This window comes from Streptomyces sp. NPDC104307, assembly GCF_055584045.1.
This window is the reverse complement of the sequence record NZ_JBVJMU010000009.1, coordinates 93737-207874: the sequence shown is the minus strand read 5'-3', so window position 1 is coordinate 207874 and position 114138 is coordinate 93737. Positions and strand designations below refer to the sequence as shown.

At 70.7% G+C, this 114138-nt stretch carries 96 protein-coding genes and 1 pseudogene (2 of these 97 only partly in view); 46 read left to right on the top strand and 51 right to left on the bottom strand.

The features are described from left to right. Nucleotides 1-6 carry the final stretch of an ATP-binding protein gene (locus tag ACZ601_RS23465; RefSeq protein WP_469541032.1) on the top strand. 534 nt of this gene lie to the left of the window's left edge, so 6 of the gene's 540 nt are visible here — the last part of the coding sequence; its start codon lies off the left edge, out of view; it ends in the stop codon at nucleotides 4-6. Nucleotides 7-82: 76 nt separating this feature from the next. Here ACZ601_RS23465 and ACZ601_RS23460 read toward each other — a convergent pair whose 3' ends face one another. From ACZ601_RS23460 to ACZ601_RS23450, 3 genes are all read right to left on the bottom strand, one after another. After that, nucleotides 83-898 (bottom strand): SAM-dependent methyltransferase, encoded by an 816-nt coding sequence (locus tag ACZ601_RS23460; protein ID WP_469541029.1) that lies wholly within the window; start codon nucleotides 896-898, stop codon nucleotides 83-85. An 82-nt stretch (nucleotides 899-980) separates the two neighbouring features. Next, the gene (locus ACZ601_RS23455) at nucleotides 981-1232 is read right to left on the bottom strand and encodes a DUF397 domain-containing protein (RefSeq protein WP_440575647.1); all 252 of its coding nucleotides are present in this window, start codon (nucleotides 1230-1232) and stop codon (nucleotides 981-983) included. Continuing rightward, on the bottom strand, nucleotides 1229-2095 hold the full coding sequence (locus ACZ601_RS23450) for a helix-turn-helix domain-containing protein (protein WP_469541027.1): 867 nt from the start codon (nucleotides 2093-2095) through the stop codon (nucleotides 1229-1231). Before ACZ601_RS23450 ends, ACZ601_RS23455 begins: the two co-directional genes overlap by 4 nt. A gap of 345 nt (nucleotides 2096-2440) precedes the next feature. On the opposite strand from ACZ601_RS23450, the gene ACZ601_RS23445 reads away from it, so the two are divergent. Beyond that, nucleotides 2441-2899, top strand: coding sequence for an ATP-binding protein (locus tag ACZ601_RS23445; RefSeq protein ID WP_469541024.1), 459 nt, complete (start codon nucleotides 2441-2443; stop codon nucleotides 2897-2899). Nucleotides 2900-2990: 91 nt separating this feature from the next. Next, the gene (locus ACZ601_RS23440; RefSeq protein WP_469541021.1) at nucleotides 2991-3374 is read left to right on the top strand and encodes a hypothetical protein; all 384 of its coding nucleotides are present in this window, start codon (nucleotides 2991-2993) and stop codon (nucleotides 3372-3374) included. Between the two features lie 9 nt (nucleotides 3375-3383). Here ACZ601_RS23440 and ACZ601_RS23435 read toward each other — a convergent pair whose 3' ends face one another. Then, entirely contained in the window at nucleotides 3384-3767 is a 384-nt protein-coding gene (locus ACZ601_RS23435) for a VOC family protein (RefSeq protein ID WP_469541019.1), read from the bottom strand. A gap of 376 nt (nucleotides 3768-4143) precedes the next feature. Here ACZ601_RS23435 and ACZ601_RS23430 point away from each other — a divergent pair, with 376 nt between their 5' ends. Then, the gene (locus ACZ601_RS23430) at nucleotides 4144-5070 is read left to right on the top strand and encodes a nitroreductase/quinone reductase family protein (RefSeq protein WP_469541017.1); all 927 of its coding nucleotides are present in this window, start codon (nucleotides 4144-4146) and stop codon (nucleotides 5068-5070) included. 151 nt (nucleotides 5071-5221) lie between these two features. Here ACZ601_RS23430 and ACZ601_RS23425 read toward each other — a convergent pair whose 3' ends face one another. Beyond that, nucleotides 5222-6127, bottom strand: coding sequence for a helix-turn-helix domain-containing protein (locus ACZ601_RS23425; protein WP_469541014.1), 906 nt, complete (start codon nucleotides 6125-6127; stop codon nucleotides 5222-5224). A gap of 247 nt (nucleotides 6128-6374) precedes the next feature. Between ACZ601_RS23425 and ACZ601_RS23420 the strand changes: the two genes are divergently transcribed. Together ACZ601_RS23420 and ACZ601_RS23415 are read left to right on the top strand one after the other, a co-directional pair. Further along, nucleotides 6375-7343, top strand: a complete 969-nt coding sequence (locus ACZ601_RS23420; RefSeq protein ID WP_469541012.1) for an SMP-30/gluconolactonase/LRE family protein — start codon at nucleotides 6375-6377, stop codon at nucleotides 7341-7343. A 156-nt stretch (nucleotides 7344-7499) separates the two neighbouring features. After that, on the top strand, nucleotides 7500-8477 hold the full coding sequence (locus tag ACZ601_RS23415) for a YihY/virulence factor BrkB family protein (RefSeq protein WP_469541010.1): 978 nt from the start codon (nucleotides 7500-7502) through the stop codon (nucleotides 8475-8477). A 22-nt stretch (nucleotides 8478-8499) separates the two neighbouring features. On the opposite strand, the gene ACZ601_RS23410 is transcribed toward ACZ601_RS23415, so the two are convergent. Next, on the bottom strand, nucleotides 8500-9003 hold the full coding sequence (locus tag ACZ601_RS23410; RefSeq protein WP_469541008.1) for a DinB family protein: 504 nt from the start codon (nucleotides 9001-9003) through the stop codon (nucleotides 8500-8502). A gap of 82 nt (nucleotides 9004-9085) precedes the next feature. Beyond that, nucleotides 9086-9730, bottom strand: a complete 645-nt coding sequence (locus ACZ601_RS23405; protein WP_469541006.1) for a GNAT family N-acetyltransferase — start codon at nucleotides 9728-9730, stop codon at nucleotides 9086-9088. 296 nt (nucleotides 9731-10026) lie between these two features. Between ACZ601_RS23405 and ACZ601_RS23400 the strand changes: the two genes are divergently transcribed. Both ACZ601_RS23400 and ACZ601_RS23395 read left to right on the top strand, forming a co-directional pair. Next, nucleotides 10027-10620, top strand: coding sequence for a hypothetical protein (locus tag ACZ601_RS23400; protein ID WP_469541004.1), 594 nt, complete (start codon nucleotides 10027-10029; stop codon nucleotides 10618-10620). A gap of 58 nt (nucleotides 10621-10678) precedes the next feature. Beyond that, the gene (locus ACZ601_RS23395) at nucleotides 10679-11887 is read left to right on the top strand and encodes a hypothetical protein (protein ID WP_469541002.1); all 1209 of its coding nucleotides are present in this window, start codon (nucleotides 10679-10681) and stop codon (nucleotides 11885-11887) included. A 79-nt stretch (nucleotides 11888-11966) separates the two neighbouring features. On the opposite strand, the gene ACZ601_RS23390 is transcribed toward ACZ601_RS23395, so the two are convergent. Beyond that, nucleotides 11967-12347 (bottom strand): DUF192 domain-containing protein, encoded by a 381-nt coding sequence (locus tag ACZ601_RS23390; protein WP_469540999.1) that lies wholly within the window; start codon nucleotides 12345-12347, stop codon nucleotides 11967-11969. Between the two features lie 64 nt (nucleotides 12348-12411). On the opposite strand from ACZ601_RS23390, the gene ACZ601_RS23385 reads away from it, so the two are divergent. The 3 genes from ACZ601_RS23385 (at nucleotide 12412) to ACZ601_RS23375 (ending at nucleotide 14819) form a co-directional block, all read left to right on the top strand. Continuing rightward, entirely contained in the window at nucleotides 12412-13275 is an 864-nt protein-coding gene (locus ACZ601_RS23385) for a prepilin peptidase (RefSeq protein ID WP_469540997.1), read from the top strand. 189 nt (nucleotides 13276-13464) lie between these two features. Beyond that, nucleotides 13465-14298, top strand: coding sequence for a class I SAM-dependent methyltransferase (locus ACZ601_RS23380; RefSeq protein ID WP_469540994.1), 834 nt, complete (start codon nucleotides 13465-13467; stop codon nucleotides 14296-14298). A gap of 62 nt (nucleotides 14299-14360) precedes the next feature. Then, the gene (locus ACZ601_RS23375; RefSeq protein ID WP_440575843.1) at nucleotides 14361-14819 is read left to right on the top strand and encodes a hypothetical protein; all 459 of its coding nucleotides are present in this window, start codon (nucleotides 14361-14363) and stop codon (nucleotides 14817-14819) included. Between the two features lie 335 nt (nucleotides 14820-15154). On the opposite strand, the gene mgrA is transcribed toward ACZ601_RS23375, so the two are convergent. Continuing rightward, nucleotides 15155-16195, bottom strand: a complete 1041-nt coding sequence (gene mgrA, locus ACZ601_RS23370; RefSeq protein WP_469540992.1) for an L-glyceraldehyde 3-phosphate reductase — start codon at nucleotides 16193-16195, stop codon at nucleotides 15155-15157. A gap of 190 nt (nucleotides 16196-16385) precedes the next feature. On the opposite strand from mgrA, the gene ACZ601_RS23365 reads away from it, so the two are divergent. The 4 genes from ACZ601_RS23365 (at nucleotide 16386) to ACZ601_RS23350 (ending at nucleotide 21476) form a co-directional block, all read left to right on the top strand. Further along, on the top strand, nucleotides 16386-17147 hold the full coding sequence (locus ACZ601_RS23365; protein ID WP_024492153.1) for an isoprenyl transferase: 762 nt from the start codon (nucleotides 16386-16388) through the stop codon (nucleotides 17145-17147). A 345-nt stretch (nucleotides 17148-17492) separates the two neighbouring features. Then, nucleotides 17493-18815, top strand: a complete 1323-nt coding sequence (locus ACZ601_RS23360; protein ID WP_073736709.1) for a PhoH family protein — start codon at nucleotides 17493-17495, stop codon at nucleotides 18813-18815. A gap of 389 nt (nucleotides 18816-19204) precedes the next feature. Then, nucleotides 19205-19915, top strand: a complete 711-nt coding sequence (locus tag ACZ601_RS23355) for an aggregation-promoting factor C-terminal-like domain-containing protein (protein WP_440575845.1) — start codon at nucleotides 19205-19207, stop codon at nucleotides 19913-19915. 151 nt (nucleotides 19916-20066) lie between these two features. Next, a complete protein-coding gene (locus ACZ601_RS23350) occupies nucleotides 20067-21476 on the top strand; it encodes an AI-2E family transporter (RefSeq protein ID WP_469540989.1) in 1410 nt (469 codons plus the stop codon). A gap of 74 nt (nucleotides 21477-21550) precedes the next feature. Here the strand turns inward: ACZ601_RS23350 and ACZ601_RS23345 are convergent, their stop codons facing one another. The 3 genes from ACZ601_RS23345 to ACZ601_RS23335 all read right to left on the bottom strand — a co-directional run bounded on the left by ACZ601_RS23345 (nucleotide 21551) and on the right by ACZ601_RS23335 (nucleotide 24345). Beyond that, nucleotides 21551-22084 (bottom strand): alkyl hydroperoxide reductase, encoded by a 534-nt coding sequence (locus ACZ601_RS23345; RefSeq protein ID WP_073744727.1) that lies wholly within the window; start codon nucleotides 22082-22084, stop codon nucleotides 21551-21553. 10 nt (nucleotides 22085-22094) lie between these two features. Continuing rightward, nucleotides 22095-22646 carry a peroxiredoxin gene (locus ACZ601_RS23340; protein WP_073736706.1) on the bottom strand — a complete coding sequence of 184 codons (552 nt, stop codon included), beginning with the start codon at nucleotides 22644-22646 and terminating at the stop codon, nucleotides 22095-22097. Between the two features lie 178 nt (nucleotides 22647-22824). Continuing rightward, the gene (locus ACZ601_RS23335) at nucleotides 22825-24345 is read right to left on the bottom strand and encodes a recombinase family protein (protein ID WP_469540986.1); all 1521 of its coding nucleotides are present in this window, start codon (nucleotides 24343-24345) and stop codon (nucleotides 22825-22827) included. 309 nt (nucleotides 24346-24654) lie between these two features. On the opposite strand from ACZ601_RS23335, the gene ACZ601_RS23330 reads away from it, so the two are divergent. After that, nucleotides 24655-25620, top strand: coding sequence for a hydrogen peroxide-inducible genes activator (locus ACZ601_RS23330; protein WP_469540983.1), 966 nt, complete (start codon nucleotides 24655-24657; stop codon nucleotides 25618-25620). A 30-nt stretch (nucleotides 25621-25650) separates the two neighbouring features. Here ACZ601_RS23330 and ACZ601_RS23325 read toward each other — a convergent pair whose 3' ends face one another. The 5 genes from ACZ601_RS23325 to ACZ601_RS23305 all read right to left on the bottom strand — a co-directional run bounded on the left by ACZ601_RS23325 (nucleotide 25651) and on the right by ACZ601_RS23305 (nucleotide 30576). Further along, nucleotides 25651-28047, bottom strand: a complete 2397-nt coding sequence (locus ACZ601_RS23325) for an ABC transporter permease (protein WP_469540981.1) — start codon at nucleotides 28045-28047, stop codon at nucleotides 25651-25653. Then, nucleotides 28044-28730 carry an ABC transporter ATP-binding protein gene (locus ACZ601_RS23320; protein WP_311303496.1) on the bottom strand — a complete coding sequence of 229 codons (687 nt, stop codon included), beginning with the start codon at nucleotides 28728-28730 and terminating at the stop codon, nucleotides 28044-28046. Before ACZ601_RS23320 ends, ACZ601_RS23325 begins: the two co-directional genes overlap by 4 nt. Further along, entirely contained in the window at nucleotides 28727-29251 is a 525-nt protein-coding gene (locus ACZ601_RS23315) for a PadR family transcriptional regulator (protein ID WP_390086823.1), read from the bottom strand. The genes ACZ601_RS23320 and ACZ601_RS23315 overlap by 4 nt, the downstream gene beginning before the upstream one ends. A gap of 114 nt (nucleotides 29252-29365) precedes the next feature. Further along, nucleotides 29366-29608, bottom strand: a complete 243-nt coding sequence (locus ACZ601_RS23310) for a type II toxin-antitoxin system antitoxin (protein WP_440579173.1) — start codon at nucleotides 29606-29608, stop codon at nucleotides 29366-29368. Next, nucleotides 29605-30576, bottom strand: a complete 972-nt coding sequence (locus tag ACZ601_RS23305) for an SPFH domain-containing protein (RefSeq protein WP_469540977.1) — start codon at nucleotides 30574-30576, stop codon at nucleotides 29605-29607. Before ACZ601_RS23305 ends, ACZ601_RS23310 begins: the two co-directional genes overlap by 4 nt. Before the next feature lie 222 nt (nucleotides 30577-30798). Between ACZ601_RS23305 and ACZ601_RS23300 the strand changes: the two genes are divergently transcribed. Next, on the top strand, nucleotides 30799-33123 hold the full coding sequence (locus ACZ601_RS23300; RefSeq protein WP_469540975.1) for a transglycosylase domain-containing protein: 2325 nt from the start codon (nucleotides 30799-30801) through the stop codon (nucleotides 33121-33123). A gap of 120 nt (nucleotides 33124-33243) precedes the next feature. Here ACZ601_RS23300 and ACZ601_RS23295 read toward each other — a convergent pair whose 3' ends face one another. From ACZ601_RS23295 to ACZ601_RS23285, 3 genes are all read right to left on the bottom strand, one after another. Then, nucleotides 33244-35160 carry a SpoIIE family protein phosphatase gene (locus tag ACZ601_RS23295; RefSeq protein WP_469540972.1) on the bottom strand — a complete coding sequence of 639 codons (1917 nt, stop codon included), beginning with the start codon at nucleotides 35158-35160 and terminating at the stop codon, nucleotides 33244-33246. 385 nt (nucleotides 35161-35545) lie between these two features. Next, nucleotides 35546-36265: a cytidylyl-2-hydroxypropylphosphonate hydrolase gene (gene fomD / locus ACZ601_RS23290; RefSeq protein WP_440576582.1), complete on the bottom strand. Its 720-nt coding sequence runs from the start codon at nucleotides 36263-36265 to the stop codon at nucleotides 35546-35548. A 44-nt stretch (nucleotides 36266-36309) separates the two neighbouring features. After that, nucleotides 36310-37725: a class II fumarate hydratase gene (locus ACZ601_RS23285; protein WP_469540967.1), complete on the bottom strand. Its 1416-nt coding sequence runs from the start codon at nucleotides 37723-37725 to the stop codon at nucleotides 36310-36312. A gap of 104 nt (nucleotides 37726-37829) precedes the next feature. Here ACZ601_RS23285 and ACZ601_RS23280 point away from each other — a divergent pair, with 104 nt between their 5' ends. Beyond that, nucleotides 37830-39356, top strand: a complete 1527-nt coding sequence (locus tag ACZ601_RS23280) for a ricin-type beta-trefoil lectin domain protein (protein ID WP_469540964.1) — start codon at nucleotides 37830-37832, stop codon at nucleotides 39354-39356. A 63-nt stretch (nucleotides 39357-39419) separates the two neighbouring features. Here ACZ601_RS23280 and ACZ601_RS23275 read toward each other — a convergent pair whose 3' ends face one another. Together ACZ601_RS23275 and ACZ601_RS23270 are read right to left on the bottom strand one after the other, a co-directional pair. Beyond that, on the bottom strand, nucleotides 39420-40721 hold the full coding sequence (locus ACZ601_RS23275) for a M18 family aminopeptidase (protein WP_469540961.1): 1302 nt from the start codon (nucleotides 40719-40721) through the stop codon (nucleotides 39420-39422). Between the two features lie 348 nt (nucleotides 40722-41069). Next, nucleotides 41070-42314, bottom strand: coding sequence for an MFS transporter (locus ACZ601_RS23270; protein WP_469541235.1), 1245 nt, complete (start codon nucleotides 42312-42314; stop codon nucleotides 41070-41072). A 157-nt stretch (nucleotides 42315-42471) separates the two neighbouring features. Between ACZ601_RS23270 and ACZ601_RS23265 the strand changes: the two genes are divergently transcribed. After that, on the top strand, nucleotides 42472-43494 hold the full coding sequence (locus tag ACZ601_RS23265) for a LuxR C-terminal-related transcriptional regulator (protein ID WP_469540958.1): 1023 nt from the start codon (nucleotides 42472-42474) through the stop codon (nucleotides 43492-43494). 33 nt (nucleotides 43495-43527) lie between these two features. Here ACZ601_RS23265 and ACZ601_RS23260 read toward each other — a convergent pair whose 3' ends face one another. Beyond that, nucleotides 43528-45195 (bottom strand): fumarate hydratase, encoded by a 1668-nt coding sequence (locus ACZ601_RS23260; RefSeq protein WP_469540956.1) that lies wholly within the window; start codon nucleotides 45193-45195, stop codon nucleotides 43528-43530. Between the two features lie 177 nt (nucleotides 45196-45372). Here ACZ601_RS23260 and ACZ601_RS23255 point away from each other — a divergent pair, with 177 nt between their 5' ends. Together ACZ601_RS23255 and ACZ601_RS23250 are read left to right on the top strand one after the other, a co-directional pair. Continuing rightward, a complete protein-coding gene (locus ACZ601_RS23255) occupies nucleotides 45373-46041 on the top strand; it encodes a DUF1707 SHOCT-like domain-containing protein (RefSeq protein ID WP_469540954.1) in 669 nt (222 codons plus the stop codon). A gap of 161 nt (nucleotides 46042-46202) precedes the next feature. Further along, entirely contained in the window at nucleotides 46203-46574 is a 372-nt protein-coding gene (locus ACZ601_RS23250; protein WP_469540951.1) for a WhiB family transcriptional regulator, read from the top strand. A 138-nt stretch (nucleotides 46575-46712) separates the two neighbouring features. Here ACZ601_RS23250 and glpX read toward each other — a convergent pair whose 3' ends face one another. Further along, entirely contained in the window at nucleotides 46713-47744 is a 1032-nt protein-coding gene (gene glpX / locus ACZ601_RS23245; protein WP_401920931.1) for a class II fructose-bisphosphatase, read from the bottom strand. Between the two features lie 141 nt (nucleotides 47745-47885). Here glpX and ACZ601_RS23240 point away from each other — a divergent pair, with 141 nt between their 5' ends. Continuing rightward, nucleotides 47886-48404 carry a DUF4245 domain-containing protein gene (locus tag ACZ601_RS23240; RefSeq protein ID WP_469540947.1) on the top strand — a complete coding sequence of 173 codons (519 nt, stop codon included), beginning with the start codon at nucleotides 47886-47888 and terminating at the stop codon, nucleotides 48402-48404. Between the two features lie 117 nt (nucleotides 48405-48521). On the opposite strand, the gene ACZ601_RS23235 is transcribed toward ACZ601_RS23240, so the two are convergent. The 4 genes from ACZ601_RS23235 to ACZ601_RS23220 form a co-directional block, all read right to left on the bottom strand. Further along, nucleotides 48522-49112, bottom strand: a complete 591-nt coding sequence (locus ACZ601_RS23235) for a malonic semialdehyde reductase (protein WP_469540945.1) — start codon at nucleotides 49110-49112, stop codon at nucleotides 48522-48524. Nucleotides 49113-49374: 262 nt separating this feature from the next. Beyond that, nucleotides 49375-49656, bottom strand: a complete 282-nt coding sequence (locus ACZ601_RS23230; RefSeq protein WP_469540942.1) for an exodeoxyribonuclease VII small subunit — start codon at nucleotides 49654-49656, stop codon at nucleotides 49375-49377. Between the two features lie 88 nt (nucleotides 49657-49744). Beyond that, entirely contained in the window at nucleotides 49745-50956 is a 1212-nt protein-coding gene (gene xseA, locus ACZ601_RS23225; protein WP_469540940.1) for an exodeoxyribonuclease VII large subunit, read from the bottom strand. Between the two features lie 142 nt (nucleotides 50957-51098). Beyond that, the gene (locus ACZ601_RS23220) at nucleotides 51099-52484 is read right to left on the bottom strand and encodes an APC family permease (RefSeq protein ID WP_469540937.1); all 1386 of its coding nucleotides are present in this window, start codon (nucleotides 52482-52484) and stop codon (nucleotides 51099-51101) included. Nucleotides 52485-52595: 111 nt separating this feature from the next. On the opposite strand from ACZ601_RS23220, the gene ACZ601_RS23215 reads away from it, so the two are divergent. Together ACZ601_RS23215 and ppgK are read left to right on the top strand one after the other, a co-directional pair. After that, nucleotides 52596-53585 carry a 4-hydroxy-3-methylbut-2-enyl diphosphate reductase gene (locus ACZ601_RS23215; RefSeq protein WP_311303476.1) on the top strand — a complete coding sequence of 330 codons (990 nt, stop codon included), beginning with the start codon at nucleotides 52596-52598 and terminating at the stop codon, nucleotides 53583-53585. Between the two features lie 86 nt (nucleotides 53586-53671). Further along, nucleotides 53672-54406, top strand: a complete 735-nt coding sequence (gene ppgK, locus ACZ601_RS23210; protein ID WP_469540933.1) for a polyphosphate--glucose phosphotransferase — start codon at nucleotides 53672-53674, stop codon at nucleotides 54404-54406. Nucleotides 54407-54679: 273 nt separating this feature from the next. Here the strand turns inward: ppgK and ACZ601_RS23205 are convergent. Continuing rightward, nucleotides 54680-55195: pseudogene (locus ACZ601_RS23205) on the bottom strand (DUF6542 domain-containing protein); the annotation flags it as partial. A gap of 340 nt (nucleotides 55196-55535) precedes the next feature. On the opposite strand from ACZ601_RS23205, the gene ychF reads away from it, so the two are divergent. Both ychF and ACZ601_RS23195 read left to right on the top strand, forming a co-directional pair. Further along, entirely contained in the window at nucleotides 55536-56624 is a 1089-nt protein-coding gene (gene ychF, locus ACZ601_RS23200; RefSeq protein WP_440574820.1) for a redox-regulated ATPase YchF, read from the top strand. A gap of 205 nt (nucleotides 56625-56829) precedes the next feature. Continuing rightward, on the top strand, nucleotides 56830-58248 hold the full coding sequence (locus ACZ601_RS23195; RefSeq protein ID WP_469540929.1) for an ATP-binding protein: 1419 nt from the start codon (nucleotides 56830-56832) through the stop codon (nucleotides 58246-58248). Between the two features lie 172 nt (nucleotides 58249-58420). On the opposite strand, the gene ACZ601_RS23190 is transcribed toward ACZ601_RS23195, so the two are convergent. From ACZ601_RS23190 to ACZ601_RS23165, 6 genes are all read right to left on the bottom strand, one after another. Beyond that, nucleotides 58421-59755, bottom strand: a complete 1335-nt coding sequence (locus ACZ601_RS23190; RefSeq protein WP_469540927.1) for a hypothetical protein — start codon at nucleotides 59753-59755, stop codon at nucleotides 58421-58423. After that, on the bottom strand, nucleotides 59752-61740 hold the full coding sequence (locus ACZ601_RS23185) for a hypothetical protein (protein WP_469540924.1): 1989 nt from the start codon (nucleotides 61738-61740) through the stop codon (nucleotides 59752-59754). The genes ACZ601_RS23190 and ACZ601_RS23185 overlap by 4 nt, the downstream gene beginning before the upstream one ends. Further along, entirely contained in the window at nucleotides 61737-62513 is a 777-nt protein-coding gene (locus tag ACZ601_RS23180; protein WP_469540922.1) for a toll/interleukin-1 receptor domain-containing protein, read from the bottom strand. Before ACZ601_RS23180 ends, ACZ601_RS23185 begins: the two co-directional genes overlap by 4 nt. Nucleotides 62514-62814: 301 nt before the next feature. Then, complete coding sequence (locus ACZ601_RS23175; protein ID WP_469540919.1) at nucleotides 62815-64062, bottom strand: helix-turn-helix domain-containing protein; 1248 nt, start codon at nucleotides 64060-64062, stop codon at nucleotides 62815-62817. A gap of 476 nt (nucleotides 64063-64538) precedes the next feature. Next, on the bottom strand, nucleotides 64539-65375 hold the full coding sequence (locus tag ACZ601_RS23170; RefSeq protein WP_469540917.1) for an NAD(P)-binding domain-containing protein: 837 nt from the start codon (nucleotides 65373-65375) through the stop codon (nucleotides 64539-64541). A 58-nt stretch (nucleotides 65376-65433) separates the two neighbouring features. After that, nucleotides 65434-65844: a hypothetical protein gene (locus ACZ601_RS23165; RefSeq protein ID WP_469540915.1), complete on the bottom strand. Its 411-nt coding sequence runs from the start codon at nucleotides 65842-65844 to the stop codon at nucleotides 65434-65436. 289 nt (nucleotides 65845-66133) lie between these two features. Between ACZ601_RS23165 and ACZ601_RS23160 the strand changes: the two genes are divergently transcribed. Next, the gene (locus ACZ601_RS23160; RefSeq protein ID WP_469540913.1) at nucleotides 66134-66775 is read left to right on the top strand and encodes a TetR/AcrR family transcriptional regulator; all 642 of its coding nucleotides are present in this window, start codon (nucleotides 66134-66136) and stop codon (nucleotides 66773-66775) included. A gap of 136 nt (nucleotides 66776-66911) precedes the next feature. After that, nucleotides 66912-68741: an alkyl/aryl-sulfatase gene (locus ACZ601_RS23155; RefSeq protein WP_469540910.1), complete on the top strand. Its 1830-nt coding sequence runs from the start codon at nucleotides 66912-66914 to the stop codon at nucleotides 68739-68741. A 24-nt stretch (nucleotides 68742-68765) separates the two neighbouring features. Here the strand turns inward: ACZ601_RS23155 and ACZ601_RS23150 are convergent, their stop codons facing one another. From ACZ601_RS23150 to ACZ601_RS23135, 4 genes are all read right to left on the bottom strand, one after another. After that, nucleotides 68766-69263 (bottom strand): hypothetical protein, encoded by a 498-nt coding sequence (locus ACZ601_RS23150; RefSeq protein WP_469540908.1) that lies wholly within the window; start codon nucleotides 69261-69263, stop codon nucleotides 68766-68768. Nucleotide 69264: 1 nt separating this feature from the next. Beyond that, nucleotides 69265-72729 carry a CHAT domain-containing protein gene (locus ACZ601_RS23145; RefSeq protein ID WP_469540905.1) on the bottom strand — a complete coding sequence of 1155 codons (3465 nt, stop codon included), beginning with the start codon at nucleotides 72727-72729 and terminating at the stop codon, nucleotides 69265-69267. Beyond that, nucleotides 72719-73705: a hypothetical protein gene (locus ACZ601_RS23140; protein WP_469540902.1), complete on the bottom strand. Its 987-nt coding sequence runs from the start codon at nucleotides 73703-73705 to the stop codon at nucleotides 72719-72721. Before ACZ601_RS23140 ends, ACZ601_RS23145 begins: the two co-directional genes overlap by 11 nt. 204 nt (nucleotides 73706-73909) lie before the next feature. Continuing rightward, nucleotides 73910-74770, bottom strand: a complete 861-nt coding sequence (locus tag ACZ601_RS23135) for a helix-turn-helix transcriptional regulator (RefSeq protein WP_469540899.1) — start codon at nucleotides 74768-74770, stop codon at nucleotides 73910-73912. Between the two features lie 126 nt (nucleotides 74771-74896). Between ACZ601_RS23135 and ACZ601_RS23130 the strand changes: the two genes are divergently transcribed. Then, nucleotides 74897-75892 (top strand): aldo/keto reductase, encoded by a 996-nt coding sequence (locus tag ACZ601_RS23130; protein ID WP_469540896.1) that lies wholly within the window; start codon nucleotides 74897-74899, stop codon nucleotides 75890-75892. A gap of 258 nt (nucleotides 75893-76150) precedes the next feature. Further along, nucleotides 76151-76942 (top strand): SDR family oxidoreductase, encoded by a 792-nt coding sequence (locus ACZ601_RS23125; protein WP_469540893.1) that lies wholly within the window; start codon nucleotides 76151-76153, stop codon nucleotides 76940-76942. 91 nt (nucleotides 76943-77033) lie between these two features. On the opposite strand, the gene ACZ601_RS23120 is transcribed toward ACZ601_RS23125, so the two are convergent. Continuing rightward, a complete protein-coding gene (locus ACZ601_RS23120) occupies nucleotides 77034-77936 on the bottom strand; it encodes a LysR family transcriptional regulator (protein ID WP_440574805.1) in 903 nt (300 codons plus the stop codon). Between the two features lie 73 nt (nucleotides 77937-78009). On the opposite strand from ACZ601_RS23120, the gene ACZ601_RS23115 reads away from it, so the two are divergent. Further along, complete coding sequence (locus ACZ601_RS23115) at nucleotides 78010-78555, top strand: SRPBCC domain-containing protein (protein WP_469540889.1); 546 nt, start codon at nucleotides 78010-78012, stop codon at nucleotides 78553-78555. On the opposite strand, the gene ACZ601_RS23110 is transcribed toward ACZ601_RS23115, so the two are convergent. Beyond that, a complete protein-coding gene (locus tag ACZ601_RS23110; protein WP_469540886.1) occupies nucleotides 78476-79366 on the bottom strand; it encodes an LLM class F420-dependent oxidoreductase in 891 nt (296 codons plus the stop codon). The two genes, ACZ601_RS23115 and ACZ601_RS23110, sit on opposite strands and share 80 nt — an antisense overlap. Nucleotides 79367-79453: 87 nt before the next feature. Continuing rightward, the gene (locus ACZ601_RS23105; RefSeq protein WP_469540883.1) at nucleotides 79454-82081 is read right to left on the bottom strand and encodes a discoidin domain-containing protein; all 2628 of its coding nucleotides are present in this window, start codon (nucleotides 82079-82081) and stop codon (nucleotides 79454-79456) included. A gap of 274 nt (nucleotides 82082-82355) precedes the next feature. Here ACZ601_RS23105 and ACZ601_RS23100 point away from each other — a divergent pair, with 274 nt between their 5' ends. Beyond that, nucleotides 82356-83000: a hypothetical protein gene (locus tag ACZ601_RS23100; RefSeq protein WP_469540880.1), complete on the top strand. Its 645-nt coding sequence runs from the start codon at nucleotides 82356-82358 to the stop codon at nucleotides 82998-83000. 135 nt (nucleotides 83001-83135) lie between these two features. Here ACZ601_RS23100 and ACZ601_RS23095 read toward each other — a convergent pair whose 3' ends face one another. Next, complete coding sequence (locus ACZ601_RS23095; RefSeq protein WP_469540879.1) at nucleotides 83136-84236, bottom strand: threonine synthase; 1101 nt, start codon at nucleotides 84234-84236, stop codon at nucleotides 83136-83138. A 300-nt stretch (nucleotides 84237-84536) separates the two neighbouring features. Here ACZ601_RS23095 and ACZ601_RS23090 point away from each other — a divergent pair, with 300 nt between their 5' ends. The 6 genes from ACZ601_RS23090 (at nucleotide 84537) to ACZ601_RS23065 (ending at nucleotide 91975) form a co-directional block, all read left to right on the top strand. Next, complete coding sequence (locus tag ACZ601_RS23090) at nucleotides 84537-85289, top strand: GntR family transcriptional regulator (protein ID WP_440574800.1); 753 nt, start codon at nucleotides 84537-84539, stop codon at nucleotides 85287-85289. A 193-nt stretch (nucleotides 85290-85482) separates the two neighbouring features. After that, the gene (locus tag ACZ601_RS23085) at nucleotides 85483-87375 is read left to right on the top strand and encodes a purine-cytosine permease family protein (protein WP_469540876.1); all 1893 of its coding nucleotides are present in this window, start codon (nucleotides 85483-85485) and stop codon (nucleotides 87373-87375) included. Between the two features lie 270 nt (nucleotides 87376-87645). Next, nucleotides 87646-87846 (top strand): SPOR domain-containing protein, encoded by a 201-nt coding sequence (locus tag ACZ601_RS23080; RefSeq protein WP_469540873.1) that lies wholly within the window; start codon nucleotides 87646-87648, stop codon nucleotides 87844-87846. Nucleotides 87847-87991: 145 nt separating this feature from the next. Beyond that, nucleotides 87992-88396 (top strand): (deoxy)nucleoside triphosphate pyrophosphohydrolase, encoded by a 405-nt coding sequence (locus ACZ601_RS23075; RefSeq protein ID WP_469540870.1) that lies wholly within the window; start codon nucleotides 87992-87994, stop codon nucleotides 88394-88396. 191 nt (nucleotides 88397-88587) lie between these two features. Next, nucleotides 88588-89016, top strand: a complete 429-nt coding sequence (locus ACZ601_RS23070; RefSeq protein ID WP_440578840.1) for an ATP-binding protein — start codon at nucleotides 88588-88590, stop codon at nucleotides 89014-89016. Between the two features lie 193 nt (nucleotides 89017-89209). Then, the gene (locus tag ACZ601_RS23065; RefSeq protein ID WP_469541232.1) at nucleotides 89210-91975 is read left to right on the top strand and encodes a SpoIIE family protein phosphatase; all 2766 of its coding nucleotides are present in this window, start codon (nucleotides 89210-89212) and stop codon (nucleotides 91973-91975) included. A gap of 36 nt (nucleotides 91976-92011) precedes the next feature. On the opposite strand, the gene ACZ601_RS23060 is transcribed toward ACZ601_RS23065, so the two are convergent. Both ACZ601_RS23060 and ACZ601_RS23055 read right to left on the bottom strand, forming a co-directional pair. Further along, nucleotides 92012-92725 (bottom strand): PspA/IM30 family protein, encoded by a 714-nt coding sequence (locus ACZ601_RS23060; RefSeq protein ID WP_440578837.1) that lies wholly within the window; start codon nucleotides 92723-92725, stop codon nucleotides 92012-92014. A 117-nt stretch (nucleotides 92726-92842) separates the two neighbouring features. Beyond that, nucleotides 92843-94981 (bottom strand): TPM domain-containing protein, encoded by a 2139-nt coding sequence (locus ACZ601_RS23055; RefSeq protein WP_469541230.1) that lies wholly within the window; start codon nucleotides 94979-94981, stop codon nucleotides 92843-92845. Between the two features lie 212 nt (nucleotides 94982-95193). On the opposite strand from ACZ601_RS23055, the gene ACZ601_RS23050 reads away from it, so the two are divergent. Further along, nucleotides 95194-96237, top strand: a complete 1044-nt coding sequence (locus ACZ601_RS23050) for a glycoside hydrolase family 18 protein (protein WP_469541227.1) — start codon at nucleotides 95194-95196, stop codon at nucleotides 96235-96237. Between the two features lie 17 nt (nucleotides 96238-96254). Here the strand turns inward: ACZ601_RS23050 and ACZ601_RS23045 are convergent, their stop codons facing one another. The 5 genes from ACZ601_RS23045 to ACZ601_RS23025 all read right to left on the bottom strand — a co-directional run bounded on the left by ACZ601_RS23045 (nucleotide 96255) and on the right by ACZ601_RS23025 (nucleotide 102486). After that, nucleotides 96255-97763, bottom strand: coding sequence for a glucoamylase family protein (locus ACZ601_RS23045; protein ID WP_469540866.1), 1509 nt, complete (start codon nucleotides 97761-97763; stop codon nucleotides 96255-96257). Nucleotides 97764-98012: 249 nt separating this feature from the next. After that, nucleotides 98013-99215: a glycoside hydrolase family 1 protein gene (locus ACZ601_RS23040; protein WP_469540864.1), complete on the bottom strand. Its 1203-nt coding sequence runs from the start codon at nucleotides 99213-99215 to the stop codon at nucleotides 98013-98015. 114 nt (nucleotides 99216-99329) lie between these two features. Continuing rightward, a complete protein-coding gene (locus ACZ601_RS23035; RefSeq protein WP_440574919.1) occupies nucleotides 99330-100241 on the bottom strand; it encodes a carbohydrate ABC transporter permease in 912 nt (303 codons plus the stop codon). After that, nucleotides 100238-101230 carry a carbohydrate ABC transporter permease gene (locus ACZ601_RS23030; RefSeq protein WP_469540861.1) on the bottom strand — a complete coding sequence of 331 codons (993 nt, stop codon included), beginning with the start codon at nucleotides 101228-101230 and terminating at the stop codon, nucleotides 100238-100240. The genes ACZ601_RS23035 and ACZ601_RS23030 overlap by 4 nt, the downstream gene beginning before the upstream one ends. Nucleotides 101231-101235: 5 nt before the next feature. Beyond that, complete coding sequence (locus tag ACZ601_RS23025; protein ID WP_469540859.1) at nucleotides 101236-102486, bottom strand: sugar ABC transporter substrate-binding protein; 1251 nt, start codon at nucleotides 102484-102486, stop codon at nucleotides 101236-101238. Between the two features lie 257 nt (nucleotides 102487-102743). Between ACZ601_RS23025 and ACZ601_RS23020 the strand changes: the two genes are divergently transcribed. Continuing rightward, nucleotides 102744-103724 carry an acetylxylan esterase gene (locus ACZ601_RS23020; protein WP_469540856.1) on the top strand — a complete coding sequence of 327 codons (981 nt, stop codon included), beginning with the start codon at nucleotides 102744-102746 and terminating at the stop codon, nucleotides 103722-103724. 114 nt (nucleotides 103725-103838) lie between these two features. On the opposite strand, the gene ACZ601_RS23015 is transcribed toward ACZ601_RS23020, so the two are convergent. Beyond that, nucleotides 103839-104894 (bottom strand): LacI family DNA-binding transcriptional regulator, encoded by a 1056-nt coding sequence (locus tag ACZ601_RS23015; RefSeq protein ID WP_469540853.1) that lies wholly within the window; start codon nucleotides 104892-104894, stop codon nucleotides 103839-103841. 158 nt (nucleotides 104895-105052) lie between these two features. Between ACZ601_RS23015 and ACZ601_RS23010 the strand changes: the two genes are divergently transcribed. From ACZ601_RS23010 to ACZ601_RS22985, 6 genes are all read left to right on the top strand, one after another. Then, complete coding sequence (locus tag ACZ601_RS23010; RefSeq protein WP_440574914.1) at nucleotides 105053-105508, top strand: MarR family winged helix-turn-helix transcriptional regulator; 456 nt, start codon at nucleotides 105053-105055, stop codon at nucleotides 105506-105508. Continuing rightward, nucleotides 105505-106968: an MFS transporter gene (locus ACZ601_RS23005; RefSeq protein ID WP_469540849.1), complete on the top strand. Its 1464-nt coding sequence runs from the start codon at nucleotides 105505-105507 to the stop codon at nucleotides 106966-106968. Before ACZ601_RS23010 ends, ACZ601_RS23005 begins: the two co-directional genes overlap by 4 nt. Nucleotides 106969-107003: 35 nt before the next feature. Next, nucleotides 107004-107555: an isochorismatase family protein gene (locus tag ACZ601_RS23000; protein ID WP_371776326.1), complete on the top strand. Its 552-nt coding sequence runs from the start codon at nucleotides 107004-107006 to the stop codon at nucleotides 107553-107555. 333 nt (nucleotides 107556-107888) lie between these two features. Next, the gene (locus tag ACZ601_RS22995; protein ID WP_469540845.1) at nucleotides 107889-110336 is read left to right on the top strand and encodes an ABC transporter family substrate-binding protein; all 2448 of its coding nucleotides are present in this window, start codon (nucleotides 107889-107891) and stop codon (nucleotides 110334-110336) included. A 507-nt stretch (nucleotides 110337-110843) separates the two neighbouring features. After that, the gene (typA, locus tag ACZ601_RS22990) at nucleotides 110844-112715 is read left to right on the top strand and encodes a translational GTPase TypA (RefSeq protein ID WP_440574911.1); all 1872 of its coding nucleotides are present in this window, start codon (nucleotides 110844-110846) and stop codon (nucleotides 112713-112715) included. A 783-nt stretch (nucleotides 112716-113498) separates the two neighbouring features. After that, nucleotides 113499-114138: the 5' end (the start) of a peptide ABC transporter substrate-binding protein gene (locus ACZ601_RS22985; protein WP_440574910.1), read on the top strand. The gene runs 1001 nt beyond the window's last position; 640 of the gene's 1641 nt are visible here — the first part of the coding sequence; it begins with the start codon at nucleotides 113499-113501; the stop codon falls past the right edge of the window.

The window sequence follows — 114138 nt, the reverse complement described above, 5'->3', positions numbered from 1 at the left end:
CGTTGACCCGTCCCCGGTCCGTCCTGGACACCCCCGTGCCCCAGGACGGACCGGGCGGGCCGGCGGTCCCGCAGTGTCCCGGTCAGCGCTTTATGCCCACGCCCGCGAGCAGGCCGATCTCGGCGTCCTTGGGTTCCGTTCCGTCGGCCGGTCCGGCGGGGCGCCAGCGGTGGCAGCAGCAGAGGCCGGGTCCGATCACGTCGAGGCCGTCGAAGAAGCGGCTGATGTCCTTGTGTGAACGGAACTGCACGGGCGTCCCGGAGTTGGTGTAGACCTCCGCGACCTTGTTCCAGGTGACCGGGTCGAAGTCGGGTGTGCAGTGGTTCATCGCGAGCGCGGAGCCGGCCGGTAGTGCACTGAGCAGCCGGCGGACGATGTCGTACGGGTCGTTCGGCTCGGTGATGAAGTGCATGAGCGCGTTGAGGGAGAGGGCGATGGGCTGCTCGAAGTCCAGGACCTCCGACTCCCGCACGGCGTTCATCAACGCGTCGGGGTCCTTGACGTTGGCCTCGATATAGGTCGTGCGTCCCTGCGCCGTGCTGCGCATGAGGCGTTCCGCGTACTTGAGGACGAGGGGGTCGTTGTCCGCGTAGACGACACGGGCCTCGGGCACCACCGACTGGGCGACCTGGTGCAGGTTGGGCTCGGTCGGGATGCCGGTGCCGATGTCGAGCCACTGGCGGATGCCGTGTTCCTGGGCCAGGACACGGGTGGCGCGGTGCATGAACGCCCGGTTCTCGCGGGCGGTCACGAAGAGGCCGGGGTGGGCCTCCGCGGCGACCAGGGCCGCCTTCTTGTCTATCTCGAAGTGGTCCTTGCCACCGAGGAAGTAGTCGTACATCCGGGCCGAGTGCGGCCTGCTCGTGTCGAGGTCCCGGCCGGCCTGCCTGGTGGTCATGTGCTCCCTTTCGTACGCGTGTCTGTCGGCCCGCAGGCCGGGGGCGGGACCGGTGTCGCCGTCCCTCTTGTCCGCCACCGGTTCACCCGGCGGCCAAGTGATCGGCCAGGCCCTCTTTGACCCCGCGGAGGAACGCGGCGATCTCCTCGGGCGCGTAGATCAGCGCCGGTCCGGCCGGGTCCGTCGACTGCCGGACCGCGACCCGGCCGTCGTCGAGCTTCTTCGTCTCGACGCACTGACCGCCGTTCGGCCCGCTCCAGGGACGCTCCCAACCCTGTTCGCCCAGGTCGCGGGCCGACATTCCGTTGTAGACGCACTTGTCGGTGATCGTCACGAGTACTCCTTGCGCATGCGGTTCAAGAGCGCTCTGCTGTCCTCGGACGACGTCAGCAGCGCCATACGGGAATGCGCCTCAAGGTGGGAGACGACGTCCGCCCGTTGGTCCAGGTAGACGGAGGCGGACAGGATTTCGCTGTAGACGACGTCCGGCAGCTCGGGTTCCGCGAACCGGAAGTAGGTGAACGGGGCGCACGCCCCGACGTGCGCACCCGCTTCGAACGACACGACGTCGAGGCTGACATGGGGCAGCTCGGACACGTCCAGGAGCCGTTCGATCTGCTCCCGCATCACGTCGGCGCTGCCCACCGTCCGGTGCAGTACGGCCTCCTCCATGACCACCCACAACGTGGGGGCGTCCTCCCGCTCAAGCAGGCTCTGGCGGCGCATCCGCAGCTCCACCCGGCGGGTCAGCTCCTCGTCGCTGCCGTTCGGCAGCCCGCCGCGCAGCACCGCACGGGCGTAGTCGTGGGTCTGCAGGAGGCCGGTCACGTACTGGGGTTCATACGTGCGCAGGGTCTGGGCGCCCGTCTCCAGGCTGACGTAGGCGGTGAACCAGCTGGGCACCGCGTCGCGGTAGGAGTGCCACCAGCCGGGCTCGTTGGCCTGCTCGGCCAGATCGACGAACTCGTCTATCTCCTGGCGGTCCGCGCCGAAGGTCTCCAGAAGCTTCTCCACGTAGAGAGGCTTCAGCGCGACCTCGGCCTTCTCCAGCCGGCGGATCGTCAGCGGTGTCACGCGCAGCGCCTTCGCCGCGTCCTCCAGCGAGGCACCGGCCGCGAGACGCATGTCCTGCAGCCGGCGGCCGAGGATCATGCGCAGGACTGTCGGCGCGCTGGTGCCGGAACGGCTTTCGCTCACGCCCAACCTCCTGAGGCTTCATCAACAACACCATTCTGACAGTGGCTTGATGACGACGCCAGGGTGATACCCGCGCTGCTGAAATTATCAGGGAGTCGGTTGCAGCGTGAGTGCTATCACGCGATAGTTGACATGTGAGTGGTCGAGTCGCAGCGCTGGCACAGCATCCGGTCCGGACGGGACACGTGATGCCCATGCCGTCGTCGTCGGCACCCCGCCACGGGGTGCCTGCCTCGGCCCCCTGCCGCGGGGGCCCTGCCGCCGTGCCCGCCTCTCACTCCTCGGGCCGTGGCCCGCACCCCCACACCGCGCCTGCCCCCCGGAAGGCACTGGAAGGCGACACCCGTGACTCTGCCCACCTCCTCCGCCCCCGCCCCGCCCTCGGCCTTAGCCCCGATGGGGCCCTGCCGGGAGTTCTGGTTCGGCCTGCCCGCCCTGCGCACCAGCGCGAGATCCGCCCGCGACACCGTGCGGGACCGGCTCCGCGCCTGGAAGGTGCCGGGCGACACGTGCTGCGACGCGGTGCTGCTGGTCTCCGAGCTGACCACGAACGCCGTGCTGCACACCGACAGCGGCCGTGTCCTGTGCGGACTCACGCTGACCGGCGACGAGCGGCGGCTGCGGATCGAGCTCCACGACGAGGGCCGCATCCCGGTCCGCCCGACCGGGCACCTCGCGGGACCGGACGAGGAGAGCGGACGAGGCCTGCTCCTGGTGCGTCAGCTCGCGGACCGCTGGGGCTCCGCACGCTCGGCCCGCGCCGAAGGCAAGGTCGTCTGGGCGGAGTTGGCGGCCAACCCCTGACTCCGCGGGTGTCGACACAGCACGGCCCCGCTACGCCCCCCTGTGCGCGGCGAGGAATCCCCGTTCCTCGATGCAAGGACAGAAGGCACCCATGACCCCCCACGGTGACACCGCAAACCCCGTAGTCCTGTACGTATGCGCCGACCGGGCCCCCCGCGCCTCCGGTGCGGCCACCCAGCGCGCCCGGACAGAGGGCCACGCGTTCGCCCAGGAGCGCGGGCTGACGATCTCCGAGGTCGTCACCGACACCTACGGCGAGCCCGACCCGGCCCAGCGCAGAGGGTGGCGGCGGGTGAGACAACTGGTGAGAACCGGCCATGTTACCGAGGTGCTCGTCCGCTGGCCCAGCGCCATCGCCCCGGAGTCCGCGCCCGAACTGCGCCGCCGCGAGACCGCCTGGCTCAAGGACCAGGGCGTGCGCGTCCGTTACACCTGGGCGCCCCTGTCGTCGTCGAAGAGCGACGAGGTCCGCTGACGCGAGGGCTCAGGAAGCCGTCGCGGCGCGGTCGGACTCGCTGCGCAGTACGCAGAACTCATTGCCCTCAGGGTCGGCGAGGACGGCCCAGCCCGCACCGTCGGGCTTCCTGCGGTCGGTGACCAGAGTGGCTCCCAGCGCCAGCAGCCGCTCGGTCTCCTCCTCGCGCGACGTCGTCGGGCGCAGGCACAGGTGGATCCGGTTCTTGACCGTCTTCGGTTCCGGCACCTGGTTGAAGTACAGCAGCGGGCCCTCCGGGAGCATCACCTGGATCTCCCGGTCGCCCGGTCCGTCCTGCGGGTGCAGCGGGCAGCCGGTCACCTCACTCCAGAAACGAGCCAGTTCATAGGCGTCCGAGCAGTCGATCGCGACGTTCTGTACTACCGAGACCATCCCCTCAGCCTGCCCGAACGCGGCCCGCTCCGCCAGCGGCGGCGGGCGCGTTGACAGGCGCCCGGCGGATACGTGTAATGGACGCGGTGTCGCGTGACGCCGGTCAAAGAGCAGTGGGCCGGCCGGTGATCGGGCGAGCACCCTTCACTCAGGGGTCCGTTATGAGTTCACACTCCGCGCCCTGCACCTGATCGAACGCCACCGCACCCTCTCCAGCGGCAGAGGCTGTGCGGTCGCCTCGTCCTGGGCACGTCACTTCGTCCTGGGCATGTCACTTCGTCCCTGGGTACGTCACTTCGTCCTGGGCGCGTCACCACACCACACGCCATCACCGCAGCCACTGCGGATCACCGAAGCTCCGGAGATTCACATCCGTATGCCCACGTCTTTCAATGAAACGATCATCGAGGAGTTCCGCGCCAACGGGGGCAAGGTCGGTGGCCCCTTCGAAGGCGGCGACCTCCTCCTCCTGACGACCACCGGCGCCAGGTCGGGAACCGAGCGGACCACCCCGCTCGGCTACGTCCGGCACGGTGAGCTGATCCTGCTCATCGGCTCCAACCTCGGCGCGCCGAGTCATCCCGGCTGGTACCACAACCTCCTCGCCCACCCGGTGGTCCGGGTGGAGATCGGGACCAGCACCTTCCAGGCCCTCGCGGTCCCCGCGGAGGGGGACCGGCGCGACGAACTGTTCGCGCACGCGGTGAGGCGCTCCCCCGGGTACGGCGACTACCAGGCCCGGACGGAGCGGGTGCTGCCCGTCGTCGTGCTGGAGCGCGCCGATCCCGAGGGGTGGCGGCCCGGTGAGGTCCGCACCCTGGCCGACAAGGTCATGGAGGTCCACACCTGGCTGCGCGGCCAGCTGCGGCAGGTGGCGGCGGAGGCGGACGCCCACTTCGCCGGGCGCGCGGACCGTCGCGGACCGGGCGAGCCGCCGGCGCCGAGCCTCGGGCTGCAGATCAGGCAGCGCTGCCTGGCGTTCTGCCAGGCCCTTGAGTTCCACCACACCAGCGAGGACGGGCACCTGTTCCCCGGCATCGCGCGGTACCACCCGGAGCTGGGCGACACCTTCGCCCGGCTCGACGACGAACACCGCGCCGTCGCACGGATCCAGACGGCGCTCGCGGAGCTGCTCGCCGGTATCGCCATCGCGGAACCGGACCGATTCCGGGCCGAGTTGGCGCGGATGTCGGCGGAGCTGAACGCGCACCTCGACTACGAGGAGGAGACCATCGTCCCCCTCCTGGCCGACGTGCCCTGGCCGCCCGCCCCTCCTGCGGAGGCGGCCACCGGTCCGAGCTGATGTGAGTCAGGGCCGCTCGTTCGGATCAGGCCGGTAGGTCAGTCCGGCGGCGCCGGGCTCCGGTGTACCTGCCGCACCAACGGCAGGTACACCTCGGCGACGATCTCGACGAGGACGTCGTCCGGTGCGGCGGGGCCCGCGGCGGGGTCACCTACGCCGCGGCGCCGCCCGAACGAGCCGGCTGGGCGCCGCTGACGGCGGCCCCGGCAGCGGTGGCCTGCACCAGCAGTCTCAGCGCCGCCTCCGAGGCCGAGCCGGCGGCGGTGGTCACCACGACCAGTGACTGGTCGGGCTCCGCCGGGGCCCGCAGGGTCTGCTGGGTGACCGTCAGGGAGCCGATGAGCGGATGCCGCAGCTCGTACTCGGCGGCATCGCACGCGCGCACCCGGTGATCGGCCCACATGCCCGCGAACTCGGCACTGCCCGTGGTCAGTTCCCCGATGAGCGAGGTCAGCTGGACGTCCTGCGGATGCCGCCCCGCGACCAGCCGCAGATTGCCGACCACGGCGCGCGCCTTCGCCGTCCAGTCCGCGTACAGCTCACGGGTGTGGGCGTCCAGGAAGACGAGCCGCGCCATGTTCGGCCGGTTTGCCGGGTGTTCGGGCCCGGCCGGGTCCACATGCCCGGCCAGCAGTGCGTGCCCCGGAGCGTTCCAGGCCAGTACGTCGCTGCGCCTGCCGGTCACCACGACGGGCACCTCGCCCAGGGACCGCACCAGATCGCGCACGGCCGGGGCCACCCGCTCGGCCGGGGGCCGCCGGGCCGGAACCCGGTGCCGGCAGGCGGTGGCCAGGTCCCGCAGGTGCTGCCGTTCGGTCTCCTCCAGGCGCAGGGCGCGGGCGATCGCGTCCAGCACCTCGACGGAGGCGTGACAGGACACCCCCTGCTCAAGGCGCGTGTAGTACGAGGCGCTGACACCGGCCAGCAGGGCCAGCTCCTCACGCCGCAGCCCCGGCACCCGCCGCCGGTCCCCGTAGGTCGGCAGCCCGACATCGCGGGGCTGCAACTGGGCCCGCCGCGCCTGGAGGAAGGTGCCGAGCTGTCCGTGAGCGTCCATGGCCCGAGTATCCAGCGCCCGGCCCGAGGCAGCCTGCCCCTGCCAGGGATAGGCAGAGTAGACAGAGCCCGAGGCAGCCTGCCCCTGCCGGGGATAGGCAGAGCCGGGGCTGGTTGCCCACCGCCGCGCGGACACACAGTGGGGCCAGAAGCGAACCCGGTCGCCGGACCACCACAGGACCGGCCGCCCCGTATCCCACCCAAAGCCCCACCCCACCCCACCCCACCCCACCACTCAAGGAACCCACGTGTCCGCGAAGTTCGCACGCAACGCACTCGCCGCCGCCATCGCGACGGTCACCCTCACGGTCGGCTGGGCCGGCTCCGCCACGGCCGCCACGGCGCCCCTCTCGCACGCCCGGATCACCCAGCACTTCGATCCGGACGACAAGCAGATGCCGGAGAACATCGTCCTGGAGCCCGACGGACGCATCGACCTCTCCCTCTCCGCCGCAGGCCGGATCGCCCAGGTCGGCCGCGACGGCAGGGTGCGGGTGCTGGCGACCCTGCCCGTGCCGGCCGACGAGGGCGTGAACACCCCGGCGCTCGGCTTCCCCCTGGTCACCGGCCTGGTCAGGGACGCGCACGGCACGCTGTACTTCCTGTACGCCACGGGCACCGCAGACCTCACCGGCGTCTGGCGGCTCACCCCCGGCGGCCACCCGGAGCGGATCGCCGCGCTGCCCGCCGACGGACTGCCCAACGGACTCGCGCTGGACTCCGGCCGGCTCTACATCACCGACTCGGTCCGGGGCGTCATCTGGCGCGTACCGACGGGCGGCGGCCGCGCGACGGTCTGGGCGGACGGTGCCGAGCTGGCCCCCACCACCTTCCTCGGCGCCAACGGCCTGAAGGTGCACAACGGCGCCGTCTGGGTGTCCAACCTGGACCGGGGCACCGTCCTCAGCTACCCGGTGCGGCACGACGGCACGGCGGGCCCCGCCCGGGTCAGGGCCGCACAGCTGGCCGGAATCGACGACTTCGCCTTCGTCGGCCGCGGCGACCGGATCCTCGCCGCCCTCAACCAGACCGGCGAGGTCGCCCTGATCGAGCCCGACGGCAGCCACACCATCGTGCTCGGCTCCCGGGACGGGCTGCAGAACCCCACAGCCGTCGCCGTACGCGGCGACACCGCGTACGTGACCTCGGCCGCCTACCTCACCGGACAGGACCCCAACCTGCTCACCGCCCGCATCCGTATCCACGGCCACCACTGACGACATCGTCACGACCGGGGACCGGAGTATCAGCGGCAAACCGGAGCAGAAGAGGATAGGCAGCACAGGGCGTCTCCCGCGTCCCCCCGCCTCCGTGCGGCGGGAGGCGCCCCGGCTGTGCCGCCCGCCCTCCTACGTCCCCCCGGAGACCCATCCGTGTTCAGCAAGACAAGCGACACCGCCACCGGGGCTCCGCCCCGGGCCACCGGGCACCCCGGGCCCGCGCGGCGCTGGTCCGTCGCGCTGCGGCGGACACCCGTCTCCCTGTGGAACGACGACCTCTCGGACTGGGCGGCGGCCCTGACGTACTACGCCATACTCGCGCTGCTCCCGGCGCTCCTGGTGACGGTCTCCGTCATCGGGCTGGCCAACCCCCGGGCCACCGACGCGCTGATCGCGGACATCACCGCCTTCGCCCCCGCGGAGTCCGGCGCCGCGCTGCGCCAGCCGCTCGTGGCGGCCACGCAGCAGCGGACGGCGGTGTGGCTGCTGGTCGCGACCGGGACCCTCAGCGCGGTCTGGTCCGCGTCCAGCTACCTGGCCGTGTTCCGGCGGGCGCTGCACGCGATGCACGGGGTACCGGACACCCGGCCCGCCCTGCGCAAGGCACACATCATCGTGGCGACGGCGATCGGTCTGCTGCTGCTCCTGATGACCAGCGCGTTCGCCCTCGTGCTCTCCGGACCCCTGGCCCGCTGGCTCGGGCACCGGATCGGCCTGGCGCATCTGGGGGACGCGGTGTGGGCGGTACTGAAGTGGCCCGTGCTGCTCTGTCTGGTCGCCTGCCTGATCACGGTCCTCTTCCGGACCGGTCCGGCGTCGGCACGCGGATCGCGCCGGGCCCTGCCAGGAGGCGTGCTCGCGGCGCTCCTGTGGTTGGTCGCCTCGGCGGGATTCGCGCTGTACGCGACGTACATCGGCTCCTACAGCAGGCTGTACGGGTCGCTGGCCGGGCTGGTGGTGTTCCTGATCTGGGTGTGGTTCACCAACCTGGCGCTGCTGACGGGCGCCCAGTTCAATGTGGAGCTGAACCGGGTGGGGCGCGCGGGCGCCCGCCCCCGGACCCACGGCCACGACGGGACCGGGGACGGCGTCGGGGGCGAAACCACGCCCCAGGATCCCGTGGACCCCTAGGACCCTGGAACCCCTCGAACGACTAGGACCCCGTGGTGCCGTCGATGATCTCCCGGATGATGTCGAGGTGGCCGTTGTGCCGGGCGGTCTCCTCGATGAGGTGCAGCAGGATCCAGCGCAGATCGGGGTAGTGACCGTCGGATCGCGGACGCTTGGCCCGGGTGTCCAGGTCATGGGCGGCGACGAGCTCGCGGTAGCGGGCGGACTGCTCCTCGTACTCCGCCAGTACGACGGCGAGCGGCATGTCCAGGGCGATGCGCATCTCGCGGTCGGGATCCTCTTCGGTCCACGGGCCCTCGTCCTTGCCGCCGAGGAAGTCGATCTCGAACCAGGCGTACTCGACCCAGCGGAGGTGGTTGACCAGACCCGCGATCGTCATCAGCGGCGAACCCGGCAGCAGCGCCTTGCACGCGTCCTCCTGCGTGAGGCCCTCGCATTTGGCCAGTGCGGTCGCTCGTGTGTAGTCGAGGAAGGTGGTCAGCTGGGTGCGCTCGTCCCAGGCGGAAGGTGCATCAGTGCGTGTCATCGCGGTACACCCTGACGTCTCACCGGCGGCCTGTCCACCGCTTAAAACCCGGCGGGAGTTCGTCATGAACCGGCCGGTGTTCTCAAGTACCGGCCGGTGTCCGTCGAGTACCGGACGGGCCGGCCTGTGGCGCGGGTCGCGGGTGCAGCGGGCCGAGGTAGGCCACGAGGTCCGAGCCGTCCGGGACAGCGAGCGCCGGTCGCCAGCCGAGCCGGTGGTAGAGGCGCACCGCCGGTTCGGCGCGCGCCGAGGTGAGCAGCCAGCAACGGCCGTCCACCGCAGGGGCGGTGACCGACTCCAGGAGCGCCGCCGCGAGACCGGCGCCGCGGGCGCGCGGGGCGAGCGCGAGTTCGTCCACTTCGAGGGCGCCGACGAGCCACGCGGCCGTCCGCTCCGGCCCCAGCGCGGCGCCGATACGCCCGTAGCCTCGGTCGGTGGGGAACGGGCCTGGCGTCGTCCAGGCCGTCGCGAACCCCACCACCGTGCCGCCTTCGGTCTCGCCGGACGCCCCGGCTTCGCCCCTCGCGGGATCGTCGCGGCTCAGGGCGAGCGCGGCCACGAATCCGGGGCGCCGGGCATCCCCGGCCAGCCGCTCCACATAGCCGTCGGCCATGGCCGGGTCCTCGTGCCACGGGGGCCCGGCGAAGGCCTCCGCGTACACCCGCCGGATTCCTTCCGCGTACGCCGCCACCTCGTCCCTGCCGACCGGCTGGACCCACGTGGTCACGAGACGACTCCGCATCTCAGCATCTCCCCATCTCTGTATCTCCGCATATCTGCACCCCAGTTCTTTCTTGGGGTCCACGCGTGGGCCCCAGGGCCCACGCAACCGGCAGCGCGGCTGACTAGGCTCATGACCGACCAACCGCGAGCCGTCCGGAACCGCCGCCACCACAAGGTGGCCGGCCGGGCGCGCTCCGGTGCGCAGGGATCTTCTTGCTCTACCTGACCTGTAGGGCGGTCACCCCTCAACCGGCTTGTCCGGATGGGCGGGTGGCCACACTTTAAATGGGGTGCGCTGTCATGAGTGACGGATTCTTCTACTCGTATCACGTGGGCTGGAGCCGCCCCGACGCGGAATCGCTGCTCGCGGATCTGGAGGCGGCCGGCGTATGTCCCGCGCATCCGGCCACGCGGCGCATCACGCTCATCAGCCCGGGGGCCGCACCGCCGGGCACCCAGTCATGGGTGACCAGGGAGCAGCTGGTGCTCCTGGCCGGCCTGCAACGGCTGGACCAGGTCGACTTCCTGCTCTGGGTGAGCAGCGGAGCCGAGATCCCGGCCCGGGTCCGGCGGACGGACGACGGGACGGTCGCGCTGCAGTTCGCCCTCGGCGCGCTCAGCCGCGACGAGCGGGAGGCGGTCGTCCGTGCGATACGGGAGGCGATAGGCAGGGCCTCCGTACTGTGCATCGGCTTCGTGGTCGACCGCGAGGGCGCGTCGGCGGCGACGGACTGGAGCGGGTTCATCGTGAAGGGGTCGGTGTACTTCGACTGCTGGCCGGACACCCTGGCCGTGCGGTCCGAGGTCGCCTCCAGACAGCCGCAGCTGTTCGGGGTGGGCTCCTTCGAGCAGTCGCCCTGGGTCGTCTACGGCAGCGAGGTCCCCAGCAGGTGAACGTCAGCCGCCCGGGGCGGCCACGGGCGGGGACCCCGCAACGGCGATAATCGGCCGTATGTCCGCAGAACCCTCCCCGCAGGCCACCCACCCCCGGCCGCGCCCGCAGCCCACGCGGGAGCACCGGCCGCTCCGTGCGCGGGCCGCCGCCGCGCTCGCCTCCGCGGCGCCGGCGCTCGGCTCCTACGCGGCCGTGCGGATCATCGGGCTCGTCGTCTTCTGGGCGGCCGCCTCCGCGGCGGGGAAGGACGCCTTCCACCTGCTCGCCGAGCGCTGGGACTCGATCTGGTACCAGCGGGTCGCCGAGCACGGCTACGGCTACACCGTCACGCTCCCCGACGGCGGCATCCACTCCGACCTGGCCTTCTTCCCGCTGCTGCCCGCACTGGAGCGCTCCATCGCGGAGGTGACGCCGCTCGGTCTCGCGGGCGCCGGACTGCTGGTGGCGTGGCTGGCGGGTCTGCTCGCGGCCTGGGGGATCTTCGCCGTCGGAGCGCGGCTGTACGGGCGCCGGGCCGGGGTGGCGCTGGCCGCGCTGTGGGGGGTGTACCCGACGGCGTTCGTCCAGTCGATGGCGTACACCGAGACCCTGTTCACCGCGCTGGCCGCCTGGTCGCTGTACGCCGTGCTGACCCGGCGGTGGATCGTGGCCGGTGCGCTGTGCGTACTGGCCGGGCTGACCCGTCCCTCCGCCGCGGCGCTCATCGCCGCCCTCGCGGTCACCGCCGCCGTCACGCTCGTACGCGAGTACCGGGCGGGCGACACCGACGGCATCGTCCGCCGCAATGGCCGGATGCTGGCCGGAGTGCTCATCGCGCCGCTGGGCTGGCTCGCGTACGTGGTGTTCGTCGCGGTGCGCGAGGGCAGCCCGTTCGCCTACTTCGACGTCCAGGCCCAGTGGGGCAACAGCATCGACGGCGGCGCCGCCCTCGCCGCGTTCGTCCTCGGCCTTCCGCTGCCGGGGGCGCTCGGGCTGTGCGCGGCGCTGGCCGGGCTCGGCTGGCTGGTGTACCTGTGCGTGCGGCAGCGCCAGCCGCTCCCCGTGCTCGTCTACGGGATCGCCGTCGTCGTCATCTCGCTGATCGGCTCCGGCTACTTCGGCTCCCGGCCCCGGCTGATGATGCCGGCGTTCCCGCTCCTCCTGCCGCCCGCCGTCGCCCTGCTGCGGCTGCGCTCCACGGCCCGTACGGCGACGGTCCTCGCGGTCCTCGCCGCCGCCTCCGCCGCATACGGGGCCTGGACGCTGCTGGGTTCCGGCCCGCCCTGAGCCGGGCCTGCCGGCCACGCGCCCCGGCGTCGTGACGCCTCAGCCGCCGTCGTGCCGGGTCAGCCGTCCGGCGGCCGGCTCACGGCGCCCCGTCGCCCTGCGCGATCCCCACCCGCACGCCCGGCCGCAGTCCCCACCTCGCCATCGCGCCGGCCTCGGCCTCGATCACATGCCGGGCGCGGAGCCGGGGGAGGCCCAGCCGTCCCGGCTTCATCGTGTGGACCGCCACCACGGTCAACTTCCGGTCCAGATAGGCCACATCGATCGTGAACCGCATGCGGAAGGAGTGCACACTCCCGCACGGGGTGATCAGCAGCGCGCCCTCGATGCCGTCCTGCCCGAGCAGCCCACGGCTCCGGTGCCGGTAGGAGGCCGCGATCCGCAGCGGTATCTCCGTCTCCCGTTCCCCCTCCGGGTCCGCGAACGTCAGCGTTCCAGTGCCATTGCGCCATCGGGCCATGTCCATGACGGTAGCGCCAACTGCCCTCCCCCGGGCGGTAACAGAGTGGCCTAGGGTCGGTGAGGTGTACGCCACGCTGATAGTGGTCGCCGCCCTCTGGGGTGCCGCGACCGGACTGCTGGTCCCACGCGCCGCCTACCGGTTCTCCGTCGAACCCGAGGACGCGTGGCGGGACGCCTGCCCGGCCGGCCACGCCCTCACCGGGCCGGGCCGGGGCTGGCTCGGCTCCGCGCGCTGCACCGCCTGCGCGGCGGCGGGGGCAACGGCCGCCGTACATACGGAAACCGGCCCGGACGCCGGTGAGGCCCCGGACACCGGCAAGGCCCCGGACGCCAGTGAAGCCCCGGACGCCCCGCGCGCTGCGTCCTGGCACCGCGGCGGGCCGCGCTACGCGCCCGTCCTCCTCGCACCCCTCGTCTCCGCCCTCGGCTGCGCCGCCGTCGCCGCGACCACCGGGGCCCGCCCCGAGCTCGCCGTATGGCTGCTGCTCGTCCCCGTCGCCGTACTCCTCGCGGCCATCGACCGCCGCGTCCACCGGCTGCCGGACGAGCTGACGCTGCCGGCCGCGGGGGCGGCCGCCGCGCTCCTGGGCGCCGCCGCGCTGCTGCCGGAGCACGGCGGCTCCTGGCTGTCCGCGCTGCTCGGCGGCGTCGGCCTCGGCGCCTTCTACCTCCTGCTCTTCCTCGTCAACCCGAACGGAATGGGCTTCGGTGACGTGAAGCTCGCGCTCTCGCTGGGCGTGGTCCTCGGCTGGTACGGCTGGGCCGTCGTGTTCGCCGGGGGCTTCGCCGGATTCCTGTTCGGCGCGGTGTACGGCCTGGCGCTGATGATCATGCGGCGCGCCGGGCGCAGGACGGGCATCCCGTTCGGACCGTTCATGATCGCCGGGGCGCTGCTGGGCATCCTCTTCGGCGGACTGGCCGCCTGACTCTTCGGCGAACCGGCGAACCGGCGAACCGGCGAACCGGCGAACCGGCGAACCGGCGAACCGGCGAACCGGCGAACCGGCGAACCGGCGAACCGGCGAACCGGCGGACCGGCCGACCGGCCGCCTGAGCTGCTGCCGCCGGCCGATATCCGGTCGCGTGCGGAGGGGGCCGGCTGAGACCATTTCCGTATGCCCGGAACACCCGAAGACCCGCAAGCGGCACAGTCCGCACAGCCGGCGGCCCGGCGCGCCCGGTTCGACGCCCTGGTCACGGAGGCGGACACCGTCTCCGTCGCGGGCTGGGACTTCTCCTGGCTCGACGGCCGGGCCACCGAGCAGCGGCCCTCCTGGGGCTACGCCCGCGCCATGGGGGAGCGGCTGGGCCGGGCGAGCGCCGCGCTCGACATCCAGACCGGCGGCGGTGAGGTCCTCGCCGCCGCGCCGAAGCTGCCGCCGCTGACCGTCGCCACCGAGTCCTGGCCGCCGAACATCGCCCGCGCCACCGCCCTGCTGCACCCGCTCGGCGCGGCCGTGGTGGCGGACGCGGACGAGCCGCCGCTGCCGTTCGGCGACGCGGCGTTCGACCTGGTCGTCAGCCGCCATCCGGTGACCACCTGGTGGGACGAGATCGCCCGGGTCCTGGCGCCCGGCGGCACCTACTTCTCCCAACAGGTGGGCCCAGCGAGCGTATTCGAGCTCGTCGAGTACTTCCTCGGCCCGCAGCCCCCGGAGGTACGGGGCAGCCGCGACCCGGAACAGGCGCGCGCCGCCGCGGAGGCGGCCGGTCTCGAAGTCGTCGACCTGCGGTCCGAGCGGCTGCGCACCGAGTTCCTCGACATCGGCGCGGTCGTCTACTTCCTGCGCAAGGTGATCTGGATGGTGCCGGGCTTCACCGTCGAGCAGTACCGGCCGCAACTCGCCGCGCTGCACCGGCGGATCGAGGAAGACGGGCCGTTCGTCGCCCACACGACCCGCTTTCTGATCGAGGCCCGCAAACCCGGGCGGCCGGTCTCACCCGCGTAGCCCCTTCCCGCGCCCGAGGGATGGCACTCTGGTCGCTGAGCGCACGGGGAAGGAGCCAGACCATGAGGGTCGGCAGCGACGAGGAAGCCACGAGCGGCCCGCGGCAGGGGAACGCCGAATGGCTCAGAGGCGCCCGGATCGTCGGCGTCCTCGGTGTGTTCTACCGCCCGGAGGGCCGGATGGGGGAGCCGGAGGCCGTCGAATTCCTGCTCTCCGACAGCCAGTCGGTGCTGCTGACCTGCGCCTCGGACGGCACCCTGCACGTCGGTGCCGGCACCTGGCCGGACCTTCCCGACTGGTGCGTACCGGCCGCCCAGTGGGAGTTCGCCACGATGGCGAACCTGCCGCAGCCGCCCGACGGCGGCTGGACGGTGCTGAGTACCGAGGAGCGCCGGGACGACCGGGGCGAGGTCCACGAGGCCGTCATCCGCTGCGAGGGCGGCCGCTTCGTGGTCATCGGCGGGGACACCGTGGGCATCAGGTTCACCCGGGGCCACCGGGGCGCGGCGTCCACGACCTGACGGCGACCGGCGGCCGGAATGTGCACGTCCTGTGAACGTCTCGTGGGCACCTCGGGCGTCAAGGCGACGCCGCCGGGCATCCGTGCAGGTCCAGGGGGGACGGAGGCCCGTATTCCGTGCTCACAACGGAGCCCCGCACATCCGGAGAGTAATTATTTGGCGGCGATGCACGCAGCAGCACTTACGAAGGGTTATGGTGGAAACCCCCCCTCGGGCCGGTCCGTAACCCCCCCCACGGACCGGCCCGTTTTTTTGTGCCCCGGTTATGTGCTCCGGTTATGTGCCCCGGTTATGTGCTCCGGTTTATGTGGCCCGGCGCACACGGGCCCCGGCCGTCAGGCCCGTCCGGCCCAGATGTTCGTGCCGGCGGTGTCCACGGCGAAGGTGTCGATCTCCTTCAGCTCCGCCGCCGTCAGAGCCGGACCGGCCAGCGCCGCGACGTTCTCCTCCAGCTGCCGCACACTCGACGCGCCGATCAGAGCCGACGTCATACGGCTGTCGCGCAGCACCCAGTTGAGGGCGAGCTGGGCCAGCGACTGACCGCGGCCCCGCGCGATGTCGTTCAGCCCGTTGAGCCGGCGCACCACCTCGTCGGAGAGCAGGTCCGGATTGAGGGACTTGCCCTGGGTGGCGCGCGAACCCTCCGGGATGCCCTTCAGGTACTTATTGGTCAGCAGCCCCTGGGCGAGCGGCACGAAGGAGATGCAGCCCATACCGGCCGCCTCCAGTGTGTCCAGCAGCCCGTCCTCCTCCGTCCAGCGGTTGATCATCGAGTAGGACGGCTGGTGGATCAGGGCCGGGACGCCCATCTCCCTGAGCAGCCGGGCCGCCTCCGCGGTCTGCTCGGAGTTGTACGAGGACACCCCCACGTACAGCGCCTTGCCCTGCCGCACGGCGGAGGCCAGGGCCCCCATCGTCTCCTCCAGCGGGGTGTCCGGGTCGAAGCGGTGCGAGTAGAAGATGTCGACGTAGTCGAGGCCCATCCGCTTCAGCGAGGCGTCGAGCGAGGACAGCAGGTACTTGCGCGAGCCCCACTCGCCGTAGGGGCCGGGGTGCATGTCGTACCCGGCCTTGGTGGAGATCACCAGCTCGTCGCGGTACGGGGCGAAGTCCTGCCGGAAGAGCTTCCCGAAGTTCAGCTCGGCGGAGCCGGGCGGCGGGCCGTAGTTGTTGGCCAGGTCGAAGTGGGTCACCCCGAGGTCGAACGCGCGGCGCAGGATGGCCCGCTGCGAGTCGAGCGCGCGGTCGTCGCCGAAGTTGTGCCAGAGGCCGAGCGAGACGGCGGGGAGCTTGAGGCCGCTGCGGCCGGTGCACCGGTACTCCATGGAGTCGTAGCGCGTGCCGGCGGCCCGGTAATAGGAAGAGGATTCAGTCACGTTTCCCTCTTTATCACGGACTTGTGACAGGCCGGGTTGGGCCGGTGCGGCGCCTGCGCAGTAATGTGGCGGCTTCGGGACTGCCACGGCACGGCGGGGCGATCGGCCCCCTACCGGTGCGACGATCCCCAGGGGGACAGCCCCGGGCGAGGCGGCGGGCGGGCCCGCACGGAACCGAGAGGTGGACTCAGTGAACTTGCGCGACCTGGTGTACGGGCTCTACGCCCGCCGGGTGGAGGCCCGCCTCGATCACGCCCAGGTGCCCAAGCACATCGGGGTCATCCTCGACGGGAACCGGCGCTGGGCGAAGGCCTCCGGCGGCACGGCCGCCGAGGGCCACCAGGCGGGTGCGGACAAGATCAAGGAGCTCCTCGGCTGGTGCAGCGAGACGGACGTCGAGGTCGTCACGCTCTGGATGCTCTCCACGGACAACTTCGACCGGCCCGAGTCCGAGCTCATCCCGCTCCTCGGCATCATCGAGAACACCGTGCGCGACCTCGTGGCGGACGGCCGCTGGCGGGTCCACCACGTCGGCACGCTCGACCTGCTGCCCGCACACACCCAGACGGTCCTCAAGGAGGCCGAACAGGCCACGATCGGGGTCGACGGAATACTGGTCAACGTCGCCGTCGGCTACGGGGGCCGGCAGGAGATCGCCGACGCGGTGCGCTCGCTGCTCCTCGACCACTCCGCCAAGGGCACGTCCTTCGAGGACCTGGCCGAGATCGTCTCCACCGACCTGATCTCCGAGCACCTCTACACCCGGGGCCAGCCCGACCCGGACCTGGTGATCCGGACCAGCGGGGAACAGCGCCTGTCGGGCTTCATGCTCTGGCAGAGCGCCCATTCGGAGTACTACTTCTGCGAGGTCTTCTGGCCGGCCTTCCGCCGGGTCGACTTCCTGCGCGCCCTGCGTGACTACGCGGCCCGCCACCGCCGCTACGGGGGCTGACGCCGCATTTCCGCCCAGCTCGCCGCCCCCTCCGTACCGGTGACGTCGGCGAGGACGGACGGGCTTGAGCGGCTCGGTCGGCATGGCTTCGCGTGTTCGAGGGCATACCCCTGACAGGTCGACGTCCGGTCAGGAACCAGGCGGATGTCGTCACCAAGTGAGCGGCATGGAGTCCGCTCGCCCGGGAGGCCCTTTGCACACGAAGGACCGTACATACAGTGCGGCTGACGTCGAGGGCCGGCGCTCGGCCCGCGCAAGGTGGCCGAAGCCCGGTCCGTCCTCTCCCTTTGGGATGCTCCGCGACGTCGTCGCACCCCAACCTCGTCCGAGGGGGTACGTCCTTCCGTGGTGACCAGCACAAAGCGCCGCATGCCCGACAGGCGCACCTATGTTCTCGACACCAGCGTCCTGCTGGCCGATCCGAACGCCATGTCCCGCTTCGACGAGCACGAAGTCGTGCTCCCGGTCGTCGTGGTCACGGAACTGGAGGCCAAACGGCACCATCCGGAGCTGGGGTACTTCGCCCGGCAGGCCCTGCGCCTGCTGGACGACTTCCGGGTCCGGTACGGCCGGCTGGATGCCCCGATCCCCCTCGGGGATCTGGGCGGGACGCTGCGCGTCGAACTCAACCATTCCGATCCCGGCGTACTGCCCGCCGGCTACCGGTTGGGGGACAACGACTCACGGATTCTCGCGGTAGCGCGCAATCTGCAGGCCGAGGGGTACGACGTCACGGTCGTCTCCAAGGACCTGCCGCTCCGGATCAAGGCCTCTTCGGTCGGCCTCCTCGCCGAGGAGTACCGCGCCGAACTCGCCATCACCGACGCGGGCTGGACGGGGATGGGCGAGCTGTCCCTCTCCGCCGAGCAGGTGGACCTCCTCTTCTCCGAGGAGACGCTGTACGTCCCCGAGGCCGCCGATCTGCCGGTGCACACCGGACTGGTCCTTCAGTCCGAGCGCGGCAAGGCGCTCGGCCGGGTGACGCCGGAGGGCAACGTCCGGCTCGTCCGGGGCGACCGGGAGGCCTTCGGCATCCACGGCCGCAGCGCCGAACAGCGCATCGCGCTGGATCTGCTGCTGGACCAGGACGTCGGCATCGTCTCGCTCGGCGGCCGGGCCGGCACCGGCAAGTCCGCACTGGCGCTCTGCGCGGGTCTGGAGGCCGTACTGGAGCGCGGGCAGCACAAGAAGGTGATGGTCTTCCGCCCGCTGTACGCGGTCGGCGGGCAGGACCTCGGCTATCTGCCCGGGTCCGAGGCCGAGAAGATGGGTCCCTGGGCACAGGCCGTCTTCGACACGCTCTCGGCGGTCGCCGGGCGCGAGGTCATCGAGGAGGTCCTGGGGCGCGGGATGCTGGAAGTGCTGCCGCTCACCCACATCCGCGGCCGGTCCCTCCACGACGCCTTCGTGATCGTCGACGAGGCCCAGTCGCTCGAACGGAACGTCCTGCTGACCGTGCTGTCCCGGATCGGGGCGAACTCGCGGGTGGTGCTCACGCATGACGTGGCCCAGCGGGACAACCTCCGGGTCGGCCGGTACGACGGAGTGGTCGCCGTGGTCGAGAAGCTGAAGGGCCATCCGCTCTTCGCGCACACCACGCTCACCCGGTCCGAGCGCTCGCCGATCGCCGCGCTGGTGACCGAAATGCTGGAGGAAGGTCAGATCTGACACGGGATACGACAGTTGGTGCCGCCCGGCGAGCGAAGGAGCTTACCGGGCGGCACCGTGTTGCGGTGTCATTTCCGTAATTCACTTGCTCCAAACGGGGTGTGAGCTTTCACACGCAACAGAGAATTGCTTCGTGGCGTCCCGTTCCGGCAGAGTCTTGCTTCCGTCAGGCCCCGCATACGGCACACCCGCACCATCAGAGGTGCAACGCACCACACAACTCAACAACCGCCGTCCGTATGCCGCCCGCGAGTACCACGCGGCGCTCCCTCCGGGGAGTCGCCCACCGGGCCCGTGCCTCCCGTGACCCAAGCAGTAGGGAGGCCAGTGTCAGGGGCACGATTGCGCCCGCGAGGTCACCTAAGCGGGCGATGCTGGAAGGACACCGTGTGAGCCGGATCTCGGTCCGGGGGTTCGCCGTGGCATCTGCCACAGCGGTAACCACCGTAGGCGCCGTCGTGGGAGTTGCAGCGGGCAGTACCCCTGCTGTCGACGACAACAACTTCGAGGCCACCGCAGCCGACACCACGCTGCTCGCCGACATCCCCGCGGGCCAGCAGGCCCAGGTGCAGACCGCTTCCCTGACGCAGCAGGCCGACGCCCAGGCGTCCGCAGCCGACGCGACGGCGAAGAAGTCCGCGGAGGAATCGGCCCGCATCCAGGCCGCCAAGGACGCCAAGACCAAGAAGCAGGCGGCCGAGGACAAGCTGGAGAAGGAGCGCCAGGAGAAGGAGCGCCAGGAGAAGGCGGACCGCGCCAGCCGGTCCGAGGTCCGCAGCGCCAGCACCTTCGCCGTCCAGGGCTCCTACAGCGTGGCCGAGATCCAGGCGATGGCGCGGCAGATCGTGCCCGCCGACCAGTTCCAGTGCTTCAGCAACATCGTGAACCACGAGTCGACCTGGAACTACCGGGCTACCAACCCGTCCTCCGGCGCCTACGGCCTCGTCCAGGCGTACCCCGGTTCGAAGATGGCGTCCGCCGGTGCCGACTGGCAGACCAACCCGGCCACGCAGATCAAGTGGGGCCTCAGCTACATGAACGGCCGCTACGGCAGCCCCTGCGGCGCCTGGTCCTTCTGGCTGCAGCACCAGTCGTACTAGGGAGTTGTCCGGCCGGAGCCCTCGTCGGTTCCCTCGCAACCTCTCGAAGCCCCTCGCCGTCCTACGGTGAGGGGCTTCACGCATGTACGGTCATGCGGGACCGTTCCCGGGGGGAGCGGTGGGGAGAGCGGACGGGGGTAGAGGAACCGTTATGTCAAAACTGCCGGGATGGCTCGGACAGCTGGGGGCTGAACTCACCAAAATCGGTGAGCGCCTGGAGGAACGCCGCGTCGAGGCCGACGACGAGGACGACAAGGCCGCGCGCGCCTCGTCGGTGACGACCGGCGCGGAGCCTGGGGGCGGGGCCGAGACGGGCGCCGCGGACCATGTGCCTCCGCCGCCCGCGTACGCCCCCGCAGTCGCCGCGCGCCCCGACCCGGTCGCGGCGATCCCCTGGGGGATGCGGGTCGCGGCCGAGGCGGGCTGGCGGCTGCTCGTCCTGGCGGGCACCCTGTGGGTGCTCATGCGGGTCATCAGCGCGGTGCAGCTGGTGGTGCTGGCGTTCACCGCCGCTCTGCTCGTCACCGCGATGCTCCAGCCGACGGTCGAGCGGCTGCGGCGCTCCGGGCTGCCGCGCGGGCTGGCCACGGCGGTCACCGCGGTCCTGGGCTTCGTGATCATGGGCCTGGTCGGCTGGTTCGTGGTGTGGCAGGTGATGGACAACCTGGACTCGCTGTCCGACCAGGTTCAGGCCGGTATCGCGGACCTGAAGAACTGGCTGCTGGACAGCCCGTTCCACGTCACCGACAAGCAGATCAACGATGTCGCGAAGAACCTCAGCGACACCGTCGGCACCAACACAGAGGCGATCACCTCGGCCGGACTCCAAGGCGTCACCGTGATGGTGGAGTTCCTCACCGGGATGCTGCTGGCGATGTTCTCCACGCTCTTCCTGCTGTACGACGGCAAGCGCATCTGGCTCTGGGTGCTGAAGCTCGTGCCCGCGCAGGCGCGGCCGGGTGTCGCCGGAGCGGGTCCGCGCGCCTGGCGCACGCTGACCGCCTATGTGCGGGGCACCGTCATCGTGGCGCTGATCGACGCGATCTTCATCGGCCTTGGGCTCTACTTCCTCAATGTGCCGCTGGCCGTGCCGCTGGCCGTCTTCATCTTCCTGTTCGCCTTCATCCCGCTCGTCGGGGCGGTGGTCTCCGGGGCGCTGGCGGTGGTCGTCGCCCTCGTCACCCAGGGCGTGTTCACGGCGCTGATGGTGCTGGTGGTGGTCCTCGCGGTGCAGCAGATCGAGGGCCACATCCTGCAGCCGTTCATCCTGGGCCGCGCGGTGCGCGTGCACCCGCTGGCGGTGGTGCTCTCGGTCGCCGCGGGCGGCATGATCGCCGGCATCGGGGGCGCCGTCGTCGCGGTGCCGCTGGTCGCGGTGACCAATACGGTGGTCGGCTATCTGCGGGCGTACGGGCAGGAGGAGGCCCGGCGCCACTCGCCGCCGCCGCACGGCGCGACCGCCCTGGACACCGCGCCGACCCCGGCTCCCGGATCGCCGCCGGAGGAGACCGACGACGGCGCCGAGGAGGAGCCGGTGGCGGACGCCCGGAAGGAAGTCTGAGCAAGCACAGAAGAAGGGCCCCGGGGACGGTCGGTCGTCCTCGGGGCCCTTCTCGTTCATGGGTACTACGGGTGTTACTCGGCGAGGACGGCCTCGGCTTCGAGGGTCACGCCGACCGCCTGGATCACCGAGGCGATCTTGACGGCTTCCTGAATGGTCTCACGGTCCACGCCGGCCTTGCGCAGCACCTGCTCGTGGGAGTCCAGGCACTGGCCGCAGCCGTTGATCGCGGAGACGGCGAGCGACCACAGCTCGAAGTCGACCTTCTCCACGCCCGGCTTGCCGATCACGTTCATCCGCAGGCCCGCACGGAGGTTCCCGTACTCCGGGTCCGACAGCAGGTGCCGGGTCCGGTAGAAGACGTTGTTCATCGCCATGATGGCGGCGGCCGACTTCGCGGCGGTGTACGCCTCCGCGGAGAGGTTGGCCTTCGCCTCCGGCTCCAGCTCGCGCAGCACCTTCGGCGAGCGCGAGGCGATCGCGCAGGCGAGGACGGTGCCCCAGAGCTGCTGCTGCGGCAGTTCGCTGTTCCCGATGACCGAACCGAGGTTCAGCTTCAGGTCCTTGGCGAAGTCCGGTATGGCGGACTTCAGTTCGTCGAGTGCCATCGGTATCAGCTCACTCGCCCGAGAGGAGCGCGACCGGGTCCAGGGTGGTCTCGCCCTTGGTCCAGTTGCAGGGGCACAGCTCGTCGGTCTGCAGGGCGTCGAGGACCCGCAGGACCTCCTTGGGGTTACGGCCCACGGAACCGGCGGTCACCATCGTGAACTGGATCTCGTTGTTCTGGTCGACGATGAAGACGGCGCGCTGCGCGAAGCCGTCCTCGCCCTCGATGCCGAGGTCACGCATGAGCTCGTGCTTGGAGTCGGCCAGCATCGGGAAGGGCAGGTCGGTCAGGTCCGGGTGGTCCTTGCGCCAGGCGTGGTGCACGAACTCGGAGTCACCGGAGAAGCCGAGGATCTGGGCGTCACGGTCGGCGAACTCCTCGTTCAGCTTGCCGAACGCGGCGATCTCCGTGGGGCAGACGAACGTGAAGTCCTTCGGCCACGCGAAGATCACTTTCCAACCCTCATACGTCTTGTGGGTGATGGTCTCGAACTCCTTGCCCTTCTCAAGGGAAACGCAAGCAGTCAGTTCGAACTGGGGAAACTGGTCACCGACAGTGAGCATGGTTCGGGGTACTCCTGTGTAGCTCGGGGCTGGACCTGAGCACAGTCGCACATGTCCCATTGATCACGGAAATCGGTCGTGTCGAAAGGATTGATAGGAGCAGGGGATCAGTGTTAAGGCCAGGTGGTGTCCTCCAGCTCGGTGATGGCGGATTGTCGCATGGCCGGCTCGCGAGTGTTCACTGCTCGTCTTCGGCCCAGACGACCTCGATCAGCGACGGGTCGAACTTCTTGCCACGACCCGCGGGGTGGACCATCACGGCCCGAACCGACTCACGGAGCCAGGTCTTCTTCTGCGAGATCGTGCACTCCTTCCACCCTTCCAGGAGGGAAGAGCAAGCATTTTGCCTGCGGACTCTGACAGCGGACAGTTTGCGACTCTGCCGGTTCAGCTCGTCGCGCTCGGCCTCAAGCTCCTCGATCATGTCGAGTGCCGTCCCCATGCTGATGCGCTTCGCCCTGCGGCGCACGTTGACCTCTTCGATCTCCTGGCCGATCTCAGCGAGCCGGACATCGTGCTTGGTCTCGTCGACGTCCTCTTCCTTGGCAACCATGCCAAGACTTCGGCGGACCTCCAGGAGGAAGGCCTTCTCGACCAGGTCGTCCATGAGGGGGCCGACTCGGGTGACACCGCCGCACCCGCCGAGGGTGGTGAGGCAGGCGTACCGATAGCCGTAGCGCTCGTAGGAAGTGGTCCCCTTCGCGTACTGGTTGGACATCAACGGGAAGCTGCACTTTCCGCACCGGGCGATCCCTGACAGGAGGTACTTGGCGGAGGTGGTGTGTGCCGCCCGGACTTCCTTCCTGGCCTGCTTCCGCTCCTCGATTGTGGCGACGCAGGCTTGCCACTCCTCGGGAGAGACGACGGCCTCCCAGTCACCTATTACCGGCTTGCCGGCCTCGTAGGCAACGAAGTCAGGCATCCACGGCCTCTTGGCGCCACTGCGCTCCGCCTGGGGCAGATACGTCTTGTAGCCGCAGACGCGCGGGTTTACGAGGCGGGACTCGACAGTGCTGTGCTGGAGGCTTTGTGTCCCGCTCTTCTTCTTGTTGCGCGTGGGCGTGAATCCCAGCTCGATCCACTGCTTGCGGATTTCGCCGACCGTGAGGCCGCCGGGAATCGCGATGATTGCCTGGCGAAGCACCTCGGCTTCCGTGCCATGGAGGGTCTGGCGATCTTCAGCCCATCCGAAAGGCCGCGGGGCCCCGTGCATATGGCCGCGCTCGGCCAAGCCCTTGTTCTTTCGGGCGACTCGGCGCTTGGTGCTGTACACCTCCATGCCGCCCATCGTTGCCTGGATGGTGAGCATCGACCGGCCCTCTTGAGCGGATAAATCTGTGCCACCCACGACAGCCCGGCCCAGGTACCGGGGATTCAGCTGGAAGAGCCGGTTCAAGCGGGCCGCATCGTATTCCTGCCGGACCAGTCGGTCGGAGTGGTAGAAGAGGATGCCTCGGATCGTTCCGTTCTCGAGGTCTACCAGCATCGATTCAAAGCCCTTGCGAACGATGCGGGGGTCACTGGCCGGAGTGTTGTTGTCGTTGTAGCGACGCGTGATGGTGACCCCCAGCACGGGTGCCAGTTCATCCATGTCCCGGAACTGCTGAGCGACCTGTTCGCCGGTCTCACGCCAGTCGGCAGCGTTCGCCCTGAGTGCCTTGTCCTCGGATGCGCGTGCGTATGCGCCCACCGGAAACATGTCAGACCCCTCCCCAGAAGTTGACCTGGGAGGGACGCTAGCACTGGCCAGCTACTAAGAAGCCTTATATCAGGATGTCATACCTGATAGGTGGTTTTTGGTGATCGTCAGCCATGCCGAGACGATCCTTCGCTGACGCGCGCAGGGCCTTGTGGGTCGCTCGTGCTCCGGTCCGCTCTCCAGTCGCCCGCCGGGGAAATGGGGGGGATTTGGTGGCATCTCCGAGAGTGGCCGAGCCCACCTTGGTGCAGAGTTCATTGATCGATTCCGGTGGCTAGACTCGATCCGGATGATCGGAGGTGCCTATCAGTGGCGCAAGTGAACCAGGGCAACCGGCCCAAACAGCCCAGCCTCTCGCAGCTGCGCGCCTTCACCGCCGTGGCGGAGCATCTGCACTTCCGGGACGCGGCGGCAGCAATCGGGATGAGTCAGCCCGCGCTCTCCGGGGCCGTGTCCGCACTGGAGGAGGCACTGGGTGTCCAGCTCATCGAGCGTACGACGCGCAAGGTACTGCTCTCGCCCGCCGGGGAGCGGCTCGCGGTACGGGCCCGCGCCGTGCTGGAGGCCGTCGGTGAGCTGATGGAGGAGGCCGAGGCGGTGCGGGCGCCCTTCACCGGGGTGCTCAGGCTCGGCGTGATCCCGACCGTCGCCCCGTATCTGCTGCCGACCGTGCTGCGGCTGGTCCACGACCGCTACCCGGAGCTCGACCTCCAGGTGCACGAGGAGCAGACCTCCTCGCTGCTGGAGGGGCTCGCGGCGGGGCGGCTCGACCTGCTGCTGCTCGCGGTGCCGCTCGGGGTGCCCGGGGTGAGCGAACTCCCGCTCTTCGAGGAGGACTTCGTCCTGGTCATGGAGCGCAGTCACTGGCTCGGCGGGCGGGCCGACATCCCGCGCGAGGCGCTCAGGGAGCTGCCGCTGCTGCTGCTCGACGAGGGGCACTGCCTGCGTGACCAGGCGCTCGACATCTGCCGGGAGGCGGGCCGTACCGAGGGCGCCCCGGTCACCACGACCGCCGCCGGGCTCTCCACCCTGGTGCAGCTCGTGGCCGGCGGGCTCGGGGTGACGCTGCTGCCGCGCACCGCGGTGACGGTCGAGACCGCCCGCAACGAGGCGCTCACCACCGGGTACTTCGCGGAGCCGGCGCCCGCCCGGCGGGTGGCCCTCGGGATGCGGACGGGGGCGGCCCGGCACGAGGAGTTCGAGGAGTTCGCGGCGGCCCTGCGCGGGGCGATGGCGGCGCTGCCGGTACGCGCGGCGACGGCCTCCCGGACCTGACGCGGGTCCGGGAGGCCGTCGCGGCCGGTCCTACTCGCTGCGCAGTCCGCCGGGGCGCATCATGCGCCACAGCGCCGGCAGCGAGAGCAGGGTGACCAGCAGGATGAGGCCCGCGCCCGCGCCCGCCAGCGGCAGGAACAGCCACCAGCCGGTCACCTCCTTGCCGACCATCCAGCACAGGGTGGCACCGAGGGCGAGACCGCCCGCCACCGCCACCGCGAGCCCGATGACCACCGGGACCGCGGTCTGCCACAGCACCGACCAGCCCAGCGTGGTCCGCCGGGTGCCGAAGGCGACCAGGACCGACAGCAGCCGCTTGCGCTCACGCAACTGCTCCAGCTGGGAGACCAGCATGGACGCGGCGATCAGCAGCAGAGTGGCGGTCGCGCCGACCTGGAGGCCGGTCTGGATGCTCGCGTACTGCCGGTCGCGCTCGACCGAGTTCAGGGTGACCAGACGCATGCCTGGGTCGAGCCGCGCGGCGGTGTTGCGTACGTACTCGGCGGCGTCGGGGACGGATTCGTCGATGCGGATCTGCGAGACGGTCTGGGCTCCCGGCAGCGTGCCGGCGTCGATCGCTCCGGGCGTGACCATGATGCCCGAGCGCTCCTCGCCGATCGGGTCGGGCCGGGACCTGACGGTCCTGGCGTCGGCCGGCAGCGTCCAGCGCAGCGGCTTGCCCTGGCCGTAGGTGTCGAATTCGAGCACCTTGCCCTTGCGGGCGGTCTCGTCGACCCAGCCGGCCTGTTCCTTGTCCCTGGGGTGGACGACGAAGGTGTCGCCGTCCCGGCAGGACGTGATCCGGGCGAGCTCGCGCAGGGTCGCGCAGTCCCCGACGCTGAGCGAGGTGGTGGGCTGGAGGGCGTCGTCCTTGTACGTTCCCGGCTTGGTCGCGTACGCCTCGACGGTGCCGATGACGTCGGTGACGCCCTTGGTGGCGCGGAACTCCTTGATCGTGCGCAGGGCGGCGTCGCCGGTGACGATCTCGGACGAGGCGTAGAACTGGGCGCGGGACGGGTCCTGGCCGGTCATCTTGTTGAAGTCGTCGTTCATCGCGGCGAACAGCATCTGCAGGGCCACCGCACCGGCCACGGCGACGGTGACGCCGCTGACCGCGCGGGAGGCCGCCCCGCTGCTCAGCTGGAGCCGGCGAGTGGCCAGCTGCCAGGGGATAGGGCCGCCGCGCAGCCGCTTGACGCAGGCGTCGACCAGCCAGGGCAGGAGCAGGGCGAGCCCGACCAGGACCAGCACCGCGCCTCCGGCGACCGGGTACGGGTTCACGGGGCTGTACTCATCGATCTTGCCGCCGAATCCGAAGACCGCGAGTCCGGCGACCGGCAGCAGCAGCCGCCACCAGAGGCGGCGCTTACGGCCCCGGCCGTTGCGTACGACGCCGAGCGGCTCGATGACCACGGAGCGCATGGCTCCCAGGGTGACGAGGACCGCGGTGAGCGGCACCGCAAGGGCGATCAGCACGCACAGCCGGGCGTCGGGGGCCAGGTCGGAGGGGAAGGCGCTGGCGTCCCAGACCTCGACGTGGCCGACGAACCGGCGCCCCACCAGGAACACGGCCAGCCCGATGAGAAGGCCGAGCACCGAGCCGAACAACGCCTCACCGGCGGCGATCCGGCGGGTCATCCGGATGTCCGTACCGACCAGGCGCAGGGCGGCGAGCCGGCGGTCGCGGCGGTCGCCGCCGAAGCGCACGGCGGTGGCGATGAAGATGGCCACCGGAGCCAGCAGCACCACGCAGACCATGATGACCAGCACGATGAGCATCGGGGGCAGCGGATCGGAGGGCCCCGGATTGCCGTACCCGTCGATCCGGTGGCCGCCGGAGGCGCTGGTCAGGGTGGAACTGCCGGCGTAGAACCACAGTTCGTTGGGCGAGCGCAGCCCCGCGTCCGCGATCGTGCCGGTCACCTTGTACGGCAGCCGCTCCCTGAGCAGCGCACTGCCCGGGGAGTCGAGGAGCTTCCCGAGCGCGGGGGAGACCACCATCTCGCCCGCACCGGGGAGGGCGGCGACGCCCGGCGGGACGACCGGGTGGGCGCCGTCGGCGCGCATCAGGAAGCCCGTGATGGAGCGGTCGTGGAACTCGGTGCTCGCCTCGATCCGCAGGACCGAGCTGTCCGACTTCTTCGCCGAGGCGTCGGGGGACTCGGAGATCTTGGTCTCGGAGCGGGCCTGGTCCCGGGCGGACCGTTCGTCGAGCATGTGCGGCACGGAGGACGCGGTGAGCAGCAGGGCCACGCCGATTCCCACGCCGACGGCGGTGAGCAGGGTGCGGACCCAGCCCTCGCGGCCGCCCGCGGCGGCGAACCTGATGCCGAGCGCGAGATCACGCAGCCAGGGAGCGGTGCGGGAGAGGGCTTCGGGAGGGGGCACCGGACCGGCCGGGGCCCTCTTCTCGTCGAGCATGGTCATACGGCGTGCTCCATGTCGCGGGCCCGGCCGTCGCGCACGGTGACATCGCGGTCGGAGTAGGCGGCGACGCGGGCCTCGTGGGTCACCAGGACCACGGCGACACCGGCGGACCTGGCCGCCTCTGTGAGCAGCTGCATGACGCGCTCACCGTTGAGGGAGTCCAGGGCGCCGGTCGGCTCGTCCGCGAAGATCACCTTCGGGGAGGCGGCCAGCGCGCGGGCCACGGCGACGCGCTGGCCCTGGCCGCCGGACACCTCGCCGGGGCGCTTGGCGCCGAGGTCGTCGACCTCAAGGCGCTCCATCCACTCCAGGGCGGTGCGCTCCGCGGCCTTGCGCCGGGTGCCGTTCAGCCGGAGCGGCAGGGCCACGTTCTCCACACAGGTCAGCTCGGGGACGAGCTGGCCGAACTGGAACACGAAGCCGAATTCGCTGCGGCGCAGGGCGCTGCGCTCGGCGTCGGACATCGCGGACAGCTCGCGGCCGGCGTAGGTGATGGTCCCGGAGTCGGGGGTGATGATTCCGGCGAGGCAGTGCAGCAGGGTGGACTTGCCGGAGCCGGAGGGGCCCATCACGGCGACGACCTCGCCGGGGTGGACGGAGAAGGAGGCGCCGTCGAGCGCCGGGGTCGAGCCGTAGGTCTTGTGCAGGTCGTGCGCGGTGAGCAGGGAGCCGGCGGGGGTCACGGGGCCACCACCTCCGCGAGCTTGTCGAGCCGTGCGGCGGTCAGTTCCAGCCAGCGCAGATCCGCTTCGAGGTGGAACAGGGCGTGGTCGCAGATCAGCTGGTCGGCGAGGTCGCCCCGGCGCTTGCGGTCGGTGAGGATGCGCATCAGGCGCAGGTGCTCCGAGCGCTGGGCGTCCAGCACGTCGGCGGCGCTGCGGCCGGTGAGCATGGCCAGCACGACCTTGGTGTACAGGGTCGACTGGAGGTACGGCTCCGGCTTCTCCGGCTGCGCCAGCCAGGCGGCGACATCGGTGATGCCGGCGTCGGTGATGGCGTAGCGCTTGCGCTCGGGGCCGCCGCCGGCCTCCACGCCGTCGACCTCCACGAGGCCGTTCTTGAGGAGCCGGGACATGGTCGAGTAGACCTGTCCGTAGTGCAGCGGGCGGTCGTGACCGAACTTCTCGTCGAACGTCCGCTTGAGGTCGTAACCGTGGCGGGGGCCGGACTCAAGGAGCCCGAGCAGGGTGTGGCCGATAGACATGCGGAGCACTGTACATGGTGTGTATACCTGGTGTGTATACCGGTCGCTCCGTCCCCGCCGGGGCCCCTGCCGCGACAGCGAACCGGGGGCCCGGACGTCCGGGCCCCCGGAGGGTCACTGCGGGCCGGGGGCCTTCGGTGGCCGCCCCCGGCGCGGGATCGGCGCCGCCCCGCCCGGCAGTCGCCCCGCCTCCGCGAGGGCCCGCCGCAGCAGGAACTCGATCTGCGCGTTCGCGCTGCGCAGTTCGTCCGACGCCCAGCGCGCCAGCGCGTCGTGTACCGCTGGGTCCAGCCGCAGCAGCATCTGCTTGCGCTGCTGCGGCTGTTGCGGCCCACGCCGCGGCGGTTGCTCGGTCACTGGTAGAGCGTGCCCGTATTGAGGACCGGCTGCGCCGCCCGGTCACCGCACAGCACCACCATCAGGTTGCTCACCATGGCCGCCTTCCGTTCCGAATCGAGCTCGACGATGTCCTGCTCCGCGATCCGGGTGAGCGCCATCTCGACCATGCCGACGGCGCCCTCCACGATCTGCTGCCGGGCCGCGACGACCGCGCCGGCCTGCTGGCGCTGGAGCATCGCGGAGGCGATTTCGGGGGCGTACGCGAGGTGGCTGAAGCGGGACTCGATGATCCGGACGCCCGCCGCCTGCACCCGTGCCGTCAGCTCCACGGCCAGCTTCTCGGTGATCTCCTCCGCGTTGCCCCGCAGCGAGAGGCCGCCCTCGTCATGGGCGTCGTACGGGTACTCGATCGCGATGTGCCGGACCGCCGACTCGGTCTGGGTGGCGACGAACTCCAGGAAGTCGTCGACCTCGAAGAGCGCCTGTGCGGTGTCCTCGACCTTCCAGACGACGATCGCGGCGAGCTCGATCGGGTTGCCGTAGGCGTCGTTGACCTTGAGGACCGCGGTCTCGTGGTTGCGGACCCGGGTGGAGATCTTGCGGCTGGAGGTCAGCGGGTTGATCCAACGCAGGCCGTCGGCGCGGATCGTTCCCACGTACCGGCCGAAGAGCTGGATGACCCGTGCCTCGCCCGGTGCGACCATCTTCACACCGCCCATGCAGAAGAACGAGGCGATCGCGAGCAGCACCCCGAGGACGCAGACCGGGATGCCGACGCCGTTGTTCCCGCCCGTCCCGATGACGCCGCCGACGATGGCGAGGCCGACGCCGACGATCACTCCGATCACCGTCAGCAGCAGGCCGATGCCGCCCGCGATGCTGTGCGCCGTCGTCTCCCGGACCTGCGGTTCCGGCATCTGCGGCGCGTCCGGCGTGAGGTCGGCCGACGGCGTGGCGGGCGTGGCCGGAACCTGTGGATCAGTCATGGAATCCCCCGTTTGCGTGGGCTAGCTCTGCGCTAGCAATGTGATTACACATTAACCGATGTGGCAACCCTGCGCACCTCTCGTGAGTCGGTTCCCTTGAAAGCGGGTGCTGATTGTCACGTCCGGAAAAGGGTGGATCGTTGGCTTTCTGTCCTAGTCAACGGTGTTAGCTGGCTGGTCCGGGCTGATCCGGTCGAGCAGAGAAGCGGGAGCAACACAGCGATGGGTCGAGCGGATGCGCGACGAGCCCAGCGGCGCGGGTCGCGGCGGGCCGTGAAGAGCGGCGGCATACGCAGACTCTTCACCTGGCGGAAACTTCTGGGCGCGGCCTTCGGGCTCATCCTGCTGGGCATGGGCGCGTTCGCCGTGCTCTACATGGTGGTGCAGGTGCCGGAAGGCAACGCACAGGCCAAGCTCCAGTCCAACGTCTACAAGTACTCCGACGGCACACTGCTGGCCCGTACGGGACAGATCAACCGGGAGATCGTCAGCCTCGCGGAGGTCCCCAAGGACGTCCAGCGGACCTTCGTGGCCGCGGAGAACAAGTCCTTCTACGACGATCACGGCGTCGACTTCAAAGGCACCGCCCGAGGCCTGGTCAACACCGTTTCCGGCAAGGGCAAGCAGGGTGGCTCGACCATCACCCAGCAGTACGTCAAGAACTACTACCTCGACGCCGACCAGACGGTCAGCCGGAAGCTCAAAGAGCTGGTCATCTCGCTGAAGGTCGACCAGAAGCGGAGCAAGAGCGAGATCCTCGCCGGCTACATCAACACCAGTTACTACGGCCGCGGCGCCTACGGGATCCAGGCCGCGGCACAGGCGTACTACAACAAGGACGCCAAGGACCTGGACGTGGCGGAGGGCGCCTACCTCGCCGCGCTGCTCCAGGCGCCGAGCCAGTACGACTGGGCCGTCGCCAGCGACCACGGGAAGGCGCTCGTCAAGGAGCGCTGGAACTACGTCCTGGACAACATGGTCGACCAGCACTGGCTGGACGCGGGCAAGCGCCAGGGGATGAAGTTCAAGGTCCCGCAGACCCCGAAGCCGGCGGAGGGTCTCACCGGCCAGAAGGGCTACATCGTCGCCGCGGCGCGTGCGGCGGTGCAGAAGCAGGAGAACATCACCGACGCGCAGTTCGACGCCGGTGGCTGGACGATCACCGTCAACATCGACAAGAAGAAGCAGCAGGAGCTGGAGAAGTCGGTCAAGGCCAAGCTGACGGACAAGCTGGACACCAAGGGGCGCAAGCTCGACCGGGACGTCCAGGCCGGTGCGGTCTCGGTCGACCCGAAGACCGGCGGGGTGCTCGCCATGTACGGCGGGCGCGGGCTGACCGAGCACTACATCTCCAACGCCACCCGGCGCGACTACCAGCCCGCCTCCACCTTCAAGCCGGTCATCCTCGCGGCGGCGCTCGACCAGGAGTCGCAGACCCAGGACGACCAGCAGATCACCGCCGACACCCGCTACGACGGCACCAGCAAGCGCCCGGTCAAGGGCAGTGACGTCGCGTTCGCGCCGGAGAACGAGGACGACCAGAACTACGGCCAGGTCACCGTCCAGACCGCGATGAACAAGTCCATCAACTCCGTCTTCGCGCAGATGGGCGTGGACGTCGGGATGGACCGCGTGATGCAGACCGCGGGCAAGCTCGGCATGGATGTGAAGGGGCTCGACGCGGTGCCGGCCCAGACCCTCGGTTCCATGGGCGCGAGCCCGATGGAGATGGCCGGGGTCTACGCCACCCTCGACAACCACGGCAAGAAGGTCACGCCGCAGATCGTGAAGTCGGCCCAGAAGCAGGGCGAGTCACCGATCGAGCTGCCCGACGCGATCGGTGACCAGGTCATCAAGCGCCAGGCCGCGGACTCCGTGACCTCCGTGCTGACCGGTGTGGTCGACGACGGTACGGCCCACGAGGCGGTGCGCAACGCGGAAGGGCTGTCCGACCAGCAGATCGCGGGCAAGACCGGCACCTCCGATGACAACAAGTCGGCCTGGTTCACCGGCTACACGCCCCGGCTGGTCACCTCTGTGGGCCTCTTCGGCGAGGCCGCCTACCCCCGCGCGAATGACGACGGCAAGAAGGTCGGCAAGGGCGCCCAGGTGCCCCTGAAGGGTGCCGGCGGCGGAGGCAGGGTCAACGGTGGCGGTTTCCCCGCCGACATCTGGGCGAGCTTCACCGCCCAGGCGATGGGCGATCCGGGCGAGTTCGACCTCGACACCGACATGGGCGCCGCGGTCACCCCGCCGAGCCCGTCCACCACCCCGAGCCCGACCACCTCGCCCTCGGACGAGGTCTCGCCTTCGGACACGCCGTCCTCCAGCTCGTCCTCGTCGTCCCATCCGCCGAAGGAGAGCACGTCCCCGTCGTCGACGCCGCCCACCCCGTCGGGCGACCCGACGAGCGACCCGCCCCCCGATCCGTCGACCGATCCGGACCCCAGTGACTCGGCGGAGGTGCCGGTGGACCCCGGAGGCGACCAGCCGAACAGCGACAACAGCCTGACGCAGCAGCGACACGGTGACGCGGTGAAGCGCTGATCCGGTCGCCGCAAACGCCGGAACGGGCCGGGTACGAGGAGGATTCCTCGTACCCGGCCCGTTCCGGCGTTTGCGGCTGTCCAGGAGATGGCCGGAAACGTTCGATACCAGCCGCTCGCCCTACTGCCCCCGGGTCGGCATCTCGAACCAGACGACCTTGCCGGTCGACAGACGCGTCGCACCCCACCGCCGGGCCAGCCGGTTCACCAGGAACAGACCACGGCCGCCCTCGTCCATGTCGCGGGCGCGGCGCTGGCGGGGCAGCTGCGGGGAGTCGTCGCCGACCTCGCAGCGCAGGATGTCGGTCCGCAGCAGCCGCAGCGTCACCGGCCGCTCCGCGTACCGCACGGCGTTGGTCACCACCTCGCTGACCAGCAGCTCCACCGAGTCGGAGAGATCCTCCATGCCCCAGCGGCTGAGCGCGCGGCGGGCCAGCCTGCGGGCCCGGCCCGGGGCCGAGTCCTCCGGCTCCAGGAACCAGTACGCGACGTCGCTCGGCGCGATCCCGTCGAAGCGGGCGGCGAGCAGCGCGATGTCGTCGTCCCGGTCGCCGGGGCCGAGCATGTCCAGCACGTCGTCGCAGAGGGCCTCCAGCGGCGGCGAGTGGTCGGGACCGGTCAGCCGGGCGGTGGTGGCGAGCCGCTCGCGGAGCTGCTCGATGCCCGTCCACACGTCCCGGAGCCGCGACTCGACCAGGCCGTCGGTGTAGAGGAGCAGCGTGGCGCCCGCGGGCGCGTCCAGCTCGACGGCCTCGAAGTCCACTCCGCCGACGCCGATCGGGGCCCCCGGCGGTACCCGCAGCACCTCGGCGCGGCCGCCGAGGTGGAGCAGCACGGGCGGCGGGTGGCCGGCGTTGGCGATGGTGATGCGGTGCGCGACGGGGTCGTACACCGCGTACAGGCAGGTCGCCATGCGGTCGCTGCCGAGCCGCTGGGCCTGCTCGTCGAGGTGGTGCAGCACCTCCTGCGGCGGCAGGTCGAGCCCGGCCAGGGTCTGCGCGGTGGTGCGGAGCTGGCCCATGATCGCGGCGGAGGTCATGGAGTGGCCCATGACGTCGCCGACGACCAGGGCGACCCGGCTGCCGGGCAGCGGGATCGCGTCGTACCAGTCGCCGCCGACCCGGGCCGTCTCGGCGGCCGGCAGATAGCGGGAGGCGAGCCGGACCCCGGTGGGCTGCGGCAGCGAGTCGGGCAGCATGGTGCGCTGGAGCTCGTCCGCGATGTAGGCCTCGCGCCCGTACAGCACGGCCTTGTCGATGCCGAGGGCGGTGTGCGTCGCCAGTTGGGCCGCGACCAGCAGGTCGTTGGCCTCGAACGGCGGGCGCTCGGTTCCGCGCAGGAAGACCGCCGCGCCGATCACCCGGCGCCGGCCGCGCAGCGGGGCCAGGATCGCCCGGTGACCGGACGGCACGGTACGTCCGGCGCCGAGCAGCTCGGGCAGGGCGGCACGGGCCGCGGCGGAGTCACCGAAGACCGGCCGCACCCCGCGCAGCACCTCGGCCAGCGCGCCGCCGGGCCGGACCTCGCACAGCTCTGCGGCGGGCGTCAGATCGGTCTGCGGATCGATGACGGCCGGCCGGAGCCGCTCGCTCTCCGGCAGACCGTCGGGGAGTTCGTCGCTCAGCCGCAGCCGGTCGGAGCGGCGCAGCCGCAGCACGAACGGGTGGACGGGGCGCTCGTCGCCGACCGGCAGCGGGTCGCGGAGGTAGACGAGTATGGCGTCGGAGAACGTCGGCACGCTGGCCCGGCACAGGCCGAGCACGATCTCGTCCAGATCTATCCCGCGGGCGATCCGGCGGGTCGCGGCACCCACGAAGCGCAGCCGGTCGCCCTCGCGGCGGGCCGCCGCCTGCGGGTCCGGGCCGGCCGCCGGGCCTGATCCGGCGGCGGCCGGACCGGGGCCCTTGGCGGGGCCGGGGATCGCGGCGGCGGCAGCGGCGGCCGCGGAGGCGGCATCCCGCTGCCGGGGCCGGGCGCGTTCCTGCGGCCGGGCGGCGAGAGGCTGCCGGCCTTCGTGGGAGGTGGGGTGCTCCGTCACGCTTGGGGTTCCGTCCGTCCGGGCCGGTTGTATGAGGCAATCACCTTGTGGGGCGCTACTGTGCCCCGGCATGAGCGGCAATAACAACGGCTGACACCGCATGCCCCGGAACGCCGGGCCGAAACCGGACGTCCGCGAACGACGGCGGTGACAACGTTTTCTGCGGTGGAGCGGCGGACAGTGTGCACGTCTCCACCCCCTCGTAGTGGCTCATGCGATGCGGGCAACTCGTGCGACTCATACGACTGATGCGGTCATGAAACGTGCAACCAGTGCGATGACTCGATGATTTACGGTCAGCTCGTCTGCGGCGCCCGGGGGGTGGGGTGGACCGTCCGTCCTCGGGACGATCCTACGTTTGCCCCCCTGGGGTGCATCAAGGGTCTCACGACGGCATGGCGGAGGGGGTACGGTCCCAGTCATCCGGAAGCCGGTCCCAGTCGTCCGGAAGCGCGGGCACCCGCCACTGCGGATCGGGCCGCCAGTCCTCCCAGCCGTCCCGGAACGGCGCCCCCCAGTCGCGGATCACGCCGACCGCCGCGCGCCCGGCCTCCCGTACCCGCCGGGCCGTCGCGGGCGTCATCAGGCCGACCCGCTGGGCCTGCGCGAACTCGTCCTCGTCGCGCCAGAGCCAGCTGCGGTCCGGGTAGACCGAGATGTCCAGGAAGTGGTCCTCCGAGTCGATGCCGCCGGCCCAGCGGGTCCGCGGCTCCTCCAGGTTCACGTACCAGCTGCGGAACTCCCAGCCGGGCTCCCAGAACAGCCAGACCGACCACGGCTCGCCGGGCCTGGCCAGCTTCAGCACCCCGTTGCCCAGCCAGGGCGTGCGGGCAGTGGTGCGCGGCGAGGTGTACCGGGTGGCGAGCGGCTCCGCGTGCACGTCGGTGCCGTTCGCCAGCACCGGCTTCACGCACTCGGTGCCGGGCGCCACCCAGACGGCGAGCAGGTCCTCGGTGTCCTGGGCCACGGTGACGGGCCGGCAGATGTGGACCGGGTTCCGTGCCCCACCGGGCGCGGGACCGTGTCGCAGCGGTCCGTTGCCGCGGTAGCGCCACAGGATCTGATCACCCGGCGCCCAGCGCTCGGTCCCTCCGGTACCTGTCATGGAGGGATCTTAGTGAGCGGGCGCCCCCGCCGCAGCGACGCGCGTCACGGGCGGGTCATCCGCAGTACGTCCAGCGCCTCGTCCAGCTGCTCCACGGTGAGGTCCCCGCGCTCGACGTAACCCGAGGCCAGCACCACCTCGCGGATCGTCTTCCGCTCGGCCAGGGACTTCTTGGCGACCTTGGCCGCCTCCTCGTACCCGATGTACTTGTTCAGCGGGGTGACGACGGACGGCGAGGACTCCGCGTACTCCCTGGCCCGCTCCACGTTCGCGGTGATGCCGTCGACCGTGCGGTCCGCGAGCAGCCGGGAGACGTTGGCGAGCAGCCGTACGGACTCCAGCAGGTTCTTCGCGATGACCGGGAGCATCACGTTCAGCTCGAAGTTGCCCGCGGCCCCTGCGGCGGCGACCGTCGCGTCGTTCCCCGTCACCTGGGCGGCGACCATCAGCACCGCCTCGGGAATGACCGGATTGACCTTCCCTGGCATGATCGACGAGCCGGGCTGGAGGTCGGGCAGGCTGATCTCGGCCAGTCCGGTGCGCGGTCCGGAGGCCATCCAGCGAAGGTCGTTGGAGATCTTGGTGAGCGAGACCGCCACGGTACGGAGCTGGCCCGAGGTCTCCACCAGTCCGTCCCGGGCGCCCTGTGCCTCGAAGTGGTCCCGGGCCTCGGTGAGCGGCAGCCCGGTGACGCGGGCGACCTCCGCGATCACCGCGGCCGAGAAGCCGGGCGGGGTGTTGATGCCGGTGCCGACCGCCGTGCCGCCCAGCGGCAGTTCCGCGAGGCGGGGGAGCGAGGCGTACAGCCGCTCGATGCCGTAACGGATCTGTGCGGCGTACCCGCCGAACTCCTGGCCCAGGGTCACCGGCGTCGCGTCCATCAGGTGCGTACGCCCCGACTTCACGACCGTCGCGAACTCGGCGGACTTGCGCTCCAGGGCGGCCGCGAGGTGGTCCAGGGCGGGGATCAGCTCGCCGGTCACCGCGCCCGTCGCGGCGATGTGGATGGAGGACGGGAAGACGTCGTTGGAGGACTGCGAGGCGTTGACGTGGTCGTTGGGGTGGACGTCGCGGCCCAGGCGCTCGGTGGCGAGGGTGGCCAGCACCTCGTTGGTGTTCATGTTCGACGAGGTGCCGGAGCCGGTCTGGAAGACGTCGATCGGGAAGTGCGCGTCCCAGCGCCCCTCCGCGACCTCGGCCGCCGCGTCCTGGATGGCCCGCGCGATCTCCGGGTCGACCACCTTCAGCTCGGCGTTCACCTTGGCGGCGGCGCCCTTGATGCGGGCGAGCGCCTCGATGTGGGCCCGCTCCAGGCGCTGCCCGGAGATCGGGAAGTTCTCCACGGCCCGCTGCGTCTGGGCCCGCCACTTGGCGTCCGCGGGCACCTTCACCTCGCCCATCGAATCGTGCTCGACGCGGTAGCCCTCTGCGCCCGCCGCGCCAGTTCCCTCATTCGTCATCGTTCAACCTCCTGAAAAAGGTGAGCACTTGTCTTGTTCTATGTATTCCCAAGTCGGCTACCGACCAGTAAATACCGGGGGTAACAACAATCTCGGGAGGCGCAATGAGGCGCACAAGGTTCAGACTCCGCTGTACCGTCGCGGCCGTCGCCGCCACGGCCGCGGCACTGGGCGGGATGACCGCGGCCGCCGGTCCGGCGGCCGCGGCGCCGTCCGCCACCACCACTACCGCATCCACCGCGCTGTCGCCCGAACTGGAGGCCATCCGCGCCGCGGAAGCCACCCGGCTGTACGGCGACCCGGCCGAGCGCCCGCTCGCGCAGCGCAAGACCGGGCTGATCTCGCTCGGCGACAGCGAGATCTCGGGCGAGGGCGTCGGCACGTACGAGGCGGGCACCAACGGACCCGACAACTGGTGCCACCGCTCGCCCGACTCCGCCATCCACCGCACCGGCATCCCGGCCGACGTCACGTACAACGTCTCCTGCTCCGGCGCGTACACCGGGAACATCGTCATCGGCGGTTCGAAGCAGTACGCCGACGAGCTGGTGCAGAGCGACAACCTCGCCATCAAGGCGCGCAACACCCGTATCAAGATGGTCGTGCTGGTGGCCGGTGCCAATGACGACCTCCAGTTCGGTCCGGTCATGACGGACTGCGTCGAGCGCTGGGTCCTCATCCAGGGCACCTGCGAGCCCAAGTACGCCGGCGGCTGGCAGGCCCGCGTCGACGGACTCGTCCCCAAGGTCGAGAAGACCGTGGGCGACCTGCGCACCGTCATGTCGGACGCCGGATACGCCAACAGCGACTACAAGCTCGTCGTCATGGGCTACCCGAGCCCGATCGGACCCGACTTCTACGACAACCCCAACTTCCCCGGCAAGCTTCCCGGCGGCTGCGCCGGATACGACTCCGACGCCGCCTGGGGCCGCAACACCGCCGTTCCCGCCTTCGAGCGCGGCATGCGCAAGGCGGCCGCCGACACCGGAGCCGTCTACCTGGACAACTCCCGGCTCTTCCACGGCCACGAGGTGTGCAGCGAGTCGACCTGGGCCCGCGGCCTCTTCATCGACCTGTCGCACTTCCCGCCGGACTCCAACTCCCTCCGGCAGTCCTTCCACCCGAACGCCGCCGGCCACGGCGCCTTCGCCTCCTGCCTGACCCAGATCTACAACTCGGGCCTGCGCGAGGCGAGCTGCGCCGATCCGGCGAGCACCGGCACCCCCGTGCTGCAGCCCGCCGCCTGGGACGACGTCTTCAAGCCGCTCCGCAACGAGGCCACCAGCACCTGTCTGGACGTCCCCGCCTCCGTCACCCGTAACAACACCGGAGTGACCGGCTGGGACTGCCACGGCGGCCGCAACCAGAACTGGTGGTACGACACGGGCACGAAGACCGTCCGTACGGCACTGAGCCACGACCGCTGCCTGGACGTACCGGGCGCGAAGTACACGGCGGGCGCCGCCCTGATCCTCTACAACTGCTCCGGCGCCGCCAACCAGCGGTTCGTCCGGCAGTCGGGCACTCTGAGCCCGGCCGCCTCGACGGGGCTGTGCGCGACCCTGGCGGGCGCGCAGCAGCCGCTGAGGCTCCAGCCCTGCGACGGGAGCGCGAGCCAGCGCTTCGCGTAGACCGAGGTCCGCGGGCGCGGGGAGGGACGGCAGGCGGTACGCGGCCCCTCCCCGCGCCCCGGGTCAGCCGGACGTCACGAACGCGCCCAGGATCGCCGCCAGGTGGCCCGGGTCCTGTGCCCCGCACAGCTCGCGCGCCGAGTGCATCGACAGCCCCGGTACCCCCACGTCCACGGTCGGGACACCCAGCCGGGCCGCGGTGAGCGGGCCGATCGACGTACCGCACGGCATCGCGTTGTTGGAGACGAACGGCTGCCACGGGGCGCCCGCCCGCTCGCAGGCCGCCGCGAACACCGCGATGCCGGTCGAGTCGGTGGCGTAGCGCTGGTTGACGTTGACCTTGACCGTGGGGCCGCTGTTGGGCAGCGGGTGGTGGTCCGGGTCGTGCCGCTCCGCGTAGTTGGGGTGCACGGCGTGCGCCATGTCCGCCGAGAGGCAGAAGGCACCGGCCAGCGCCCGCGACCAGTCCTCCGCGCTGCCGCCGCGAGCGGTGACCGAACGGCTCAGGACGCGCTCCAGCAGCGGGCTCTGCGCACCCGTGTCAGAGCCGCTGCCGACCTCCTCGTGGTCGAAGGCCGCCAGGACCGGGATGTACGCGGGCTCACCGGCCGCCGTCGCCGCGGCTGCCAGCGCCGTGACCCCGGCGTGCACCGAGATCAGGTTGTCCAGCCGGGAGGAGACCACGAACTCCCGCTCCGCGCCCAGGTATCCGGGCGGCTGGATGTCGTGGAGCATCAGGTCCCAGCCCAGCACGTCGTCCGGCTCCGCCTCCGCCGCCGCCGCTACCCGGCGCAGCAGCGCACCCTCCTGCGCGGCGCCGAGCGACCAGACCGGGGCGATGTGGCGCTGCGGGTCCAGAGCCAGGCCGTCGTTGACGGACCGGTCCAGGTGGATGGCCAGCTGGGGCACCCGCAGGAGCGGTTCGTCGATCTGGACGAGCCGGGAGTCGGTCGTGCCGCCGGGGCCGCGCAGGGCGAGCCGGCCTGAGATACCCAGGTCCCGGTCGAGCCAGGTGTTGAGCGGGACTCCGCCGTAGATCTCCACCGCGATCTGCCGCCAGCCGGCCGAGCCGGTGTCGGGGGTGGGCTTGATCCGCAGGTTCGGCGAGTCGGTGTGGGTGCCGATGATCCGGAAGGGGGTGTGGGCGGGGGTGCCCTCGGGCGCGTACCAGGCGATCAGCGCGCCGCCCCGGACGACGAAGCTGCCGCCGGTGGTGCCCGTCCAGTCGTCCGTGCCGCGCAGTTCACGGAAGCCGGCCTTCTCCAGCCGCTGGGCGGCGCTCGCGACAGCGTGGTACGGGGAGGGGCTCGCCCTGATGAAGGAGAGCAGATCGTCGACGTGGCTGCGGTGCTGGACCGGCGTCATGCGGTCTCCGCCTTTCCGGTGTGGGACGTGAGGGTGTTCGGGCGTGCGCGTGTTCGTACGTGCGGGCTGGGCGTGAAGGTGTTCTGCCGGTTCGCGGGGCGGTGTCCGCAGCGGGTGGCCGGGCGGGGCGGTCGGGCGGGGCGGGGTTCTCCCGTTCTCCCGCGACGCGGCCAACTCACCGCATCGGCCGGGCCCCCGCAAGCCCGGCCGGCGGCCCGCTGCGCGAATGCGGTGGTGCGGCGCGGGTGTCCGCAGCCGGTGGCCCGGACGGCGGCCCCGTACGGCCCGCCGCGGAATTGGCTGAATTCAGCCGTACGCGGACCGTCCCGGCACCGGCACCGGCACCGGTCACGGGGGCGTCGGGCCGGGCGAGGAGGTGCGCGGGCCCGCCACCCGGATCAGGAACACCGCGGCGAACACGATCGCGGCGCCGTGGGACCAGCCGACGACCGTCAGTGGGGTGTAGTGGTCGAGCGCCGCCGCGACCAGGATCATCCCGGCACCGAAACCGAGGTTCTCCACCGTGGCGGAGAGCCCGAAGGCGTGTGCGCGCGGCCCGGCCGGCAGGGTCTGCAGATGCGAGGTGTACGAGACCTCCGTGAGGCCGTCGGCGGCCCCCGCGACCAGCGCGATCACGGCCGTGGCCACCATCGGGAACCCCGCGAAGGCCAGGATGAACGCCGTCGACATGAGGCAGGTTCCCCAGCCGAAGCCCAGCGCCCCGACGGACCGGCCGGTGCGGCGCGCGTACCGCTGGATCAGCTGCTGCACCACGATGTTGCCGAGCGCCCACAGGCACCAGAAGGCGCTGACGAACACGGCGGGGCGCGCGTCGTCGAGCTCGCTGGAGTAGACCGGGAGCGCGGCGTTGTGCGAGGACGAGCCCAGCGCGTCCACACCTCGCAGCACCACCATCAGCGTCAGACCGGGCGCGGCGGCCAGGGCGGCGAGCGCGGCGGGCCCGCGCCGGCGGGCGGGCGCACCGGCCGCCACCGACTCCGCACCCGCTGCCGCGTCCCGCTCCCGGTGGCCCCGGTCCCCGCTGCCGTCGCGCCGCCTGCCGCCGCCCGGAATGGGGAGCAGGGCCACCGTCACCGCGCAGACCGCGAAGGTGGCCGTGTCCACGATGAAGGCGGCGGTGTACCCGACGAGCGAGACGACGACGCCCGCAGAGGCGAACCCCGCCACCATGGCCAGTGAACGACCACTGATCGAAAGGGAGTTGGCCCACGAGCGCCGGTCCTCGCCGACCATCTCCGGAATGGAGCTGCGCAGGGACACCATGAACAGGGTCCCGCAGGAGCCGACCACCACGGACACCGCGATCAGCGCGGCCGTCCGGAGCCCGTCCGGCGCGAGCACCAGCAGCAGCATCACCGACGCCTGCGCGATATTCGTCCAGAGCATCACGCTCTTCGCGGTGAATCGGGCGAGCAGACCGCCGGCCGTCAGCCCGGCGGCGAATCCGGACGCCAGTCGCACGGCCATGAACAGCCCCATGGCGAGAGCCCGTCCGGTCGTCTCATAGACGAACAGATTGAGCGCCACCATATTCAGGAAGGTGCCGTACGAGGAGATGGCGTAGCCGGCCACCAGGAATCGATAACGCCGGACCCCGTACCGCGAGTCGGCCGATTCGGCGCTCGGCCGGCTGAGGGTGTTGTCGGGGCCGGGCGTCACCCGTTCATAGTCGCCGAACCGCCGGATTCCCCGCCGTCATCCCTTGTGCACAAAGGTAATCTGCATACTTGTGAAGGACGATCATTCCAGCCCACCGGCATGCGATTGCCGCGAATCGTCGGCGGTCGGCTCCGCGCCGGGCGGGGCCGGGGCCGGCCCGGAACACCCCTGCGAGAGCGCGCTCGCGACGTACCGGCGCGCACTGGTGGCCGGATCTCTTCCGCAGGGTGAGGTGGCCGGCTGCCTGCGGGACCTGCATCTGATGGTGGCCGACCGGGGCTCGCCGGGATTCATGGTCCCCGTACCGCCGGAGACCGCGTCCTACACCGCGCTCGCCCCGCTCCAGGAGGCCCTCCTCGACCGGCGCCGCGCGCTGCGCGCCACCCGTGCCGCGCTCTCCGCCTTCGAGACCCTGTACGCGGATGTGCACCGCAGCGAACAGCCCGCGCTCACCCGGCTGTCCGGGGAGGCCGTCATCAGCAGGGCGCTGGAGGCGGGGGTGGGCGGCTGCCGGGAACAGGTCCGCACCGCGCAACCCGGCGGCAGCCGCCCGGCGCGCGTGCTCCAGGAGGCGCTGACCAGGGACCTGGGCAATCTGAGGCGGGGCGTCCGGCAGCGGACGATCTACCAGCACACCGTCCGCTCGGACCGTACGACCCTCGCGTACATCGAGCAGGTGACCGCTGCGGGGGCGGAGGTCAGGACGCTCGCGGAGGTGGTCGACCGGGTCATCGTGTTCGACCGGGACCTGGCGTTCGTCCCGTTCTCCGACGAACCGCACCACGCCCTGCGCGTCCAGCACCCCTCACTGGTGCGGTTCCTGGCCCGCGCCTTCGACGAGGCCTGGGCCCGCGCGGTGCCGGTCCGTCCGGAGCGGGCGCCGCTGCGCACCCCCGTCGTCACGTCCGACCTGCAGCGCGCCATCCTGCGGGCGGTGGTCAACGGCGAGACGGACGCCTCGATAGCCCGCCGGATCGGGATGAGCCGCCGCAGCGTGGCCGAGCACATGCGGAAGGTCTCCGAGCAGCTCGGCAGCACCAGCCGGGCCCAACTCGGCTACCTGGTCGCGACATCGGGCCTGCTCGACGGCTGAGGGGCCCGCCCCGCCGGGCGGGCCCCAGGTCCGTCAGGCCAGGCCGGGGCCGCGCACCGGAATGCTGGTGAACGTCGGGGCCGGGGCGGGCTCGGTGAAGAAGTCGTTGCCCTTGTCGTCCACGACGACGAACGCCGGGAAGTCCTCGACCTCGATCTTCCAGACCGCCTCCATGCCGAGCTCCTCGTACTCGACGACCTCGACCTTCTTGATGCAGTCCTGAGCGAGCCGGGCCGCCGGGCCGCCGATCGAACCCAGGTAGAAGCCGCCGTGCGCGTCGCAGGCGTCGGTGACCTGCTTGGACCTGTTGCCCTTCGCCAGCATCACCTTGGAGCCGCCGGCCGCCTGGAACTGCGCGACGTAGCTGTCCATCCGGCCCGCGGTCGTCGGACCGAAGGAACCGGAGGCGTACCCCTCGGGCGTCTTCGCCGGGCCCGCGTAGTAGACCGGGTGGTCCTTCAGGTACTGCGGCATCTCCTCGCCCGCGTCGAGGCGTTCCTTGATCTTGGCGTGCGCGATGTCGCGCGCCACGACCAGCGGTCCGGTCAGCGAGAGCCGGGTCTTGACCGGGTACTTGGTCAGCTCGGCGAGGATGTCGTCCATCGGCCGGTTGAGGTCGATCCTGACCACGTCACCCGCCTCGTCCAGGTGCTCGTCTGTGGTGTCGGGGAGGAAGCGCGCCGGGTCCTTCTCCAGCTGCTCCAGGAAGACGCCCTCCGCGGTGATCTTCGCGGTGGCCTGGCGGTCGGCCGAGCAGGAGACGGCGATGGCGACGGGCAGCGAGGCGCCGTGCCGGGGGAGGCGCACCACGCGGACGTCGTGGCAGAAGTACTTGCCGCCGAACTGCGCCCCGATGCCGATCTTCTGCGTCAGCTCGAAGACCTTCTCCTCCAGCTCCTTGTCCCGGAAGCCGTGACCGGTGGGGGAGCCCTCGGCGGGCAGCTCGTCCAGGTAGTGCGCGGAGGCGTACTTCGCGGTCTTCATCGCGAACTCGGCCGACGTACCGCCGACCACGATCGCCAGGTGGTACGGCGGGCAGGCGGCCGTCCCCAGCGAACGGATCTTCTCCTCCAGGAACTTCATCATGGAGGCCTCGTTGAGGACCGCCTTGGTCTCCTGGAAGAGGAACGACTTGTTGGCCGAGCCGCCGCCCTTGGCCATAAAGAGGAACTTGTACGCGCCGCCGTCGGTCGCGTACAGCTCGATCTGGGCCGGGAGGTTGGAGCCGGTGTTCTTCTCGTCCCACATGTTCAGCGGGGCCATCTGCGAGTAGCGCAGGTTGAGCTTGGTGTACGCGTCGAAGATGCCGTGCGACAGCGCCTCCTCGTCACCGCCCTCGGTGAGTACGTTCTGCCCGCGCTTGCCCATGACGATCGCGGTGCCGGTGTCCTGGCACATCGGCAGCACGCCCGCCGCGGCGATGTTCGCGTTCTTCAGCAGGTCGAGCGCGACGAACTTGTCGTTGGACGAGGCCTCCGGGTCGTCCACGATCCGCCGCAGCTGCGCCAGGTGCGCGGGCCGCAGGTAGTGCGAGATGTCGTGCATGGCCTCGGCGGCCAGGGTGCGCAGCGCCGCCGGATCGACCTTGAGGAACGTACGGCCGTCGGCCTCGAAGGTGGAGACACCCTCTGAGGTGACCAGACGATACGGCGTGGTGTCCTCTCCCAGGGGGAGCAGATCGGAGTACGCAAACTCTGGCATTACGGCCATTCCTCACTCGGTGACAGCGGCTGCCCTCCCTTGGACAGCGCACCCACCAGGGTAGGACCCGGCGGAAGCGGTGAGCCTGTGAGGTAAGGCTCACCGGTAACGGCCCCCGCCCCGCCGTCAACGCTCAGCCCCTAGTCGCGATCTATCGCGTTTGGGTACGCTGGGCCGGTGGACCTCGAAAAGCACCCCCAGCAGCCCACCGCACCGGCGGAACCCGACGTCATCCGCGCCTCGGACGCCGACCGCGACCGGATCGCGGACATCCTGCGGGAAGCCATGGCCGAAGGCCGGCTGACGGCCGACGAGCACGGCGAGCGGGTCGACGCGGTCTACCGCGCCAAGACCGTCGGTGAACTGGAGCCGCTGGTACGGGACCTGCCCGCGCCGGGCGGCGCGGCCGCCAGGCCCGCCGCCGCGCCGTACGCGCACGGCCCCGAGGGGACGGCGGGTCCGGCCGAGAACCTGATCGCGGTCTTCAGCAGCTCCACCCGCAGGGGGCGCTGGCGGGTCGGCGGCCGGACGAACGCGTTCTCGTTGTTCGGAAGTGTGGAGATCGATCTGACCGAGGCGCTTTTCGGACAGCGTCTGACCGTGATCAACGCGACCTCCATCTTCGGCAGTGTGGAGATCCGGGTCCCCGAGAACATCTCGCTGCGCGGCAGCGGAACGGGAATCTTCGGGAATTTCGAAGTCGTGACTCTGGAATCCGGCGATCCGGAGGCGCCCGTGGTGGTGGTCAACGGTTATTCGGTGTTCGGCAGCGTTGAGGCAAAGCCCAAGCGCGGCAAGTTCATTACGGATCTCCAGGACCGGCTGCGCAAACACCTCGGTCACTGACGGAGAGGCGGGCGCGGGAGGAACGCATTTCAGCCGAAACCACGATCGAGCGCAATTGCGTGGACCGGACCTGAGTGCCACGCAGTGCATAGGCGCGCGTACAGCGGGTAGGGAGAGCTGCATCGTCTTCTCGCCCGCGAAGCCGTCGTCAGGAGTGGACCGTGCTGCAACTGCCGCATCAGCCCCTGCAGGTCGCCGCCGTGCCTTCCCAGCGGAATCCCGCTCGGGAGGACCAGGCAGGCCCCTGGCATTCGGAGGCGGTGTGCCGCCGGGACGAAGCCGGGCTGTTCTTCGCCCCGTCGAAGGAGCCGACCGCTGCCCGGCTCTCGCGCGAGGAGTCCGCGAAGCGGGTCTGCGCGCGCTGTCCGGTGATGGTCGAGTGCCGGGAACACGCCCTGATCCAGCCCGAGCCGTACGGGGTGTGGGGCGGCCTCACGGCTGCCGAGCGCCGCGTGGCCCTGGCCCGCCGCCGGCGGCGCGAGGCCGAGCTCAAGGCGTCCGGCGCGGCCGGCCACATCGCCGCGGCGGGCTGACGGGCCCACCGCGTCCGTACGAACGTCGTGATCCGTGCGGACGTCGTGCGGGTCCACCGCATCCGTTCGCACGTGAAGGGGCGCCCCCACCGCACATGGGGGGCGCCCCTTCACGTGAACGTGCCGAACGTGCCTACGTCACTTCGCGCGGTCGAAGTCGATCGCGCTGTAGGCCCGCAGCTTCGACAGCCGGTGGGTCGAGTCGATCTTCCGGATGGTGCCCGACTTGGACCGCATCACGATCGACTCGGTGGTCGCCGTCTCCGCGCGGTACCGCACACCGCGCATCAGTTCGCCGTCCGTGATGCCGGTCGCCACGAAGAACACGTTGTCGCCGCTGACCAGGTCGTCCGTGGACAGCACCCGGTCCAGGTCGTGCCCGGCGTCCAGCGCGCGCTGCCGCTCGGCCGCGTCCTTCGGCCAGAGCTTGCCCTGGATGACACCGCCGAGGCACTTTATGGCGCAGGCCGAGATGATGCCCTCGGGCGTGCCGCCGATCCCCATCAGCAGGTCGACGCCGGTGTCGTCGCGGGCGGCCATGATGGAGCCCGCGACATCCCCGTCGGAGATGAACTTGATCCGTGCGCCGGTCTCCCGGATCTCCTTGACGATGCCCTCGTGGCGCGGGCGGTCCAGGATGACGACGGTGACGTCCTCCGGGGTGGAGTTCTTCGCCTTCGCGACCCGGCGGATGTTCACCGAGACGGGGGCGTTGATGTCGACGAAGTCGGCCGCCTCCGGCCCGGTGACCAGCTTGTCCATGTAGAAGACCGCCGACGGGTCGAACATCGCGCCCCGGTCGGCGGCGGCCAGTACGGCGATCGCGTTCGGCATGCCCTTGGCGTTCAGGGTCGTGCCGTCGATCGGGTCGACGGCGATGTCGACCTCGGCGCCGGTGCCGTCACCGACCCGTTCGCCGTTGAACAGCATGGGGGCTTCGTCCTTCTCGCCCTCGCCGATGACGACGATGCCGTTCATCGACACGGTGGAGACGAGGGTCCGCATGGCCTTCACGGCGGCGCCGTCGGCGCCGATCTTGTCCCCGCGGCCGACCCAGCGCCCGGCGGCCATGGCGGCCGCCTCTGTGACCCGGACGAGCTCCAGGGCGAGGTTGCGGTCGGGGGCCTCCGGAGAGACCTCCAGCTGGGACGGCAGATGATGCTCGGACATCGGAGCGCACCTTTCTGTACGACGACGACCGGATGAGGGTGATGTGACTCTATCGTCAGGTCGATAAAATGAGCAGACCGGGTCACTTATGAGCGGGCGCCCCCGGTTCGGCCGAGCGGGGGCTGATGCGACGATGGACCCGTGGCAAGCAAGCGAGGCAAGCAGACAGTGCGGGACATGTTCCTGTCGTTGGCGGTGATCGCCGCCGTGGCGGGGGTCGTCTACATCTTCGTCCCGCACGACGAGAACGCCGATCCGGTCAAGGCGGTCGACTACCGGGTTGAGCTCCTGACCGCGCGGCGCGCGGCTCCCTACCCGGTGGCGGCCCCCAGCGGTCTGGCACAGAAGTGGAAGCCGACCTCCGTCAGGTACGACGGCGAGGCCGGCAACAGCTGGCACCTGGGCTTCCTCGATCCGGACGGCGGGTACGTCGCGGTGGAGCAGTCCACGTCCCCGGCGAAGAAGTACATCACCGACGTCAGCCAGGACGCGAAGAACACCGGCCGCACCCAGCAGGTCGCCGGTGAGACCTGGCAGCGCTGGGAGGGCCCGAAGTACGACGCCCTCGTGCGCGAGAACAAGGGGGCGACCACGGTCGTCACCGGCTCCGCGTCGCCGGAGCGGCTGGCGGAGATGGCGGCGGCGCTCAAGACCTCCTGACGTCCTTCGGGCGGGGGCGGGGCGGGGCGCGCTCATGCGGAAACGGGAAGGTCCCTGGAGCGGGTGCTCCAGGGACCTTCCCGTGTGTCCCGGCCGGACATGTTCGGCCGGTGCGGCTCAGACGCTCTTGATGACCTCGTCGTAGGCCAGGCGCGGCAGGCGCGGGAACCAGGCGTCCTCGCCCGGCCTGCCGATGTTGACGACCATCAGCACGTTGTGGTCGCCGTCCAGGAACTCCTTCTCGATGCCCGCGGCGTCGTAGCCGGTCATCGGGCCGGCGGCCAGGCCGGCGGCGCGGACGCCGATGATGAAGTAGGCGGCCTGCAGCGCGCCGTTCAGCGCGGCGGCGGACTCGCGGACCGGGCGCTCGGAGAAGAACGCGTCCTTGGCCTGCGGGAAGTGCGGCAGCAGCGCCGGGAGCTCCTCGTGGAACTCGTTGTCGGTGGCCAGGATCGCGACCAGCGGGGCGGTCGAGGTCTTGGGCTGGTTGCCCTCGGCCATGTGCTGGACGAGGCGCGCGCGGGCGTCGTCCGAGCGGACCAGGACGACGCGCAGCGGCGACTGGTTGAACGCGGTCGGACCGTACTTGACCAGGTCGTAGATCGCCTGGACCTGCTCCTCGGTCACCGGCTCGTCGGTGAAGGTGTTGGCGGTGCGGGCCTCACGGAAGAGGAGGTCCTGGGCGGCGGGGTCAAGAACGAGGGACATCTTGCGTATTACCTTCCGGACGTACACGGGGATCGAGCGACATCGATCACCGTACGGGAGAGGTAGGTTAACTTTCAACTAAAACGGGAACGGAGTGATTCACTCCACAACCAGTACGGACCGCCTCGCGCCCTGCACCCCGAACTCCGCGCCGCCCCGCACTCCGCGCCCGTGCTCGGCCCCCGCGCCCCGTGTCCGTGCCACGCCCCGCACTCCACGCCCATGCTCAGCTCCCCGCGTCCCGCGCCCCCGCAGGCCCGGCTCAGCCCGCTTCGGCTGCCGTGCCGCCCTCGGTGCCACTGCCGTCCCCGGGGCCGGCGGGCCCCGCCAGCGCCGCGTCCAGCCGGGCGCGCGCGCCCTCCAGCCAGTGCCGGCACACCTTCGCCAGCTCCTCGCCCCGCTCCCACAGGGCCAGGGACTCCTCCAGGCTCGTCCCGCCGGCCTCCAGCCGGCGCACCACCTCGATCAGCTCGTCGCGCGCCTGCTCGTACCCGAGCGTGCCCGTGGCCGCAGCCGCAGCCGCCGTCGTCCCGTCGTCCGTCATGTGATCCACCCTATGCGTCGGCATGTCCGTCCATCCCGGCCCTGGGCCGGCCTCCGGGGCGCTGTCCGCCGGCCCCGGAGGGTGTCGCTCACCCGTCGACCCGCACCACGAACTCGCCCCCGGACACCCGGGCCCGCAGCGCGTCCCCCGCCGCCCCGGCGTCGGCGGGATCGCGCACCACGTGCCCGTCCGCCCGCTGGAGCACCGCGTAGCCGCGCTCCAGGGTCGCCGCGGGCGACAGCGCGACCACCCGGGCCCTGGTGTGGGCGAGCTCCGAGTCCGCGCGGTCCAGCAGATGCCCCAGCACCCGCCGGCCGCGTCCGATCAGCGCGTCGACCTCCGCCGCGCGCTCGTCCACCATCCGCTGCGGACGCTCCATCGAGGGCCGCCCCAGCGCGTGCGCCAGGCCCCGCTCCTCCCGGTCGAGCAGCCCCCGTACCGACCGCAGCGCCCGGTCCCGCAGCTGCTGGACCCGGTCCAGCTCCTCGCTCACGTCGGGCACGATCCGCTTCGCCGCGTCCGTCGGGGTGGAGGCCCGCACGTCCGCGACCAGGTCGAGGAGGGGGGAGTCCGGCTCGTGCCCGATGGCCGAGACCACCGGGGTGCGGCACGCCGCGACCGTACGGATCAGCTGCTCGTCCGAGAACGGCAGCAGGTCCTCCACGCTGCCGCCGCCGCGCGCCACGACGATCACGTCGACCTCCGGGAGCGCGTCCAGCTCCCGTACCGCCTGGACCACCTGATTCACCGCGTGCACCCCCTGCACGGCGGTGTTGCGGACCTCGAAGCGGACCGCGGGCCACCGGCGCCGGGTGTTCTCCAGGACGTCGCGCTCCGCCGCGGAGGCCCGGCCGCAGACGAGCCCGATCAGCTGCGGCAGGAAGGGCAGCGGCTGCTTGCGGTCCAGGGCGAAGAGGCCCTCCCCGGCCAGTGACTTCTTCAGCTGCTCCAGCCGGACCAGCAGCTCGCCGATGCCGACCGGCCGTATCTCCGTGGCGCGCAGCGAGAGCTGCCCGCGGGGCGCGTACCACTCGGGCTTGGCGAGGACGACGACCCGCGCCCCCTCGGTGACCACGTCCGCGATCCGGTCGAAGACCTGCCGGAAGCACGTCACGCTCACCGAGATGTCGTGCGAGGGGTCGCGCAGTGTCAGGAACACCACTCCGGCACCCGGGCGCCGCGACAGCTGGGTGATCTGCCCCTCGACCCAGACGGCACCGAGCCGGTCGATCCAGCCGCCGATGAGCCGTGACACGTCACCGACGGGCAGCGGAGCTTCCGGTGATGTTTGGAGAGCCATACGAGCGAGCGTATCCGGCACCACCGACAGCCGGCCGGTCCCGCAGCACCAGCCCCGCTCTCATCCCGCGACCCGGCGCCCGCGCGGCGACGGCCCCGCTCTCATCGCGCGACCCGGCGCCAGCGCTGCACCAGCCCCGCTCTCATCCCGCCACCCGGCGCCCACGCTGCACCAGGAGCACCGCCAGCCCCACCACGAACCAGCACGCCCCCACCACCTGCGCGCTCGACGTCGCCTCCACGATCACCGCGATGAGCACACCGGCGCCCACCACCGGGATCAGGACGTGCCGCCACCAGCTCGGCGCACCCTCCATCCGGCGCACCACGAACCAGCCGACCACCGAGGCGTGCAGCAGCACGAACGCGGTCAGCGCGCCCACGTCCACGACCGACACCAGATGGTCGAGGCCGTCGTCCCGCCGGGCCGCCCAGACCGCCGCCACCAGCGTCACGACCGCCGCGATAAGGATCGCGATCCGGGGCACTCCGGAGCGCGGATCGACCTTGGACAGCAGCGCGGGCAGCCGGCGCTCCCGGGCCATCGCGAACAGCAGCCGGCCCGCGGCCGCCTGCCCGGCCAGCGCCGCGAACGCCGCCCCGATCGCCTTGCTGACCGCGACCAGATCGTGCAGCCAGGACCCGACCGCGGAGTCCACCGTGTCGTAGAAGGCCGAGCCCTGGGCGACCGGATCGGCGGCCAGCTCGGCCGACGACATCGGCTCCAGCAACGCCGCCAGATACGCCTGCGCCACGAACAGGAACCCCGCCAGCACCAGACAGAACAGCAGCGCCCGCGCCACCTTCGCCGAACCGCCCGTCACCTCCTCCGCGAACGTGGCGATGGCGTCGAAGCCCAGGTACGACAGCACGGCCACGGACACCGCGCCCAGCACCGCAGACGCGGAGAACCCGGCGTCGCCGTTGAGCGGCGTCAGCCAGCCGCGGTGCGCCCCGTCCTGCACGAGCACCACCACGGCGGACACCAGGAACACCAGCAGCACCACGATCTCCATCGCGAGCACCGCGAAGCCGACCCGGGCCGCCGCCCGTACGCCCCAGAGGTTCAGCAGCGTCGTGAGGACCACCGCCAGCGCGGTCCACACCCACCGCGACACCTCCGGCACCAGCGAGTTCATCGCGATACCGGAGAAGAGATAGGCGACGGCGGGGATGAGCAGGTAGTCGAGCATCGCCATCCACCCCGCGATGAACCCCGGCCCCTCCCCGAGCCCCTTGCGCGCGTACGCGAACACCGAACCCGCCAGGGGAGCGACCCGCACCATCTGGGCGTAGCTGAAGGCGGTGAACGCCATCACCACGGTCGCCGCGATGTAGACCAGCGCCACCGCGCCGTGCGACTTCGCGTCGAGCGTGCCGAAGACGCCGACCGGGGCCATCGGGGCGATGAACAGCAGCCCGTAGACCACCAGATCCCGGAAGCCCAGTGTCCGCCGCAGCCCCGCCCGGTCGGTGGTGCTGCCGGAATCCGTGCTCTTGCCGGAATCGCCGATGCCGCTGCCGGCCATGAGTCCTCCGTTTGTCGCGTGGTGATCAGTCGTACGGTGATCACTCCCCGATCGCGTGGTGATCAGTCTCCCGACCCCGTCGGCCCCGCGCCTGTTCGGTACGGCCTTACGATGGGACGCATGACTGCTACGACACCCCGACGCGTCCTGCTCGCCGCTCCCCGTGGCTACTGCGCGGGCGTGGACCGTGCCGTGATCGCCGTGGAGAAGGCTCTGGAGCAGTACGGCTCACCGGTCTACGTGCGCCACGAGATCGTCCACAACAAATACGTCGTGCAGACCCTGGAGAAGAAGGGCGCGATCTTCGTCGAGGAGACCGCGGAGGTCCCCGAGGGCTCGATCGTGATGTTCTCCGCACACGGCGTCGCACCGACCGTGCACGAAGAGGCCGCCGAACGGAAGCTCGCCACGATCGACGCGACCTGCCCCCTGGTCACCAAGGTCCACAAGGAGGCCGTCCGCTTCGCGCAGGACGACTTCGACATCCTCCTCATCGGCCACGAGGGCCACGAGGAGGTCATCGGCACCTCCGGCGAGGCCCCGGAACACATCACGCTGGTCGACGGCCCCGAGGACGTCGCCAACGTCGAGGTGCGCGACCCGTCCCGGGTCGTCTGGCTCTCCCAGACCACGCTCTCGGTCGACGAGACGATGGAGACCGTCGGCGCGCTCAAGGAGAAGTTCCCGCTCCTGATCTCGCCGCCGAGCGACGACATCTGCTACGCCACGCAGAACCGCCAGATCGCGGTGAAGCAGATGGGCGCGGACGCCGACCTGGTGATCGTCGTCGGCTCCAAGAACTCCTCCAACTCGGTCCGGCTGGTCGAGGTCGCCCTCGGCGCGGGCGCGGGCGACTCGCACCTGGTCGATTCCGCCGACGAGATCGACGAGGCCTGGCTGGACGGCGTCTCCACGGTCGGCGTCACCTCCGGTGCGTCGGTCCCCGAAGTGCTCGTCGACGGTGTGCTGGCCTGGCTTTCCGAGCGGGGCTTCGAGGACGTGGAGATCGTGAAGGCGGCCGAGGAGTCGATCATCTTCTCGCTGCCCAAGGAGCTCCGCCGGGACCTGCGCGCGGAGGCGGCGGCCCTGTCGGCGGAGTGAGCCGACGCGAGGTTCCGCTCCGGGTTTCCGCTCCGGGTTTCCGCTCCGAGAAGTGAGCGGGGCCCGGTGCCCGTACCGTGGATCACATGGAGATCTTCGGCGTGGACATCGGCGGATCCGGGATCAAGGGTGCTCCCGTGGACCTTGAGCGCGGAGACCTGGCGCGCGACCGCCACAAAGTACTCACACCGCACCCGGCCACACCCGATGACGTGGCCGGGTGCGTGGCCGAGGTGGTCGGGCACTTCGACTGGTCGGGACCGGTCGGCATCACGTTCCCGGGCGTGGTCACCAGCGGTGTCACCCGCTCTGCGGCCAATGTCGACAAGGGCTGGATCGACCTGGACGCCCGCACGCTGCTCAGCGACAAGCTGGGCCTCCCGGTCACCGTGCTGAACGACGCGGACGCGGCCGGCATCGCGGAGATGACCTTCGGCGCCGGTCGCGGCCGCAAGGGCACGGTCATCGTGCTGACGCTCGGTACGGGCATCGGCAGCGCCCTCTTCATCGACGGCAGGCTCGTGCCCAACACCGAGCTCGGTCATCTGGAGCTGAACGGCCATGACGCCGAGAAGCACGCCTCGACGAAGGCCAAGGAGGACGAGGACCTGAGCTGGCACCACTGGGCGCACCGGGTGCAGAAGTACCTGGTCCACGTGGAGATGCTGTTCTCGCCCGAACTGTTCATCATCGGGGGCGGTGTCAGCCGCAAGGCCGACAAGTTCCTGCCGCTGATCGAGCACGTACGGGCCGAGATGGTGCCGGCGGAGCTCCAGAACAACGCCGGCATCGTGGGCGCGGCCATGGCGGCGGGAAGCTGAGGCTCCCCGCGGCGTTTCTGTCCCGCCCCAGGTCGCGGCGTTTCCGTCCCGCCCCCAGGCCGCGGCGCTCGCGCCCCGCCTCCGGTCGTCCAGGGCCTCCGGTCCGGTCGTCCAGGGCCTCCGGTCGCCGTGCTCGCGGCCCCGTCCGGGTCAGCGCTGCCGACGCCGGGGCGTCTGACCGGCGGCCCGGGGAGACTGCGCCGCGGCCGGGGGAGACGTTGCGGCGGCCCGGGAAGACTGGGTCGCGGCTCGTGGCGCCTGCCCAGCGGCGGCCCGGGGCGTCTGCCCTGCGGCCCTTGGGGGCTGCGGCTGCTGCTGGCCGCCCGCCCGCGCTGTCTGTGCGGCCAGCAGCATCCGCCGCTGCCGGGCCCGCATCAGCCGGACCTTGCGCACGGTCGCGATGAGCCCGGCGACGAGCGTGCCGCCGTACAGCCAGCCGGCGTGGACGGCGAGCGCGGTGACGACGGCCATCATCTGCCCGCCGAAGCCGCCCGAGCCGCCCGCGATCGGGATGATCCCGACGGCGAACGCGATCGGCACGCTGATCGGCGCGGTCACCAGGTCCGCGGGGCGCACCCAGAACGCGGTCAGCGCGCTGACCGGCAGGAACAGCACGCCGAACACGACGGCTGAACCGTCGAACAGCAGCCAGTCCGCACAGGCCAGCACGAACATGGTGGCGGCCGCGAAGAGCCCGGCGCCGATACCCGTCAGCCGGGGATTCGGCAGCCGCCGCAGGGCGAGCACGGCGGGCGGCACCGGGCGTGCCCGGCCCGCGGGTGCGCTCATCACCCGATAGACGGCGGCGCTCTCGCCGACCGCTCCCTTGGCTCCCTTGGTCCCGAGCGGGGACAGCGGGGCCTGCTGAGTCTGGCTGCGCTGCGGGGGACGTGTCCTGTGCTGCTCCACCGGGACAACGTAGGTCGCCGGGCGGCAGTTATCAGGTGCGGGACACGCGCTTTGGGTGACCTTGGGGATGAGTTCGATGCCACACGGCCCAATGGGAACCGGATCGGCACCCGGCGGGACCCGTGGTGACGCGCTCGCCCCCGCCCGTAAACTGGAGAATCGGCCCACCGGGGCCGGACCTCACTGCCCAGCCCGCCCACCCCCTAGGGAAGTCGCCACCGTGTCGCTCACGATCGGAATCGTCGGCCTGCCGAATGTCGGCAAGTCGACCCTGTTCAACGCCCTGACCAAGAACGACGTGCTGGCGGCCAACTACCCGTTCGCCACGATCGAGCCGAACGTCGGCGTCGTCGGCGTGCCCGACCCCCGACTGAACAAGCTCGCGGAGATCTTCAGCTCCCAGAAGCTGCTCCCGGCGACGGTCGACTTCGTCGACATCGCGGGCATCGTGCGCGGCGCGAGCGAGGGGGAGGGACTGGGCAACAAGTTCCTCGCGAACATCCGCGAGTCGGACGCGATCTGCCAGGTCATCCGCGCCTTCAAGGACGAGAACGTCGTCCACGTGGACGGCAAGGTCTCGCCCAAGGACGACATCGAGACGATCAACACCGAGCTGATCCTCGCCGACCTCCAGTCCGTCGAGAAGGCCGTCCCGCGCCTCACGAAGGAGGCCCGCCTCCAGAAGGAGAAGGTCGCCGTCCTGGCCGCGGTCGAGGAGGCCCAGAAGATCCTCGAAGCGGGCGACACCCTCTTCCACGCGGGCATCACGGCCTCCACCGAGAAGGGCCGCCTCCTCCACGAGCTGCACCTGCTCACCACCAAGCCCTTCCTCTACGTCTTCAACGTCGACGAGGACGAGCTGGTCGACGAGGACTTCAAGAACGAGCAGCGCGCCCTGGTGGCCCCCGCCGAGGCGATCTTCCTCAACGCCAAGATCGAGTCCGAGCTGATCGAGCTCGACGACGACGAGGCCCTGGAGCTCCTCCAGTCCATGGGTCAGGAAGAGCCCGGCCTCGCCACCCTCGGCCGCGTCGGCTTCGAAACCCTGGGCCTGCAGACCTACCTCACGGCAGGCCCGAAGGAATCCCGCGCCTGGACGATCAAGAAGGGCGCCACGGCCCCCGAGGCGGCCGGTGTGATCCACACCGACTTCCAGAAGGGCTTCATCAAGGCGGAGATCATCTCCTTCGACGACCTGATCGAAACGGGCTCGGTCGCCGAGGCCCGCGCCAAGGGCAAGGCCCGGATGGAGGGCAAGGACTACGTCATGCAGGACGGGGACGTGGTGGAGTTCCGCTTCAACGTGTAGCCCCGGTGGCTGAGCGCCACTTTGCTGCCTGGCAAACATGCAGATCAAAAGGGGTCCGACCCTCCGGGGCGGGCCCCTTCCGTATCGCTCCAGGCTGATCCGTAGGGGCGGAGGTCGTGACCAAGAGCGACAACAAGCGAGGGTCATGCGCTAACCTTAATGTTGCTAACATGATTGTTAGTGTCATGCGTGGAGGTCGGCAGACGTGGTGGATTTCGTAGGCCGTCGGCAGGAGCTGGCGACGCTGGAGCGAGAGCTTCAGAAGGTGGCGGCAGGGGCTGGCGGGGAGCGGCCCGGTCGGTGCGTGATGATGCGTGGGCGGCGCCGGGTGGGCAAGTCGCGACTGGTCGAACGGTTCGCGGAGCGCTCCGGAGCCCCGTTCTTGTTCTACGCGGCGACCGGTGCGTCCCCGAGGGATGATCTGGCACGGCTGGCCCGGGACGCACAGGCGTCGACGCTGCCGTTGGCGGGTTTGGTGGCCTCCGCGAGGCCGGAGAATTGGGATGCTGCGTTCGATGTGCTGGCTGCGGCGCTGCCCGCCGACCGGGCGAGCGTGCTGGTCATCGACGAAGTGCCGTACCTCATGGATACTGACGGCGCTTTTGAGGGGATGCTGCAACGGGCCTGGGATCGGGTGCTGGAGACCAAGCCGGTACTGCTGGTCCTCATCGGCTCCGATCTGTCGATGATGGAGGCACTGAACAGCTACGGACGCCCCTTCCACCAGCGCGGCCGAGAGATGGTGCTGGGCCCGCTCAACCCCGCCGAGGTGGGGCAGATGCTCGGGCTGGATCCGGCAGAGGCCTTCGACGCCGCGCTGGTCACCGGCGGGCTGCCGCTGATCTGCGCGGAGTGGCCGTGCGGCGCAGGACTGTGGGACTTCCTCGGTGAGGCGCTGAGCGACCCGGTCTCGGGCCTGCTGGTGTCCGCCGAGCGCTCGCTGGCTGCTGAATTTCCCCCGCAGGCCCAGGCGCGTACGGTGCTGGCGGCCATCGGAAGTGGCGAGCGGACCTTTACCAATATCGCCCGCGCAGCCGGCGGAATCGGGGCCACGCCGCTCCAGCGAGCACTGGAAGTGCTCACGGACAAGCGGATCGTCGCGGCGGAGCTGCCCGTATCGCTGCGTCCGTCGAAGGACCGCCGCTACCGGGTAGCAGATCCGTACCTGCGGTTCTGGCTGCATCTGCTGGGCCCGTCCATGGAGGAGATCGAGCGGGGACGGGGCGATCTGACCTTGGCGCGCATCCGGGAGAACTGGACCAGCTGGCGCGGCCGTGCCGTCGAGCCTCTTGCCCGGGAAGCCCTGGCGCGGATACTGCCCGACGACCGGCTGCCCGCCGCCCCCGCAGTGGGCGGCTACTGGACACGGACCAACGACGTTGAAATCGACATCGTCGGGGCGGATCGTGCCCCCATTGCCAAGGAGCTGTTCTTCGTCGGTTCCATCAAGTGGCTGGAGCAGTCGCCCTTCGACCGGCATGATTTGGCCGCTCTGTATCGGCACCGGGCTGCCCTCACCGACGAACCTGTTCCAGTCGTCGCGGTTTCGCGTAGTGGAGTCGGCTGTCCGGGGCTCGACGCCACCTACGGCCCCGGCGATTTGCTGACCGCCTGGCCGCTGTGAGCCGAGGATGTCCGGTGAGGTACTGGAGTCGGTGACGCTTCGGTATCTTGCCGGCGGTGTTGCGCTGCGTTGGCGGTCCTGAGCCTCCTCGTGCCCGGCCCCAGGACAGGAAAGGCTCCCCCGCCGCGGTGTGCGGTGAAGGGGAGCCTCGGAGGACCGGCTCTCTGCCGGATCAGCTCCTGTCCTCGGTGTCCTCGTCCTGTGCGCGAGGTGAGGCGGGCCGGCGCGGGCTGTGCGAGCTGTCCCAGAAGTACGGAGGCGCTACGTCGTCCTCGCCCGTCTCCTGCCGGTCTTGGTTGCGTCCACCTGTGCCGCTCGCTGCGGAATCCGGCGTGAACGAATCCGGGTCGGTATCCGTGGCCGGGTCGGTGAACGGTGCATCATCGGGGGCTCGGAAGCGCGGAGACCAGGGCCCGGTGGAGTCCCCCTCGCTCGGATGCTCAGTCTCCGGCCCGTCGTCGGGCACTGGGAGAAGGGTCCGCCGGATCTCCTCGGCGGCCTCCTCCAGCCCGGCTGCCTCCAGACTTCGCACCACACGGTGCACGAACACCGTGTACTCGTCCATGTCCGGCTTCAGGCCCACCGCCGCCAGTAGCAGGAGCAGCCGATCCGAAACCCCCAGTTCCTCCTCGCGGTCGAACGTCCCTCCTCCCTGGGCGTATCCATCCCACAGCGGGCCTCCGACGGCTGCCTCGGTCCGCGCTTGCACGGGCGGGACGAGCAGGTGCCGGAAGATCTCGGGCACCTCCTCGTTCTTGGCCGCCGCGGAGATCTGGGCGAGCGGACCGATCATGTTGACTGCCTTCTCGATGTCGTCCTCATGACGGGCCAGCCACCACACCACAGCGCTGCCTGTGCTCTTGAGTACGTCGTCACCGAGGTAGCCCCTCTTGTTGCGCTCGTGCTGACGCTCGTACTCCCAGAGCTCTTCGTCCTTGCGGAGGTCGCTCATCTTCCGCAGGCGCTCGCGGTCCGCCGGCGCGAGGGCCAGTGTCACATCGGCTGCCAGTGCTTTCACCCGTCCGCTCAGGTCTGGGAGCGGGGCGCCCAACTCCCCCTCCAGGAGATACCGGGCAAAGCTGGCCCGGCCCGGTTCTTCGTGGCGAACGACCTGCAGGGCCCGACTGACGACCGAGGAAACGGCGAGGGCCGGGGAAGCACCGTCGGACCAGTCGGCGTGGTGGGAGACGGGCCTCCACCACACAGTGGCGGAGAAGAGGAAGTCGTAACCGTCCGTCGCGCTCGGCAGCGCCGCGTCGATCACCCGAGTCTCCTGGTACGGCTGCTCCGCCGGCGCCGTCGGCGGCTCGGTTTCCTCGGGCTCGTACGGAGCGGCCGACGCGCGGTCACCGCTGGGGACCGTCAACATGAACAGCAGGGAGCCCGAGGTCGTGACCATGGACATGAAGCCCCACAGCCACGCCGACCAGTGCAGGAGGCTTCCGAGCGCAGCCGGTGCCAGGCCGCAGAGAGCGACGAACAGCAGGCTGGGAAAGCGGTGTTTCATCGTGCCTCTTCCGTGGTCCGTGGTCCGGCGCCCGCACGCTTCGTACTCTCCGTGCGGACGTACTGCGCGTTGTCGATGTGCTGCCAGAAGAGCGCGGCGACGGCGGCCCGGGACGGGTGGTGCCTGGGCCCCGCCCAGTCGCATGCGATGGCGTAGAGGCGGTGCAGGGCGGCCGCGCGGCCGTGTGCCGCCCCGACCATCACGCCCAGCGCTATCTCCCGCGTACTGTCGCCCGCCGCGGCGTTCAGCCAACTGCTCACCAGCGGCTCCCAGAGCTTCGTCGGCGGCTGGGAGAAAACCGTCTCCCAGCCCAGGAAGAGGTCCGGCCACGGCGGCGGTTCCGGTGCCCGGTCGCTCCTCAACAGCTCAGCGAGAAGTAGGAGATGGAGCTCTGTACCGCGCGGCTCCCGACGCGTCCTGTCCCGCAGGCGGTCGATGAGTAGCCGGTAGGGCCGACGGTCGCGGCCGGCGAGGTCGAGAAGCGCTTCCCGAGCCCCGCGTGCCGCCTCCCCTTTCCGCACGGCGAGGTAGTGGAGCCGCACCATCGCCTGATCCGGGTGCGTCGCGCCGAGGCTCCGGAGGCAGGCAGCGGTCAGGACGCGAACGAGACCGTCCGACAAGGGACCTGACCTCGCGCACTCGTACATCCGTCTGCGGAACCACCCCCCGAACCTCTCGTGGGTGAGGCCGAGTTCGAGGGCCGCCACGGCTCGTGGGTCGCAGGGCGCCCCGGCCGCGTGGTTCGCCCAGTGGGCCACAAGGTCGAAGAGGTGGTCCGGCTGCCCGACGGCCAGGGACCGCTCGCCGAAGCGGACGACGACGTTCACCCGGTCGTCGGTGGTCAGGCCGCGGAGCCCGGTGGCATGGCCGATCCAATTCCTCAGGTCATCGCGCGTCCCGGGGAAGTTCGCCCAGAAGTACGTCCGTACCGCGTCGGCGTAGGCCAGCCGTCCGAAGTGGAGCCGCCCTGCGGGGTCCCGCTCGATCCCGAGGGTCGCCAACCGCTCCCCGAAGTCCGTCCTTGCGAGCTCGGTTGTCGTATCCTCCTCGTGCTTCACCGTCCTCATCAAGCCATGCCAAGCCTCGTAGACGGTGTCGGCATGGGCATCCTCGAACACTGCCGCCGCAAGCAGCAGGGACCGCTCGGGCGCGGTGCGGACCGTGGCCACCTGCCGGCCCACCTCACCGGCACGGTCGGTCACCGCGTGCATCGCCTGATCGAGCCATCCTGCGAAGTCGACGCCGAACCGACCGCTGTCGCGAGCAGACCTCACCAGCCCCGCGAGCCGGGCCAGTTCCCACATGGGAGAGCGTTCGCACAGGTGCTGGAGGTCGCAGCTCCCCAGGTCCATGGAGTGGAAGGCCATCCGGTCCATGCGGAGGTACCGGGTGATGACGGTGATCCCCCGAGGGCGCCCCAGCGTCACCGTGTGGGGTTCGAGCTCCATCGCGTGGACGTGCTCCATGCCCGACGGCAGGACGACCACCATGTGGGCCCCCGCCTCCTGAACCTGCGACCGGCGCAGGACCAGGAGGCGCTGGGCCTCGGCATACGCCCCCTCGTCGGCGATCCCGGAGAGGTCGAGGAGGAAGCGGTCCCCCTCGCCGGGGGCGAGAGTGGCCTCGTCCTTGTCCGTGGCGGGAAGTTCCTCGAACCGGCCCTCTTCCGGATCCTCTTCAGCGCCTGTGTCCTCACCGAGCTCGTGCAGCAGCATGATCGCTGCGGCACGCCGGCCGCTGCCGGGTGCGGCCTCCAGCAGCACCACAGATCCGGGCTTCTCCAGGCAGCCGGCGGCGAGGCGATAGCCCACCGGCCGAACGAACCGGTCAGCCAGGCGCAGCCTGTCCTCCCGGACGATCCGGAGGGACTTGACGCCTCTGCGGATCATCCAGTCCGCGCCGCCGTAAAAGATGTTCTGGGGCCCTACGCCATTGTTCACCGGTCCGTGCGGATCGTTGACGGTGACGTGGTCCTGCTCGGTCATCGTCCGTCGTCCGCGTGCCGACGCCGACGCTCGAAGCGCTGGTGGACCGTACCGCTGTTGTCGCCCGCCGTGAACTGCATTCCGGTGTTGTCGCCCTCGAAGTGAGGTGCGTTGTACTGATGGCCCCGACCGGTATTCACGGGGCCCTGTGGCTCGTTGACGAAGGTGCCTGACAGATCTCCGTTGAGGTTTCCGATGCCGCCGCGCACGCGTTGCTCGGTGTCGCGCGTCCGCATCCTGGTCTGTCCGCTGTCACGGGCCGACTTCGCCTCCGACCGCACCGCGCGGGCATCCCGGTCCACCGCACCCAATTCGGGCAGGAGCCGGGCGAGGGTGTCGCCCAGAGCCGACAGGTCCGATTCGGCGTTGCGGTGGTCGAACCGTCTGTACTGGCAGTCCGCCAGCTCCAGTAGATCGTCCGGAAGGACGGCGCGGTCGATCCTTGTGGCCTTTCCGACGAGCACGGGGATCACTAGGGCGCCGAGGCCGAGCGCGGTCCGGATCTCGCGACGGGTCCAGTCCTGCTCGGCTTCGAGCGCAGGGCGGCCGTCGGCCCCCCGCACCTCCGCCCAGCGCGGGCCGATCACGACGAGGAGAGCCTCGCACTCCTCCACAGCCCTGACCAGTTCCACAGGGAAGCGGCGTCCGGGTTCGATCGAGTTGCTGGCGAAGAAGATCCGGTCGGCGCCGAACCGGCGGATGAGTTCCCGAGCGATCATGGTCGCTGCGGACTCCTCGTCGCCTGTGCGGTAGTTGACGAAGACGTCGGGCATGAAAGTTCCCTTCGTGAAGGAGGACGTGGTGAACGGACGGGTGGCTGTGGCCCAGGGCTCCGGTCCGCCCCGGGTCATGAGGTTCCGACTGCGTGGACGGCATGGCGCATCCACCGGAGGATGTGTGGATGAAGGGGCGCCGCCTGGTGCGTCACTGGTCGCGGGCAGCCCGAAGAAGACGGGGGTGCGATGCGACGTGTCGAGCGGCGATCAGAGGATTCCGCCGGAGCTGGTGAGATCCGGCGGAGCTGGTGGACCGGCGAGCCGGGCTGCGTGAGTCTCTGCCGGTTGTGGAGGGGCGTCAGTCGTGCGCAGGCGCGAGCACGCGTGCCAGCGCGGGCTGCAGATCACGTACGACGCGGCTGCTCCGGAACCGGGAGAGTTCCCGTGCGAGACGCCGGACGTCGCTGTTCACCGTCGCCGAGGGCACTGCCGGCATCACTTCCAGGAGGTCCCCGGCGATCGCGCACGCGTGCTCGACCTCCCCGGAGGCGGCATGGGCCAAGGACCGGCGGAAGCCGTACCGGGCGCGGGTCCGCAGCGCGTGCGGCGGGAGGCGGCGGCACTCCCGGTCGAGTACCTCGGCGGCAGCCTTCGGACGGCCGAGGTCATGCAGGCACCAGCCGGTCGACATCGCCGCCGGGTCGCCCACATGGGAGGTGCCGATCACGGGCTCGGTGCCGTTGCGGGCGTCGTCGCCGGAAAGCAGTTCCCGCGCCCTGTCGAGGCTCCGGAGGCAGTCGGCTTCGTTGCCGACGAGCGCGTGCCCCTGGGCCTCCCGCTGGGCTGCGAGTCCCCGGATGCGCGGCGGGAGTTCGCTGCTCTGGGCGCGGCGGGCCAGAGCGATGGTGCCGACGGCGTCCCCGCCGTACATGGTGACCAGGGCGCGCCGCACCAGTGCGTAGGAACCGAGGTACGGGTCACCCCCGGCGCGCGCCAGTTCCGCTGCCTCGCCCGTCCAGCCGAGTGCCGCGTCGCTGTCTCCGGCCTCCTGGGCCATCCAGCCGACGAACTCCGCGAACCGCGAAGCGAGCAGGAGTGCGGGGGCCCGAGAAGCGGACCGGGTATTGGCTGCCAGCCCGGCGATCATGCGGGTCTGCGTCTCCAGGAGGGGCAGCAGGGCCCTGGGAGCGGTGGACTGGCCGAGCTTCCGCAGCTGGTCGAACTGCACACGAAAGGAGGGGAGGAGGGGACCTTCGGTGGAGGACAGCGTGCGATTGCCGAGTTTGAGGCCGAGGTCGATCAGTGGGCCCGTGCCCGCTGCGAGGACCGCCCGGCGCCCGACGAGCCAGCGGCTCGGACCCGCGAGGGCGTCGGCGGTGCCTGAGTCCGTCTCGGGTCGGGTGACCAGGCGCTGCAGATCGCCGTCCGCGCCGAGGAAGGCGTCACACCGCTGGGCCAGTTCGGGGGACGCGGTACGCTCCCCACGCTCGACCTTGCTTATGTGCCCCTTGTCGTAGTTGAGCGCCACGGAGAACTCAGTCAGAGTCAGCCCCGCCTCTACTCGTAAACGGCGAAGTTCCGGGCCAAAAAGTAAAGTTGTGCTCATTGTCAACCTCCCCTTGAACAGTGACCGCGAGAGCCGTTCGCCCTCACGGGAGCCGTCATCCGACGATCACCGGTCGATACGAGACCCGACGTCGAACACCTTCTGTGACCGCGTTGCTTCGGTCCGCATCCGAAAGTGAGTCTGGCACGCCGCGCGCCTGGAGAATCGGGGTTCGGGGGTGTTGCCTGTTGCCTCTTTCGTTCTCCGTTGTCGCCCGTCCGCCTCTTGGGGCGACCAGGACCTACCGAGATCGGTAAACAGCGATTGAGGAAGGGAGGAATACCGGCGGGGTCGAGGCGATCACGAAGTCTCAGCGCTCGACGGTCCAGGTGGGGGCGACGATGATTGCGTTGGCCGGGCTCGAAGCTGCCGGGGCTGCCTGAGCGGAGCTGCTGCGGCAGGTCACCGCTGGGGAGATCGACATCGCGCTCGACGGGGTGCCCCGGGTGTGGCTCAGCGGGGAGTGGGCGGCCGGGTCACGGCGTGGTCCGGGGGTGAGCGTGCTCCGGCGGGTGCCGCAGGTCGCTGAGGAGGTCGTCCAGCGCGCTGCTGAGGGTGGTGGTATTGGTCCCGTCGAACCAAGTGGTCCGGATGCGTTCGTTGTTGCCCCTGGGGGTCTCGTGGTCGGCCGAGAGCTGTTGCAGCGAGCGGGTCTCGGCACCCAAGGCGCGGCCCACGGCTTGGAAGAGGTCTCGCACGTAGTGCTCCGCGTCGTGAGCGGGGATCCCGTGACCGGTGGCCCATGACGTGAGCGTGGCGAGATAGGCGTAGTGGGTGGCGAGGGTTCCCGTCAGTGCGGAGAAGACGTTGAAGGCCGCCTCGTCCGCGACCGGCAGTGCTCCGCCGAGCTGCTCGAAGAAGGTGTCGACGGCCGGGTGCGAGGGGTACGTCACAGTGACGGAACTGCGTTCGCGTACGGAAGGCAGTGGGATGGCGCGCACCAGCGTGGCCTCGGTGGCAGGGGCGGCGCGGGTGGCAGGGGTGGTGTCGGTGGTGAGCATGCTGCGCAGGTCGTCGTTCGTGACCCCGGCCATCACGTTGACCACCACTTTGGACCCGTCCACCCGCAGGCCGTCCAACGCCTCGTGCCGGTCCTGACGGCGTACGGCGACGATCACCAGCTCGGACCGGTCCGCGACCTGTTGGTTGTCGGTGCAGACGTGGACGCTTTCGTACCGCTCGGAGAGTTCGGCGGAGTTGCGGGCGCCCCGCGTTGAGAGGAACACCTCGGGCGTCGGGCCGGCCGGGTCGCGCAGTCCCTCCACGAGGGCCCGGCCGATCTCTCCCACTCCGATGATGCCGATGCGTTTCACGGGTCGTCCTTCCTGGCGTGTCTCAGCGGGGTCTGTGTTGAACGCGGTGTGCCGCGCCTCATGCCGGTCGCTGTTTCCTCCACAGCAGGGCGACTGCCAGGGCGCCCGCCAGGCTGGGTGCCATTCCGGCCCAGCCCAGGGCCGGTGGCAGGCCGGTCGCGCCGGAGGTGTCGGTGGTGAGCAGGCCGGTCAGCCCGGCGCCTGCTCCTAGGGCGAACAGCGCCGTCGCGGCGGGACGGGCCCACCGCCTGCCCGCTCCGACGGACCAGGCTGCGCCGATCCAGGCCAGGACGCCCAGCGCTCCGATGACGGACAGCAGGACTAGGTAGGTGCTGACGGCCGAGTCCACTCGGGCCTGGGAGTACGTGGGGTAGCCGTCCCGGATGTGGTCGGCCAGCAGGTGGGTGGTGGCGCGGTCCGCGTACGGGGCGGCGGTCGCGATGACGGTGAGGACGAGCCCCGTGTACATCGCGCCGATCGCCCCTCTCCGGTGGCCGGCGGAGGACGCGGCCGCGTCCTCCGCCGATATAGGCGACCGGTCCGGCTGAGGTGGACGTGCCCCGGCGGCGGTCTCGCTCATGTCTGGTCCCCGTTCTCCGTGTTCCGCGGCGTGTTCTTCATCGAGTCATTCGCCAAGGCATTCGCCAAGTCAGTGGAAAACCTACGTTGTAGGTTCCAGTGGCACGTTAAGTTCTACGATGTAGATTTAGCAAGAGGGCAAGAGGGCAAGAGGGCAAGAGGATGAGGGAGGGGTGGGTGTGGCCAGACGTGCGCGTGGTACCTCGGCGGGACTCGACAGGGAACGGATCGCGGCCGCGGCCGTGGCGCTCGTGGATCGCGACGGCCTTGAGCGTTTCGGGGTGCGGCGGCTGGCCGAGGAGCTCGGGGTCGATCCGATGTCGATCTACCACCACGTCAAGGGCAAGGCCGCGCTCCTCGATGTGATCTCCGAGGCCGTACTCGCCGAGGTGAGGGCCGCTCCTGACGGCGCGTCGCACGGCTGGGCGGAGGTCGTCCGGCGGACCGCCCACTCCTACCGGGACGTGGCGTACCGGCATCCGCAGGTGTTGCCGCTGCTCGTCACCCGTGCTCAGACCTCGACGGTGGCCATCTCCGCCCTGGAGCGCGTCGTCTCCGCGATGCGGGCGGCCGGTCTGCCCGACCGGGTGGCCGCGGACGCCCCGATGGTGCTGTTCGGTTTCCTCAACGGCCACTTGCTGGCGCGTACCGGGGGTGGCCCCGAAGGGCCTGCTCCCGTGCCCGAGTTCGACTCCGGTACGTACCCCGGCATGGCCGCCCTGGCGCCCCGGTGGGCCGACTTCGGCTCTGTCGCGGAGTTCGACCGGATGCTCGACATCGTGCTCGACGGGATCAGGAGTCGGGCGGCTCACCCGGACTGATGGGCAGGCTCGTGCCGGCGGGTGCCGGCCGGTTCCCCCGGTAGGTGTGCGGAATCCCGGGATTCCCGGAGGGAGGCGCTTCGGGTGCGTGATGCATGTATGTGTAAATGGGTGGTTTTTAGGCTATTCGTTGTCTATGAGTGATCTCGATTACGCCGACAGGTCCGACTTCGAGGACGCCGACCGGGGCTTCGTCGCCGCCCTCTCACCCGCGGTCGTCCGGACGGACGACGGCCGGGTGATCTGGGACGGGGAGGCGTACGCGTTCCTCGACGGTGACTGCCCCGCCAGTGCTCACCCGAGCCTCTGGCGGCAGAGCCAGCTGTGCAACAAGCAGGGCCTGTTCGAGGTGACCGAGGGGATCTACCAGGTCCGCAACCTGGACCTGTCGAACATGACGCTGGTCGAGGGCGACACCGGAGTCGTCGTCATCGACCCGCTGATCTCCGCCGAGACCGCGGCCGCCGCGCTCGCGCTGTACCGCGAGCACCGAGGTGACCGCCCGGTCACCGGGCTGATCTACACCCACTCCCACGGCGACCACTTCGGCGGGTCCCGCGGGGTGCTGCCGCACGGCCACGCTCCCGTGCCGGTGATCGCCCCGGCCGGGTTCCTGGAACACGCGGTCGCGGAGAACGTGTACGCCGGCGGCGCGATGACCCGGCGCGCGGTCTACATGTACGGCGCCGAGCTGGACAAGGGCCCGGCCGGCCACATCAGTGCCGGGCTGGGCATGACGACGTCCAAGGGGACGATCACCCTCGTGCCGCCGACCGTGGACATCACCCGCACCGGTCAGGAGGAGACCGTCGACGGCGTGCGGATCGTGTTCCAGATGACGCCGGACACCGAGGCGCCCTCGGAGATGAACTTCTACTTCCCCGACCGGCGCGCCCTGTGCATGGCGGAGAACGCGACCCACAACATGCACAACATCCTGACCCTGCGCGGCGCGGTGGTCCGTGACACCCGCATCTGGGCCCACTACCTGGGCGAGACGATCACACTGTTCGGTGACCGGGCCGAGGTCGCGTTCGCCTCCCACCACTGGCCCACCTGGGGCCGGGACCGCATCATCGAGCACTTGGCCGGCCAGCGGGACATGTGGGCGTACCTGCACGACCAGACCCTGCGCATGACCAACCAGGGGCTGACCGGCACGGAGATCGCCGAGCGGATGGAACTTCCCCCGGTGATCGCGAAGCGGTGGGCGAACCGCGGCTACTACGGTTCGGTCAGCCATAACGTCAAGGCCATCTACCAGCGCTACATGGGCTGGTTCGACGGCAACCCCGCCCACCTGTGGGAGCACCCGCCCGTCGAGCAGGCCAAGCGGTTCGCCGCCGACTACGGCGGCGTGCCCGCGCTGATCGCCAAGGGCGACGAGTACGCCGCCTCCGGGGACCTTCGGTTCGCCGCGACGCTGCTGGGGCACGCGGTCTTCGCGGCCCCGCAGGACGCGATCGCCAAGCAGGCGCTGGCCGCGGTGTACGAGAAGCTCGGCTTCGGCGCGGAGAACGGCCCCTGGCGCAACTTCTACCTGATGGGCGCCCAGGAACTGCGCGGCGCGATCGCGCACACCGCGCTGGAGACCACCAACCCCGAGATGGCGATGGCCCTCACCGTCGACATGCTCATCGACTCACTGGCCATCCGCGTCGACGGTCCGCGGGCGTGGGACGAGAAGCTCACCATGACCTGGAACGTCACCGACGAGGGCCGCACCTGGCACCTTCTGCTCTCCAACGGTGCCCTCACCCACCGCAGCACCGAGACCGCCCCGGAGGCGGACGGGACGGACCCGGCCGCCGACCTGGTCCTGACCCTCACCAAGCCCCAGCTGCTCGCAGTCCTGGCCGGTGAGGGCCTGGACGACGTGCAGGTCCAGGGCGATCCGCAGGTGCTCGCGACCCTCGTGGGCCTGCTCGACACCCCGGAGCCCGACTTCGCCATCGTCACGCCCTGACCACCGGCGCCCGGCCCCGGAGGTCTACGGCTCGCGGTTCATCAGGCTGAGGACGGCGCGGACGAGGGCGGTGAGGGCGCCGTCGGTGAGGGGCTTCTTCTCGATGCGGAACTCCACCGTGTTGCGGCCGTTGTCGCGCTTGAAGCGGAAGTTGACGTGCAGGCGCAGGAACGCGATGACACCGGTGAGGACCGTCAGGTCGGCGACTACGTCCTCGCCGCCCATCTGGTCGTCCTCCGGCGGGTCGGCCAGGATCCCCTCGACCAGCGTCCGCGCGCCCTCCTCGCCCGCGAGCGCGGCGAGCACGCGGCGGGCGGCTGCCGCGGGATCGTCCGCCCGGGACGGCGGAGCCCCGGCACCGGCCTGCGCGAAGAGCTCCTGGAGGATCCACATCGCCTCCTGCGCACTCGTCACACCGGTCGGGAAGGTGCGGCCCAGCTCGTACGCCGCCTCCTCCAGCGCGAGCAGCGCGCTCCGGTCGGGCAGGGCGGCGGCCCTCTCGGCGTGGACGTCTACGGCCATGTCAGCTCCAGTCCCCGAGCGGGACGAACGCCGCCCAGTGGTAGGGGTGGGACAGGTAGGCGTGGTCGGCGTCCGCGAGCATGCGCCGCTGGGCGTCCCACAGGGCGCGCCACATCGGGCGTCCGCGCATCACCGCACCGGTCACCTCGTCGAGCAGCGCGGCGGAGCTGGTGCCGTCGACCTGCCAGATGGGGGCCAGGACCGTACGGGTGCCGCCGCGCAGCAGGGCGCGGGGGAGGCCCGTGAAGTCCTCGCCGGGGTGGTCCGGCTCGTGCCAGCCGACCGAGCAGGCGCGCAGCACCACGTGGGACGGGGTGCGCGAGTCGGCCAGGTCGCGGGCCCGCAGGAAGGTCCGCCTGGCCCGCTGCGAGGCGGGATCGGCGTGCCGGCTGGGGCGCTCCGTGCCGTCGGAGAGCAGCAGGGCGGAGTTCTCCGGGTCGCTGTGGTCCTGGTGGCCGTGGCAGGCGATGTAGGCGAGGTCGGCCTGCTCGATGCCGGCGAGGACCTCCTGCGGGGTGGCCTCCGGTCCGGTGAGCGAGGACAGCCGCCAGCCGTGCCCGGCCGGGAGCGATTCGGCCTCGAACCCGCTGCCGCCGCCCCGCAGGTCCTCCTCCGCGGCGACCCGCACGCACAGCGCGGTCCCCGAGCCGGGCCGTTGCGCGGCGCGCAGAGCGGCCAGGCCCGAGATGCTCGGGGTGTAGACCAGGGCCGCCTGCTCCAGGCAGTACCGCCCGTCCGACAGCCGCAGCGCCCCGAGCGGCAGCACGGACAGCGGCCCGTGCGGCGCCACACACAGCAGCCCGCGGTCAGCCAGCAGCTCCTGGAACGGCAGCAGCAGCTCCGCCAGCCCCTCCAGCGGCAGCGGTACCGGCCGCCGCGGCTTGATCGGCGGGACGGCGGGGAAGACGGAGCGGTCGCCGTCGACCGTGAGACGGATCTTCTCCGCGGCGCTGTGCAGCTGGGCGCGCCCCGCAGGGATGCGGTGCCACCGCAGTGCCCTCTCGCCGGACGTCAGCACGAAGCAGAAGGACTCGGACTCGCCGGTGAAGTACGAGGCCAGCACCATGCCCTCCGGCGGAGCCGCCTCGTCCAGCAGCCTCAACGCCTGCCCGAAACCGGCCGGTTGCGCCCGGCGCAGCCGTACGTACTCCGGCGCGAACGGCTCCAGCGCCTCGTACAGCGGCGCGAGCGCCCGCGCGCACTCGCGCCAGGTCCAGGCCCGGTCCGGGCGCTCCCCGCCCGCCAGCTGCCTTTGCGCTTGCAGTAGTTGCTGCTCCGCGTCCCACAGCCGCTGCGGCACCCCCGACGGCTTGGCCAGGGGCATCCGCACCAGGTCATCGGCCATGCCACGGGCCTTCGCCTCCTCGTGCAGGTCGAAGGCGAGGAGCGCGGGCGGCCGGCTGTCGGGCAGCGGCAGGTCGTCGCCGTACTCGAACAGCAGGGACAGCAGCGCCTCGTAGAGCGGGAGCACCAGACCGGCGGCCTGGTCCGCGTCCTGCAGCAGCGGATGCGCCTCCCGCGCGCGCAGCCGCAGACCGCGGTGGTGCCACAGCACCTCGAAGGCCCGCCGGTGCCCACCAGGCACCCGCGTCAGCAGCCGGGCCAGGCCCAGCGGCAGCGCCGGGTCCGGGATCCGGTCCCGCGCATCGTGGAAGGCGAGGACCTCCTCCAGCAGCTCCACCGCGACCTGCGGACCGCGTACCTCCGCGACCGCCTCGCACACCGGCACCGCCAGGTCCTGCAATGTACGGGGAACGTTCCGCTCCTGTGCCCGGCGCAGCCCCGCCGCGAGCCGGTCCGCCATCCGGGCCCGTCGCGCCGGATCGCGCTCGACGCCGCACAGCCGTTGCAGGGCCAGCAGGCGCGTGTCCGGCAGGTCGTGCGCCCCCTCGGGGAAGAGACGCAGCATGCGCTCGCGCAGCTTGGAGAGGGCGAAAGCGATCGGATCGGAAGGGCCGCCGAGGGGCAGCAGCTGCGAGAACAGCATGCGTTCGCGAATCCGCTCCGGAAGGCGCTCCGGCTGCTGGGCGTCCCGGGTGGCGTCTGTGGCGTCTGTGTCCACGGATTCCACGGATTCCACGGTGTCGCTGGAGTCCACGGTGTCTCCGGTGTCTCCGGTGCCTCCGGAGACGTACAGGGCGTAGCGGTAACACTCGGCCGCGCCGGCTTCGTGGCCCTCTGACAGGTCCAGGTCGCCCATCGTGACGAGCAGCTCGCCGAAGCACGGGTAGGTCGAGCCCGCCGAGTCGAAGAGGCCCTGCACCAGCTGTGTCTCCAGCGAGAGCAGGTCGCGGGGGAGGCGCGGATCGGTGCCGGAGAACAGCAGTCCGGCCAGTGTGCAGCGCAGGGACACCAGGTTCAGATATCCCGCGCCCTGCTGTTCGGCCCGCTCCAGCTCGTTGCTGAGGAGCTCGAACGCCTCCCACTGGCGGTGCGTGCGCCGCAGGCAGGAGACCAGGCCGTACAGGGTCGAGGCGCGCGGTGCCGCCCGCGTCGACATCTCTGGCAGCTCCAGCAGGGCGCGGTAGGCATCGGCGGCCGCTCCCAGTGCGCCGAGCGCCTCCGCCACCTGGGCCCGGCAGCTGAGGAGATCCCAGCGCGAGGGCATGAAGGCCCCGTCCGAGTCGTTCTCCGGACGCGCCGCCAGCGCCTCCGCGCGCTCCAGCGGGGGCACGGCCTCCCGGTAGCGGTGCAGCGAGATGAGGGTGTTCGCGAGCTGGAAGCGCACCGCCGCCTCCTCCACGGCGGAGACCGTCCCCTCCCCGTCGACGGCACCGGCCGCCTGCGTCAGCACCTCGGCCCGGTGCGGCAGATCGCCCATCGTGAGGTACACGGACGCCAGTTGCAGGTAGGTGTTCACCAGCGAATGCGCGTCGCCCACCGCATGCTGCAGCGAGAGCGCGCGGGCCGCGTGGTAGAGCGCCCTGCGGTGCCGCCCCTTGTGCAGCAGGTGGTTCGCCCAGTCGGCACGGGCCGTCACCTGGCTCGGACCGTCCTCGGTGAGCAGACCCAGCGCGGCGATCGCGTGGGCGTTGCGGGTCCGGTCCGAGCCCCACTCCGCCAGCAGCCGCACCGCCGCCCGCACCGGCTCGACCGGAAACATGGCGCGGTGCCCCGCCAGCACCCGGTAGGCGCCCAGCACTCCCTCGGCCGCGCAGGCGCGGCGCAGCAGCCGGGGGAATCCCTCGCCGCTGCCCCCGGAGTCGCCCCGCTTCTTCCTGGCGGCGGGCTTCCGCGCCCCCATGGCCTCGCAGCGCTCGGCGAGGAACAGCGCCAGCTCGGCCATCGGCCCCTGGGAGCCGACCGTCTCCGCGTGCTGCCGCAGGAACGCCGCCGCCTCGTCGTGCCCGCCGGGCGGCATCGCGGCGAACTGGTCGAGTACCTCGTCGTACGTGGGCGCCGACAGGGCCCGCAGCGCGATCTGCAGCGGCCGTGTCTTCAGGCCGTCGTCATTCTCATCCGCCATGGTGCCCCCCGTCCCGTCCCTGGCCGCCGTGCCGGGCCAAGGCCTCCCGATACGGTTCAGGATGCTCGGAGGCGCGGGCGCGCAACCGCAGCTGCTCCAACGGCTCACGCAGGCTCTGCTGCCCGCGTTCCACCTCCGTGTCCAGCAGCAGGGCCTCGAATCTGGCCTCCTGCTCGTGCATGTTCCGCTCCAGGAGCGTCGGTTGATGCAGGCGTGCCAGCACCGTCGACTGGGGCGCGGTCCGCCGCAGCCGTGCCAGCACCTCGTCCCGCTCCCGCGCGGGACCGGCCGCGATGCGGATACGAGCCAGTTGCTCCAACGTCGTGCCCACCACCGGCAGCGCGTCCTGCTCCAGCAGCGCCGCCGCTCGGTCGAAGGAGCGGAGCGCATCCTGCGCCTGCCCTTGGGAGATCAGCGCCGCGGTGTGCAGCAACAGCCGGTCGGTGCCCAGCCGTTCCTCACCGAGCCGGCCGCGAATCTCCTCGTCCGCCGCCGTGCGCAGCCCGAGGAAGCGCAGTTCTTCGGTGCGTTGCCGGTGCAGTTCGCGCAACGCGACCAGCCGGTTGTTGGCTTCCGTGGAGCGTCGCGAATCCGCCGGGTAGGGCGAGGCGTTGGGGCCGACCGCGCTGAACCCGGGCACCACGTGGGCCAGCAGCCACATCGCCATCTCCGGCCGCTCGGCGGCCGCGTACGCGCAGGCCGCGTCCACCCATGCGCCACGCCGCCGGGGATCCGCGCCGAGTGCCGAGAGCAGGGACGAGGTCGCCGCGAAGACGTGCCCGGCACGGAGCATCGCGGTCCCCAGCAGGTGCTGGTGCACCGGACCGCGCCTCGCGGCCTTGAAGAACGGCTCCAGTGCGCGTATCCGCTCCCGCAACGAAGCCTGGGGCTCCGGCAGCCGCCGGACCCACTTCCGAGGCAGTTCCTCCGCGTCGAAGGGAGCTTCCCAGCCCAGCACCGTCGCCGCATCGCGCACGTCCGCCACCCCCGTCAGTACCGGCCGCCATCCTCCCGTGCCCGGTGAGGGCGGGCAAGTAGCCATGAAATGGCGGTGTGTTGACGGTCACGCACTCGATCGCACAGCTGTGCGCAGCTCCGGATGCGGGTACGGGCACGGGCCTCCGCGTGGACGGGTACGGGTACGGGCCTCCGCGTGGACGGGTACGGGTACGGGCGCGGGTCACCGTGTGGACGGGTCGGTGTGCTCCGTGGGGAAGGACTGGGTACCCAGCACCCGCAGCAGGTCCAGCCGCTCGCGGCTCTCGGGGTCCGCCGGGGTGAGGACCAGCAGCTGCTGGCGCTGATCGGGCGTGAGCAGGGTCTCGCAGTCCATGAGCATCGGTCCCACCCGCGGGTGCAGGAACGTCTTGCGGTCGGCGCGCCGGACCGACACCTCGTGCTCGGCCCACAGCCGGCCGAAGTCGTCACTCGCGGCCCGCAGCCGCTCGATCAGACCGGTGACCGTCGGGTCGCCGGAACGGCGGCCGGCCACCGCGCGCAGGTCCGCCACGAGCTGGCGGGCGCGGTGCTCCTGCTCCTCGGCCGGGGCGCCGGCCCGCGCGGCCGGATCGGTGAACCAGCGGTAGACGGCGTAGCGGCGGTCGCCGGAGAAATCGACGTGGTCGCCCGTGAGCAGGGCGGCGGTCCGGTTCTGCGCGAGGATCTCGCCCAGGTCGGACAGGACCGCGGCGGGGGTGTCGCCGAGCAGATCGATCATGCGCATCAGGCCGGCGCGGGCCAGCCGGGCGACTCCGTCGGCGGGCGGCGGCTGGTGACCGGCCAGGTGGAACAGGTGGTCACGCTCGTCCTCCGACAGCCGCAGCGCTCTGGCCAGGGCGCCCAGGAGCTGGACCGAGGGCTGACTGCTGCGGCCCTGTTCCAGGCGTACGACGTAATCCGTGGACATGCCCGCGAGCATCGCCACCTCCTCCCGGCGCAGACCGCTGGTGCGGCGGCGGGGGCCGGCGGTGACGCCCGCTTCCTCCGGGCGGATCGACTCGCGGCGGCGGCGGAGGAAGTCGGCGAGCTGTTCACGTTGCATACCTCCATGGTCGCGCCCGGACGGCGGGGCATCCAGGGAGCGGCGCTCCCTGGATGAACGCTCCTCTCCCGCACCTGCCCGATCCCGCCCACAGTGGAAGGAGTACCGACGACGAAGGAGACCGCGATGCAGACGCGAACCCTGGGCCACAACGGCCCGACCGTTTCCGCCCTCGGCCTGGGAGCCATGGGCATGTCCGATGCGTACGGCGCGACCGACCGCGCGGAGAGCATCGCCACGGTGCACGCCGCACTGGACGCCGGTGTGACGCTGATCGACACGGGCGACTTCTACGGCATGGGCCACAACGAACTGCTGCTCGCCGAGGCCCTGCGCGGCCGGGACCGGGACAGCTACCGGCTGAGCGTCAAGTTCGGCATGCTGCGCGGACCGGGCCCGGTGTTCGGCGGGACGGACGGCCGCCCCGAGGCGGTCAAGAACTTCCTGGCCTACTCGCTCACCCGGCTGGGCGTCGACCACATCGACATCTACCGGCCGGCCCGGCTGGACCCGGACGTGCCGATCGAGGAGACGGTGGGCGCGATCAAGGAGCTGATCGACGCCGGATACGTACGCCACCTGGGCCTCTCGGAGGTCGGTGCGGCGACGATCCGCCGGGCGCACGCCGTGCAGCCGGTCGCTGACCTGCAGATCGAGTACTCGCTGATCTCCCGCGCGGTGGAGGCCGAGATCCTGCCCACGCTTCGGGAACTGGGCATCGGGATGACCGCGTACGGCGTGCTGAGCCGGGGCCTGATCTCCGGACACTGGTCCGCCGGCCGCGCCGCCGGACCCGGCGACGCGCGCGGCCACAGTCCGCGGTTCTCCGCGGACAACGTGGAGCACAACCTCGCCCTCGTGGAGGCGCTGCGCCGGGTGGCCAGGGCGAAGGGGTGCACCGTCGCCCAGCTGGCCATCGCGTGGGTGGCCGCACAGGGCGAGGACATCGTGCCCCTGGTGGGCGCGCGCACCCGTGAGCGGCTGGCCGAGGCGCTGCCCGCCCTGGAGGTGCGCCTCACCGAGGACGACCTCGCCGAGATCGAGAAGGCGGTGCCGCTCGGCTCGGCACGCGGAGACCGGTATCCGTCCGCCTTCATGTCCGGCCTCGGCGCGGGCAACTGAACGGGCGGCGAGCCGGGGCGCGCGGGGTGGCGGGCGCGGCATAGGAAATCCCTATACCGCCCGCTGTCTTTTCGTCTTTGTTCCGCATTCCATTCCGGTCGTACGGTGAACCAGCGCGACGAGGTGTACACCCCTTTTCGTTGAACTGACTCACACACGATCGAGAGGGCCGGTGGCATGACCACAGTCGAGAACGGAACCGGGAACGAATTCGAGAATGGGCCGGGGAATGGACCGGGGAATGAGTCGGGGAATAGGTTGGAGAATGGATCGGAAAGTGAATTCGGGACGCGGGAACTGGCGGGGAAGCGTGCGCTGGTCACGGGAGGCTCTCGCGGCATCGGAGCGGCCGTCGTACGCCGGCTCCTGGACGCGGGCGCGGAGGTCCTGACGACCGCCAGGTCCGTGACGGGAACGGTGCCGGACGGGGCCGCCTTCGTGGCGGCAGATGTGCGGACCCGGGCGGGGGCGGAGGCGCTCGCCGCGACCGCGCGGGAGATGCTCGGCGGGGTGGACATCCTGGTTCACAACGCGGGCGGGGCGCGACCCCACGAAGGGGCCCTGGCCATCTCCGACGAGGAGTGGCAGGACGCGCTGGACCTGAACTACCTGGCGTCGGTGCGGCTGGACGCGCTGCTGGTGCCGGGGATGCGGGAGCGGCGGTCGGGGCGGATCGTGCACGTATCCTCGGCGGCGGTCCTCGCCCCGGTGGGTCCGTTCCTGCACTACACGGCGGCGAAGGCGGCGCTGGAGAACTACAGCAAGGGCCTGGCCGTGGAGCTGGCACCGTTCGGGATCCGGGTCAACGCCGTATCTCCCGGCAGGACCACCACGCCCGGCGGCGAGGCGACCCGCGAGCAGTGGGCGGAGGTGTCCGCGCGCATGGGCGGGGCACCCGGCCCGACCAACGCCGCCGACACCACACCGCTGGGGCGCGACGGTCTGCCCGAGGACATCGCGGATGCGGTGCTGTTCCTGCTGTCCGACCGGGCGAAGTGGCTGACGGCGAGCAATCTCATCGTGGACGGCGGCGAATTCCCCAGAGGCTGAGACCGGAAAATAATTCCGGTTCCGGAATTCTGGCCCCGGAATTACGGTTTCGGAATTCCGGTTCTGATCGACGAGGATTACTCGGCGGGGATCAGGCGGATCTGGAGAAGGGGGCGGAAACAGGATCGGACCAGGTCTCCTGCCGCAGAAGGTCGAGCAGGGCCGTCTCGGCAGGCCCCGCGCCCTGCCTGACGACTGCGATGACGGGCTGGGACACGGCCGGGAACACCGGGCGGACGAGGTGCTCGTGACCTTGGGGCACCGCGGAGGCCGGGACGAGCGTCGGACCCAGCCCCTGCGCGGCCCAGCGCACGGCCGTCGCCGTCTGCGACACACGGGCGGCCGTGACCGGGGTCGGGCCGGTCTCCCGCAGCACGTTCTGCAGCACGGCGTCGAGGGCGCTGTCGCGGTCGAACCTCACCCACGGCTCGCCCTCCAGTTCGCGCAGGTCGACCCGGTCCGCGGCGAGCTGAGGGTGCCCGGCGCCCAGCACTACGACGAACTCCTCGTCCCCGAGGCGGTGGGCGTCGGCCGGGCTCCGCTCGCACGCCGCCATCAGGGCGAGGTCCAGCACACCCCGACGGCACAACTGCTCCAGCTCCGCGGAGCTCGGCTCCTCGAAGACGGTGATCTCCAGACGGGGGAAGCGCCGGCGCAGCGTGCCCAGGGCGCCGGGCAGCTGCCGTGTGCCGAAGCCCAGTTGTGCCGCGACCGTCAGTTCGCCGGCCAGCTCCTCGGCCCCGGCCCGCGCCGTCGCCCTCGCCCGCCGCGACGCGCTCACGGCGACCTCGGCCTCCCGCAGGAACGCGCGGCCGACCACGGTGGGGACCAGCCCGGTCGGCGTACGGGCGAACAGCTGCACGCCGAGGTCCCGCTCCAGGCTACGGATCTGCTGGGACACCGACGGCTGGGCGACGTGCAGCAGCTCAGCCGCCGCCGTCACCGAGCCCTCCTCCGCGACGGCCAGGGCGTACTCGAACTGGCGAAGGCTCATCGGCTGCCGTTCCTCCCCGCGGTGGGACCGGGAAGCCCGCACTGCCGTCGTGTCGTCGTCGCTGTCATCGTAAGTGAGCGCCTTACGGGGCCGGAGTCCCTGCCTCCCGAGGCGGGTCTGGCACGCGATCACCGACCGCGAGGAGCTCAGGGCCTGGTTTCCGTGCGAGGTCGTCACGGACGCCTGTAAGCCCGGCGCCAGGGTCAGCTTCCCGTTCCCCGGGACCGACATGACCCTCAGATCTGCCTCGGCCACCTCGCCGGTGAATCCATCGCCACCGACGCCTGGAAGGGCCACTTCGACCGCTACACCGCCGCGCTCGAACCGGCCCTCGGTCCCCAGCAAGGCCCTCCGGCCGGGAGCTGAGAGCACGGCAACGTGTTCCATCACCCGCTGTCCGTCCAGTTGTCCAGCTGTCCGCCCGACTGTCCGACTGTCCGGCTGTCCGGCTGTCCGGCTGTCCGGCTGTCCGGCTGTCCGGCTGTCCGGCTGTCCGGCCGCACGGACGCCGACGACCGGACAGCTTCCCCCTGACCCGGCTACAGCTCGTCGCCGAAGGCCTCGGCCAGCTCACGCCACTGGGCCCTCGGCAGTCCCGCGCCGCCCTCGTCGGCGGTGACCACCTGGAGGGCGACGTGGTCGGCGCCCGCGTCGAAGTACTGCTGCGCCCGCGCCTTCACCTGCTCCGCGTCCCCCAGAGCGAAGAGGGCGCCGAGGAGGCGGGCGCTGCCGCCGTCCGCGAAGTCGCTCTCCGCGAACCCCAGGCGCAGCAGGTTGTCGGTGTAGTTGGGCAGCTGGAGGTACATCGCCAGCATGGTCCGGGCGGTGGTGCGGGCCCGGTCGGCGTTGGTGTCGAGCACGACGGACAGCTCCGGGGCGAGCAACGCGTCCGGGCCGAGCGCCTCGCGCGCCTCCGCCGTGTGCTCGGCGGTGACGAGGTAGGGGTGCGCGCCCAGCGCCCTGTCGGCCGCGAGCTTCAGCATCTTCGGGCCGAGCGCCGCCAGGACCCGGTGTCCGGGGTCCACGGGCGGGGCGGCGGCGTCCAGCGCGTCGAGGTAGGCGACCATCGCGCTGTACGGCTTCGCGTACTGCGGCACCATCGGGCCGTGGCTGACGCCCAGGCCGAGGACGAACCGCCCGCGCGCCTTCTCCTCGACCGCCGCGATCCGGGCCGCCACGTCCTGCGCCGGGTGGTCCCAGATGCTCAGGATGCCGGTGGCGACGGTGGCCTTGCTGGTGGCGTCGACGACCGAGGCCGCGTCCTCCGGTGACGGGCTGCCGCCGATCCAGAGCGTCCCGTACCCCAGCTCATCGAGCTCCGCGACGGCCTCCGCGATCGCTCGCCTCCCCGCGTCGTCCACCCGCGACCCGTGCAGGGCGCCGCTCCAGATGCCGATCCGTCCGAATGCCTCACGTGTCTCAGAAGTCATGCTGTGGCCAACAGGTACCGGCGCCCCCTATTCCCGGCCGGGCCGGGATTCATCCATGTGCACGCGATACCGGTGTGATTAGCTTCGCTACGGCTGGGTGACCCTCAGTTCCCGTACGCCGGTGGGCTCGTCCGTATCTGCGGAACGGACCGTCATCCGCACCTCGCGGGCGACGGCCCCCGACCGGTACGGCTCCCAGTGCCGCCCGTCCGCCGAGGTCTCCAGCCGGTACGAGGCGGGGCGCACGTCCGTCCACTCCGGCGCGAACGCCGCCACCGCGCCGGTCCGCCCCAGGTCCACGGTCAGCGTGCCCGTCGCTCCGTCCGGGGACCAGGCCGTGGCCGCGCTGCCGTCCACCGCCGCCGCCGCGTACAGGCCGGGGGCCTCGGAGGTGGCCGTCGCCGGGCGGCAGCGGGACGCGTCGGTGGTCGGGGTGAGATCGGGGCGGCGGGTCGGCAGGGTGAGCGCGGTGGACAGGAGGCGCGCTCCTGCGGGCGTGTGGAGGGTGAACGGGGCGCCCGAGGTCAGCCGGACCTCCGTCGTCCTGGGGCCGATCGCGACGTCGTACGTGCGCCCCTGATAGCGCAGCCCCGTCAGCGTGACCCCCTCGCGCAGTTGAGGCGGCAGCATCGGGTCCAGCCGGACCCCGTCCTCGCGCAGCCGCAGCCCGGTCAGCCCGTGCGTGAACACCTGGAGGAAGCCGCCCTTGCCGGTGAGGAAGTCCTCGGCCGGAAATCCCGACAGGGGGTCCTGCGCGCCCGCCTTCGCGCCCCGCGCCTCACTGAAGAGGGCGTACGGACCGCGCGTGAACGGCCGCACAGCGCGCTGGAGATAGGTGTACGTCGCACAGCCCGGCTCCCCGATCGCCGCCGCGTCGATCGCATGGACCGAATCCGTCATCGCCGGGCCGTCCGGATCGGTGCGGGCCGCGTAGTAGTCGAGCGTGGCGGCCGCCGCACCCGGCTCCATCGGCCACTCCAGCGGGTAGACGAGCAGCACGGTGTCGGCCTGTTTGATCGTCGAGCCGTCGTAGCCCGCGTACTGGAGGAAGAGCTTGCGCTCCGGGTCGTACGGAATGCGCAGTCCGTCCGCGACCTTGTTCCACTCGGCCGGGGCGGGGTGGCCGAGGAGCCCGGCCGCGCGGGTGGCGTTGCGCAGGGCTGTGGCGGCGACGGCGTTGGTGAAGACCCCGTCCGTGACGCCGTTGCTGTACTCGTCCGGGCCCGCCACCTCCTTCACGGAGTAACTGCCGTCGTCGTTCGCGGTGGCGCGCGAGACCCAGAAGTCCGCGATGCCCCGCAGCAGTTGCCAGCCGTGGCCGGCCAGCCAGTCGCGGTCGCCGGTGGCCAGGTAGTACTGCCAGACGGCCAGCGAGACATCGCCCTGGAGATGGTTCTGCGTGACGCAGTGCGGCGGGTTCCAGCTCTGGCACTCGGACCAGAGGTCGCCCTTGCTCGCGCTCGTCCAGGGGTAGAACAGCCCCTTGAACCCCAGCTTCTCGGCGTTGGTACGGGCCTGGCCGCGGGTGCGGTAGCGGTACTCGACCACCGAACGGGCCAGTTCGGGACGGGTGGCGAGCAGCCCGGGGTACATCCACGTCTCGGCGTCCCAGAACACCATGCCCGCGTAGTTGTCGCTGGTCAGCCCGGCCGGGGCGATGCTGTCGCGGGAACCGGTGCGGGTGGCGGCGAGGAGCCCGTACTGCGCGGAGCGGAGCCACTTCTGGAGGTCGGGGCTGCCCGGTACGGACACGTCCGCGGACCAGTCCCGGCGCCAGACGGCGGCGCTCTCCGCGAGGACCGCGGACCAGCCGAGCCGCGCCCCGCGCCGGGAGGCCTCACGGGCGGTGGTGCGCGGGGCGCGCGAGGTGAGCGCGGTGTCGATCCCGACGTACTTCTCGAAGGTGTACGTGCGCCCGGCGCTCACCCGGGACGGAGCCGCGTCCGGGTCACTCCGGCGCATCGTCTGCACGATCGCGCCGGCTGTCCCGGTGCCCCGGGTGCGGAACGTTCCGTCGTCGTCGAGCGCGATCCGGCGTGCGCCCCGCGGGTCGAGCCGGCCGGTGACCGTCGCCGTGCCACTCCAGTGCGGGGTCATGCGCAGCCGGACGGCACCGGTGTGCACGGAGGCGCGGTCGGCCAGCACCTCGTACGTCAGGTCGGTCGCGCGGCCGTCGGAGGCCGTCCAGCGCAGCGACGTACGTACCAGTCCGCAGCGCAGGAACAACGTCTGGCGGTACCGGGAGATCCGGCCCGCCGGAGTGGCGGAGCCGTACGTCTCGTCGCCCACGCGCACGTCGAGGCCGGTCCAGCTCGGCAGCGCGGCGGCCACTTCGCGTCCGGCGGCCAGGTCCTCGTCCCGGCCGAAGAGCCCGGAGACGAAGGCCCCGTCGTAGCGCGGGGTGTACAGCGGCCAGCCGGTCTTCTCGCCCGGCTCCGCGTATCCGGCGCCCGAGGCGGGCACCCGGTGGCCCAGGTATCCGTTGCCCACATAGGGGTCGTAGCCGTTGGCCGCGCCGAACGTGGTGGACGTCGGCGCCCAGGCGGGGTCGGTGTCGCGGCCGCAGACGGGATGCGCACCCGAACGGGGAACGGCAGCGGGGCCGACGGCTTGGGGGCGCGCGGTCTGGTGCGAGGCGTAGGCGACGGGCGGCAGGGGCGCGATCAGGGCGCAGGCGACCAGCGACGTGAGGAGGGAGATTCGCGAGGGGCTCACGGTACGAACGTAGGGAAACGGGCACCGCCCATCGACGCACGGCGCGCGGGTGAACGGCTGATACGGGCCGATGCGGCAATGGGCGCGGGTGCCCGCTGCCGAGCCCCCTCCTGTCCTGTAGGCGCCTGTCCTGTAGGTAGCTATGCACCTGTTCTGCAGGCAGCGGAAAACCGTTGGACACCCGGCTCCCGGTGTTCCACGATCCGCACCTGTGACGACGAAACAGCTTCTGGCCCGCGCCGCTGCCCGCAACAACGCTGAATGGTGTGCCGCGATGAGCCGGTCACACGGTTTGGCGAGCACGTTCGGGGCGCAGGCCTGGACCGCCCCGGCTCGTACGCCGCTCTACTACCCCGACGCGGTCACGCTGGTGCCGGGCACCGAGTTGTCAGCGGTGGCGACCGGGATCGACACCACGATGCCCGGGGCCTCGGTCAAGGACAGCTTCGCCGACCTCGACCTGGTGGACGCGGGGTTCCAGGTGCTGTTCGAGGGCCAGTGGATCTACCGTCCGGCACGTGCTCCCGCCACCGCGTCGGACCTCGGCTGGGAGGTGGCCGGAACCCGGGACAAGCTGCGCGCCTGGGCGCACGCTTGGGACGACGGGGATGGCAACGCGGATCTCTTCCGGCCCGAACTGCTCGATGACCCCGCCACGTTCGTGCTCGCCGGAAGGTCCCCCGACGGCGAAGTGGTCGCCGGAGCGGTGGCGAGCCGGAGCGACCAGGTCGTCGGGGTCTCGAACGTCTTCGCGCTGAAGGGCGGACCCGACGCGGCCTGGCCGGGGGTTCTGGACGCGGTGCACTCGCTGTTTCCGGCAGCGCCGGTGGTCGGCTACGAACACGGCGACGACCTGGCGGCCGCCCTCCGGCACGGCTTCGAGCCGGTCGGTCCGCTGCGGATCTGGCTGCACGGCTAGGGCCCCTCGGCCTGTCGGTCTGTCGGCCTGTCCGTCTGTCGGTCCCTCAGTCCCACGGTCTGTCGGTCTGCCGGTTCCTCGGTCTGTAGGGCGCGGGCGCCTGGCTCATCCCTCTCGGTTGAGTTCAGGTCTGGATCAGGCCGCGAGGCCCGTCTTGAGACCCGCGCCGCACAGCGGTACGACGACGCTGCGGTCCTTCCAGCCCCCGACCGCGGCCCAGCACGCGACGCCCGTCGTCTCCACGTAGAAGCCACGGGCGGCCAGATCCAGCTGGGCGTCGCGGATCTGGTCCTCGGTCACGGTCAGGAAGGTGCCGCCGGACTCGCGCACCGACGCGAGGATCGCGCGGGCGCGCGGCGGACGCGGGATGGCGATGCCTTCGGCGAGGGTGGGGGAGAGGGCCCCGGCCGGACTGTCGAGGAGATCGTCCGCCCCGGCGCGGAAGGCTTCGGCCAGTGGGGAGACGGCCTCGGCCTGTACGGCGATCAGGGCCGGGCGGGTCTCGATCAGGCCTTGGTCGAGGAGCTCCGTGATGGCCAGGGCCGCGCCCAGGAGGAGGGTGCCGTTGCCGACCGGTACGGCGATCGCGTCGGGGAGCCTGCCGCCGAGGTCCTCCCACAGTTCGTAGACGTAGGTCTTCGTGCCGTGCAGGAAGTACGGGTTGAACACGTGGGAGGCGTAGAAGATGCCGGGTGCGTCAGCGGCGGTTCGGGCGGCCAGGGCGGTGGCCTCGCGGTCCCCGGGGACGATTTCCAGCCGGGCTCCGTGGGCCCGGATCTGCTCGGTCTTCTTCGGGGACGTGCCCTCGGGGACGTACACCGTGCACGGCAGCCCGGCGCGGGCGCAGTAGGCCGCGACGGCGGTGCCCGCGTTGCCGCTGCTGTCCGCCACGACGCGCACGGGCGAGAGGCTCCGGGCCAGTTCGGAGAGCATCACCGCGCCGCGGTCCTTGAAGGAGAGCGTCGGCATGAGGAAGTCGAGTTTGGCCGAGACCGTACCGGTGAGCGGCACGAGCGGGGTGCGGCCCTCACCGAGAGTGGTGGTGGGCGCGGCGAGCGGCAGCACCTCCTCGTAGCGCCAGAGGGAGTTGACGCGTCCGGGCAGCGCACCGGCACGTAGGGGGCCCGCGATCTCGAAGTCGAGGTCCCAGGGGCCGCGGCAGACAGGGCAGCACCACGTCAGCGAGGAGACGTCGGCACGGGTTCCGTCCTGCGGGCAGAGGTAAGAGGTGGCCATGGCGGTCAGCATCTCAGGGGGCGTTCGCGGGGGAGTCAGCGACTCAGGGGACGTTCGCGGGTGAGTCGGCATCTCAGGGTGCGGGCGGGTGAGGACGATGCGTCGCCGGGCGGCTGCCGGGTGAGGACGATGCGTCGCCGGGCGGCTGCCGGGCGATGACGGTGCGTCGCCGGGCGGCTGCCGGGTATGCACACGTCGATCACGAATCATCACTTCGAGTGAATCTCTGGCCTGCGCTTGCGGTGCCGAACCGGCGGTTGCGACGCTGTTGCAGTCTGTCAACCTCTTGGGGAGTGGCCTGTGACTTTCGGTGAGCAGCCCGCCTATCTGCGCGTTGCGAGCGATCTGAGAGAGAAGATCGTCAACGGTTCGCTGCCGCCGCATACGCGCCTGCCGTCCCAGGCGCGTATCCGCGAGGAGTACGGGGTCTCGGACACCGTCGCGCTGGAAGCGCGCAAAGTGCTGATGGCCGAGGGGCTGGTCGAGGGCCGCTCCGGCTCCGGTACGTATGTGCGCGAGCGCCCGGTCCCGCGACGGATCGCCCGTTCCGGCTTCCGGTCAGAGGCCGGTGCCAGCCCGTTCCGGCAGGAGCAGACGGCCGAGGGGGCGCGGGGGACCTGGGAGTCACGGAGCGAACAGGAGGGGGCGAGTCCGGAGATCGCCGAACGGCTCGGGATCGAGCCCGGCGACCGGGTGATGCGTACGCGCTACGTCTTCCGGGAGTCGGGCGAGCCGATGATGCTCTCGACCTCCTGGGAGACCCTCGCTGTCACGGGGCGCACGCCGGTGATGCTGCCGGAAGAGGGCCCGCTGGGCGGCTGCGGGGTGGTCGAGCGTATGGCCGCCATCGATGTCGTCGTGGACAACGTGGCCGAGCAGGTCGGCGCGCGCCCGGGGCTGGCGGAGGAGCTCCTGGCGCTTGGCGGCGTGCCGGGACATGTCGTGATGGTGATCGAGCGCACGTACTACGCATCGGGGCGACCGGTCGAGACCGCCGATGTGGTGGTGCCGGCCGATCGCTATCGGATCGCCTACCACCTGCCGGTCCGGTGACCGGTCACCGGAAGGGCCGTACCTGCTGGGTGACCGATAGCCGGTGGAACCCGTCCGGCGCCCGTGACGACGAATTAACGTCCGCGCAGGTCCCGTAACAGCCGGGCAATCGTCTCCCGTGCTGGCTTGTCATGTCCTGCTCCTAACTTCCCGTTCGAACCCGCACACCGGACTGACGAACGGGAAGTCACCGATGACGGACACAGCCGTACCCCAGACGGCCGGGGCTCTTGAGGCGGCCGCCGCCCCAGCAGCCCCGGCCGCCACGCCAGGAGCCCCGGCCGCCACGCCAGGAGCCCCGGCCGCCGCCCCGGGAGCTCCGGATGGCGCCCCGGCGGGCCCGGATGTCGCTCTGGGGGCCTCGGGAGACGGAGCCGGACCGCCGCCGCCCAGGCGCAGTTACGCCAAGCTCGCCGCCGACGAGAGTCGTGAGGACTACTCCCTCCGCTACGCGCCGCACTCGTTCCGGCGCTGGTCGCCCGGAGTGGTCGCGGGCACCGCGCTCGGCGGTATCGCCTATCTGGCCGACTTCGCCATCGGTGCCTCGATCGTCTTCACCTACGGCTTCACCAGCGGGTTCGCCTCGATCATGGCGGCGGCGACGATCATCTTCCTCACCGGCATTCCCATCGCCCGAGCCTGCGCGAAGTACGGCCTGGACATGGACCTGGTCACCCGAGGCGCCGGGTTCGGCTACTTCGGTTCGACGCTGACCTCGCTGATCTACGCGTCCTTCACCTTCATCTTCTTCGCCCTCGAAGGCTCGATCATGGCGCAGGCCATGCATCAGGCCATCGGCCTGCCGGTCCAGGCGGGCTATCTGATCACCACTCTGATCGTCATCCCGATCGTCTTCCGGGGGATGGGAGCCCTCGCCAAGGTCCAGGCCTGGACCCAGCCGATCTGGATCATCGGCATGGTGCTGCCGTTCGTCGTCCTCGCCTTCGAGGCGCCGGACGCCTGGGGTGCGTTCGGCTCCTTCGGCGGTACGGAAGGCGCGGGTTCGGGATTCTCCTGGATCGGGTTCGGGCTCGGCACGGGCGTCGCGCTCTCGCTCATCGCCCAGATCGGTGAGCAGGCCGACTACCTGCGCTTCATGCCGGCCAAGACGGAGGCCAACAAGCGGCGCTGGAACATCGCGGTCCTCGCCGCCGGTCCCGGCTGGGTGATCATCGGCGCGGCCAAGCAGCTCGGCGGTGCGCTGCTCGCCTTCGTCGCACTCGAAGCGGTCGGCAAGACGCACGCGCTGGAGCCGATCGCACCGCAGATCGAGGCGCTGAAGCCCTGGCTCGGCTCGTTCGCCCTGCCGGCCGCCGCGCTCTTCGTGATCGTGTCGCAGATCAAGATCAATGTGACCAACGCCTACAGCGGCTCACTGTCCTGGTCGAACTTCTTCTCCCGGATCACCCACCGTCACCCCGGCCGGGTCTGGTACATCTTCCTCAATCTCGTCATCGCGCTGACGCTGATGGAGATGAACATGTTCGCCGCCCTCAACAAACTGCTGGGCTTCTACTCGAACGTCGGAATCGCGTGGATCGCGGCGGTCGCCGCCGACCTGGTCATCAACAAGCGGATCGGCCTGAGCCCTCCGTACATCGAGTTCAAACGGGCCTACCTCTACGCGGTGAACCCGGCGGGATTCGGCGCGATGCTGATCGCCTCGACCGTCTCGATCCTCGCCTTCTTCGGGCTGTTCGGTACGTACGCGGAGGCCTTCTCCACCTTCATCGCGGCCGGCCTCTCGCTGACCCTCTGTCCACTGATCGCCTGGGCGACCGGGGGCAAGTACTACCTGGCCCGGCCCAATCCGGTGAACGGTCCGGGAGTCGAGGTCGCGGACATCACCGCCACCCACACCTGCTCGGTCTGCGAAACGGCCTACGAGCTCCCGGACATCGCGGACTGTCCCGTGCGGTCCGGCCCGATCTGCTCGCTGTGCTGCTCGTTGGACGCGGAATGCGGGGACGTCTGCCGCAAGGAACCGGCCAACGGCCCGGTCCTCATGCCGATGCCCGTCATGCCTGTGCCCGCACTGCGCGACGGCGCGGGGGAGAGCGCGGCGGCGAACGCGAGCCGGGTGTAGGCCGCCCCGGCCGCCCTCCGGGCCCGTCCGACCCGCTCCGGGCAGCCGGGGGCGGGTCGGAGCGGGTTGGAGCGGGCTGGGCCGAACCGGGCAGGGGGCGCAGTCAGTTGGCTGCGCCCCCTGGTGCTTGGTCCACACCTGGCCGGATCGGTATCTCTTTGTGCAATTCCGTATTCGTTGTGTGAAGGTCAGGCGTACGCTCGGGCATATGCGTACTGCGGTTTCCTGGGGATCCTTAGAAACATGCACGCCGTTCAGGGGAGGGGCGCAATGCTCGGGAGGGACACGATGAGCGACAGCGGTGCCGTGCTCCCTTGGCTGGTGATACGGCAGGACGACAACGGCAACCGCTACCGCGTGGGCAGGTACGCCACGCAGGACGAGGCGCAGCGAACCGCCGACAAGCTCGATGTCCGCGGCCACAAGCAGCTCTACTGGGTGGAGCGGGCCGGGCAGGCCACACGGCCGTAGCGCACGCCGTTCCGGTCGTCCGGCGGAACCGTCGGCGCTGGCGGGCTGATGTGAGTGTCTGAGTGCTGGACGGCCGCGCGGTTGGGGTGCCGGACCGCGCGGCCGAGGTGCTGGACCCTGGCGGCCGGGTATTACGCTCCGGGACATGAGTGATCGCATGGTGGTGGCCGGAGCCGTGTTCGACCGGGGGCGGCTGCTCGCCGCGCGGCGTAGTGCCCCGCCCGAGCTGGCCGGCCGATGGGAACTGCCCGGCGGCAAGGTGGAGCCGGGGGAGAGCGGTGAGCAGGCACTCGTGCGCGAACTCCGCGAGGAGCTCGGCATCGAGACGGAACCGCTGGAGCGCGTCCCCGGCCAGTGGCCGCTCAAGCCCGGCTACGTACTCCGGGTGTGGACGGCCCGTCTGGTGTCCGGTGTGCCCGCGCCTCTGCAGGATCACGACGAGCTGCGCTGGCTCGGCCCTGGTGAGGGCGACTCGGTCGACTGGCTGGAGCAGGACCGGCCCGCGGTGGCCGAAGCGCTACGACGACTGGCCGACGGCGCACGCCATTGAGCGGAGCGCGGGCCCTGCGGCGCGCACCGCAGTGCCCGTGCGCCCTTTCTTTCCACGTACACCCGTTCGTGCGCATGGCCTTACACCCGTACGCCCCATGTGCCGTCGCCGACCGGTATTCCGCGCCGAATATCGGGTATGTCCTTTTTAACCCCCGTAAGTAGGACGTTCTCCGTTGCTGGTCTTGGGAAGTGATCGGCGTGATCGATACCAAAGGCGACTGCGCCGAGTGGAGCTTTCCGGCTGTTCCCGGCGCCGTGCGCACGGCGCGGCACGCCGTTCACGAGGCGCTGCGCGGCTGGGGGCTGGACACGGCGGTCGGGGATGTTGCTGTCCTCCTGGTCAGCGAGCTGGTGACCAACTCCATGCGCTACGCGTCGGGGCCCATCGTTGTGCGACTGGTGCGGCCTCACTCCAACGGTGACGGCCCCGCGGCGCATGCCGGTCTGTTGGTGGAAGTCTCCGATCCGCTTCCGGATCCGCCCACCGAACGTACGGCGGGACCGGACGACGAGGGCGGCAGAGGACTGCAGCTCGTGGCCTGTTCCGCCAGGCGATGGGGGATCAGATGCGGAAAGAGTGGCAAGACGGTGTGGTTCGAGCTGGCCCTGCCTGGTTAGGAGTGGGGTGGGACGAACGGCGATCACCAGAGGTTGTACAGAACCTGGCTGAAAGGGACTGAGACCGTGCTGTGATCGTGAACGCCGTGTCGGTGAGGGCCGTAGTGCTGAATACTGCGGGCAGGACCGGTCCGGTGTGTGAGCTGGAGGGGACGGTCGCGTGAGCGAAATACCTGGGACAGCGGGCGATGTTGTGTGGCAGAGCAGTCCGCCTGGCTCGATCTACGACTACATCAGGGTCGCCTCCTTCTCGATCGGCCCCGACGGCCTGATCGAGCAGTGGAGCCGCCGGGCCGCCGGTCTCTTCGGCGTTCCCGCGCACGAGGCGCTGGGCAAGGACCCGGTCGAGGCCTTCATGCCCGGTGAGCTGCGCCGTGACGGCCATCGCCGGATCGGCGAAGTGCTCGACGGCAAGGAGTGGACGGGACTCGTCCCCTTCCGTATGCCCGGCGAAGGCGCACTCCACGGTCTCGCCGAGATCTATGTGATGCCGAGTGAGACGGCGACGGGTGAGCGGGCCGCGGTCTGCATCGTCGTGGACGTCCGCGCGCTGCGCGGCATCGAGACCGACCTCGCGGCCTCGCAGGCGATTTTCGGCCAATCTCCTTTCGGCTTCGTACTGTTCGGTACCGACTTCACGGTGCTGCGGGCCAACCAGCGCTTCGCCACCGTCTTCGGCGGCCGGGCCGACGACCACCGCGGCCGCACCGTCCACGACTATCTCGCCGGCACGGAGGCCGACCGGCTGGCCGCCACCCTCAGCCGCGTGCTGTCGACCGGTGAAGCCGTCACCGACCTCCAACTCGTCGGCACCGCCCCGGGTGAACCGGAGCGTCGGCACTGGTCGATGAACCTCTACCGGGTGCACAGCGGATCGGGCCGCCCCATCGGCATCGCCGGAATCGCCACCGACGTCACCCGGCGCCATATCGCCGCCCGTGAGGCCGCCAGCGCCAGGCGCAACCTCGCACTCCTCAACGAGGCCAGCGCCCGCATCGGCAACTCCCTCGACCTGGAGACCACCGCCCGCGAACTCCTCGACGTCGCCGTACCGGGCTTCTGCGACCTGGCATCTGTCGACCTCTACCAATCGCTCCTCACCGGTGAGGAGGCGCCGCCCGGCAGCTGGAGCTCGCTCCGTCAGGAATCGGTCGGTGGCTCCGCCGAACTGCGCCGCGTCGCCTTCGCCAGCGCCGTTTCGGATGCGATGCCCGACGCCATGTCCGACGTGATGCCTGACGCCATGTCGGATGCGATGCCCGATGCGATGCCCGGCAGTGGGTCCGGCACGGCCGTCGGCCCCGGCCATGATCCCGGTCGTGGCGCCGGTCCTGGCGCCGGCACCGGCTACGGGCCCGGCCCTGGCGCCGGCACCGGCTACGGGTCCGGCCCTGGCGCCGGTCACGGTCGGGGTACCGGTCACGTTGGTGATGCCGCCTCGCTGGGCCGACCCGCCGCCGGACCGCCCGCGCTCGGAGCGGTGCACCGCTACCCGTTCAACTCGCCGTGCGCCATAGCCCTGCGCACCGGCCACGTCGAGGACGTGCCCGGCGACGACCGCGGATTCGTCCAGTCCACCTTCGCGGTGCCGATGGTCGCCCACGACACCGTGGTCGGTCTCGTGCAGTTCTCCCGCACGAAGGGCAGCGAGCCCTTCGGAGAACGGGACCGGGCGCTGGCCACCGAACTCGCCGCCCGCGCCGCCGTCTGCATAGACAACGCCCGCCTCTACCGGCGCGAGCACGAGCGCGCCCTGATACTTCAGCGCAGCCTGCTGCCCCCCGGCGACCCCGAGGCGGCCGGCCTCGACATCGCCTGCCGCTATCTGCCCGGCAACACGGCGACCGAGGTGGGCGGCGACTGGTTCGACGTGATCGAACTTCCCGGGCACCGCACCGCCCTGGTCGTCGGTGATGTGATGGGCCGCGGACTGCGCGCCGCGGTGGCCATGGGGGAACTGCGCACCGCCGTAAGGACCCTGGCCCTCCTCGACCTGGAACCCGCTGAGGTGCTCTCCGCGCTCGATGAAGTCGCCCGCGGCCTCGGTACCCCTGGTGGCAGTACCTCCTCCGACGGGACCGGCGGCGCCCAGTGGCCCTCGCGGGCCGCGCACAAATCCCGAGAGGCGGACCTCTCCGAGGTCTATCTGGCCACCTGTATCTACGCCGTCTACGACCCGGTCACGCGACGGTGCACCTTCGCCAATGCCGGACATCTTCCCCCTGTCGTGGTCGAGCCGGGTGAACCGGCGCTCCTGCTCGACGTCCCGCCCGGCATGCCGCTCGGTGTCGGCGGCGAGCCCTTCGAGGAAGTCGAGGTCGAACTCAAGGAGGGCGCCCTGCTCGCCCTCTACACGGATGGTCTCGTCGAGTCCCGCGACCATCCGCTGGACGAAGGACTGGAAGCGCTGCGCGGCGCCCTCGTCGAACCCGCGCCGCTCCTTGAGGACGTCTGCGACCGCGTACTGAGCACCCTCGACACCCGCCACGGCGAGGACGACATCGCCCTGCTGATGGCCCGCATCCAGGGGCTGCCGACCGAAGCCGTCGGGGACTGGCGGCTGCCCCGCGAACCCCGCTCGGTCGGCCGTGCCCGCGAGCTCGCCCGCGGCCAGCTGCTCGCCTGGGACCTCGACGACTTGGTGGACACCACCGAACTGCTCGTCAGCGAACTCGTCACCAACGCCCTGCGGTACGGCGAGGGCGAGATCAGGCTCCGACTGCTGCGCGACCGTACCCTCGTGTGCGAGGTATGGGACGCGGGTCTCGTCCAGCCGCGGCGACGGCGGGCACGCGACACGGATGAGGGCGGCCGCGGCCTGCAACTGGTCGGTCTGCTGAGCGCGGCCTGGGGGGCGCGCCGTACACCGCGGGGCAAGACGGTCTGGTTCGAACTGCCGCTGCCCGATGGCCGGCCCGCCGCCGAGCGCACGGTCGAGGAGCTTCTGAGCATGTTCTGATCGTTCTCATCGCGCTGATCACGGCCCGGACCGGACTCATGAGGCTGTTTTCAGGGCCGCGAGACGCGCCTCGACCTCCGCGCTGGCCCCCAGCGTGTCCAACTGCTCGAACTGGGCGTCCAACGACGACGCGGCAAGCTCCTGCTTGCCCACCGCCTTCGCCTCCTCGCGCCGCACCTTGTCCTCGAACCGGCTGATCTCACTGGTCGGGTCGAGGACATTGATGTTCTTGACGGAGTCCATCATCTGGTTCTGCGCCTGTGCGGACTTGGCCCGCGCGACCAGTTCGTCCCGCTTGGCCTTCAGCTCTGCCAGCTTCGCCTTCATCTGATCCAGGCCGGACTTGAGCTTGTCCACCACCTCCGTCTGTGAGGCGATGGTGGGCTCTGCCGTCCTCGCCTCCTTCTCCGACTGGAGCTGTCGGCCGAGCGCGACCTTGGCCAGGTTGTCGAACTTGTCGGCATCGGCCGCCGATCCGCCCCCACGCAGCTCATCCGCCTTGCGGCTGGCGGCGAGCGCCTTCTCGCCCCACTCCTTGGCGGCCTCGACATCCTCCCGGTGGTCCTGCTCCATCAGCCGCAGGTTGCCGATCGTGGCTGCCACGGCCTGTTCGGCCTCCGAGATATTGGACGTGTAGTCGCGGATCAGCTGATCCAGCATCTTCTGCGGATCCTCGGCCTGGTCGAGGAGCGCGTTGATGTTGGCCTTCGCCAGCTGCGTGACGCGTCCGAGAATGGTCTGCTTGCTCATGGCACCTCTCCTGTGTCCAGTGCTGCTTCGTCCAGTGATGCTTCGACCAGTGGTGCTTCGTCCAGTGGTGTTGTGTTCCTGGGTTGCTGTCTTCAGTGCTGCTTACACGTGGAGCGGTCAGAACCTGCCGCCCCCGCCACGCCGCCCGCGGGTGCCCCCGCCGCCGAAACTGCCGGGCCCGCCGCCCCCGCCGAACCCCCCTCCGCCCATCCCCCCTCCTCCGAATCCACCGCCCCCGAATCCGCCTCCCCGGCCGCCGCCACCCAGGAGTCCGCCGAGGATGATCCCGCCGAGGACCGCACCGCCCATGCCCCCGCCCCCACTGCCCACTTCTTGTACACCGCCCGGACCATTTCGGTTCCCGTATGCCCGTACGTCCTGTTCCGCCATGCTCTGTGCCTGCCCGGCCAGCGAGTCCGCCTGGTGCGCCTCGGCCAGCGCACCCTGTGCCTCGTCCGCTCCGGCCAGTTCGCCGGCCCGCTCCAGTCTCCGCTGCGCCTCCGCCAGGCGGGTCCGCGCCTGGCTGCCGACCGCACCCCGATGGGTGCTGATGTAGTCGGCGGCGGCGCCGATCGCCGAGCGGGCGGTGAGCATCGCCTGGTCGAGGAGTGAGCGCGCCCGTCGGCTGCCCTGCTCCCGCTCGCGGGCGCCGGCCAGCGCCTCGTCCAGCGCAGCGTCCGCCTCCTCCACCCGGCGCAGCGCCTCGATCGGGTCGTACGGACCGTCCCCCAGCTCTTCCCGCACGTCGCGGATCACGGCTGTCGCGCGGGCGATCCGGCCCCGGAGGTCCGCCGTGGAAACCCCCTCGGCGGTTCCTTCCAGCAGCCCGCCCGCGTCGGCCAGGTCCGTCTCCGTCTCGGTGAGCGCGGCCGGCAGCTTGTCCGCAGCCTCCTTGATCTCCCCTGCGCGCCGGTCGACGGCATCGACGAGAGTGGTGGCCTGGCCGACCGCGCCCTCGGCGGCCCGTACATATACGGCAGCGGCCGCGTTGTCGCCGCCGTCCACCGCCTGCCGGGCCTGGTTGAGCGAAGACGTGGTGAAGACGAGCCGGTCCTTGGCTTGTTCGACAGCGCCCGCGACGGGGGCGGAGGCCGACTCCGCGTATCGACTGCGCATGGAGGCGAGGGTCTCCTCCGCTGCGGAGACCCGGCCCGCGAGCGAACGGAACGCGGTCTCGGCCGCGGCGAGGGCCTGCGGGGCGTTGCGTTCGAGCGCACGGAGCCGGTCGAAGTCCTCGGAGACCGCGTCCAGGCGGGTGTTGGCGTCCGCGCAGCGGCTGAGGATCTCGTCCAGCATCCGCCGTCGGGTGGCGTCGTCCTCGGGAATGGCGTCGTCGAGCTGCTGGCGCAAGCGGAACGCGGCGGTGAGTTCACCTCTGGCGTAGGTGACGGCCTCGGTGAACGGCGCTGCGGCCTCTTCTCCGAACTGGGCCGTGGCGAACCCGAGCTCTTCGTCGCTGGTGCGGACCGCGTCGTCCGTGGCGACCAGCGTCTCCTTGGCCCGGGCATCGAGCTCCGGCAGCGGAGCGGGTGGTTCCGCGGTTGGGCCCCGGCCGGCGCCTCCCGTTCCCCAGCCGGTCGCGCCGGGCGTCGTGCGAGTGGCAGTGCGCCGCTTCCGGCGGGTGTACGCATAGGCGGCGGCCGCCAGAGCTGCGACTACGACGACGACCGGGAGGACCAGGTCCCCGGCGTTCGTCCCGCCGGAGTCTCCCGCGCCCGGGTTGTCGGCACCGGGAGTGATCGTCGGCGTGGGTACGGCCCCGCCGGCCAGGACGGCGGCATACCCGTTGGCAGCACCGATCGCGGCGCCCGCCCAGTCGTTCTCCCTGAGGGCCGGCTCGATGGCGGTCGACGCCACATCCTGGAGCTGGGCGTCGGTGAAGCGGGAGTCCTGGTCGACCGAGTACGCGTACTGCCGGTCATGGGTGGCGACGGCGAGCAGGACGTCATCGCGGCCGAGGCCGTTGCGGTCGGCCGTCTCGTCGGCCCAGCTCTGCGGGGATCGCCCGGAGAAGTCACGGACGTACACCACGAAGAGCTGGACGCGGCGTTTGTCGTACAGCTGGTCGAGTGCCGAGACCGCCTGGTCCTTCCGGTTTCCCAGTGCGCCCACCTTGTCGGTGATCTGCCCGTCCCGGGACAGTGTGACGGGATCGTCGGCGCGGGCGGCTGACGCGGCGGGAAGGGCCAGCCAGCACACGGTCATCAGGACGGCGAGCAGGGCCCGGCCCGGTATGAGGGTCCGGGTTCGACTCAAGGGCGGCGTCACGTTTGTGAGGCTATGTCCACCTCCGGTGGCCCGCGACCCGGCCCATGGCCTGCCCGGCGGACCGGGAACGGCGCAGGGATCTGGTGCGTCCTGCTTCTCGTACGGGAGTGCCCGCTTAGGGGCACGCCCCGGTGTTCGTGCAGCCGGAGTCACCGACCGAGACAACCACCGGGACAGGGGGCGCGCACGTGCGTGGACGAATGAGGCGGGCGGCAGCGGCGGTAAGAAGGGGAACGGCCCGGCTCCTCGCGACCTGGCCGAGGCGGATCGCGCTGGGGCTGGTCCTGGTGCTCGTGGTGCCGGTCCTCACCGCGGGCGTCGCTCTCCGGCTCAACTTCACCGGCGACCCCGGGGACGGCACCCGGACCCGGGGCCGCGATGCCATCTGGCTCGGACACGCCTGGGTCGACGGCCGGAAGAAGGACGCCGACCTCGCCGCGTTCGCCGCCCGGATCAAGGGGACGGGCATCAAGGACCTGTACGTCCACGCCGGGCCCCTGGAACACGACGGCACGCTGCCCGCCTCCCGCTACCCCCGGGCGCACTGGCTGATCGAGGCCGTGCACCGCACCATGCCCGGCATCCGGGTCCAGGCCTGGCTCGGCGACAGGCTCGCGTCCGAGGGCGACGAGGGGCTGCACCTGGAGCGCGCGGCATCGCGCGACGCGGTCGTCGGGTCGGCGCGGCAGATCCTGGACGCCGGTTTCGACGGTGTGCACTTCGATCTGGAACCGCTGCACTCAGGCGACGCCCACTACCTCTCGCTCCTGGACGACCTGCGCGCCCTCACCCGGGCGCGCGCGGTGCCGCTGTCCGTGGCGGCCCATCAGATCGACCCGCTGCCCGCCGCGCAGACCGTCCTCGGTGCGCTCTCCGGCCGCGGGAAGTGGTGGTCGCAGAAGTACTTCGGCCAGGTGGCCCGGAGGGTCGACCAGATCGCCGTCATGTCGTACGACACCTGGATGCCGCTGGAGGGCCTGTTCGGCGGGTACGTCGCCGAACAGACCTCGCTGGCCCTCGAAGTGACGCCGCGCGACACCGACCTGCTGATGGGGCTGCCGTTCTTCCACGAGAACGACCTGGGGCACCGCGCGTCGGCGGAGACGGTCGCGGCCGCGGTCCGCGGCACCAGACTGGGACTGGGGCGCACGGACCGCGGCAGGGAACGGTTCGGGGTCGCGCTCTACGTCGATTTCGCCGCACAGGACGGTGACTGGGCGGCCTACCGGGAGGGCTGGCACTGACCTGCCCGCCGCCGGGCTCAGATACTGAAGCGCTCCTTGGCGAGTAGCGGCCGTACCCGGGAACGGAACCCTCCGGTCCGGAACGGCCGCTGCAGTAGTCCCGGGCGGATCGCCTGGGCCAGCGCCGCGGCGATCATCCCCTGGTCGAGGGCGAGCTGGTAGTCGCTGACCCGTCCGGTGGAGACGTTGACGGAGTCCCGGAACCCGTAGCCGTCGTGGTAGGCACCGAAATCACGGTCCAGGGCCCGAAGATTCGCCACCGCCTCCGCCGGTGCGTAGGGCAGGGCGAGAAACGAGGCGTGCGGGGTGACGACACCGTTGGTGAACGCCGACGGGGGCGGCAGCGGGGCACCGTCCGCGGTGTAGGTGCGGTCCGTGTTGGAGGCGTAGCCGTCGAGCTGCATGCCGAGCGCGTCGACCCCGTACTCCTGGTACCCGCCCTCGGGAACGTTGGCGGGGGAGAATCCCCAGTACCCGTACTCCGCCTCTGACGTGCCGTGCTCGATCTGGCTCCGCACGTACCGCTGATGGGTGCGGCCCCACGACCTCGGTGACCATTCCGGTTCCGGCACGAACAGCGGAACCATCAGCGCCTCGAACATCGACCCACCCCATGTCGGGACGAGCTTGCGGCCGCCGTGCGTGTAATGACCCTGCCAGACACGGATACCGTCCATCGCCACGTAGCTGCCCTGCGGCTGTTGCTCCTGCTCATTCCCGGGAAGCATGGTGCGCAGCAGGTGCCAATAGTGGTCGGCGGGCAGAGTTCCGTCCGCGATGCCGAGATAGCTCGCCATCCGGGGCTCGGTGTTGAGCGCGCCGTAGTGGTGGTCCGTGGGTTCCCCGGTGTCGGTCCAGAAGCCGCCGCGCAGCTGGCCGGGTCCGGCGGCCGGGTCGGCCGGATCGAAGGGTGTGTAGTAGTAGGACCAGTCGGCGTCCGCCAGGATGCGGCCGATGCGGGGCCGCAGCGCGGGAGCGGCATCCGCGGCGATGCGCAGACCGGTGATCAGCCAGGCGTTGTCGACGGAGGAGAGGAACGGACGGACGGGGTCGCCGGTACCGGGCCACTCGGTCAGTACCGAACCGTCGTGTGCGTCGTACCAGTTGAGCCAGAAGCCGTGATGACGCTCCAGCTTCTCCACGGACCGGACCGTGCGCTCCAGCCTGCGCCGCATCGTGGCGTCGCTGATCACCCCGAGCCCGCCGGCGGCGACGGTCGACCACAGGCCGCAGCCGATATTGGTGGGCGAGGTCTGGCGCGACTGAACGGGACCGCCCGGACCGGTCACGTCGATCTTGTCGACGGCGAGCCCCAGACCGGTCGTCATTGCCTCGATCGAGTGACACGTATCGCGGAACCAGCGCAGCAGCTGCGGTGTATCAAAGGCATGAACAAGATGAGCGGCGTCCGTCGAAGGCGCGGACCGAGCGGTGGGAACGGCATGCGCCGGGGGTACGGACGCGGCCCCGAGGGACAGAGCGGCAGCCCCGGTCCCGGTGGTGGTGAGAAACGTGCGACGGTCCATGAATGTCCAGCTCCCGTTGGCAGAAGGGGGATGGGGGATTCTCGTGGCGTGCTCGATGCGGCGGTGAAGCGCCGCCCGGGGGTGGTGCTGCCCCTGTGGCGCCGTTTGCGGGTGTCGCTTTCGGCGTTTCCCCTGCTGTGGGGCTGGGGTCACGCCGGGAGTACCGGTACGGGGTCCGGCGGCTGTCAGGTGACGCCGGACCCCGCACGGTGGGGAGCTGTCAGGGGGCTCCCGGTCAGAGGACCGACGTCAGTCGGCGATGCGCGGCAGCGTGCGGGTGCGGCCCATCTCGCCCAGCCAGGCGGCGGACGGCTTCGGCAGCCGCTCGAAGGTCTCCAGGTTCCAGCCGATGAGGCCGAAGGTCGGCGCGTAGGAGCCCCACTCGTAGTTGTCCAGGGCGCTCCACGCGAGGTAGCCCTCGACGCGCAGTCCGTCCTGGATGGCGGACGCGACCTCGTTCAGGGCACCGGTGTAGTAGTCGATCCGGCGGCTGTCCTTGTCGGTCGCGATGCCGTTCTCGGTCACGATCAGAGGCATGTCGCGGCCGACCACCTCGGCGGTGTGGCGCAGCGCGTGGCCCACGGCGGAGGGGTAGTACTCCCACTGCGTGAGGGTGCGCTCCACGTCGTCGGCGGTGGGGATCGGCCCGTCCGTGCCGATCCTGGTCCGGGTGTAGGACTGCACCCCGATCCAGTCGTCGTCGCGGGCGGCCTCGATGAAGATGTCCTCGCGGGGGTGGCGGTAGGCCGCGGTGATCTCTTCGGCGCCGGGAAGGGCCTGGTAGACCTGGTTGGCGATGGTCCAGCCGACCTGGATGTCGGCGTTGATCGCCTTGACCTCCTTGACGGCCGCGTGGTGGGCGGCGATGACGGCCTGGGTGGTCTCGTCGTCAGGGGTCGGCAGACCGGCGGGCGGGAAGCCGATGTCGCCGCGCTTGGCCTGGCCCGCCATCACGGCGATCATGTTCGGCTCGTTGATGGTGCAGACGTGGCTGACACCCTCGCTGATCACGGGTGCGCAGGCGGCGACGTAGCGGGCGAACAGCTCCGTCGCGCCCTCGGCGGTGAAGCCGCCGCGTGCCTCGAACCACTGCGGCACGGTGAAGTGGTGCAGGGTGATCATGGGGCGCAGTCCGCGCTCGATGGCGCCCTCGACCATACGGCGGTAGTGGGCGATCTCGGCCCGGGAAAACTGCCCTTCGGCGGGCTCGATACGGGCCCACTCGATGGAGAACCGGTAGTCGGTGAAGCCCAGTCCGGCCAGCACGTCCATGTCCTCGTGCCAGCGGTGGTAGCTGTCGCAGGCGTCCAGGCTGGGCTCCTGGATGTGGGTGCCCGCGGTGTGCTCCTTAACCCACCAGTCGCTGTTGGTGTTGTTGCCCTCGATCTGGTGGGCGGCCGTGGAGGCGCCCCACAGGAAGCCTTCGGGGAACGGGACCTGGGTGTGAGTCATCGCAAAATGTCTTTCTGGTGCGGTGAGGGGAGCGGCCGGCAGGTGTGCGGGTGCGGGCCACTTACGTATGGGAGGAGCGGCCGGGGACGGGTGAGGGCCGTCCCCGGGAGCGGACTACTTCATGCCCGCGGTGGCGATGCCCTGCGTGAAGTGCCGCTGGAGCGCGATGAACACGACCAGGACCGGCAGCACGATCAGGAAGGAGCCGGCCATCAGCATGCCGTTGGAGCCACCCGCCTTGTTCGGGTCGGTGGCGAAGGTGGCCAGGGCGACCGGAAGGGTGTATTTATCGGGATCGTTCGTCGCGATGAGCGGCCAGACGAAGTTGTTCCAGGAACCGAGGAACGTGAAGATCGACAGCGTCGCCAGGGCGGGCTTCACCAGCGGCATCACGATGCGCCAGAAGATGTACCACTCGCCGGCGCCGTCCATCCGGGCCGCTTCCAGCAGTTCGTCCGGGATCGACTGCATGAACTGCCGCATCAGGAAGACGCCGAAGGCCCCGGCTGCGAACGGCAGGACCAGCCCGGCGTACGAGTCGATCAGCTGCAGCTTGCTCATCAGGACGAAGAGCGGCAGGAGCATGAGGTTGCCTGGCACCATGAGGGCACCGAGAACCAGACCGAAGATCTTGTTGCGGCCCGCGAACTTCAGCTTGGCCAGGGCGTACCCGAGCATCGAGCAGAAGACCAGGTTCGAGACGGTGACCAGCACCGCCACGATCACCGAGTTCATGAAGTACAGCGGCAGATCGAGCTTGTCGAGCAGGTCCCGGAAGTTGTCCAGGGTCCATTCGGTCGGGATCCAGACGGGCGGGCTCGCGGTCAGTTCGCTGGTCGTCTTGAACGAGGACAGAGCCATCCACAGGAACGGCGCCGACATGATCAGCAGACCGAGCGACAGCAGGACGTAGACGAAGATCCGCTTCAGGGACCTCGGCTCCTTGCCGCTTGCCTTCCGCTCGGCCTTCCCGGGCTTCTTCGACGGCGCCGTCGAGACGGCGCCCGGTGCATTGGTGGCGCTCATTTCGTGTTGTCCTTCAGCAGTCGGAGCTGCAGCACCGTGATGCCCATGATCACTACGAAGAGGACATACGCCATGGCGCTCGCATAGCCCATGTGGAAGAAGTTGAAGCCCTCGCGGTACATGTTCAATGAGACGGTGAGCGTCGAGTCCGACGGCCCGCCCTGCGTCATCACGAAGGGCTCCTCGAAGACATTGAGGTAACCGATCGTGGTGATCACGGTGGCGTAGAGCATCGTGGGCCGCAGGAGCGGGATGGTGATGCCCCTGAACTCCTGCCAGATGCCGGCACCGTCCAGTCGCGCGGCTTCCCGTACCTCGGTGGGAATGGCCTGCAGACCTGCGATGAAGAGCACCATGACCGTGCCGACGTTGCGCCAGACCGCCATCGCGATCATCGACGGCATGGCGAGCTTCTCGGAGCCCAGGAAGTCCGGAGCGGTGAGGCCCACTTCGGAGAAGAGGCCCGCGACGAGACCGTCGCTCGGATCGAGCACGAAGCGCCAGACGACGGCGACGGCGACGATGGTGGTGACGACCGGAGCGTAGAAGCCGACGCGGAAGAAGGTCCGGGCCCGGTCGATGCCGTTGTTCAGCAGCACGGCGACGATCAGTCCGAGGAAGATCGTCAGCGGGACGCCGATGACCACGAAGTACGCCGTGTTGAAAAGCGACTTGAGGAACTTCTCGTCGCTGAACAGCTTGGTGTAGTTCTCGAATCCGATGAAGTTCGCGTCCAGCGGGTGCGTCACGTTGCGCAGCCCGAAGTCCGTGAAGCTCATTACCAGGGTGGCGATGATCGGGACGGCCATGAAGACGAGGAAGAGAACGAGGAAGGGAGTGGAGAACAGCCAGCCGGCCAGGTTCTGCATACCCAGCGAGGGCTTCCTGCGGCTTCGTGAACCCTTGGGCCCGGCGGCCGGGGACTTCGCGGTCCCCGGTCCGGCCTGCACCTTGGCCGACTCTGCGGCCTTTCCGGTCGTGGTGCTCATGGCTCCTACTTCACGAGGCCTTCGATCTGGGACTGCGCCGTCTTCAGCGCGTCCTCGGCGGACGCCTTGCCCTGGGTCACCTTCGCGATGGCCTGGTCGACCTTGTCGGTGACCTCGGTCCAGTTGGAGAGCGACGGGGAGGACTTGGCGGTGTCCATCTGCTTCTTGAAGATCTGCAGATCGGCGTCGTTGGCGAGGTCACCGGAGGTCCAGGCGGCGGTGTTGGCCGGGAGGTCCTTGGTGCGCTTGTACCAGTCGGCCTGGCCCTTGGTGTCGGTGAGGTACTTGATGAACTGGGTGGCGGCGGCCTTGTGCTCGCTGTCCTTGGAGATCACCAGGGAGGAGCCGCCGGCCATCGATACGGAGGACTTGTCGGTGGGAACGTTGGCCACCGCCCACTTGCCCTTGAGCTGCGGCTGGCCCTCGTTCAGCAGGGTGACGTGCCAGGGGCCGCCGAAGAACATCGGGACACGGCCGTTGCCGAAGTCCTTGACCACGTCGTAGCCGGGCGGCACGGACTTGTTGGAGAGCCCCTTGGAGAAGTACGAGCCGTACTCCTTGAGCGCCTTGACGGCCGCGGGGCTGTCGATAACGACATCGCCCTTGTCGTTGACTATCTCGCCGCCGGCCGAGTACAGGAAGGAGTAGAAGTTCTGCACCGTGTCCAGTCCGCTGGGCTGGATGGACAGGCCCCACTTGGTGTCCGCCTTCTTCTGGTAGGCGGTGGCGAGGTCCTGCATCTCCTTCCAGTTGGTCGGAGCCTTGGTGATGCCGGCCTTCTTGGCCAGGTCGGTGCGGTAGTAGAGGACGCGGGTGTCGACGTACCACGGCACGCCGTAAGCCTGGCCGTCCACCTCGCCCTGCTTCCAGCCGGCCGGGAAGAAGTCCTTCTCCTGGAAAGTCTTGGTGTCGACCGGCTCCAGGACACCGAGCTCGGAGAACTCGCCCATGTAGCTGCCGCCCATCTGTGCCACGTCCGGCATGCTGCCGGCGGCGGCCGCGGAGACCAGCTTCTGGTGGGCGACGTCCCAGCCGACCGGGGTCACCTTCACGGTGATGTTCGGGTTGGCCTTCTCGTAGACCTTGGCCACATCCGCGAGCTTCTCGCCCTCGGCCCCCATGGCCCAGACAGTGAGCGTCTGCTTCTTGTCCGCGGCGACATCGTCGCCACCGGAGCTGCCGCACGCGGTCAGACCGAGAGCGAGCACGACGGCGATACCGATACCGGTGGAGGCGGTTCTGGCGATGCGGGGCATGGAGGGCTCCTCCTTGAGCAATCCGAATGTATGCGCTGCCTGTAAGCGCATACATCACTCTGCGACAGAGATTCAGGAATCCGCAAGAGGGTGCTGGGTCACACTCGTGCAACGTATTGGACATCTGAATGTTCAACTTGGAACGGTAAGTGTGCTGTTTGTGAAAAAGGCTGCGATGTGACCGATTTCGCACGCTTGCGAAGCGTGGTCGCCTGCGGCCCGGATAGCGCCGAGCGGGAGGCGATATTGTCGTGACCATGTCTTCATTCGTCCATGAATTCCCTTTTGACCCGTCGTACGGGCGCACGCTCGACGAACTGCTGACGATCCCGGCGCCCTCCGCACCGGACGACTTCGCGGATTTCTGGCGATCCCGACACGAGGCGGCTCGCGAGGTCGCCACGGCGCCCGAGATCGGGCCGCTGGAGAGCGAGCGCGACGGTGTCCGGATCCACGGAGTGACGTTCACCTCGGTCGGCGGGGTGCGTCTGGGGGGCTGGCTCGTACTGCCCGCGGACGGGCCGGTGCGCCACGGGTTCGTCATCGGCCACGGATACGGCGGCCGGCAGGAGCCTGGGCCCGATGTGCCGCTGCCCCTGGCCGGCTCTGCCGCGATCCTGCCCTGCGTGCGGGGCATGGGGGCGCGCGGTCTCGTGCCGGGCGTCCCGGACGTCTCCGGTGCTCATGTGCTGCACGGCATCGAGTCACGTGAGACGTATGTGATCGGTGACTGCGTGGCGGACCTGTGGTGTGCGGCCTCTGCGCTGCGGGAGCTGGTCCCAGAGCTCGCGGGGGCGGGCCGGCTCGGCTATCTCGGGGAGAGCTTCGGCGGAGGTCTCGGTGCGCTGGCGCTGCCGTGGGACGACCGCTTCGGGGCCGCGCAGCTGACGGTCCCCACCTTCGGTAACCACCCGCTGCGGCTCACGCTGCCGTGCGCGGGGAGCGGGGAGTCGGTCCGGGGGTATCACCGGGAGCATCCCGGGGTCACCGAGGTGCTGAGCTACTTCGACGCCGCGACGGCTGCCGGGTTCCTGGAGCGGCCGACGCTGGTGGCCGCGGCTCTGTTCGACCCGTCCGTGCCGCCGCCGGGGCAGTTCGCGGTGTACAACGCGCTGGCGGGGGAGCGGGAGTTGCTGGTGCTGAGCGCGGGGCACTTCGAGCATCCGGGGCTGGCCGACGAGGCGGCGGCGCTCGGTGCGGGCCGCACGCGGTTCTTCGGGGAGCGGCTGGAGCGGTGACGGGCGTGCGGGTGAGGGGCGCTCCGCGCGTGGGGTGACGTGGGATGAGGGGTGTGCGCGTAGGACGCGGGGGCGCGCGTACTGCCCGGCCGGGTGTCACGCGACCCGGGCCGGTCAGCCGCAGCCGCAGCTCCTGCGGCGGATCGGCGAGACCGGGAGGGTGAGCGAGACCGGTTCGCGGCCCGCGTTGTTCAGTCGCTGCACCAGCAGCTCGACCGCCTGCTCGCCGAGTTGCCGGATCGGCTGGCGCACCGTCGTCAGCGGCGGCTGGACGATCCGGCTGAGCGGGATTCCGTCGAAGCCGGTCACCGCCATGTCCTCGGGCACCCGCACACCACGCCTGGCCAGCGCGCGCAGGGCGCCCACCGCCATCTGGTCGTTGGCGAAGAGCATCGCCTCCGGCCGCTGCCCGCCCGCGTCCAGCAGCTGTTCCGCGGCCCCCGCGCCCTCGGCCTGCGTCATCATCGTCGTCCGTACGCTCGGCGCGTCCGGCACCGGGATCCCGGCATCCCGGCACGCCTCCTGGAAGCCGCGGAAGCGTGCCTCGGCGTCCGGGGAGTCGGTGTCGCCGGCGATGAAGGCGAGCCGGCGCAGTCCGTGGTCCTCGATCAGGTGGCGCGTCAGCTCGCGTTCGCCGTCGGCGTTGGCGACGACGATGTGGTCGAGGTGGTCGATCTCGCGGGGGCCGGCGAGCATCACGACCGGCAGCCGGCGCGATATCACCTCAAGGTCCTCGGTCGGCACGGTCTGCGCCAGGACGGCGAAGCCGTCGACCCGCCCCGCGACCTTCGCGACCAGGCTCTCCGGTCCGCCCTCCAGCGATGCCGCGATCAGCAGGGCGTATCCGTGCCGCCGCGCGGCCCGCTCCATGCCGCGGATGATCTGGTCGGAGTAGAGCATCACCGCGTCGTCGGCGTCGCTGTCCGCCTCGGCGTCGGCCTCGGCGTCCGGGTCGGCGTAGTCGGGAAAGCAGAGCCCGAGCACACCGGTGGTGCGGCTGGCGAGGCCCCGGGCGTTCCCGCTCGGTACGTAGCCGAGCTCGCGCGCCGCCTCCAGGACCCGCTCACGGGTCTGGGCGCGCACCGAATCGGGGGTGCGGTAGACCCGTGAAACCGTGGCAATGGAGACGCCCGACCGCTCGGCGACGTCGTACACCGTTGGGGCGCTCACTCGACCGTCCGTCCGCTTCTTCTTCCGTGCCGACACATATCGGCATACGCGTTTTGAAAGCGCATTCACCCTAGATCGCGGGGCCTGACGGGAGCAAGGCCATCCCGCGATCGACAGGCAACCTTGCAAGATGGCCTGTACATCTTTACGGTGGGCGTATGACGCAACCGCCCGCCGCCACCCCCGTCGACCCCACGGCCGAGCAAGTCGGGAACGACCTCGCGGCCGTCGTCGGCAGGCTGCTGCGGCGACTGCGTTCCTCGTCGTCCGAGAGTCTGCTCACGCCGACCCAGCGCTCGGTGCTGGCCCGGCTGGAGGACGGGGGCCCGGCTACGACGGCCGCACTGGCGCGCGCCGAGTTCGTACGCCCGCAGTCCATGCGGCTCACCCTGGGCGCGCTGGAGGAGCAGGGACTCGTCGAGCGGGCGCCCGATCCGGACGACGGGCGCAAGTCGGTCATGTCGATCACCGGCGACGGACGCACGACGCTCGCCCAGGTCCGGGTCGCGAAGCGCAACTGGCTCGCCGAGGCCATCGCAGCCGAACTCGACGGGGCGGAGCGCCGCACCCTGGCCGAGGCGACGGCCCTCCTCGACCGGCTGGTCGGTTCATGACCGGCCGCGACCCCGTACCCGCGATACCCGAGGCGTCACGAACACCGGCACCGGCGACGACGGAGCCGGCGCCGCCGCAGGAACCCGCACCGGCGCGGGACCTCGTGCCCGGGTTCAGTGGCCGGCTCACCGCCCCGCTGCTGATCGGCTCGCTGCTCAACCCGCTCAACACCACCATGATCTCCACGGCCCTGGTGGCGATCGGGCACCACTTCGACATCGGCGCGGCCGACACCGCGTGGCTGATCTCCGTCCTGTACCTCGCGAGCGCGGTGGCCCAGCCCGTACTGGGCAAACTCGCCGACGTGCTCGGCCCCCGCCGCGTCTTCCTCGCGGGACTGCTCGTCGTCATCGCGTCCGGCCTGGTCGGGACGGTGGCGCCGAGCTTCGGCTGGCTGATCGTGTCCCGGCTGCTGCTCGGCATCGGTACGTCGGCCGCCTATCCGGCCGCCATGGCGGTGCTGCGCGACGAGTCCGCCCGGATCGGCCGGGCCACCCCGCGTTCCGTCCTGGCCCGGCTCTCCTTCGCGGCGCTCGGCAGCGCGGCCGTCGGCCCCACGCTCGGCGGGCTGCTCGTCATGGTCGTCGGCTGGCGCGGCATCTTCGCCGTCAACGTGCCCGTCGCGCTCATCGCCTTCGGCGCCGCCCTGCTCTGGATCCCGGCGGATCCGCCGCGCCGACGGGCCGCCGACGGCAGTACGCCACGGCTCGACCTGGACCCCCTCGGCATCGGGCTCTTCACCACCGCCCTGACCGTGCTCGTCTTCTTCCTGCTCGACCTCGCCCACCCGATGTGGTGGCTCCTCGCACCCTTCGCGGTGCTCGGCGCGGCGCTGGTGCGGTGGCAGCTGCGACGCCCGAACCCCTTCATCGACCTCCGGATGCTGGCGGAAAACGCCGCCCTCTCGCGGACGTACCTGCGGCACGGAGTCAGTTATCTACTGATCTACTGCGTGATGTACGGATACACCCAGTGGCTGGAGGAAGCCCGTGGCTATTCGTCCGGGCACACCGGTCTGCTGATGCTGCCGATGTCCGTCGCCGCGCTCGTCTGCTCACTGCTCGGCGCCCGCACGAAGGGCATCCGTGGCCCGCTCACCCTGGCCTGCGTACTGCTCACCGCCGGGGCGGGCCTGCTGATGTTCCTCACCGGGGACACCCCGCTCGCCGTCCTGCTGCTAGCCGGGGCCTGCTTCGGCATCCCGCAGGGGCTGATCGGTACGAGCAACCAGGCCGCCGTCCAGGCTTACGCCCCCGCCGAGTCGATCGGGTCCGCCGCAGGCCTCCAGCGCACCGCCCAGTACATCGGGGCCATCACCGCGTCCAGCCTGATCGCCCTCGCGTACGGCCGGTCCACCAGCGACGGGGGCCTGCACCTGATGGCCGGCGTCGCCGCCGTACTGGGCGTCCTCCTCATCGTTCTCACCGTCACCGATCGCGCCCTGCGCGGCCGTACCTGACAACCGTTCCGCACCACCCAGCAAGGAGCACCACCATGAGCGCCACCACTCTCGACCCGAAGACCGCGCTGGTCGTCGTCGACCTCCAGAAGGGCATCACCGGTCTGCCCACCGCCCACCCCAGCGCCGATGTCGTCGCACACGCCGCGACCCTCGCCGATGCGTTCCGGGCCAAGGGCCTCCCGGTCGTCCTGGTCCGCGTCACCGGCGGCGCCCCCGGCCGCACCGAGGGCCCCGCCCGCTCCGGTCAGCCCGCCGCCGACTGGGCCGACATCGCCCCCGAGCTCGGCCCGCAGGAGGGCGACATCGTCGTCACCAAGCTGACCTGGGGCGCCTTCTACGGCACCGACCTCGACCTCCAGCTGCGCCGGCGCGGCGTGACCCAGGTCGTGGTGGCCGGGATCGCGACGAGCATCGGCGTCGAGTCCACCGCCCGCTCCGCGTACGAGCACGGCTACCACGTCACTGTCGCCACGGACGCGGTGACGGACATGAGCGCCGAGGCCCACGACAACAGCGTCGAGCGGATCTTCCCGCGCCTCGGTGAGACCGACACCACCGACGCCATCATCAAGCTCCTGGGCTGACCGCTCGCGCGGCGGGACCCCTCAGGACGACGGGTCCCGCCGCCGGATCCCGGCGGGCCTCTACCTCACGACCTGGCTCCCGGGGCCGTGAATTGTCATGTGCATGCTATACAAGCGACTCCAGGTCCCCGGAACGGCGGATTCCGGCCAGTGTCCGGTTCCGCCGCACGGGTGAGCTTCGGCCCGGCTGCGCCGTGTCTGCGGCGCCCCTCGCGCGTGGGCGCTTTCAGTGGATGAACGGAACCAGTGTGATCAACTGCAAATGCCACCAAAAACGCATAATCCGGCCCATTCGCTTACGGGTGGTCCGGGCCGTCTCCGGAGGTATCAGCCATGTCCCACGTCGGCGTCCCGCGCGGGGCAGCCCGAAAGCGCCGCTCGCTCGCGCTCCTGACCACGGGAGTGCTCACGATCCCCGTGCTGGCCGGCTGCAGCTCCGGCAAGGAGGAGGCGCCCACCTCCGTCGTCCCGCAGGACATCGCGCCCGCGGCCCGCACCCAGGTCGCGGACGGCTCCACGGTCAACTGGGCGATCGACGCGATGCCGGCCACCCTCAACGCCTTCCAGGCGGACGCCGACAGCGCGACCGGCCGGATCACCGGCGCCCTCCTGCCGACGCTCTTCCCACTGGACGCCAAGGGCCGTCCGCAGCTGAACCCGGACTACCTGGAATCCGCGAAAGTCGTCGAGAACGAGCCCCGGCAGGTGGTGCTCTACCGGCTCAACCAGCAAGCGGTCTGGAGCGACGGCCGGGAGATCGGGGCACCGGACTTCGTCGCGCAGTGGCGGGCCCTGAGCGGCAAGGACTCCGCGTTCTGGACGGCCCGCAACGCCGGCTACGAGCGCATCGAGAAGATCGAGCGCGGCGCCGACGACCTGGAGGTCAAGGTCACCTTCGCCAAGCCGTACGCGGACTGGCGTTCCCTCTTCTCGCCGCTGTACCCGAAGCAGGTGACGGGCTCCCCGGACGCCTTCAACGACGGAACGCGGTCCACGATCAAGGCGACCGCAGGACCCTTCCGGCTGCGCGACGTGGACAAGGAGACGGGCTCCGTCACGCTGACCCGCAACCCGCGCTGGTGGGGCAGTCCCGCCAAGCTCGACTCGCTGGTCTTCAAGGCGGTCAAGCCGCAGGACCGCACCGAGGCGCTCACCGAGGGAAAGATCGACGTCGCGGACATCGACCCGGCGGCGGCCCACCGCATCGCCCAGGCCGCCCGGGACGTCGGAAACAGTGGGCCGCCCGCCCACGGCCCCGGCTCCGGGACCACCCCGGCCGCGGCCCTGCGGTCCTGGGCACTGGCGCACGGCTCCGACGAGGACGCGGCCGCGGTGGCACAGGCGGCCAGGGACGAGCAGGCGCGGGCGGCCGAGGCGTACGCCACCGAGCAGAACGATTTGCGGGGCTACGTGGTCCGCAAGTCCCTGGAACCCGCCTACACCCAGCTGGCCCTGAACGGCGAGACCGGGCCGCTCGCGGACGACCGGGTACGCCGGGCGGTGGCCCGCGCCCTGGACCGCCAGCAGCTCGTCGACACCGTACTCAAGCCCCTCGGCCTGCCCGCGGCCCCGCTCGGCAGCCACCTTGCTCTCGCCGGACAGCCCGGTTACAAGGACAGCAGCGGCGCACTCGGCGGTCAGGACACCAAGCAGGCTCAGGCGCTGCTGGCCGACGCGGGCTGGACCCAGGAGGGCGCCCTCAAGAAGACGGACGGCACCAAGGCGGGCAGCGAGGGCGAGAAGCAGACGGACAAGAAGGCCGAGGCCGACAAGAAGGCGGCCGAAGACAAGAAGGCGGCCGAGGACAAGAAGGCCGCGGACGAGAAGGCCGCCAAGGAAAAGGCAGAGGAAAAGGCAGCGGAAAAGAAGGACGACGGCAAGAAGGACGACGGCAAGAAGGACGACGCCGCTGGTCGCGAGCCCGCCAAGGACGACGGCCTGTACATCGTCGGCGACGACAGCAAGCCGGGCGACGACAGCAAGCCCGGGGAGGCCGAGGGCGCCGTCACCCGCGTCATCGCCCCGGCCCCCGCCGCCGCCGTGCAGAGCGCCGCGCTGCTGCGCCAGGCCGGACGCCTGGGCGAGACGGGCGCCTCGGAGGACGCCCCGGCCAGGATCGCCGCCCAGGACCGGCAGCCCGGTGGCGCCGCCGGAGCCTACGCACCGGTCGGCACCGCGGCGCCCGCCCAGGCGCCCGACGCGGCCCGCGGCCCGCTCGGGAAGAACGGCAAGCCGCTGTCCCTGAGGTTCGTCCTGCCCTCGGGGCCCGGCTCCGAGTCGCTGCGCGGCGTCGGGGACAGGATCGCGGCGATGCTCGACACGATCGGCATCCGTACCGAGATCACCAAGGTCTCCGACGAGAGCTACTTCCGGGACCACGTCGCCTCCGGTGACTACGACCTGGCGCTCTACTCCTGGCCCGCGACCGCCTATCCGGCCACCGACGACCGCCCGATCTTCGCCAAGCCGGTACCGGCCACCGACGGCTCGCTGCTCGTCGAGCAGAACTACACCCGCGTCGGCTCCGACCACATCGACCAGCTCTTCGACCAGGCGGCCGGGGAACTCGACGAGAGCGCGGCCACGAAGCTGATGAAGCAGGCCGACGCCCGGATCTGGGCCGCGGCGGGATCGATTCCGCTCTACCAGCGTCCGCAGCTCGTCGCGACCGACAAGAAGCTGGTCAACGTCGGCGCCTTCGGCTTCGGAGTGCCCCGCTACCAGGACATCGGCTTCAAGAAGCCGCAGTCGGCCGGCGCCCCCGCCGCTCCCAGGAAATAGCAGGTCAGCGCAGGGTTCCGAAAGCTCAGAACTGGCTCAATTCCCTTGCCCGCCGGCCTGCCGGCGGGCAAGGCTGTGTGCACCCGCTGACCCGGGCAGCCGCTCAGCCTTCCGGTCCTCGGGGCCCCAACCCCGACGGCCGCGGCGCACAGGCAGCACTCCGAGCTCCCCCTCGGAACCGCGGCCTCGGAGCCCCCACCTCCGAGGCCGCCGGGCCCGTGTCCGCACCCGCGTCCCCATCCGAGTCCGCCCGGGTGGCCACGTACACGGCCACCGGTGAAATCCGCCGGAACACCTGATCACGGGGGCGGGAACACGGAGCGGACGCGGGTCTTTCCGCGTGGCACAGGGCCCCTCCATGGCCGGTAGGGCTTGCCCGGGAAGCCGCAGGGGCGACCGGCCCGTACCATGGGACTAGCCGTGGCGCGTCCGCCCGGCTGGGCGTACGAGGACTCAAGACCGACTAAGACGCCTGAATCCCCGATCCGAGAGAAGCGCAAGCCACCCATGCCCACGCGCCACGACATCCGTAACGTAGCCATCGTCGCCCACGTCGACCACGGCAAGACCACGCTGGTCGACGGCATGCTCCGGCAGGCCGGCGCCTTCGCGGCGCACGCCGCCGAGAACCTCGACGAACGCATGATGGACTCGAACGACCTGGAGCGTGAGAAGGGCATCACGATCCTGGCCAAGAACACGGCCGTGAAGTACCACCCCAAGGATGGCGGCGACGTCATCACCATCAACATCATCGACACCCCTGGCCACGCCGACTTCGGTGGCGAGGTCGAGCGCGGCCTGTCGATGGTGGACGCGGTCGTCCTGCTGGTCGACGCGTCGGAGGGTCCGCTCCCGCAGACCCGCTTCGTGCTCCGCAAGGCCCTGACCGCCAAGCTGCCGGTCATCCTCTGCATCAACAAGACGGACCGTCCGGACTCCCGGATCGCCGAGGTCATCGACGAGACGTACGACCTCTTCCTGGACCTGGACGCCGACGAGGACCAGATCGAGTTCCCGATCGTCTACGCCTGCGCCCGTGACGGCGTCGCCTCGCTGACCAAGCCGGAGGACGGTTCCGTCCCGCCGGACAGCGACAGCCTGGAGCCGTTCTTCAGCACCATCCTCTCGGCGGTCCCGGCCCCGGAGTACGACGAGGACGCCCCCCTCCAGGCCCACGTCACCAACCTGGACGCCGACAACTTCCTCGGCCGTATCGCGCTCTGCCGTGTCGAGCAGGGCGAGCTGCGCAAGGGCCAGACCGTCGCGTGGATCAAGCGCGACGGCACGATGTCCAACGTGCGCATCACCGAGCTGCTGATGACCGAGGCGCTCACCCGCAAGCCTGCGGAGAAGGCCGGTCCCGGCGACATCTGCGCGATCGCCGGTATCCCGGACATCATGATCGGCGAGACCCTGGCCGACCCCGAGAACCCGATCGCGCTGCCGCTCATCACGGTCGACGAGCCCGCCATCTCGATGACCATCGGTGCGAACACCTCGCCGCTGGTCGGCAAGGGCGGCAAGGGCCACAAGGTCACCGCCCGTCAGATCAAGGACCGTCTGGACCGCGAGCTGGTCGGTAACGTCTCGCTGCGTGTCCTGGACACCGAGCGCCCCGACGCCTGGGAGGTGCAGGGCCGTGGTGAGCTCGCGCTGGCGATCCTCATCGAGACCATGCGCCGCGAGGGCTTCGAGCTGACGGTCGGCAAGCCGCAGGTCGTCACGAAGCAGGTCGAGGGCAAGACGTACGAGCCCATCGAGCGCATGACCATCGACTCGCCCGAGGAGCACCTCGGCGCGATCACGCAGCTCATGGCGACCCGCAAGGGCCGCATGGAGACGATGACGAACCACGGTTCGGGCTGGGTCCGCATGGAGTGGATCGTCCCGTCCCGCGGCCTCATCGGCTTCCGTACGGAGTTCCTGACCCAGACCCGCGGCACCGGCATCGCGCACTCCCTCTTCGAGGGCCACGAGCCGTGGTTCGGTGACCTGCGTACCCGTCACAACGGCTCGCTGGTCGCGGACCGCGCGGGCGTCGTGACGCCGTTCGCGATGGTCAACCTCCAGGAGCGCGGTGTCATCTTCACCGAGGCCACCACGGAGGTCTACGAGGGCATGATCATCGGTGAGAACTCGCGCTCCGACGACATGGACGTGAACATCACCAAGGAGAAGAAGCTCACCAACATGCGTGCGGCTTCCGCGGACACCACGGAGAACGTGGTGCCCGCCCGCAAGCTGTCGCTGGAGCAGTCCCTGGAGTTCTGCCGCGACGACGAGTGCATCGAGGTGACCCCGGAGACCGTGCGTATCCGCAAGGTCGTCCTGGACCAGAAGGAGCGCGGCCGCTCCGCGTCGCGCGCCAAGCGCTGACCTGACCCCGCCGCCCGCCCGGAGGCCCGCCGGGACGGCACAGGGGCACAGGCACGGCTCAAGCGCACGGCCCTCACGGCATGCCAGAAGGGGCCCGGCACCGCTCACCACGCGGTGCCGGGCCCCTTTTGCTGTGGCCTTGCCGTGGCCGGCCGCGTGGCGGCCCCGGTGACCGGCTGCACGCACGACGGCCGCACGACGGCCGCACGACGGCCGCACGACGGCCGCACGACGGCCGCACGACGGCCGCACGACGGCCGCACGACGGCCGCACGACGGCCGTACCGGCCGTGACGGACGTGAACAGGCCATGTCCGCCCGCCTATTGGCTTACGCTTGAACCATCCGTAACCGGCGGGCCGGAGTCCGCTTCAGGCCGCCGGCCGGCCGCGCCGCCGCTCCGTGATTCGCCGGGTGCGGGGACGGACCGACTGGGCCGCGAGGTCAACCCGATTTTGTGGACCATCCGTCCGGATATCGGGCGTCGCTCTCCGGAACATGTGTTAACAGTCCGTTTCGGGTGTGTCTGTCTGGGGTCATTTTGTCCGTATTTTGATCCACGCGGCCCGGGGATGTTGTCAAAACGAGACCCTTTAAGTGTGGTTTACAGCCCAGTCGTACTTAATAGTTGGCTCCATTGAGCTCGGGTCAATGGGTCACGCACTGTGGGGAGTGCCGACTCACGAGCACACTCAGGGCACTGAAACGATCACCGTCAGGGGTGTCGGTGTATCAATCCAGTGCCCTTCTTGTAGTCAAAAGTGGACTCATGAGGAGGAACCCATGCGTGGTGCCAAGAGCGCCAAGTGGGTCGCGGGAGCGGCCATCATCGCCCTGGCTGCGACCGCTTGTGGCGGCGGGGACGACGACGCCGACAAGGGCAAGGGCGGCTCCAAGGGAGCTGTCAACGCTGACGGCATCTTCTCCGTCGAGGTCGGTGAGCCGCAGAACCCGCTGCAGCCGGCCAACACGATGGAGTCGAACGGCAGCATCGTCACCGACTCGATCTTCTCGCAGCTGGTCGACTACGACCCGGCCGGCAAGCTTGAGATGATCAACGCCGAGTCTGTCGACACCAAGGACAGCAAGCTCTGGACGGTCAAGCTCAAGAAGGACTGGAAGTTCCACGACGGGACCCCGGTCACGGCGGAGTCGTACATCAAGGCCTGGAACTGGGCCGCGAACATCAAGAACAACCAGACCAACGCGTCCTGGTTCGGCGACATCAAGGGCTTCTCCGACGTCCACCCCGATGACGCCAAGGCCAAGCCGAAGTCGGACGCCATGTCCGGTCTGAAGAAGGTGGACGACTACACGTTCACCATCGAGCTGAACTCGGCGCTGCCGTACTTCTCTTACAAGCTCGGCTACACGGTCTTCTCCCCGCTGCCCGAGTCCTTCTACGCGGACCCGAAGGCCGCCG

What these genes read in the sequence shown, in the direction of transcription:
- ACZ601_RS23460 (WP_469541029.1), bottom strand. Translation starts at nt 898, where the DNA reads ATGACCACCAGGCAGGCCGGCCGGGACCTCGACACGAGCAGGCCGCAC.
- ACZ601_RS23440 (WP_469541021.1), top strand. Translation starts at nt 2,991, where the DNA reads ATGACCCCCCACGGTGACACCGCAAACCCCGTAGTCCTGTACGTATGC.
- ACZ601_RS23435 (WP_469541019.1), bottom strand. Translation starts at nt 3,767, where the DNA reads ATGGTCTCGGTAGTACAGAACGTCGCGATCGACTGCTCGGACGCCTAT.
- ACZ601_RS23430 (WP_469541017.1), top strand. Translation starts at nt 4,144, where the DNA reads ATGCCCACGTCTTTCAATGAAACGATCATCGAGGAGTTCCGCGCCAAC.
- ACZ601_RS23425 (WP_469541014.1), bottom strand. Translation starts at nt 6,127, where the DNA reads ATGGACGCTCACGGACAGCTCGGCACCTTCCTCCAGGCGCGGCGGGCC.
- ACZ601_RS23410 (WP_469541008.1), bottom strand. Translation starts at nt 9,003, where the DNA reads ATGACACGCACTGATGCACCTTCCGCCTGGGACGAGCGCACCCAGCTG.
- ACZ601_RS23400 (WP_469541004.1), top strand. Translation starts at nt 10,027, where the DNA reads ATGAGTGACGGATTCTTCTACTCGTATCACGTGGGCTGGAGCCGCCCC.
- ACZ601_RS23395 (WP_469541002.1), top strand. Translation starts at nt 10,679, where the DNA reads ATGTCCGCAGAACCCTCCCCGCAGGCCACCCACCCCCGGCCGCGCCCG.
- ACZ601_RS23390 (WP_469540999.1), bottom strand. Translation starts at nt 12,347, where the DNA reads ATGGCCCGATGGCGCAATGGCACTGGAACGCTGACGTTCGCGGACCCG.
- ACZ601_RS23380 (WP_469540994.1), top strand. Translation starts at nt 13,465, where the DNA reads ATGCCCGGAACACCCGAAGACCCGCAAGCGGCACAGTCCGCACAGCCG.
- ACZ601_RS23375 (WP_440575843.1), top strand. Translation starts at nt 14,361, where the DNA reads ATGAGGGTCGGCAGCGACGAGGAAGCCACGAGCGGCCCGCGGCAGGGG.
- ACZ601_RS23350 (WP_469540989.1), top strand. Translation starts at nt 20,067, where the DNA reads ATGTCAAAACTGCCGGGATGGCTCGGACAGCTGGGGGCTGAACTCACC.
- ACZ601_RS23345 (WP_073744727.1), bottom strand. Translation starts at nt 22,084, where the DNA reads ATGGCACTCGACGAACTGAAGTCCGCCATACCGGACTTCGCCAAGGAC.
- ACZ601_RS23340 (WP_073736706.1), bottom strand. Translation starts at nt 22,646, where the DNA reads ATGCTCACTGTCGGTGACCAGTTTCCCCAGTTCGAACTGACTGCTTGC.
- ACZ601_RS23335 (WP_469540986.1), bottom strand. Translation starts at nt 24,345, where the DNA reads ATGTTTCCGGTGGGCGCATACGCACGCGCATCCGAGGACAAGGCACTC.
- ACZ601_RS23325 (WP_469540981.1), bottom strand. Translation starts at nt 28,047, where the DNA reads ATGACCATGCTCGACGAGAAGAGGGCCCCGGCCGGTCCGGTGCCCCCT.
- ACZ601_RS23315 (WP_390086823.1), bottom strand. Translation starts at nt 29,251, where the DNA reads ATGTCTATCGGCCACACCCTGCTCGGGCTCCTTGAGTCCGGCCCCCGC.
- ACZ601_RS23305 (WP_469540977.1), bottom strand. Translation starts at nt 30,576, where the DNA reads ATGACTGATCCACAGGTTCCGGCCACGCCCGCCACGCCGTCGGCCGAC.
- ACZ601_RS23300 (WP_469540975.1), top strand. Translation starts at nt 30,799, where the DNA reads ATGGGTCGAGCGGATGCGCGACGAGCCCAGCGGCGCGGGTCGCGGCGG.
- fomD (WP_440576582.1), bottom strand. Translation starts at nt 36,265, where the DNA reads ATGACAGGTACCGGAGGGACCGAGCGCTGGGCGCCGGGTGATCAGATC.
- ACZ601_RS23285 (WP_469540967.1), bottom strand. Translation starts at nt 37,725, where the DNA reads ATGACGAATGAGGGAACTGGCGCGGCGGGCGCAGAGGGCTACCGCGTC.
- ACZ601_RS23280 (WP_469540964.1), top strand. Translation starts at nt 37,830, where the DNA reads ATGAGGCGCACAAGGTTCAGACTCCGCTGTACCGTCGCGGCCGTCGCC.
- ACZ601_RS23275 (WP_469540961.1), bottom strand. Translation starts at nt 40,721, where the DNA reads ATGACGCCGGTCCAGCACCGCAGCCACGTCGACGATCTGCTCTCCTTC.
- ACZ601_RS23260 (WP_469540956.1), bottom strand. Translation starts at nt 45,195, where the DNA reads ATGCCAGAGTTTGCGTACTCCGATCTGCTCCCCCTGGGAGAGGACACC.
- glpX (WP_401920931.1), bottom strand. Translation starts at nt 47,744, where the DNA reads ATGTCCGAGCATCATCTGCCGTCCCAGCTGGAGGTCTCTCCGGAGGCC.
- ACZ601_RS23235 (WP_469540945.1), bottom strand. Translation starts at nt 49,112, where the DNA reads ATGTCCCTCGTTCTTGACCCCGCCGCCCAGGACCTCCTCTTCCGTGAG.
- ACZ601_RS23230 (WP_469540942.1), bottom strand. Translation starts at nt 49,656, where the DNA reads ATGACGGACGACGGGACGACGGCGGCTGCGGCTGCGGCCACGGGCACG.
- xseA (WP_469540940.1), bottom strand. Translation starts at nt 50,956, where the DNA reads ATGGCTCTCCAAACATCACCGGAAGCTCCGCTGCCCGTCGGTGACGTG.
- ACZ601_RS23220 (WP_469540937.1), bottom strand. Translation starts at nt 52,484, where the DNA reads ATGGCCGGCAGCGGCATCGGCGATTCCGGCAAGAGCACGGATTCCGGC.
- ACZ601_RS23215 (WP_311303476.1), top strand. Translation starts at nt 52,596, where the DNA reads ATGGGACGCATGACTGCTACGACACCCCGACGCGTCCTGCTCGCCGCT.
- ppgK (WP_469540933.1), top strand. Translation starts at nt 53,672, where the DNA reads ATGGAGATCTTCGGCGTGGACATCGGCGGATCCGGGATCAAGGGTGCT.
- ACZ601_RS23190 (WP_469540927.1), bottom strand. Translation starts at nt 59,755, where the DNA reads ATGAAACACCGCTTTCCCAGCCTGCTGTTCGTCGCTCTCTGCGGCCTG.
- ACZ601_RS23185 (WP_469540924.1), bottom strand. Translation starts at nt 61,740, where the DNA reads ATGACCGAGCAGGACCACGTCACCGTCAACGATCCGCACGGACCGGTG.
- ACZ601_RS23180 (WP_469540922.1), bottom strand. Translation starts at nt 62,513, where the DNA reads ATGCCCGACGTCTTCGTCAACTACCGCACAGGCGACGAGGAGTCCGCA.
- ACZ601_RS23175 (WP_469540919.1), bottom strand. Translation starts at nt 64,062, where the DNA reads ATGAGCACAACTTTACTTTTTGGCCCGGAACTTCGCCGTTTACGAGTA.
- ACZ601_RS23165 (WP_469540915.1), bottom strand. Translation starts at nt 65,844, where the DNA reads ATGTACACGGGGCTCGTCCTCACCGTCATCGCGACCGCCGCCCCGTAC.
- ACZ601_RS23155 (WP_469540910.1), top strand. Translation starts at nt 66,912, where the DNA reads ATGAGTGATCTCGATTACGCCGACAGGTCCGACTTCGAGGACGCCGAC.
- ACZ601_RS23150 (WP_469540908.1), bottom strand. Translation starts at nt 69,263, where the DNA reads ATGGCCGTAGACGTCCACGCCGAGAGGGCCGCCGCCCTGCCCGACCGG.
- ACZ601_RS23145 (WP_469540905.1), bottom strand. Translation starts at nt 72,729, where the DNA reads ATGGCGGATGAGAATGACGACGGCCTGAAGACACGGCCGCTGCAGATC.
- ACZ601_RS23135 (WP_469540899.1), bottom strand. Translation starts at nt 74,770, where the DNA reads ATGCAACGTGAACAGCTCGCCGACTTCCTCCGCCGCCGCCGCGAGTCG.
- ACZ601_RS23130 (WP_469540896.1), top strand. Translation starts at nt 74,897, where the DNA reads ATGCAGACGCGAACCCTGGGCCACAACGGCCCGACCGTTTCCGCCCTC.
- ACZ601_RS23120 (WP_440574805.1), bottom strand. Translation starts at nt 77,936, where the DNA reads ATGAGCCTTCGCCAGTTCGAGTACGCCCTGGCCGTCGCGGAGGAGGGC.
- ACZ601_RS23110 (WP_469540886.1), bottom strand. Translation starts at nt 79,366, where the DNA reads ATGACTTCTGAGACACGTGAGGCATTCGGACGGATCGGCATCTGGAGC.
- ACZ601_RS23100 (WP_469540880.1), top strand. Translation starts at nt 82,356, where the DNA reads ATGAGCCGGTCACACGGTTTGGCGAGCACGTTCGGGGCGCAGGCCTGG.
- ACZ601_RS23095 (WP_469540879.1), bottom strand. Translation starts at nt 84,236, where the DNA reads ATGGCCACCTCTTACCTCTGCCCGCAGGACGGAACCCGTGCCGACGTC.
- ACZ601_RS23085 (WP_469540876.1), top strand. Translation starts at nt 85,483, where the DNA reads ATGACGGACACAGCCGTACCCCAGACGGCCGGGGCTCTTGAGGCGGCC.
- ACZ601_RS23080 (WP_469540873.1), top strand. Translation starts at nt 87,646, where the DNA reads ATGCTCGGGAGGGACACGATGAGCGACAGCGGTGCCGTGCTCCCTTGG.
- ACZ601_RS23075 (WP_469540870.1), top strand. Translation starts at nt 87,992, where the DNA reads ATGAGTGATCGCATGGTGGTGGCCGGAGCCGTGTTCGACCGGGGGCGG.
- ACZ601_RS23060 (WP_440578837.1), bottom strand. Translation starts at nt 92,725, where the DNA reads ATGAGCAAGCAGACCATTCTCGGACGCGTCACGCAGCTGGCGAAGGCC.
- ACZ601_RS23050 (WP_469541227.1), top strand. Translation starts at nt 95,194, where the DNA reads ATGAGGCGGGCGGCAGCGGCGGTAAGAAGGGGAACGGCCCGGCTCCTC.
- ACZ601_RS23045 (WP_469540866.1), bottom strand. Translation starts at nt 97,763, where the DNA reads ATGGACCGTCGCACGTTTCTCACCACCACCGGGACCGGGGCTGCCGCT.
- ACZ601_RS23040 (WP_469540864.1), bottom strand. Translation starts at nt 99,215, where the DNA reads ATGACTCACACCCAGGTCCCGTTCCCCGAAGGCTTCCTGTGGGGCGCC.
- ACZ601_RS23035 (WP_440574919.1), bottom strand. Translation starts at nt 100,241, where the DNA reads ATGAGCGCCACCAATGCACCGGGCGCCGTCTCGACGGCGCCGTCGAAG.
- ACZ601_RS23030 (WP_469540861.1), bottom strand. Translation starts at nt 101,230, where the DNA reads ATGAGCACCACGACCGGAAAGGCCGCAGAGTCGGCCAAGGTGCAGGCC.
- ACZ601_RS23025 (WP_469540859.1), bottom strand. Translation starts at nt 102,486, where the DNA reads ATGCCCCGCATCGCCAGAACCGCCTCCACCGGTATCGGTATCGCCGTC.
- ACZ601_RS23020 (WP_469540856.1), top strand. Translation starts at nt 102,744, where the DNA reads ATGTCTTCATTCGTCCATGAATTCCCTTTTGACCCGTCGTACGGGCGC.
- ACZ601_RS23010 (WP_440574914.1), top strand. Translation starts at nt 105,053, where the DNA reads ATGACGCAACCGCCCGCCGCCACCCCCGTCGACCCCACGGCCGAGCAA.
- ACZ601_RS23005 (WP_469540849.1), top strand. Translation starts at nt 105,505, where the DNA reads ATGACCGGCCGCGACCCCGTACCCGCGATACCCGAGGCGTCACGAACA.
- ACZ601_RS23000 (WP_371776326.1), top strand. Translation starts at nt 107,004, where the DNA reads ATGAGCGCCACCACTCTCGACCCGAAGACCGCGCTGGTCGTCGTCGAC.
- ACZ601_RS22995 (WP_469540845.1), top strand. Translation starts at nt 107,889, where the DNA reads ATGTCCCACGTCGGCGTCCCGCGCGGGGCAGCCCGAAAGCGCCGCTCG.
- typA (WP_440574911.1), top strand. Translation starts at nt 110,844, where the DNA reads ATGCCCACGCGCCACGACATCCGTAACGTAGCCATCGTCGCCCACGTC.